The sequence below is a fragment of the Streptomyces sp. RKAG290 genome (genome assembly GCF_023701695.1).
Classification (GTDB): Bacteria; Actinomycetota; Actinomycetes; order Streptomycetales; family Streptomycetaceae; genus Streptomyces.
Genome location: NZ_JAJOZC010000001.1, coordinates 1,608,131 through 1,723,473 on the forward strand (window position 1 = coordinate 1,608,131; position 115,343 = coordinate 1,723,473).

The following is a 115,343-nucleotide window of genomic DNA, read 5'->3' on the forward strand; positions in this document are numbered from 1 at the left end:
GTCGGTGTACGGCTTCTTCGCCTCCAGGCCGAAGCCGGTCGCCCGGTGCCGGCGCAGCTGCTCGACCTCCTTGAACGAGCCCGGGTCCACGAGCAGCTCGATGCGCTCACGCGCCGTCAGCTTGCCCTTGGCGTGCTGCGCCTCGGTCGCGCGGTCACTCGGTCCGCGCCGGGCCTGCTCGCGCAGCGCCAGCAGTTCGGCCACACGGCCACGGGTGTCGCTCTGCTCGCCCGGGGTTTCGTCCACAACGGTCATGTATCGACCCTACGAACTCCACCAAGAAAATCCTGCCGTCGACTCCGCACAGTCTCCTGGCCGGTTTCCTGGTGGAGCCTGACAGAAGGCGTCGGCCATGCAGGCGAAGTGCCAGCCGGGACCCACTTCTGTTTGTAGGGGTTCCACAAGGGCTCACTGTGGCCTGCTGCACACCTGGGTCAGCCGGGGAGTGTCCCGGGGCTGTGCGTCCTGGACCTTCTGGATGTCGGCCAGCCGGCCCCGCACCGAGGAGTCGGGGTGCGCGACCGTCATCAGTACCGCTTCGTAGAAGGCGTCGCGCACCGCGGCCGGCATGACGTCGGACGCGTCCAGGCAGAGCGGCACCCGCTGGTCGGCGAAGCGGCTGCTGATCTGCTTGTCGACCGCACCCTTCTTGGCCGGGACGGCCGCGTTCGGTGAGAACACCCCGCCCTTGCGCCCCCAGTCCTCCTGCGCTTCCCGGGAGGCGAGCCGCCTGATCATGTCACGCGCCGGGCCGCTGGTGCCGAACAGCGCGGCGAAGTCGGCCGACACCTCGTGGGCCTTCACCGTGTAGGGACCGCCGGGCAGCAGGCGCGCCGAGTCCATGAAGACGGCCTGTTCCTTGCGGTCCCCGTAGAAGGCGCGGGCGAAGGAGCCCTGGTGCTCCAGGTCGCAGCCGCCGCCGAAGAGCAGCCCGTGCCCCCCGACCCGGCCCCGGTGGTCGGCCAGCAGCGCGTCGCGGGCCGCGGTCCGGTCCTGTGCGAGCAGTCCGGCCCAGGTGGTCCAGGCGGCGGCCACCCGGTCGTCGGTCCACTTCAGGTCGCCGGTCGCCCAGCGCGAGTAGAGCACCGGGCCCGCACGCTGCAGGATCAGGTCCTCGATCCAGTCACTGCCGGGCCAGCCCGACGCGCCGTCGTCGCCCATGCCCATGCACCACGATTCCAGTGGCGCGGGTTTGGAGCGCCGGGCGGCGCCCTTGCGGTACCAGACGATCGACTTGAGATCGGCCTTGAGCGGGACCCAGAGGTGTTCCGCTATGCCCTTCGCCTCGGGCTGCCAGGGTTTCCCGTACTCCTTGGGCTCGTAGAGACCCTCCAGCGAACGCAGCCGGCCGTCATGGGCGTACTCGACCAGCTCGCCGACGCCCGGCAGGATCGCGATGTCGGGCGGGTTGCCTGCCTGGACCTCGGCAAGCAGCACCTCGCGGGTGGCGGCGGTGCCCTGGTAGGTGTACGGGATCCCGAAGCCGTCCAGCACCTCCTTGAACTGCCGCTCCTGGTCGTCGGTCCACGGGCCGAGGATCGTCACCTTCGGCTCCTCGTCACTGCCGCCGGGGCCGAGAGCCCGCAGCCACCGGCTGCCAGGAACAGGGCCAGGACGAACAGGACAGCGCGGGTACGCAGGGTCATCCGGCCCTCCAGTAGTCGGCGTTGAGCCGTCGGCAGATACCGACCGCCGGCAGCAGGACGATCAGCGCGCCGCCGCCCAGCGCCCCGTAGTAGGTCCAGCTCTGCCAGGTCCGGGCGGCCAGCGGGCCGCGCAGGGCCGTGGAGTCGTCGATGACGTCCTGCTGGGCGTCGACCAGGCCGTCCTCGCGGTCGTGGGCCCGTGCCTCGATCCCGCGTAGCTGGGCGCGGGCGGTGTCCAGCCGCTCCTGGGTGGCTGTGGTCGCCCACAGCGGGAGGACCGCCAGGGCGACGGCGGCCAGGAGTGACAGCAGCAGCCAAGGGTCGTGGCTGCGGCCGCAGCGGCCGCGCAGCACCCACAGAGCGGAGAGCACGGTCAGCGCCATCACGAGCAGGCCCAGTTCGGCGACCGCCCAGCCGGCCCGCTGGAGCGCGCCCATCGAGCTGACCCTGCCGACCCGTTGCATCTGGTGTTCCTGCAGGACGTCCAGGCGCGGCACCACTCCGGTGCCCTCCCGGGTGAGGATGCGTTCGGCCTCCTCGAACTTCTCCTTCTGCATCCACTCGTCATTCACGTACTTGACCGAACCGGGCGTCATCGAGCTGCTGTACGAGGTCAGCAGGCCGTTGACCGTGGTGAGCGCGCCCCGGCCGCGCTCCCCGTCGATCTGTACGTCGGAGAGCCGGGACAGGCCCTGGCCGGCGGCGGACAGCTGGTTCTCGTACCCCGCGCCGGCGCCCATCACGCCGTCGATGTCGTGGTAAACCGAGGCCTTCGCCTCCTGGTGGGCGCGCAGCAGCGCCAGCTGGGTGGTGGCGACCCCCTGGACGGCCGGTGCGCCGCGGGTGCGCATCGCCCCCGCGGAGTTCTGCACCTCTCGGTAGGACACGAGCAGCACGGTCATCGAGACGAGTGCGGTCACCACCAGGACGGCCAGGTGCAGTTCGAGCAGCCGCCTGGTGCGGGAGCCGCTGAGCCGCCGGGTCCGGAAGCCGTGCGTCCATCGGGTCAGCCAGGGAGTCACAGCCGCCTCCCGCAGGCGATGCAGTACTGGGCGTGGGGTCCGGCCAGGTGACGACAGCCCGCGTCCGGGCAGGTCACCGGCTTCCCGGCGGTGCGTTCCGGCAGTTCCAGCAGGTGGCCCGACGCGATGTGCAGACGGCCCCGGCGCACGCTGCCCCGGTCGACGGTCGGGCCGACCCGGACCAGCCCCTGGGGGCCGTCGAGGATCTCGGCCACCTCGCGGACGTCCGCGAGGACCCAGGTGGCACCGATCTCGGTGGCCAGCCTCACCGCGAGGCCGAACTGCTGCTCGGCCTCGGCCCGGCTCATCGGGTCCAGGGCGGCGTATCCGCGGTTGAGGGCGGTCCGCATCTGTGTGGCCACGTTCATCGCCTGGAGGGTGCCGCCTCCGCCGCCGCCGGTCGCTCCCGCACCCACCGCGACCCCGGGCGGCAGCCAGCGGACCAGGAGCGGGGCGGTGGCGTCCGCGACGGACACGGTGGCCAGTTGCAGCAGCACCCCCAGCGGGTCGGTGCTCGCGTCGACGTGCAGCGTGAGGAGGTAGTCCCGGGTGCCCGGCCCCCACTGGTGGGTGGGGAAGTCGACCCGGCGCGGCTCCCCCGGCCCGTGCACCGGTTCGAGCACCTGCTGGCGGGGGGCCGTCTCGGTCAGGGTCACGTCGCGCACCGCCGGACGCACGGTGACCGAGACGGGCAGTTCGGGGCTGCGCACCCGCCGGACGCGGCGCACGGACTCCGCGACGGCGGGGCCGAACCGGTCGGGGACATGATCGGCGGTGCCGTGCAGCGCCTCGACTACGGCGAGCAGCGGAGCGGGGTCCCAGTCGCTGCCGACCGCGAGCACATCAGCGGTGAACCTCCCCTCACAGGTGGCAAGTTCGCGCCGCAGGGCACCGTCCTCCCGATGGGCGTCGTCGGCCGCGTCGCGGCTGCTGCCGTCGGTGATCAGCAGCAGGTGCCGTACCGGCAGCGGGCGCTCGGCGAACAGTTCACGGGCGGCCGTGAGCCAGGCCGGGTACCCGGGAGGCGGCCGGTCACCGGCGGCCGGGGCGATCCGGCCCACGCTGAACGCGGCGCGGCGCTTCTCCGCCGTGCCGGCCAGCGCCCACCGGCCGCGCAACGGGTAGCAGCCGGTCGGTGTCCCGCCCTCGTCGGCGCCGCCCAGGACCGTGAACGAGAGACCGTCGGGCAGGGCGCGCAGCGCGGCGGCCAGCGACGCGGCCGCCTCCTCGCGGCGCTCCGGGGCGACGTCCAGCGCGATGACGACGGCCAGTTCGACGGCGGGCACTTCGTCGCACGGCCCCACGCCGACCGCCTTGACCCGCAGGTGGGCGTCGATCCGTGCGTCGTAGTGCGGCTGCTGGTCGCGCCGGACGTCCACGGTCACCTTCAGGCCGACGGGCAGCCTCGGCGCGGGCGGCGGGTCGGTAGCGCCCATGGGGCGGCCTCCAGCGGTTGGCGGGTACGGGACCGGACAGGGGTCACGAGCGGGTCTGCGGGCGGACCGCGTGGGAGAGGTCGATCAGCCGCTCGTACTCGGCGGGTGCCTGCCGCTGCCGGGCCAGCCAGCGGTAGCACTGCTCCAGCTCAAGACGCACCTCCCGCTCCCCGGGCACGGGCGGGGGCGGCAGCCCGGTCCGCAGCCACCCGCCGGGCGGCCGCGGTCCGTTGTGCGCCGCGCGCACGGCATCGAGCTTCCACTCCTGCAGCTCGGTCCGCAGCAGCCAGGCCGGCTCGTCGCCCGCGACCACCGGGGCGGGCGGGCCCAGCGCGGCGAGGCAGGCGTCGATCTCCGCCTCGTCGGGCAGCGGCCGCTCCCCCGCCGCGAGCCGCGCCGCGCGGATGCGGAACGCGGCGATCCGGGCGACGGTGTGGTCCCGCGACTCGTCGGGCACCAGGTCCAGGACCTCGATCGCCGCAGCCCGGTCCCGCGTGCCAGGGCCAGCCTGGCCAGACCCAGTGCGGCGCCGACGTGCGAGGGGTTGCGGGCGTGCACGGCCCGGAAGAGTTCGTACGCCGGGGGCCCCGCCGCGGCCGGCCGGTCCGCACCGAGCTGTTCCGCGCTGTACGCCAGCGCCAGCTTGGCCGCGTACTCGCCGGGCAGCGCCCGGTGCACGGCGGAGAAGTGCTCGGTGGCCGCTTCGAGCATCGGCTCCCGGTCGTGCAGCACATCGGCGCTGCGCAGCGCGACGAGCCCCCAGTGCCAGCTGAGCCGCCACTGCCGGACCGGCCCCGGGCCCGGTATGGCGGCCGCCGCCGCCACCTGTGCCCGCGCAGCCGCCAGTGCCTCGTCGCCCTCCTGGCCGAGCAGCAGCCTGGTGTTGTGCAGGCAGATCTCCACCGACCGCTCTCCGTCGGCCGGCTGGGCGAGCGGCTGCCCGGGGTCGTAGCTGCTGACTCCGAACCGGGCCGCCTGCGGGTCCCCCGGGTAGGGGCGCGGCACCGGCAGCCTGCGGGCGATCTCGGTCGGGGTGGGCAGCCCGGAGTCGAGGGCGGGTGCCTCGGGCGTCTCCCGGCGGCCGTACAGCGGGCGGCTCAGCCAGTGCGCGTAGTCGGGCACCGAACCCAGCCGCGCGCCCAGCAGTTCGGTGGACGGGGTGAAGTACGCCGACGGTTCGGGCTGGTCCCGCTTGCCGCGCAGCGCCCGGATCTCGCGCAGCACTCCGCGCAGTTGCCCGGCCATGTCGTCGGCGGAACCGAACCTGCGCTCCGGATCGTGTGCCGTGGCCCGCTCCACCACCAGCCGGAACGAGCTGGTGCCGAGGCCCGGCACGTCGTCACCGACCGCCCAGCCGGCCAGTTCGGCCAGGGTGACTCCGACGGTGTGCAGGTCGTGCGCGACGGTCAGCGGTCTGCCGCCGTCCATCTCGGGCGCGGCGAACCACGGCGTGATCACCGGCGGCGGATCGGTGGCACCGGCCTTGCGGACGCCGCCGAGGTCGATGACCTTGATGCCGTCGCCGTGATGGATGACGTTGGACGGCTTCATGTCGCCGTACAGGAAGTCCATGCCGTGCAGATGGGCGAGGGCCTCCAGGATCTGGCAGCCGTAGGTGATGACGTGTTCGATGTCGAGGACGAAGTTGCCCTGCCGGGTCGATTCGACGACGGCGGACAGCGTCCGGTCGCCGACGTCCTCCATCACGATGTAGCCGCCGGACACGGTGCCGTCCGCGTTGCGGGTGCTGACGAAGTCGCGGATCTGCACGATGCGTTCGTGCCGGATGGCGACGAGGCTGCGGCGCTCCTCCCCGGCCTGGGCGGCGCCGCGTTCCGCGTACCGGTTGAGGAGGCCCTTGACCGCGACGAGGTCCTCCAGGTGGGTGTCCTCCGCCAGGTAGACCCAGCCCTGGCCGCCGTGGGCGATGGGGCCGCGGATGCGGTACTGGTCCTGGAGCGGCGGCCCGTCCCTGGTCAGGTCGGGGCGGTAGGAGTACGGGGCTCCGCACCGGGGGCAGTGTCCCTCGTCCGGTGGCGGGGCCGCGGTGTACGGCGGGACGAACGGGGTGCCGCAGGCCTTGACGGAGCAGGTCATCACGATGCGCACCGGCTTCTCCGCGGCGCTGAGGCGCTCGGCCGGGGTGCCCGGGTCGAGCACCGGCAGCTCCAGCAGTCCGGCGGGGCCCTGCTGCTCGGGGGCCGTGGGCAGTGGCGGCAGGCCGGGGGCGGCCTCGTCGCGGCCACAGGTGTCGCAGTAGCCGGTCGGCCCGACGGCGCCGCCGCAGGCGGATCCGGTGAAACGGCGGTGCGGGCACGGAATCCTCATGGGCGCTCCGCCGGGCCCCGGCCGGTGCGCTGCGCCGGCAGGTCCGCAGGCCCGGGTCCGTGCTGCCGGTCGAGGTCGGCCCGTAACTCACGTAACAGCCGCTTCAGTGCCGCGAGTTGTTCCTGCGGGTCGGCCAGGGCACGCAGCGTCCGCAGCTGGCGGTGGCGGGCGGCCGCGTCGACGGTGGGCCGTGGCACCAGCGAGGCCGAGTCCACCATGTCCCGCAGACCGGCCCATTCCTGCTCGATGCGCTCGACGCGGCGCACCAGGAGCGCGGCCCGCTCGTCGAGAGCCGGCACCAGCAGGTGCTGCGCCACCTCGCTCAGCCCTTCTCCGTCGCCGCTGCGGAAGATGACGAGCAGCCGGAACCCGAGGGTCCTCACCCGCGTCAGCAGCGGCACCAGACGGCGCGGGTCCGGGTCCTCGTCGAGGCCGATCACGGCGAGCACGGGCCCCGATCCGGCCGGCTGCCCCGCACCCGAGCGGTCGGGCGCCGAGCCGCCCTCCAGCAGCCAGTCGTAGTACGTGTTCAGCTGGTACTGCGGCGGCCGCAGCTGCGCCACCAGGGTCTCGACGAGCTCCTCGGGCCGGGTGCGCCCGCCCCGGTAGACGAGGTGGGCCCGGTGCAACTGGTGCTGCAGGGCGCGGTCGCGGCCCCCGCCGTGGGGGACGACGCCGAAGCGCACGGCGGGCTGGTCGCCGCCCGCGAACCAGGTCCGCAGCCGCCGGGCCAGTCCGTCGTCCCAGCCGTCGGGGCCGCTCAGTTCGGCGACCAGCGGGACGAGTTCGGCAATCCGGTCGACGGGGATCATGTACGAGAACGACAGGTCGTTCTCGGTGGGCAGCGCCAGCTCCAGGTCACCGCGCCAGCTGACGACCAGGCCGACGACCCGCTCGGTCCGCGCCGCCTCGTCCCGGGTCTGCACGGCGGCGCCGCTGAACCCGGGTCGCACCACCTCGGCGTTGGAGCCGGCGTCGAGCTGCACCCAGGCACCGTGCAGCCCGCTGATCCGGCCGGTCAGCCACATCCCGTCGTCGAAGCTCTGCGAGTACCCGCCGATCCACACCTCGCGGCCGCGCTCCAGGCCCCGGCCCAGCGGTGCGGGCGCCGCCTGCGGGCGGGGGCTCTCCAGCGCGAGCACGGCGATGTCCTCGCGGTCGGGCCCCTCCAGGCCGGGCAGCCAGCCGCCCCGCGCGACCCGGGCGGCCACCGGCGGGATGCCGGGGCTCTCCGCGAACTCCACCCACATCCGGGCGTCCGGCTCCCCGACGACGTGCGCGCAGGTCAGCATCCGGTCCTGGGTGAGCAGCACGCCGGCTCCGCACACCGGGCCGTCCGCACCGCCGCGGCGCAACCGGAGCCGCCAGTCCGCTCTCAACTCCCCCATGAGGACCGAGACTACGCGTGCAACGGCCGGCCTTCCCAGACTCCCGCCCAGGGCCTCTCGTCCGGATCGGGCCGGGCTCGCGGTCAGCGGACGTCGCAGCGGAGCGTGGTCCCCGCCGTCCCCGGGTCCACGCCCAGCACCAGCCGCCGGCCGGTGGCGCGGATCTCGATGCCCGGGTCCGCCGAGACGACCTCGCGCACCGGCCGGTCCCAGACCACCTCGAACGGGGTGCCGCTCCGGTCGGGCCCGCTGACGCGGACCGCCGTCGTGTGCCGGGACTCCCGGACGAGCACCGAGGCCGGCCCCGTGGACGAGAGCCGTCCGGCCGCGCCCGGCTGCCAGAAGTTGGCGGCGGTCAGCCCGAGCGAGCGCACCGCCACCGCCTGCGCGGCGGCCGTGTTGGCGAGGACCGTGAGCCAGTGCCCGTCGGCCGCACGGGCGGCGACGGTGCGCCGGGAGGCGCCCGGCATCAGCAGATAGAGGTACGTGGCGTCGGCCGGGTCGGTGCCGTGGTCGAGCCAGAGGGTCTGCCAGTGCCGGGTCCGCGGCTCGGTGGAGCTGGTGGTGTTGATGTCGGACCAGGCGCCGGTCCTGGCCTCGCGCAGGGTGTGCAGCGCGGCGCCGCCGGGCAGCACCCAGCCGCCGTGCCCGTCCAGATGGGCCCAGCGGGGGCGTTCGCGGTCGTCGACGGTGAGGCGCTGCTGCCCGTCCGGGCCGAGGTTGCGGTTGTCGATCACCGTCTCTACGGGCACGCCGTCGGCGGCGCTGATGCCGGCGCCGAGGCAGATGACCGTGTCCGCTGCGCAGAACCAGGACTTACGGGCCTCCAGGGTGGAGTCGAGGCCCTTCACGTGCTGGCCGACGGCGGCGAACTCGCCGTCGTGCGCCCCGCCCACCCACTGCACGGCGGGCCGTGGTTCGCCCCACTCGCCGCCCGCCCGGTCGGCGAGCCGCTTGGTGGAGACCGTGGTGCCGGGCAGCCGGTACCAGTCGACGGTGGGCCAGAACCAGTCGGTGTACTGGTCGCCGCCGTCGCGGCCCTGCCACCAGTAGAGCATTCCGGCCCCGGTGTGCCAGCCCCGCGGGTTCTCGCCGTTGCCGCACTCGTAGGAGCTGATCCGCTCCGAGGACATCGCGAGGTTCGCGACCCAGCCGGGGCGGCGGTGCACGGCCCGGTCCATGGCGGCGAACAGGGTGTGGCCGACCGGCTCCGGCGCGGCGGCGACCGGGGCGGCCGCGGCCGCCTGCAGCCGGGCCAGGTCGGCGACGCCGAACTGCGGGGCGGTGAGGATCGCGCTGGTGGTGTCCCGCTCGATCCAGCCCTTCACCATGCCGTTCCAGCGGTCGCGCTCGGCGGCGGACGCGCCGCCCGCGAGCAGCGCGACAGCGGCGATCAGTCCCTGGCCGTGGAAGTGGTCGCTGCGCATGACCTGGAGTTCGTCGCTCTTGAGGAGGCCGCGGCTGATGGCCCGGCCGTTGACGCTGTCCATCATCAGACCGTCGTGGATGAGCGGTGCGTAGGCGTGTTCGACGCTGTCGAGGATGACTTGCCGGCTGGGGTCGGTGACCGCCCAGGTGGAGCCGGCCAGCAGGGCGAAGAGCCGGCCCAGGCCGTCGAGCATGACCTGGCCGTACGTACCCGAGTAGGCGATCCAGGTGTGCTGGACGAACGAGCCGTCGGCGTAGAGCCCGTCGCCCTTCGTCACGTACGGGAAGACGGGCGAGAGGGCGTCGCGGGCGAGCGCGATCCTGGCGGCGTCGCGGCCCAGCACCCCGCGCAGGGCGACGGAGCGGCACAGGTCGACGCGGTTGGCGCCGGTCGAGGTGCCGCTGTAGTCGGTGAGCATCGTGTCGGGGATGAAGTGGTCGACGGCGGCGCAGGCGGCCTGGACGCGCTCCTCACCGAGGTGGGGGCGCAGCACCGCGACGATGTCCATGAGCAGGCGCGGGCTGCCGATCTGCCACTCCCACCAGTTCCCGTAGCGGGCGGTCGAAGGGTTGTAGACGGCCTGGGAGAGGTGGTCGAGGCCGCGGAGGATGTCGGCGAGCAGCCCGGCGTCCCCGGTGTGGCCGGTGCCCTGCTGCGCGTACGCCTGGGTCATCGTCCACAGCCGGGAGTAGCTCCAGGTGATGCCGGCCGGCGGGTCGAAGGTGTGCCCGGCCCAGAGGGAGTCGGCGGCCGGGGCCATCGTCGCGCGGAACCCGGCGGCGAGTTCGCCGGTCCCGGCGAGCCGGGAGGCGTAGGGCTCGGTGGCGGGGTCGTACCCGGTGCCGAGGGAGAGGTCGTTCCAGCGCAGCCGGAGCGTCTCGAACTCGTCCTGCGCCGCGTGCGCCGCCGGGGCGAGTGCCAGGCCCAGTGCGGTGGCGCTGCCGGTGGCGAGGAATGTGCGGCGGGACCAGGCGGGCAGGAGTGCCACGGGTGTACCTCCGGTGGGCAAGTGGTTTAGACCGGACGGGGGTTGGTCTAGCACGCGCTTACTACGACAGGGAAGGGGGCGGACCGATGACGGCCCGCCCCCTTCCCCGACGGGGCGGTTCAGCTTCCGCAGTGGAAGCGGGCGCTGCCCCAGTCGGCGTGGTCGTTGCCGTTGCCGTCGCCGCCGTCACCGGCGGTCAGTTCGACGTACTTCGCGCCGGTGACGTCCGCCGTCAGCGACCAGGCGGGGTCGGCGGCCTTGAGGACCGGCGACTTCACCTTCTCCGTGCCGTCGGCCGTCACGGAGAACTGCACGCTGCCGGCGCTCTTCTGCACGTCGTCCACGCCCACCTCGGCGGTGAACGAGGTGCACTTGCCGCCCAGGTAGTACCGGACCTTCGCGGGGGCGTGGCTGCCGAGGCCCTTGGTGTAGACCGTGGAGCCGATGGTCAGCGGGCTGCCGTCGCCGGTGCCGGTCTCGCCGTTGGAGAGGTCGCGCTCGACCGGTCCCCAGCCGTTCTCGGAGGACGTCCAGTCCAGGTCACTGGCCCAGCTGTCCGTGGTGGGCGGCGGGGGCAGGGTGCGTACGGAGGCCTTGGCCGCGAGGGTGCGCAGGGCGCCGCCCACGGTGTAGGCGGCCTCGGAGGCCAGCTGGTACGTCCCGTACTCGGCGTCCACCGGCGGGGTGACCTGCCAGCTCCCGGTGACCTTCGCACCGGGCGCGACCGGGTCGAAGGTGACGGCGCCCGCGGGCTCGGCCTGCCAGCCCTCGGGGACGGTGAGCTTCACCGAGACGCCGGTGACCTCGGTGGCCTCGTAGTTGGTGAAGCTCGCCTTCACGGTGTTCGCGACGCCGGGTTCCAGCGTCTGGGCGGCCGGCTGGACGGTGAGCGTGCCGCAGGCGGCCTGCTCACCGGCGGGGGCCGCACCGAGGTCGGTCACGGTGAAGCCGTCGAGGACGAAGTCGGCTCCCTCGGGGGCGTCCTCGCGCTTGCGCAGCCCGGTCCAGGTGTCGCCGCAGCCCGCCGTGACGGTCTCGGTGAAGTGGCCGGTGGTGTGCTGGGCACCGACTGCGGTGGCCCTGGTCTGCACGGAGTCGGGCTTGCCGTCCGCGGTGATCCGGTCGTAGCCGTCGACCCACTCGTAGGCGCCGGCGTGGCTGGACTGGTAGTCGTACTCGACCTTGTAGCGGTGGCCGTCGGCCATCGGCACGGTCCAGGGGGCGGTCCGGTAGACGACTCCGGCGTTCTCCTCGTGGGACTTGAGGGACTCCTTGCCGCCGAGCACGTCGTCGACGAGCTTCCCGTTCCAGCCGGCCTGGGTGTACGGGGCGTGCAGCTGGGAGATGCTGGTGCGGGGGTCGGTGGAGCCGCCCGCATCGCCCTTGAGGAAGGGACCCCAGCCCTGGTCGACGTCCTCGAAGTCCTCGTGGGCGACGGTGTTCTTCCTGATCGCCGGAGCGTTGGCGACGAGGCGTACGTCGTCGGCGCGGACGGTCGCCGCGCTGCCCTCGGCGGCTTCGATGCGCAGGGTGGTGTGCCCGTCGGCGGGAGCGGTGAAGTTCACCTTCGCCCGCTGGAAGTACGTACCGTGCCAGTCGGACGCGGCGACCTGGTCCTCGGCGGTGGAGCGGTCCACGGCCACGGACTGTCCGCCGGCCGACAGGGTGGTGTGGCGCGTCCTGCCCGGCTGCACCTCGATGAGTGCGGAGGCGGTGTAGCGGGTGCCGGGCTTCAGCCCGCCGATGCGCTGGGAGAGCGCCGCCGTGCCACTGCCGGACAGCTTCGCGCTGTTGCGGCCCTGGCTGTCGGTGTCCCGGGCGGCGGTGCCGGTCCTCGACCAGTCGGACAGCTTGCTGTCGTTGAAGCCGGGGTCGTCGACGAGGGTGCCCTCACCCCACTTGGCGTCGGCGGCCTTCGGGGCCTTGTCCGGGTAGAGGACGTACGGCTGTCCGGCCTCGGCCGTCAGCGTGATCCTCCCGTCCACGGGACGGACGGTGCCGGTCCTGACCCGGCCGTTGTCGGTGAGCTCGTAGACGGTGTACGTGCCCGTGGAGGGCACCGCCCAGCTGCTCGTGCCGCCGGACTTGCTGTAGTGGTACAGCTTCTTGCCGCCGTCCCACGGCAGCAGGTAGTCGGTGCCGCTGAGCACCTTGCGGCCGTGGTCGTAGAAGGTCCGCCTGCCGTCCTCGACGGTGCCGCTCACGCCGCCGGTGAACGTGATGTCGTTGCCGTCCCAGCGGGTGATCTTCTGCTGCTGGAGGTACTTGGCGGGCAGGTTGCGCTGCCAGATGTTGTCGTAGAAGGCGTTCCAGTCGGTCTCGCCGGTCCAGCCCTCGAACTCGTCGATGGCACTCTGGCCGAGCACCGGGTCGTTGTTCCAGACATCCTTCTCGTCGTTGCGGATGAACCGGATGATCTGCGAGTTGAGGCCCTTGTTGGTGGCGCCGCCGTAGTCGAGGTCGTTGGCCCAGTGCGACCAGAGCGAGCCGCGTTCGAACTTGTCGGCCCATTCGCTGGCGACGTTCCAGCCCTGCTTCTGGAGGGACTGGAGGGTCTTGTCGGCGATCCAGCCGTGCGTGTAGTAGACGTCGATGTAGAGCATGCTGAGATTGCTGTTCGTCTCGTTGCGCAGCTGCTGGAAGCGCTTGGCCAGGTCGCCGCTGTTGATGTCGCGGCGCTGGTCGATGTAGTAGCTCTGGTTGAGCCAGTTCCAGCCGGGCTTCGTCTTGTCGACGAGGTTCTCGTCGAAGGCCCTGGCCTCCGGGTACGCCTCGGTGGCGTTGACGTGGACGCCGAAGGTCGCGCCCCACTTCTTGCCGTCCTTGAGGAGCTCGTTGAGGTCCTTCAGTCCGCCGGCGCGCTTGTTGTAGTTGCCGCCGTAGTCGGGGTGGGCGGAGTCGTGGCCCTCGGAGGCGTAGCCCTTGAGCAGCGCCAGCTGCCCGAGGCCGTCCGTGGCGAGGGAGATCCGCTTGACGTCGTCCAGGGTGCGCAGGAAGGGGTGGGTGGCCTGGCTGGCGAAGTTGAACGGGATGTGGGTGACGACCCGGTCCGCGGTGTCCTTGCTGCCCGGCGCGACCACACCGATGGAGCGGAAGGCAACGGCGCCGTCCTGCCAGTCGACGGCCTTGTCGCCGTTGGCGTCGGGGGTGACGACGACCTTCGCCCAGGGGAGGTTGTCGCCGCTCTCCGGCTCGGGCGCGCCCTCGCCACGGTAGGTCCACTGGCCGGACCAGACGCCGACCCGGGTGGAGCCGTCGTCGTCCTTGCGGGCCTGGTGCCAGAAGCGGGCGTCGTCACCGCCGGTGGCGCCGGCGGGCTTGTCGTACGAGGAGTTGGACTCGACGGCGGCCGCCAGCGATCCGGTGTTGAGGAACGCGTACGTGGCACCGACCGGCGCGGCGTCGGCCCGGGTGCCGTCGGTGACCTTCGCGAAGACGTCCGCGGTCCTGGTCGAGTCGGGGTCGAGCCGGGTGAAGGCGGTCGCGGCACCGGTGTCCGTGCTCGCGACGGAGACCAGGTCGTGGCCGGGGATGTCGATGGTGCCGACCCGGAACGCCGTGGTGTCGCGGACGGCGGTCACCTTGAAGGTGGTGGCGCGTCCGGCGACCGAGAGCGTGGCGTCGATCTCGACGCCGGGCAGATCGGTGAAGGTGAGCGTGTAGCGGGCGGAGGACTTGGTGATCCTGGGCGCGCCCTTGAGCCGCACGGGGTGTGCGGTGCCGTTGAGGGTGACGGCGGTGACCGGCCGGGTGCTGCCGGACAGCTGCTTCCCGGAGGCCCGGTCGGTGTACGTGAGGACGCGCGGGAAGTCGTCGGCGACGGCGACGGCGAGCTGCGCGGACCCGATGACGGCGCCTGCCGGGACGGCCGATTCGGCCGCGGCGGGTGCGGGGGCGGCGGCTGAGGCGGGGAGCGCGGTCCCCACCAGAGCCAGGACGGCAGCTGAGGCGGCGGCAGCAGCGCCCGCTGTAGTGAATCTTGGCGACATGTGCCCTGCGTAGTCGTCATGTCCGGACACCGTCAACGACGTACGGCCGCGAGGGCCCTCCAGTCCAACAACCGCCGTGCGTAAGTCCAAGTAGGCGCACGTGGGGGGCGTGCGAGCCAGCGGGGAATCCGCGTTCAGGTCTTGATCACGGTGTCCGGATCGCGAGTGGACGGACACGCCAAGTAGCCGTTTCAGGCGTCGAGTTGTGAAGACCCGGAATTTTTGAGAGCGCTCTCAGTCACAAGTCTTGACGCCTGCCGCGGCCCTCGCGAGAGTGGTGCGCACCGCGGAGGCGCTCGCTCCACCTCCCCGCACCATCCTGCCGCCCGCGGGTCCGGATATCCCCCACCCACACCCCCACTTCCCCACCCCCACGCCTCAGGAGTCCCTCGTGATATCGCGCAGACTGTTCCTGACGGGCGGCGCCGCCGCCACCGCGACCGCACTCACCTACCCCCTGTGGGGAAGCGCGCTGAGCCCGAGCGCGTCGGCGGCCGCCGCGACCTGCGAACTGGCCCTGGAGAACAAGTCCCTGCCCGGACGGGTGAACGCGTACGTCACCGGCCACGAGCAGGGCACCGACCGCTGGGTGCTGCTGCGGGCGGACGGCAGCGTCTACCGCCCCGACTCCCCTGCCGCGCCGCAGACCCCGCTGCCGGTCGACTGCGCGATCCCGCTGAACGCGGCGGGCGGCGCCCCCGTCGTGGTGACACTGCCTCAGATGTACGGCGCCCGGGTCTACTTCGTGCGCGACGACACGCTGGACTTCTACCTCAACCCGGGCCCTCCCTGGTCGAGCCGGCCTTCGCCACGTCCACGGACTCGAACTACGGGCGCACCTGGTCGTTCTGCGAGTTCACCTTCAACCCGCAGCAGCTGTACGCGAACATCAGCTACGTCGACCTGGTGACCGCGCTGCCGATCGGCCTCACCCTGGAAGGCGACAGCACGCACAAGGTGGCCCCGCTCCCGGACGGCGCCGTACAGAAGATCGCCGACGGCCTCACCGCCCAGGCCGCCGCGGACGGGCAGCCGTGGGACAAGCTGGTGACGCGCGGCTCGGACGGCAGCGTGCTGCGGGTCATCTCGCCGCAGAACCTGATGGCACCGTTCTTCGACCGCCCCGACGAGATGCCGTTCCGCGATCTGTTCACCGCGCAGATCGACGAGGTCTGGGAGAAGTACCGCTCCACCGACCTGCGGATCGACCTGCAGGGCGGGCGCGGCGTGTTCACCGGGCGGGTCAGCGGCGACACCCTGACCTTCAACGGCGGGCACACCTTCGTCAAGCCCGTCTCCAAGGACATCTTCACCTGCAACCACGGGCCGTTCACCAACAACCCGGCGGACTCCGACGACAAGAAGGGCCTGCTGGCCCGGCTCGCGGCCGGCTTCAACCGCTCGATCATGCTCAGCCACCCCGACCAGCCGAACGGCACCACGGTGGCCGACTACTACCAGGGCGCGGTGACCAACCACTGGTCGCGGATCGTCCACGCCAACAGCCCCATCGGCTACGCCTTCCCGTACGACGACGTGCGTCCCGACGGAGAGCCGGACGTCTCGGGCGCCGCCAACGACGGCAACCCGCGGCGCTTCACGGTGAGCGTCGGCTCCTGACCCGCCCCACCGAAGCCGCGGGTGCCCCCGTCCGGGCGGGACGGGGGCACCCGCATGCGGCCCCGCGCTCAGGCCGCCAGCCCGTTGATGCGGTACTGCATCACCTGGTAGTTCTGGTCGTCGAACCACTGGCTCACGGCGATGTGGAAGTCACCGAAGGTCGATCCCGGGACAATGAAGCCGCCGTACGGGCTGGCGACCGCGGTGCCGGTCTCCAGACCGGGCACGGTGGGCACGATCATGGTCTGCTCCGGCGTCGTGAAGAGGTTCGCGGTCGGAACCGGGAAGATCTGCGCGCGGATGTCGAGCGGAGCCATGTTGAGCCAGGTGAATGCGTATTTACCGTCCATGGCCCGGAAACAGATCTCGCCCCAGCGGCGCGGCCCGGTGACGGAGGTCGGCTGGTTTCCCCAGGCCCAGGCCCCGCCGGCATATCCCCACGGTTCGTACGCCGCGGGATTTCCCAGGTCGTCCTGCGGAACGCGGTGCAGCAGCAGATCGGATGTCACGTCGCGGTTGAAGGCCGTCGACAGGACATAGCAGTATCCGTCGTCCGCGACCGCGTAGGTCTTCTGCTGGAACTGCCCGTTGCACTGGTCCCGGGCCATTGGCAGAGGTATTGCCAGCTCTCCCCGTTGTCGTCGGAGCGCCAGAAGTCCGAGTGATGGGTCCGGTAGATCACTCCGCGCATCAGGTGCATGTACATCGTGGAGCCGATGGTGAACACGTCGGAGGGAATGGCGGTGGTGCCGCCGTCATGACCTTCGGGGACCAGCCCGGCGGCGTGCGCGCCGCCGACGCTGCCGTCGATGACGAGCGAGCCCGGCGAGGCGTTCGAGGCGCGCAGTGCGACCGGGGCGCGCCAGTCGGGTCCGCCGACGCCGCCGCCGTCGAAGGTGTCGCCGCACACCAGGAGCATCGAGCCGTCGGGGCACCGCGCCGGTATGCCCAGGTCGGTCCAGGGTGCGGCGAAGCGTCCGGTCTCGGCGGGGCCGGTGAGGTTGCGTACCTTCCCACCGGTGACGAGCGGCGCGGCGCGCTCCCCGGCCACGGCGGCGCGGCTCCCGGCCGCGAGACCCGCGACGGTGAGCGCGGCGCCGGCGCCGGAGCGCAGCAGCGCGCGGCGGCTCGGGCGGGCGTGGCCCTCGGCGTCCCGGTCGGGGACGGGTCGGTTCGATCCGTACATGGCAGCTCCTGTGGGGAGGGGTGCGCTGCGGACAGGGCGGGGCAATCGCCCTGCGGAGGATAGGACGGGGGTGCGTCATCACAACAGAGGCCCACATCAAGCACTTACGACAACGGGCAACAAATGGGAATTGCTTCATTGGTCGAACCGGTGACGACGCATACTTCACACTGCGGATTCCGTTCCTCTTCCCATTCCCGGCCGACTCCCCCACCTGGGGCGACAGCCGAATTCCGGCAATGCGTCAACTCCCCTGTCAGACAGAGCCCTTGACGCCGAATTCGGGTCCGCGACACCGTGCCGTCATGCGACAGAAGAGAATGGCTCAGCTGATAGCCGCCGCCGCGGCCACCGCCGGGATACTCCTTTCCGTTCCGGCGACCGCCCAGGCGGCACCCACCCCCCACGGCCTGCGTTCCTTCCAGGCGGCTCACGGGCTGCGGCCCACCGGCTCGGTCGACGCGGCCACCGCACGGTCACTGCAGGCGGCTCCGGACAGCGAACTGCGCGCGGTCTTCACGGTCGCCGCCGACCTCGGGCCCGCCGAACTCGCCAACGCCCGTACCGTCATCGGCGTCGGGAAGGGCGCCGGGATTCCCGAGCAGGGGCAGGTCATCGCCCTGATGACGGCCATGCAGGAGTCCAAGTTCGTCAACTACACGACGCCGGTCGACCATGACTCGCTCGGGATCTTCCAGCAGCGGCCGAGCACCGGCTGGGGCACCCCGGAACAGATCACGGACGTCGCCACGTCCTCCAAGTCCTTCTACGGGGTGGCCCCGTTCGGCAGCAACCCGGGACTGATCCAGATAGCGAACTGGCAGACCAGGCCGCCGGGTGAGGTGTGCCAGGCGGTTCAGGTGTCCGCCTATCCCGACCGGTACGCGCAGTGGGAGCAGTTCGCCCGCGACCTGCTGGCCCAGGAGGGCCCCACCGTCGACCCGATCTACTGAGACCCGCCCGCCCCCACATGCTCTGCCGCTACCCCCACACACAGGCACCCCCGTCCTTGCGGACGGGGGTGCCGTGGTGTGCGGGACCCGGGGTGTCAGCAGCCGCCGCAGTTGTAGTAGGTCACGTCCCAGTGGCTGCCCTCGTCCGCGTAGACGTTGCCGGAGCCGGACTTGTACTGGGGCGCGCCGTCGCCGCGCAGGCCGAGGTAACTGAACGTGCCGTGGATGTAGTTGGTGAGACAGGTGGTCTTTCCGAAGTCGAGCTTGTAGCCGTTCCAGTGCGAGTAGGTGCCGCTGGCGTGCCCGGTCTCGGTACCGCCGGTGATGTTGAGCGCGCAGCCCGTCGCGCTCTTGAGGGTCTGGGCTCCCTGAGCGGTCGGCAGGTTGAGCTGGTCGAAGGACGTGCAGGTGGAGACGTTGCGGTTGGAGCAGCCGCCGGAGGACGACCAGGTGACTCCGGACGAGCTGAATCTTGCGGTCGCCTGGCTGTGGGTGAGCTTGCTGACGGCGTAGGCGTCCGTCGATCCGGTGACGACACCGATTCCGGGGGCGAACAGGACGCCGAGAACGAGGGCGAGGGCGGTCAGGACGGGGCGAAGCGTCATACGGGACACCATGGGGGGACTCCTCCTGTGCATGACAACGATGGCAGGGAGATAGTGCCTGAGTTCTACGCGCGTCCGCCAGAGGGCGTGGGGTGTCGGTCGAGTGAATCCGTGGCGCCGCACGTAACAGTCCTGGCGCAGGATGTTGAACTTTGAACTAGATGGGTCTAGAGTGAATCTCGTTGAAGGTTAAACAACAACTACTTCGAGCCCCGCTCGATCACGTCCCCGAGGAGGAGCCATGGCTCTGTTCAACCGCAAGAACAACGACGCCCCGACAGCCACCGTCGCCGTCGACCCGGCGCTGGCCGCACTCACCGGCGACTACGCGATCGACCCGGCCCACAGCAGCATCGGCTTCACCGTGCGGCACGCCATGGTCACCAACGTGCGCGGCTCCTTCGGCGAGCACGAGGGCAGCCTGAAGCTGGACGGCAGCAACCCGGCCGGCTCCTCGGCCTCCATCGACGTCAAGATCGCCAGCGTGGACACGGGCATTGCGGACCGCGACGGCCACCTGGTCAGCGGCGACTTCTTCGACGCCGAGAAGTTCCCCCTCATGACGTTCCGCTCGACCGCGGCCGAGCAGCTCGGCGGCGACAAGTACCGCATCACCGGCGACCTCACCATCAAGGACGTCACCCGCCCGCTCGCCATCGACCTGGAGTTCAACGGCTCCGCGACCGACGTGTACGGCAACGAGCGCGTCGGCTTCGAGGGCAGCACGGACATCCTGCGCTCCGACTGGGGCCTGACCTGGAACGCGGCGCTGGAGACCGGCGGCGTGATGGTCAGCGACAAGGTGAAGCTGAACTTCGACATCTCCGCGATCAAGGCCGCCCCGCAGGCCGCCTGAGACTCCCGCACACTTCGACGCCGAGCGCCCGCCGCCCCCCTCCCGGGGAGTCGGCGGGCGCTCGGCGTGCCACGCCCCGCAGCCCCACCCTTGCAGCACTGCTCAGAAATGTAGTACTTCTTATACATGAGCGAGCAGGTGCACAACAGGTTGGCGATGGTGCGCGCGGAACGCAAGGTGTCGCGGCAGGCGCTGGCCGAGGCGGTCGGCGCCCACTACCAGACCATCGGCTACATCGAGCGCGGGCAGTACAACCCCAGCCTCGATCTGGCCCTGCGCGTCGCCGAGTTCTTCGATCTGCCGGTGGAGGCACTCTTCTCCCTCCGGCCGTTCCGCCCGCTCACGGACGAGGTCTACGGGAGGAAGCAATGACCACCACAGGGGCGACCCGGCACACGCGCCACGACCGGCGCATGTTCGCCGTCATGAACGACCGCGGGGCGCAGGCCCTGTACGCGACGGCCGCACGCCGCCGCACGGCCGTCGCGGCGCATGTGCTGCTCACGGCGGCCGGCGTGGCCGCCGGCATCGGCACCCGCACGAGCGAGGGGCAATGGCCCGCCTTCGCCCTGCTCGCCCTGGCTCTGCCCTGGTGCCTGGCCACCGGCGTGATCAACGGCGCCACCCGCGGACTGCTCGAACTGCGCACGCACGTCCTGGACGAGCGCCAGCTCGCCGAGCGGGACCGGGTCCGGGCCCGGGCGCACCGCCTGACCACGTACCTGCTGGCGGGCGCCGTCGTCGGCGTCGCCGCGGGCGACTGGACCGGCCAGGTGCGTGCGGGGACGCTGCTCGTTCCCGTCCTGGCCGCGTTGTTCGTCATGCACTGGCTGATGCCGTTGTGGGTGGCCGGACTGGCGGCCCGGGACGAACCGGCAGGGGAAGCCTGGCACGAGCCGGAGGCGTGGTAGCCGAGCGGCTCCCCATGCCGGGCGCCGTCAGCGGCGGCGGACCTTCAGGGTGTTGTCCGTACGGGTGGTGGGGTTGCCGTCCGGGTCGTTCTGCACGCGCTCGTGCTCCTCGCTGAGCAGCACGTCCCACTCCCCCTGCGGGAGTGCGAGGGACGCCAGCACCTCGTCGGGGGTGGGGAGCTCCACGTCCGCGTGGTCGTGCTCCCAGGCCGGGAAGCCGGCGTGCCCGACGACCAGGAGCACCCCGCCGGGTGCGACGGCCGCGGCGGCCCGCCGCAGGATCCGCTCGCGCGGCAGGTCACCCATCGAGTGCAGGAACTGGGCGGACACCAGGTCGTACTCCCCTTCGGGGAAGGAGGCGCCGAGGTCGTGGAACTGCCAGTCGATCCGGTCGGCCACCCCCGCCTCGGCCGCGTGTCCGGCCGCCCGGCCGAGTGCGACGCGCGAGATGTCGGTGGCGGTGACCTGCCACCCCCAGCGGGCGAGCCAGACCGCGTCGGCGCCCTCGCCGCACCCGAGGTCGAGGGCGCGTCCCGGCTTCAGGCCCTCCACTTCACGGACGAGCGCGGTGTTCGGGTTGCCGCTCCAGATCCGGTCGCTCCCGCGGTAGCGCTCGTCCCAGAGTTCCGCGTCGGAGGCGGTGCTGTCGGTGGTCATCGTGTCTCCTGCAGTCCGTGCCGGCGGTGTCCGAGTGTCTTCTCGCAGACCTGGCGCTCGGCCTCCGCCGAGAAGGGTGCGCGGCGGGCCTCGACCGCGCGGCGGGTGTCGTCGGTGACGAGGTCGGCGTTGATGACGGAGGCCGCCTTCAGCCCCGCACCGGCGGCGCCCACGACCTGCTCCATGAGGTTGGCGACGTTACCGGCGACCCACACGCCGGGCACCTCGGTGGCACCGGCGGGATCGGCCGCGACGTACGTACCGATGGTGTGGCCGCCGGCCTCCATCGCGGTGGCGTGCAGCCCCAGGCCGTCCAGGACGCCGGAGCGCGCGGTGAAACGCGGCTGCACGACCACGGCCCGCGCGGGACGACCCGCCCGCCGGCCAGCCGCACCCCGGTGAGCCGGTCCCCGTTCACCTCCAGCCCGGTCACCTCGCCGTCCACCACGGCGATGCCGCGCGCGGCCAGTTGCTCGTACTCCTCGTCGCCCGGCTCGGGCGCGTGGTGCAGGAAGAGAGTGACGTCGTCGCTCCACTGCCGCCAGAGCAGCGCCTGATGAACGGCCATCGGGCTCAGGGCCACGACGCCGATCGGCCTGTCCCTGACCTCCCAGCCGTGGCAGTACGGGCAGTGCAGCACGTCGAGGCCCCAGCGTTCGGCCAGCCCGGGGATCGGCGGCAGCTCGTCCACGAGCCCGGTGGTGACGAGAAGGCGCCGCGCCGTGACCGCGGTTCCGTCCGCCCGTACGACCCGGAACCCGGCCCCGCCCGGCAGCTTCTGCGCCGCCACGGCCTCGCCCTCGACGATCTCGGCCCCGTATCGCGTCGCCTCCTGCCCGCCGATGGCCAGGAGCTCGGCGGGCGGGGTGCCCTCGCGGCCCAGGTAGTTGTGCACGTGGCCCGCGGGTGCGTTGCGCGGGCTGCCCGCGTCGATCACCAGCACGGAACGCCGGGCCCTGGACAGGGCCAGCGCCCCGCTCAGGCCGGCGGCCCCGCCGCCGATCACCACCACGTCGTACGTCTGCGTCTTGTCGCTCATGCGAAACACCTCCATCTGAGGGAGATGGTGCGCGCCCGGGGTCCTGCACGGCAAACATCCTTGCCGAAGCAGCAAAGAACCGTCGCCGGGCGGTGCCGGGTACCCGTTCCCACCGTCCTGCGCGCACCTGGTCCGTACGACTCGGCCCGGCACTACGGCGACGTGTGGCCGAGCGGCGGATCCGCCGGGCCGGGGCCCCGCCGGCGCGGGCCCCACGACCCGTCCAACTCGTGGCGGAACAAACGGAGGTAGTGAGCCTGCCACCGTCCCGGGGTGGCCAGTCGCGCACTCGATCGGGTGGACGTTCCAGGTCATGGAGGTGGTGCGGGCGATAAACACCCTCCCGAACGCGATCATTCGGCCGTGATCTCAACAATCCGGACGCAACACCGTCCCAAGTCCCTGCTCCTGGCCGGGGTCGGCGCGCTCACCGCGCTGACTCTGCTTCCGGCCTTCCCGGCCGCGGCCGCGCCCGGGAACGACGCGTCGCCGCGGACCGCCGGTCACGGCTCACCCCGGGCAGTGACCGCCGCCGAGCTCGGGACCGCCGCGTACCTCAGATCCCTGCGGGACAGGCCGGCGAGGCTGCAGGCGTTCTTCAAGGCCCTGCCCAAGGGGGCCGACCTCCACAACCACCTGTCCGGCGCGGCCACGACCGAGTTCCTGATCAAGCTCGCGGCCGAGAAGGGCCTGTGCATCGACGCGACGACGACCGCGGTGGCCCCGCCGTGCGGGCCGGGCACGAGGCCCGCCTCCGACGCGCGGACGGACACCGCCTTCCGGCAGCAGATCGTCAGGGCCTGGTCGATGCAGGACTTCCCGGCCGACCAGTCCGGGCACGACCACTTCTTCGACACGTTCAACAAGTTCGGCATGGCCACCTGGGACCGCGGCAAGCTGCTCGCCAACGTGGCCAACACGGTGATCGAGCAGAACCAGTTCTATCTGGAGACCATGGTCACCCCCGCGTCGGACAGCGCCAAGAAGCTGGCCGACGAGGTGGGTTACGACGCCGACCTGGCCGCCTTCCACCGCAAGCTACTGGCCGGCGGGCAGCTCGACCGGGTCGTGGACGAGGCGGTCCAGGAGGCCGACGACGCCGACGCCCAGTTCCGCCAGGCCGCGCACTGCGACACCTCCCGCCCCGACCCGGGCTGCCGGCTGCCCGTCCGGTGGATCTCCCAGGTCTCCCGGGGCAGCACCCCGGCGCGCGTGTTCACGCAGATCGCGGTGGGGATGCGGCTGGCGGAGCGCGACCGGAGGTTCGTCGCGGTCAACCTCGTGCAGCCCGAGGACTGGGACACCTCGCTGGCCAACTACAGCCTCCAGATGCGGATGCTGAAGTACCTGCGCGGCCAGTACCCGGGCTCCCATCTCACCCTGCACGCCGGTGAGCTGGCCCCGGTCTGGTCAAGCCCGAGGACCTGACCTTCCACATCCGCGAGGCAGTGCTCGTGGCCGGAGCCGACCGCATCGGGCACGGTGTGGACCTGGTCCACGAGGACGACTGGCGGCAGCTCGCCCGGACGATGGCCCGGCGCAAGGTCGCCGTCGAGGTGCCGTTCTCCAGCAACAAGCAGATCCTCGGCATCGCGGGCGACGAGCACCCGTTCAACGCCTACCGCCGCTACGGAGTGCCGGTGGTCCTGTCCACCGACGACCCGGGCGTCTCGCGGATCGACATCAGCCACGAGTACGAGTACGCCGCGAAGACCTACGGTCTCGGCTACACGGAGCTGAAGGACCTGGCCCGCGCCTCGCTGGAGTACGCGTTCCGCAGCGGCCGCAGCCTGTGGGCCACCGGGTCCGCCCCGCCGGGTACTACCTGGTCGCGGCCTGCCGCGGCGACCGGCCGGGCATCGGCCACCCGAGCCCGCGGTGCGCCCGCTACCTCGCCGCCAGCCCGAAGGCGGCCACGCAGTGGCGCCAGGAGTCGGCCTTCGCCGCCTTCGAGCGCGGCCACCATGGCCGGGGCTGACCCGACCGGCACGTACGCGGGCGGGCGCGGGGGTCGGTCCCCGCGCCCGCCCGCCTTTGCGTACCGCCGCTACGCCTTCGCCACCGGACGGTAGGTGCACACCTGCACGCCCGTGCCGCTGGTGACGGCCGAGACCAGTTCGAGGGTGCGCAGACCGCCGTCCTCGGGGAAGATCGACTTCCCGCCGCCGAGTAGCACCGGCATGATCACGAGCCGCAGTTCGTCGACGAGTCCTTCCGCCAGCAGACCCCGTACGAGCGTGGGGCTGCCCATGACCAGCAGGTCACCGCCGTCCTTGTCGCGCAGTTCCTGGATGCGGGCGGTGGACTTCTCCCCCGGGATGCGCTCGCTGTTGTGCCACGTCAGCTCGTCGTCGCCCAGCGTGTCGCTCACGACGTACTTGTCGATCGCGTTCATCCGGTCGGCGAACGGGTCGCCGGCCCGCTCGGGCCATGCCGCGGCCATCGACTGCCAGGTGCGGCGGCCGAACAGCAGGGCTCCGGCCCCGCTCAGCGAGTCGTCGAAGGCGCCGCCCACCACCTCCGGGTCGAAGAAGGGGTGCGACCAGCCGCCGTGGGCGAAGCCGCCGTCGGTGTCCTCCTGCGCGCCGCCCGGCGCCTGCACGACGCCGTCCAGGCTGATGAACTCGCTGATGACGATGCGCATGTGGCTCACTCCTCGGGCTACGGATCAGGCGTACGGGAGGGGAGACTGTCACGCCGCCCGAAAATAATCGCGGTCTGTTCGCGGTGATCGGGCGGGTGCTACTTGCCGAAGTGCGTACGGTCACCGGCACGCTCGCGCTCTAGAACCCGCCGCCGCCGAAGTCCCCGCCGCCGCCCCGAATCCGCCGCCGTCGCCGAATCCGCCACCGTCGCCGAAGCCTCCGCCGCCGAAGCCCGAGGAATCGAAGTCGGAACCGGAGAAGTCGCCGCCCCGAAGTCACCGCCCGAGCCGAAGTCGCCGCCGCCGTACTCCGCCGCGTACGCCGGGGTGGAGAGCATCGAGCCGAGCATGGTGCCGACCAGCAGGCCGGGGAGCAGCCCGCCGCCGAAGTAGCCGCCCGCCCACGGGCCGTAGGCCGGTCCCGCCTCCCAGTAGGGGCGGCGGCGGCCGTCGCCCATGTCGACGGTGCGGCTCATCGGGTCCTCGCCGTCGCGCAGCCGGATCTCGTCGGCGCCGCAGACCGGGACCTCGCGGGCGGTGCCGCCCGACGGGGACCAGCGGGCGTCGGCCACCGAGGGGCCGTGGCGGGGGTCGAAGAAGCAGGGCGGGCGGCGGGCGGGCAGTTCGCCGCCGCTGCGCCGGGCCGCCAGGACGGCGAGTGAGTAGCGGCCGTCCTCCAGGGCCTGGGTCACCGCGCGCACGTCGGAGGGGTGCCGGGCGTGCTCCATACGGGATTTCGCGCTCTCGTAGGAGTCGAGGGCGCGTTCGTAGTCCGCGCGCATCGTGTCGTCGGCGCCCGCCTCCGCGGGGTGGAAGTCGAGGTGTTCCAGTGCCTCTCCGTACGCCGTGATGTCCTCGTCCACGACGACCCGGAGCTTGTCGAGCGAGGCCTGCTCCTCGGCCTCCTTGCGCTTGCGGTTCCGGCGCACGACCGTGTAGGCGCCCGCGCCGCCGACGACCACCACCGCGCCGATCGCGATCAGTCCGGCGGTGGGCGAGCCGTTGCCGGACGAGGAGCCTCCGCCCCAGGACTCCGGGGCATGGCCCTGGCCTGTTCGAGGGCCCGGTCGGTGAAGGCGTTCAGCTGGGCCGAGGCGTCGGGGGCCGCGCCGGGTGCCTTCACGGCGGCGGTGAGGTTGCGCACCGCCTGCTCGGACATCACCTGCGGATCGGCGCCGGCGTTGAAGCCGTCCCCGAGGCGTACGGCGTAGACGCCGGTGATTCCGGTGTCGGTGCGCAGCGTGCGGAGCACGCTCTGCGCGGGGAAGGCCGGACTCTGCGGCAGCACCGCCACGAACACCGGCTTGTCGGCGTCCTTGATCTTCTTCGCCAGGGCGTCGGCCTGGCTCCGGGAGAGCTGTCCCGCGGCGGCCGGATCGACGTAGACCGGGTTCTTGCGCAGCGCCTGGGCGACGTCGTCGACGGTCGACGCGGCCGTCGCGGCATGCGCGGGCGGCACCAGGGCCAGGGCCGCCGACATGATCAGCAGCAGTCCGGCCAGCAGCGCCGGGAGCAGGAAGGTCGGGAACGGTCTGTTCCGCATACCTCGAACGTAACCCAGATGGCCCCCACGTGCGTCCGGGAGCGGGGGTGGAAGGCCGCCGCGCGGGAGGGGACCGGAAGCCGCTGGACGCGAAAGGTGGAGCAGCGAACGCACGGGGTCACTCCACGGCCCGCCCCCTCTAGTTCACGGCCGCCGGCCCGCGGTAACCCGGCGGCACTGCCCAGGTACCCGGCGGGGCGGCCCCGCCGGGTACCTGGTGCCGAGCGGCGAGATCGCTCACCGCCCCGCCGTGCGTCAGCCGGCCCGGTAGGCCGTCCTCAGCTTCGCGACCGCGCCGGTCAGGTCACCGGTCAGCAGCAGGTGATCGGCCTCGGCGAACGGCTTGGAGACCGCTTCGCCGAGCTTCCCGCCGGTCTTCTGCTGGACCAGCAGCCGGGCCTGGCCGACGATGGTCCGGCCCACGTCCGTCCTGCCGAGTCCGGTCCTCTCCGCGACCTGGGCGGCCAGGGCGAGGGCGGCGAGGGTGAGCTCACCGCCGGCCGGGGGCTTTCGCAGCGTGGTCAGGCCCCAGCCGTACGGGAACTGCGGGTCGTACGCCGCGTCGCCGACGTTGATCGGCAGCTGCGCTTCGGACTTCGGCCAGGTGACCGGCAGCTGGCCGGTGAAGGCGCGCTTGCCGTAGAGCACGTCCGCCACGCCGTCGCCCTCGCTGCCCGGCAGCCAGGAGGCCACAAGGGCGTCGATGTCGCCGAGCCGGTCACCGATGAGCTGCGGGCGGCCCGAGACGATCAGGACGGCGCACTTCATCGCGGCGCAGACCTTGTCCACCGCGGCCTTGTCGGCGGCGGAGAGTTCCAGGTCGTGGCCGTTGCCGACATCGCCGACGCCCTCCGCGTACGGGGTCTCGCCGACGACCACGACACCCACGTCGTAGCCGTCCGTGGCGGCCGAGGCGTCCTTGGAGTACGTGAGCGACGCGGCGTCCTTCTTCATGGCCGACAGGATCGTGGTGCCCGGGGTGATGTCGCCGGACGAGCCCTGCCAGCTGACGGTCCAGCCGCCGGCCTGGTTGCCGATGTCGTCGGCGTTGGACCCGGCGACGTACACCTTCTGCGAGGGCTTGAGCGGCAGCACGCCGCCGTCGTTCTTCAGCAGCACCTGGGACTCGGCGGCGGCCTCACGGGCCACGGCGCGGTGTTCGGCGGAGCCGACCTTGTCGAGGTTTCCGGTGTCGGCGTACGGCTTCTCGAACAGGCCGAGCCGGAACTTCTGGGTCAGGATGCGGGAGACCGCGTCGTCGATCCGGGCCTGGCCGATCCGGCCGGCGGTGACCTCGTCCTGGAGCGTCCTGGTGAAGTCCTTGTACGCCGTCGGGACCATGATCATGTCGAGTCCGGCGTTGACCGAGGTGCGGACGTCGCTCGCGTAGTCGCCGGGGATCTGGTCGATCGCCTGCCAGTCGCTGATGACGAAGCCCTCGAAGCCCATCCGGTCCTTCAGCACGCCGTTGATCATCTCGGCGTCGGCGTGCATCTTCACCGGGCCCTTGTCGTCACCGAGGATGTCGAGCGAGGAGTACGACGGCATGACCGTGCCGATGCCGCGCTTGACCGCTTCCTCGAACGGGGCGAGATGAACTGCTTCGAGCTCCTGCCGGGTGACCTTGGTGACGCCCTGGTCGATGGGGTACGAACCGGTGGTGGAGGAGCCGTACTCCGTACCGCCGTCGCCGACGTAGTGCTTGGCGGTGGCCAGCACCTTGTCGTTGCGGTCCAGGTCCTTGCCGGACGCGGCGCCCTGCATGCCCTGGATCACCGTCTCCAGGGACTCCACGAGTGCCGGGTCCTCACCGTACGACTCGTAGGCGCGGCCCCAGCGGTCGTCGCGCGAGACGCAGAGGCAGGGGGCGAAGTCCCACGGGATGCCGGTGGCGCGCACCTCGCTCGCGGTGACGGCACCGGTCCTCCCGGCGAGTTCCGGGTCACGGGTGGCACCGAGGCCGACGTTGTGCGGCATGATCGTCGAGCCGATGACGTTGTTGTGGCCGTGCACCGCGTCCACGCCGTAGATCAGCGGGATCTGGAAGCGCGTCGCCTGGGCGCGCAGCTGGTAGGAGTCGACCATCTTCGCCCAGGCCGCGGCCGTGTTGGGCGTCGGCACGGAACCGCCGCCGGAGAGCAGCGAGCCGAGGTCGTACGCGGCGATGTCCCCCTGCGAGCTGAGCGCGTTGCGCTCGGCCTGGGTCATCTGGCCGGCCTTCTCGGCGGGCGACATCCGGGAGAGCAGGTCGGCGACCCGCTGCTTCACCGGCAGCTTCGGGTTCTGGTAGGGCAGCCCGTGGGCGTCGATGACGACCTGCGGGTTCTCCTTCGGCGGCTTGGCGCCGGTGACGGTGAGTTCGAGCGGGACCGTCTTCGCGGACGCGGCTCCGGCGACCTTCTTCGTGGTGACGGACACCCGGTGCGAGGTGCCGGACGCGGTGCCTGCCGGGAAGGTGTACGTGCCGCTGACCGGCGTGTAGTCGGTGCCGGACCCCGCACTGCCGCCCTTGGTCTCGTACCCGACGGTGACGGGCTCCTCCAGCGGTACGGAGCCGGTGGTCGCGACGGAGAGGTCGATGTCCGCCGTGCCGCCCTGCTTGACCGGGTGCACGGCCGCGTCGGTGACGACGCTCGCCTTGAGGGCGGCGTCCGCCTTCCCGTACAGCTCCACACCGTCCATGGCGAACGAGCCGGGGGCGCCGGTCGGCAGGGTGAGGGCGTAGCCCCACATCTGGTCCAGGCCCAGGACCTGGTCGATGCCGCCGACGGGCTGGTAGTCACCGCGGTAGGTGAAGTCGGCGAAGGGGATCTCGACCTGGTGCCAGCCCTCCCAGTCGTCGGTGAAGGAGGTGGTCCACAGCTCGGAGGCCTCGCCGTTGGCGCCGCCGTCCTTGATCTCGAAGCTGATCTTCTTGCCCGAACCGGGCGGCAGGGGGGCGGTGTTCTGCCCGTACCACCAGAAGCGGATGCCCTTGTGGGCGGACCAGTCGTGGGCCGGCTGGTCGGCGGCGTAGTCGTGGCTGAGTCCGCCGTAGCCGCTGATGTCGTAGGTGCCTTCGAGGACCTTGGCACCCTCGGGGGCGTCGGCGCGCTCCTTCAGCGCCAGGGCCGGCGGGTCGTCCGCGTCACCGCCCCAGGTGAAGATGCCCTCGGCGGGCTGGGCCGCGAACGGGACCTCGCCCTCGAACCGGTCGACGGCCACGGGTGCCGGATCGTCGGCCGCGGCGGGCGCGGCCGCACTGGGCACAGCGCCGGCGAGCAGGCCGGCGAGGACGGTGGCGGCGGCGAGTGCGGCCGTCGCGGGTCTCGCCCGGTGACGGGTGCGTGGTGGCATGGGTGCGGCTCCTTCGTACGGTGCCGCGCGCGGCACAGCGGGTGCGGGTGCGGGTGCTGTGCCGCGCGCGGGGTGCGGGTGTGACCGGGGTGGCGCTGCCGGGCGCCGTTGCTCGTGCTGCTTCTTCTACTTCTTCTGCTCGACCCGGACCCAGTCGATCTCGGCCTTGACGCCGCCCTGGGCGATGCGGTCGACGCTGGACTGCGGCAGGCCCCAGTAGGGCTGGGTGACCTTGTTCCAGCCGGCCGGATAGGCGCCGCCGAGGGCCAGGTTGAGGATCACGTACTGGTTGTGGTCGTAGACCCACTGGCCGCGGGTGGACTCCAGCTTCTGGCGGGAGGTGCGCTGCACGACCCGGTCGTCGACGGTGAACGTCATGCCTTCGGGCGTCCACTCGACGCCGTAGGTGTGCCACTCGTCGGCGCGGCCGCCGTTCGGGTAGGTCTGCTGCTTCCCGATGTTGCCGTCGGCGGAGTAACCGGGGCCGTGGAGTGCGGAGCTGGTCCAGTCGCCGTAGCCGATGTTCTCCATGATGTCCGTCTCGCCGGAGCCGGGCCAGGAGACGGTCGGGTCGTCGACGTTGCTGCCGAGCATCCAGAAGGCGGGCCAGAAGCCGTCGCCGACGGGCAGCTTCATGCGGGCACTGACCTTGCCGTAGGTGAAGTCGAACTTGGTGTTGGTGTCGACCCGGCCGGAGGTGAAGTCGAAGGTGCCGTTGGGCGTGGGGGTGCAGCCCTTGCAGTACTTCGACGCCAGGACGAGTGCGCCGTTCTCGGTGCGGATGTTGTCCGGTGAGTCGACGTAGGCCTGCGACTCGCCGTTGACGGGTCCCATCTCGGTGCCGGTGCGCACGGTCCGCCACTTGGAGCGGTCCAGGCCCGAGCCGGTGAAGTCGTCGAAGAACGTGGTGCTGTAGGCGCCGCCGGGGTCCTTCGGCAGGGCCGGGTAGGCGGCCCCCGCACTGCCTCCGGTGCCCCAGACCTGGAACTCGTAGAGGGAGTAGCCGAACTGGGCGGTGGCGGGCGCCGGGTTGTAGAAGGAGCGGCGCTCGACGCCGAGCATCCGGACGTAGCGGCCGGTCGCCGGGGTGGGCAGGGTGACGGTGTCGTGCCGGCCGGCTGCCTCGCCCGGCGACTTCACGTCGGCGCGGCGGGCGGCGACCTCGGACGCGGAGGGCTGGTAGACCGTGCGCCAGGTGCGGTTGTCGTCGGAGACCTGGACGCGGTAGTCGACGCCGTAGGCCGCCTCCCAGTAGAGGTCGACGGTGTCGATGGTGGAGGTGGCCCCGAGGTCCACGCCCACCCAGCGGTCGGCGTTCCAGTCGCTGGACCAGCGGGACTGGCCACCCTTGAGATCGGCCGGCCAGCCGCCGTCGGTGACGAAGGCGGGTGAACTGCCCGCGTCCTGGTAGAGGTTGCCGTACGCGGGGTGGTTCAGGGCGAGGTTGGCGCGGGTGGTGGAGGCGGGGGCGGGCGCCCCGCCGTAGACCTTGAAGGAGTAGAGGGAGTACCCCAGGCGGTGGCGCGCTGGACGCCGCGCATCCGGACGTAGCGGCCGGTGACCTCCTGCGGGTAGGTGTGGGCGGTGACCGAACCGCCGGTGCCGTCGTCCTCCGTGTAGAAGGGGGTCCAGTCGGTGCCGTTCCGGGAGACCTCCAGGACGTACTTCTTCCCGTAGGCGGCCTCCCAGTCCAGGGTGACCTGGCTGATCCGGATGACGGAGCCGAGGTCGACCCCGATCCAGGCGTCGTCGGCGAAGTTGCTGGACCAGCGGGTGGTGCCGTTGCCGTCGGCGGCGGCCCCCGGTCCGGAGGCGCCGTTCTCGCTGCCGGACGCGGTGACGGCGCCGGGGTCGGCGGTGTAGGCGGCGGCCGCCCGGTCGGTGTCCCAGGCGGCGGCCTGCGCCGCCGGCCGCGGTGCGGGGGCGGGGCGGCGAAGGCCATCGGTGCGGCGAGGGCTAACAGTGCGGTGGTGGTGGCTGCCAGAGTCGTACGAGAGGGCACGGTGGGGCTCCCGTTCGTGTCCAGAGTGCGCGGCTGCGCGCGGCGCGCCTACGCGTTGCGGGTGAGGTGGATGGTGTCGCGGTACCACTTGGCGCTGTCCTTGAGCGTCCGCACCTGCGTGTCGTAGTCGACGCGGACGATGCCGAACCGCTTGTCGTAGCCGTAGGACCACTCGAAGTTGTCCATCAGCGACCAGGCGAAATAGCCCCGGACGTCGGCCCCCTGGGTGCGGGCGGCGGCGACGGCGGCGAGGTGGTCGGCGAGATAGGTGGTGCGGTCGGCGTCGTGGATCTCGCCGTCGGCCGAGACGGTGTCGTCGAAGGCGGCGCCGTTCTCGGTGATGACCGTCGGGAGGCGGTAGTCCTTCTCCAGACGGACCAGCAGGTCGGTGAGGGCGGTGGGGGTGATCTCCCAGTCCATCGCGGTGCGGGGCAGGTCGCGCTCGACGACCCGGGTGACGGGCAGGCCTTCGGCGTCCGTCGTCGCGCCTTCCTCGGTGACGCCGGAGAAGAGCGAGCCGCGGTAGAAGTTGACACCGAGGACGTCCAGCGGGGTGGCGATGGCCGCCAGGTCGCCGTCCTGGACGGGGAGTTCGATGCCCTGCGCGGCGAGGTCGGCGACGATGTCCTCGGGGTAGGAGCCCTTGACGACCGGGTCGAGGTAGAGGCGGCAGCCGAGCCCGTCGGCGCGGCGGCAGGCCTCGGCGTCCTCGTGGCTGGCGGTCTCGGGGGTGGCGGTGCCCAGGTTCAGGGTGATGCCGAGTTCGAGGTCGTTGCCGCGGGCGGCGGCCTGCTCGCGCAGGTACCGGGAGGCGAGTCCGTGGCCCAGCAGCAGGTGGTGGACGGCGTGGATCGCCTCGCCGAAGTTCTGCCGGCCGGGGGCCTGGTTGCCGTAGGCGTAGCCCAGCATCGCCGAGCACCACGGCTCGTTCAGCGTGGTCCAGTGCTTCACCCGGTCGCCGAGGGCGTCGTAGGCCAGGGCCGCGTACTCGGCGAACCGGTAGGCGGTGTCACGGGCCGGCCAGCCGCCCGCGTCCTCCAGCTCCTGCGGCAGGTCCCAGTGGTAGAGGGTGACCCACGGGGTGACGCCCTTGCTCTCCAGCTCGTCGACCAGGCGCTTGTAGAAGTCCAGGCCCTTCGCGTTGGCCGGGCCGCGGCCGCCCGGCTGGATGCGCGGCCAGGCCAGCGAGAAGCGGTAGGTGTCGACGCCCAGGTCGGCGATCAGCTGCACGTCCTCGGGCATCCGGTGGTAGTGGTCACAGGCCACGTCGCCGTTCTCGCCACGCACGACCATGCCCGGCACCCTGCAGTACGTGTCCCAGATCGAGGGGGTCCTGCCGTCCTCGGCCGCCGCTCCCTCGATCTGGTAGGCGGCTGTGGCGACGCCCCAGCGGAAGTCGGCGGGCAGACCGGGTACGGCCTGGGCGGCGATCTCGCGGGCGTAGGCCTGGGGGGTGACGAGGTTCATGGTTCTCCTGTGGTGTGCGTGACGAGGTGCGCTACGACCGGGCGGCGGGGGCCGGGGCCTCCTGATGGAGCCAGCAGGCCACCGAGCGGGAGCCGTCCCCGTCCGGCGGGGCGAGCACCGGGACGTGGGTGTCGCAGGCGCCGACCTTCTTGGCGCAGCGCGGGTGGAAGGCGCAGCCGGCGGGCATCGCGGACAGGTGCGGGGGCGAGCCCGGGATGCCGCTGAGTTCGCGGCGGGGGCCGTGCAGCGCGGGGAAGGAGTGCAGCAGTCCGTCGCTGTAGGGGTGGCGGGGGTCCCGGTAGATGTCGGACGCCCCGGCCTCCTCGACGATCCGGCCGCCGTACATGATCGCGATCCGGCCGGAGAACTCGATCAGCAGTGAGATGTCGTGCGTGATGAAGACGACCGAGAAGCCGAGCTCCTCGCGGAGCTTGATCAGCTGGCGCAGGATCTGGCGCTGCATGACGACGTCCAGGGCCGTCGTGGGCTCGTCCATGATGACGATCTCGGGTTCCAGCGCGAGTGCCATCGCGATCATCACGCGCTGGCGCATGCCGCCGGAGAGCTGGTGCGGGTAGGCGCCGAGCCGGTCGGCGGAGATCCCGACGAGCTTCAGCAGCTCCTCGGCACGCGCGGTGCGTTCGGCGCGCCGCATCTCCGGGCGGTGGGCCTGGAGCACGTCGGTGAGCTGGCTGTGGACCGTGTGCACCGGGTTGAGGGAGTTCATCGCGCCCTGGAAGACGATCGACAGCTCCTGCCAGCGGAAGGCCCGCAGTTCGGGCGCCGACAGGGTCATCAGGTCGAGCGCCTCGCCGTCGCGCTGGTGGTAGTGGACCTCGCCGCCGGTGATCACACCGGGCGGGGAGAGCAGCCGGGTGACGGCGTACGCCAGGGTCGACTTGCCGGACCCCGACTCGCCCGCGAGACCGAGGACTTCGCCTCGGTGCAGGGTGAGGTCGATGTCGCGCAGCGCGTGCACGGCGTCGTCCCCGGTGCCGTAGTCCACGTTGAGACCGCTGATGGTGAGGACGGGCTCGCTCATGAGCGGGTCTCCTTGTCGTGCCTGCCGCGCGGCGCGGCCTTGTGCGTACCGCGTGCCACGGGGGTGAAGCCGACCCGCATCCGGACCTTCCGGGAGCCACCGGTCTCGGTGCGCAGGCGCGGGTTGACGAATTCGTCGATGCCGAAGTTGATGAGGGCGAGCGACATGCCGAGCAGCGCGATGCAGAGCCCGGCGGGGACGAACCACCACCACGCGCCCTGGGCCAGTGCCTGGTTGGACTGGGCCCAGAACAGGACGGTCCCCCAGTTCCAGTTGGAGATGTCGGCGACGCCGATGAAGGCGAGGGTGATCTCGGAGAGGATCGCGAAGATGACCGTGCCGACGAAGCCGGAGGCGATGACGGCGGTCAGGTTCGGGAGCACCTCGAAGAAGATGATCCGCCAGGTCGACTCACCGGTGGCGCGGGCCGCCTCGACGTAGTCCCGGCGACGCAGCGAGAGCGTCTGGGCGCGCAGCACCCGGGCTCCCCAGGCCCACGAGGTGAGGGCGATGACGGTCGCGATCAGCAGGTCGCCCGCGTCGGAGACGAAGCTGGCGATGATGATGATCAGCGGCAGTCCCGGTATGACCAGGAAGACGTTGGAGAGCAGCGAGAGCACCTCGTCGGCGGTGCCGCCGAGGAAGCCGGCGCTGACGCCGATCAGCACGGACAGGATCGTGGCGAGGATGCCCGCGATGAAGCCGACGACGAGTACGCCGCGGGTACCGACGAGGATCTGCGACAGCACGTCCTGACCGGTCTGGGTGGTGCCGAACCAGTGGGCTCCGGAAGGCGGCTGGAGCAGTTCCTTGCCCATCGTGTCCGGGTCGTACGGGGCGATCCACGGGCCGATGACGGCGATCAGCACGAAGAAGAGCAGGATGCCGAGTCCGATGACGGTCTTGCGGCCACGCAGGAAGCGGAACCTGCGCTTGCTCGCGGCCGGGGTCTCGGTCGCGTCGAGTACGGCGACCTCGGTGGCGGTGATGGCCATGGGTCCTAGGCCTCCCTTCGGGTACGGGGGTCGAGGACCATGTAGAGGACGTCGGCGAGGAGGTTCGCCGCGAGGACGGAGAGCGTGATGATCAGGAAGACGCCCTGCATCAGGGGGTAGTCCTTGGCGCCGACGCCCTGGAAGAGCTGGTAGCCGATGCCCGGGTAGGAGAAGACCATCTCCACCAGCAGCGTGCCGCCGACGATGAAGCCGAGCGAGAGGGCGAAGCCGGAGATGTTGGGCAGGATCGCGTTGCGGGCGGCGTACCCGAACATCACCCGGCGCTCGGAGAGCCCCTTGGCCTGGGCGACCATGACGTAGTCCTCGGAGGAGACCGTCACCATCATGTTGCGCATGCCGAGGATCCAGCCGGCCACCGCGCTGAGCACGATGGTGAGGCCGGGCAGTGCCCCGTGGTAGAGCGCGCTGGAGATGAACGGCCAGTCGAAGGCCGGCACGAGCGAGTTGTCGTAACCGCCGGCGGCCGGGAAGAGCGGCCACTTCACGGCGAACAGCGAGATGGCGATCAGTCCGAGCCAGAAGTACGGGATGGCCGAGATGAAGGTGGTGACGGGCAGCAGGCTGTCCATCCAGGAGCCGCGCCGCCAGCCGGTGAAGACCCCGATCCCGGTGCCGAGCACGAAGCTGATCAGCGTGGTGATGCCGACGAGCGCGAGCGTCCACGGCAGCGACTGGGCGATCACCTCGCTCACCGGCGTCGGAAAGAAGGTGAAGGACAGGCCGAGGTCGCCGTCGAGCAGATGACCCCAGTAGTCGGTGTACTGCTGCCACAGCGACTGGTGCTTGTCCAGGCCGAAGAGGGCCTTGAGCGACGCGATGGCGCTGGTGTCCAGCTGTCCCTGGAAGCGGGCGATGAGTGCCTGTACCGGGTCGCCCGGCATCAGCCGCGGGATGAGGAAGTTGATGGTGATGGCGGCCCAGGCCGTGACCAGGTAGAAGGCGAGCCTCTGGAGCAGGTACTTCACTTCGCGGCCTCCTTCTCGTGGTCCTGTGCGTGGCCGGCGCCGTCGGCGTACAGCCAGCAGGCCGCCCACTGGCCGTCGGCCAGGTCGAAGCGGGGCGGCAGTTCGGTGCGGCAGCGTTCCATCGCCTTGGGGCAGCGAGGGTGGAAGCGGCAGCCGGCCGGCGGCGCGATGAGCGACGGGGGCTCGCCGCTGCCGGTCTCCTCCTGCTCCTCTTCGGCGACCACCCGGTCCGGGTCGGGCGCCGAGGCGATCAGCAGCTGGGTGTAGGGATGCGCGGGGCGCTGGGTGACGGTCTCGCTGTCCCCGCCCTCCACGATCCGGCCCGCGTACATCACCAGTGTGGAGTCCGCGAAGTAGCGGGCGGAGGCGATGTCGTGGGTGATGTAGAGGATCGCGAGGTGCAGCCGGTCCTTGAGGTCCTTGAGCAGGTTGAGCACCCCGAGCCGGATCGAGACGTCCAGCATCGAGACGGGTTCGTCGGCGAGGAGGACCTGGGGGTCGGCGCCGAGCGCGCGGGCGATGGCCACGCGCTGGCGCTGACCGCCCGACAGCTCGTGCGGGAACTTGTCCAGGTACTGATGAGGAGGAGTCAGCTGGACGCGGTTCAGCAGAGCGGTCAGGTTCTTCTCCAGTTCCGCCTCGCCGTTCCCCGCCCGGCCGTGGATCTTCAGTGCCCGGGAGAGGTGGTAGCGCACGGTGTGCACCGGGTTCAGCGAGGCGAACGGGTCCTGGAAGATGAGCTGGACCCGGCGTACGTAACTGCGGAAGGACCGGCCACGTCCGGCCTTCACCGGCTGGCCGCCCAGGTGGATCTCGCCCTCGGTGAGCGGATACAGCTGGGCGAGCAGTCTGGCGACGGTGGACTTTCCGGAGCCCGACTCCCCCACCAGTGCCGTGACGGTGCCGCGCCGCAGTTTCAGCGAGACGTCATCGACGGCGTGGACGGTACGGCGCTTGCCCGCGAGGAGATCGCGGCCGGTGCGCCGTACGGCGAAGTGCTTGGTGACTCCGCGTGCTTCGAGCACGACGTGGTTCTTTTCGAGCTGTTCAGACATGGCCGGTACCTGGAATCCCTGGGTCCTACTTCGACGGCTTGAGCTTCAGCACGACTTCCAGCGACGAGGGCTGGGTGTGCTGCGGGTCGGCGTACGGGTCGGCCTCGGTGGGCCAGCCCACCCAGTTCTTGGTGGAGTACTCGGCCCCGATGGGCGCGGCGGCGGTCGGGATCATCGGCGCCTGCTCGACCATGATCTTCTGCAGGGTGTTCATCGCGGTGATCCGGGTGCTGTCGGTCGTCGCGTTGGCGAAGTCCTTCAGCGCCTCGGTCGCCTCGGCGTTCTTGAAGCGGCCGAAGTTGCCGAGCTGGGAGGCCTTGCCGATGGGCTGGAGCAGGGCGCCGTCCATGATGTTCTGGTACATGTCGTACGGGGTGGCGCCGCTGTTGGTCCAGTGCAGGGTGGCGTCGAAGTTGCCGTTGGCCACGTCCGCGCCCCACGCCTCGGCGGTCTGCGTCTTGACCTTGGCCTCGATGCCGAGCTTCTTGATGTTGTCCTTGATGATCGCGAGGCCGGTGATGTAGTCGTTCCAGCCGGCCGGGTCGGTGAAGGTCAGCTTCACCGCCTTGCCGCTCGGGTCCTTCAGCACCCCGCCGCTGAGCGTGAAGCCGGCCTTGTCGAGGATCTGCTTGGCACCCTCGACATCGGGCTTCGTGGTGGCGCTCTTGTACTCGGGGCCAGGAAGGACTTGCCGGCGGGCAGCGGGATGCCTGTCGGGTTGGTGATCTCCGGGTAGAGGGTCGCCTCGGCCTGGGTGTAGATCGCGTTGCGGTCGACGACCATCGCCATGGCCTTGCGCAGCGCCGGGTTGTCGAAGGGCTTGCGGGCGGTGTTGAACCACAGTCCGTGGATGCCGAGCCCGGACGGGAACCAGAGCTTGTGGTTCTTGGGGTCCTTGGCGATGTAGAGCTGCTTGTAGTTCGGCATGAAGACGAACGACCACTCGAGCTTGCCGCTGGCCAGCGCGGTGGTCGCGGCGCTGTTGTCGTTGTACGTGCTGTAGCGCAGCTCCTTGACCTTCGTCGCGCCCTTCCAGTAGGTGGGCGTGGCGGTCAGGGTGGTGGTCTGCGGGGTGAACGTCTTGAGCTTGTACGGGCCCGAGCCGACGGGGGTGCGGTTCGGCCAGGTCTCCGGGTTCTTGACGCCTTCCCAGATGTGCTTGGGCACGATGAACTGCTGGATGATCTTGTTCTGGTTGACGTACTGCGAGTCGTCGAAGGTCAGCACGACCTGCTTGCCCTGGACCTCGATCCCGCTGTACGCGATGCCGTTGCCGTTGAGCGCCGGGTGCTTCTTCAGCAGGTTGAAGGTGAACGCGACGTCCTCGGCGGTCAGCGGCTTGCCGTCGGCCCACTTGGCCTTGGGGTCGAGGGTGAAGGTGACCTTGGTGAAGTTGAGGTCCCACTTCCACGCGGTCGCCAGCCACGGGTCGGCCTTGTCCGCGGGCCGGATCTGGCTCGTCATCGCCAGCGGCTCGTAGATCATGTAGCGGTAGCCGAGGGTGGCGCCCGCCGAGGTGTTGAGGAACGGGTTGCTGTTGTTCGTCTGCGGCCCGTCCGGCTTGCCCAGCGTCAGGATGCCCGACGCGGCGTTGCCGCCCTTGTTGGCGTTCGAGTTGGCTGACGAGCATCCGGCGGCGAGCGCGACCACCGCGGTGGCGAGCGCGACCGCTCTGAGCGTGTGGTGACGGCGTGCGGACATGGCGACTCCAGGAGGGACTGGCGGGTCTGGGAGATCCGGAAACGGGCAGCGCTCGGCGCGCCGGGTACGGGCGGTGCGGGTGGTACTGGTGCGTGCAGCTGGCTGCTGCAGGGGGTACGGGAGCGGTTGGCCGGACGGACCGGCCCGGCCCGCTAGGGCGCCGAGTGGCGCACGACCAGTTCGGTGGGCAGCACGACGGGTGCGTCGGGCACGGCCGTGCCACCGAGGTGGGAGAGCAGCATCCGTGCGGCCGTCTCACCCATCTGCCGGGTGGGCTGGCGCACGGTGGTGAGCGGCGGTTCGGTGTGCTCGGCCATCGGGATGTCGTCGAAGCCGACCACCGCGATGTCGCCGGGCACGGTTCGTCCCGCGGCGCGCAGGGCCCGCAGCACGCCTGCCGCGGTGATGTCGTTGTGCGCGAAGACCGAGTCGAACTCCGCGCCGGAAGCGAGGAGTTCTTCCACGGCCAGTCGGCCGCTGGCCTCGGTGAAGTCTCCGCGGACGACCAGGTCGGTGGGCAGGACCGAGACGAATCCCGCCAGCCTGTCGCGTACGCAGCCGAAGTCCTGGGGGCCGGTGATGACCAGCGGCCTGGTGCGGCCGGCTGCCCGCAGATGGCGGGCGGCCGACGCGCCTCCTTCGTGGTTGGTGGTCACGACGGAGGGGAACTCGGGGTGGTGGCCGCGATCGTCGATCAGCACGATCGGCAGGCCGGCGCGGTGCAGTGCGGTGAGGTGGTCGAGGGTGTTCTCGGGTTCGACCACGACCAGCCCGTCGAAGGCACGCGCCGACACCTGGCTGGTGAAGCGCTCCACGGACTCGGCCCCGCGGTTGCACGTGAAGAGCAGCAGCCCGTAGTCGGCGGCCTCGACGGTGTCGACGACGCCCTGAAGCACCTCGCCCATCCACGGCCAGGTCAGCGAGGGCACCAGCATGCCGACCGTGCGGCTGCTGCCACGGGCCAGGCCGACGGCGCCCGAGCTGGGCACATAACCGAGCTGTGCGATCACTTCACGAACACGGGCGGCGGTGGAACCGTCCACTTCACCCTTGGTGTTGAGGACCCGGGACACGGTCGTCTTGCTGACGCCGGCCTCGCGGGCGACATCAGCGATGGTGACTCGCATCGGGGGGCCTCCAGGACACAACAGGACAGAGAGAGCAGCCGGTCGTGGAACCGGTACCGCAACCGGTTCCGGAACCGGTACCGGCGTTGGTGGCGTGAGTTAACCCCGCTGGAACAGAGGCGTCAATACTTCACACCGAGATTGGTCCGGACCCATCCGGCGAGCAGCCGAGAAGGGTTGTGCGTTCAACTCCTGAACGCGCTCCCTCTTGACGTGAGCACGTAATAGCAGTTCACTCACGCCCCATTCGACGGCAAGTTCCCCACACTCCCGCCGAGGAAGGCCTCAGCCATGATCCGAACAGGAAGAGCCGTACGGGTGCTGCTCGCGGCAGCGCTCACGACCGCGGGCCTCACCGGCCTCTCGTCACCCGCCGCCCAGGCCGCGGGCGAAACGGTCGACATCGCCCTGACCACCACCGATGACTCCGGCGGCCGTCATGTCACCCGGGGCCTGGAGGCCCAGACCCCCATCGCCTTCGGGGACGGCAACGGCGGCGGGGGCACGAACATCACGGTCGACGAGAACACCCGCTACCAGACCTTCACCGGCGGCGGTGCCTCGTTCACCGACACGGCCGCGTATCTGATGAAGAGCAGCGGCGCGCTGAGCCAGGCGACGCGTGACGCCACCATGAAGAAGCTGTTCTCCCCCACGGACGGCATCGGGCTCTCTTTCGTACGCAATCCGATGGGCGGTTCCGACCTGGCCCGGACCGGCTACACCTACGACGACGTGCCGGCCGGGCAGACCGACCCGACGCTCGCGCAGTTCTCGATCGCACACGATCTGCAGGACGTGCTCCCGCTCACCAAGCAGGCCAAGGAGCTCAACCCGGCGCTGACGACGGTGGCGTCCCCGTGGACCGCCCCGGCGTGGATGAAGGACAGCGGGCAGCTGAACGGCGGCTGGCTGAAGGCCGAGGACTACGGCACGTACGCCGACTACTTCGTGAAGTACCTCCAGGCCTACCGGGACCAGGGCGTCCCGGTCGACTACGTCACCGCGCAGAACGAGCCGACCTGCTGCTCCGGCTACCCCTCGATGAGCTGGAACGGCTCCGGGCTCGCCTACTTCACCAAGAGCGAGCTGCTGCCCAAGCTGCAGTCCGCCGGCCTGGCCACCAAGGTGCTGGCGCACGACTGGAACTGGGACACCTACGACGAGTACGCCGCGGCCACCGTGGACGACCCGGAGGTGCGCAACCACCCCAACTTCGGCGGGATCGCCTGGCACGGATACGGCGGTGACCTCGCGAAACAGACGGCGGTGCACGACAAGTACCCGTCGGTGGACGCCTTCCAGACCGAGCATTCGGGCGGCACCTGGATCGCCGACCAGCAGCGCGAGGACATGCTGAACATCATCGACTACACCCGCAACTGGGCGAAGTCGGTGACCAAGTGGTCCCTCGCGGTGGACCAGAACCGCGGTCCGCACAACGGCGGCTGCGGCACCTGCGACGGGCTGATCACCGTGCACGACGGGGACGGCAGCAGCGGCCGGGTCGACTACAACGTCGAGTACTACACGATGGGCCACTTGACCAAGTTCGTCCGCCCCGGCGCCTCCCGGATCGCCTCGACCGCCAGCTCCACCGTGCCCAACGTCGCCTGGCGCAACCCGGACGGCTCGAAGGCGCTCATCGCGTACAACGGCGGCGGCTCGGCTCAGCAGGTCACCGTCAACTGGGGCAGCCGGAAGTTCAGCTACTCTCTGCCCGCCCGCACGTCGGCCACCTTCACCTGGTAGGACGGCCCCCGCTCGGCGAGGCATCGGCTGTACATCTGCAACGGTTCCCGGCCGCCGGGACAGCGAGTTCGTCCCGGCGGCCGGGAGCACCCGGCCGGGTCACTCCGTCGGCTGGATTCCCGCCCGCAGCAGTCCGAAGGTGTACGCGTCCTCCAGTGCCTGCCAGGAAGCCGCGATGATGTTCTCGGCGACGCCCACGGTCGACCAGTCGGCGTCGCCGTCACCGGTGGTGATCAGGACCCGGGTGGTGGAATCGGTACCGGTGCGGCCCTCCAGGATGCGCACCTTGTAGTCCACCAGCTCCAGCTTGGCGAGCTGGGGGTAGATCCGCTCCAGGGCGACCCGCAGCGCCCGGTCCAGGGCGTTGACCGGGCCGTTGCCCTCGGCGGTGGCGACGATGCGCTCGCCCTTGGCCCAGAGCTTCACGGTCGCCTCGTTGGCGTGCGTGCCGTCGGGGCGGTCCTCGACGATGACCCGCCAGGACTCGGTGCGGAAGTACCGGCGTACCCGGCCCTCGACCTCGGCCCGCAGCAGCAGTTCGAAGGAGGCGTCGGCCGCCTCGTAGGTGTAGCCCTTGAGCTCGCGCTCCTTGACCCGTTCGACGACGCGTCCGACGAGCTCGCGGTCTCCCCCGAGGTCGACGCCGAGCTCCTGGCTCTTGAGCTCGATGGAGGCGCGGCCCGCCATGTCCGAGACGAGCATCCGCATGGTGTTGCCGACCAGCGCGGGGTCGATGTGCTGGTAGAGGTCCGGGTCGACCTTGATCGCGGAGGCGTGCAGCCCGGCCTTGTGCGCGAACGCCGAGACGCCGACGTAGGGCTGGTGGGTGGACGGGGTGAGGTTGACGACCTCGGCGATGGCGTGCGAGATGCGCGTCATGTCGGCGAGCGCGCCCTCGGGCAGCACGGTCTTGCCGTACTTGAGCTCCAGCGCGGCGACGACGGGGAAGAGGTTGGCGTTGCCGACCCGCTCGCCGTATCCGTTGGCGGTGCACTGGACGTGGGTGGCGCCCGCGTCCACCGCGGCCAGCGTGTTGGCGACGGCGCAGCCGGTGTCGTCCTGGGCGTGGATGCCCAGCCGGGCGCCGGTGTCGGCGAGGACGGTGGAGACGACGGCCTGGACCTGGGCCGGGAGCATCCCGCCGTTGGTGTCGCAGAGGATGACGACGTCCGCGCCGGCCTCGGAGGCGGCCCGGACGACGGCCTTGGCGTACGCGGCGTTGGCGCGGTAGCCGTCGAAGAAGTGCTCGCAGTCGACGAAGACCCGGCGGCCCTGCTCGCGGAGGAAGGAGACGGTGTCGCGGACCATCTCCAGGTTCTCCTCCAGCGTGGTGCGCAGGGCGAGTTCCACATGACGGTCGTGGGACTTGGCGACCAGGGTGATCACCGGGGCACCCGACTCCAGCAACGCCTTGACCTGGGGGTCCTCGGACGCCTTGCCACCCGCGCGGCGGGTCGCGCCGAAGGCGACCAGCTCGGCGTTCGCGAACTCGATCTCCTGCTGCGCACGCGCGAAGAACTCGGTGTCGCGGGGGTTGGCGCCCGGCCAGCCGCCCTCGATGAAGCCGACGCCGAAGTTGTCCAGGTGCCGGGCGATGGTGAGCTTGTCGGCGACCGTCAGGTTGATGCCTTCACGCTGCGCACCGTCGCGCAGGGTGGTGTCGAAGACATGGAAACTGTCGTCGGTGGGCTTGGCCTTGGTGGTCATGCTGGTCTGACTCCTGTCGGATGAGTGGATCCGGACGATCTGGCTCCACTTGCCCCCATCATCCCGCGCGCCTCGCCCCGGCCGAGGTGAGGGCCGGAAAACAAAAAACCCCTCGCGGGTGCGAGAGGTCTGCGCGCGGGTCTGGGGCACGATGGCCGTGCCGTACGTGGTGGTACGGAACGGTCACTGCGGACCGGCGCGCCTGTTGCCGATAATCATGACGAACGAGGACACGGAAGCAGTCTGGCACAGGACCGCCTCCGTGCCCTGCCCCGTCTCAGGATGCGGGCGTCACGCCGGTCGCTCCGGCCTGCTGCGGCTGTTCCCTGGGCGGTCCGGCGACGGCGACCCGGTTCAGGTCGATGTCACGGGTCTCGCGCATCGTCAGGTAGACGATCAGCGAGACCGCGGCGCAGCCCGCCACGTACCAGTAGAAGCCGGACTCGGCGCCGGCGTCCTTGAACCAGAGCGCCACGTACTCGGCGGTGCCGCCGAACAGCGCGTTGGCGACGGCGTACGAGAGACCGACGCCCAGGGCGCGGATGCCGGTCGGGAAGAGCTCGGCCTTCACGCAGGCGTTGATGGAGGTGTAGCCGGTGACCACGACCAGGGCGAGGAGCGCGAGGCCGAGGGCGGGCCAGAAGGTGTCGGCGTGCTTGAGCATCGTCATGATCGGCACGGTCAGGAAGGTCGACCCGACGGCGAAGGTGATCAGCAGGGGGCGGCGGCCGATCCGGTCGGACAGCATGCCGGCCAGCGGCTGGATGCACATGAAGACGAACAGGGCGCAGAAGCTGACGAGCGAGGCGGTGGACTTCTCCATGCCGGCGCTCTTGGAGAGGAACTTGGTGAGGTAGGTCGTGTACGTGTAGTAGGCGACGGTCCCGCCCATGGTCAGCGCCATCACCAGGAACGCCTCGCGCCGGTGCTGCCACAGCACCTTCAGCGTGCCGCGGTCCTGCTGCTCGGCGGCGCCGGAGTCGGCGTACACCTCGGTCTCCAGCATGGAGCGGCGCAGGTAGAAGACGATGGCGGCGCCGAGCGCGCCGACGACGAACGGAATGCGCCAGCCCCAGCTGTGCAGCGCCGCGTCGGACATGTTGCGCTGCAGGACGATCTGGAGGCCGAGGCCGACGAGCTGACCCGCGGTCATGGACACGTACTGGAAGCTGGAGGCGAAGCCGCGCTTCTCGGGCACCGAGGCCTCGGTGAGGTAGGTGGCGCTGGCCGCGTACTCCCCGCCGACGGAGAGCCCCTGGAGCAGCCGGGCCAGCATCAGTACGGCGACGCCCCCGTACCCGGCGACGTCGTAGGTCGGCGCGATCGCGATGAGGATCGCGGAGGCCGACATGAGGGTGACGGTGAGGGTGAGCGCGGCCTTGCGGCCCTTGCGGTCACCGATCCGGCCGAGCAGCCAGCCGCCGACCGGCCGCATGAAGAACCCGACGGCGAAGATGCCCATCGTGTTCATGAGATTGGCGGTCTCGTTGCCCTCGGGGAAGAACGAGTCCGCGAAGTAGACCGCGAAGGTCGCGTACACGAACCAGTCGAACCACTCGACCATGTTGCCGGCCGAACCGACCCAGATTTTCTTCCACTGCTCTCGTCCCATGGTTGGTCACCGTGCCCCAACCGCCGGAAAACTAACAAGGGTGCAGGGCGCAACGATCGCGCGTACTTACGTGCGTTTCGTTCACCGGAGCAGCGAGTCCCGCAGGAACTCCCGCACGTGGGACAGGACCTGTTCGCGGCCGGTACCCGGTATGCCGACGGCGACGTGGACGCTGAAGCCGTCCAGGAGGGCACGCAGCCGGGCGGCGAAGCGGTCCGGGTCGACGGCACGGAACTCGCCGCGCGAGATGCCCTCGGCCAGCAGCGCCACCAGGTCCCGGTGCCAGGCCCCCTCGATGGTGGCCTGCCGCCCGCGCGCGTCGGCGTCGGCGTTCTGCGAGCGGTTCCAGACCTCCAGCCAGAGCGTCCAGTGGGGGTCGCGCGGCCCTTCGGGCACGTACAGCCGCACATACGCGTCGAGCCGCTCGGCGGCGGGCGCCTGCCGGGAGAGCAGGGCGCTGCGCTCGGCACCGAGCCGGCCCTCGCTCCACTCCAGGGTCTGCAGCAGGAGCTCGTCCTTGGTCCGGAAGTAGTACAGCAGGTGCCCGCTGCTCATCCCGACCTCCCGCCCGAGCCCGGCCATGGTCAGCGCGTCGAGCCCGTGCTCGGCGATGGTGGCCATGGCGGCGCCGAGCAGGGTCTCGCGGGGCGGGGCGGTGTTGCGCCGCCGGGCGGGGGGCGGGGTCATGCCGCGGCCGGTGCGCTGAGCATCTGGTTCACCCGTATGTTCTACCGGACCGGCCGGTCAGCCACGTACCGCGGGCTGCTGCTGGGTGATGCAGTGGATGCCGCCGCCGCCCGCGAAGATCGTGCGGGCGTCGACGAGGGTGACGGTGCGCCCGGGGTACAGCCGGCGGAAGATGCCCGCCGCGATCTCGTCCCGCGGGTCGTTGAAGCCGCACAGCACGACACCGCCGTTGCAGACGTAGTGGTTGATGTAGGAGTAGTCGACCCAGTGGCCCTCCTCGTCCTGCACCGCGGCCGGGGCCGGGACCTCGACGACCTGGAGGGTGCGGCCCTGCGCGTCGGTGCCGGCGCGGAGCAGCTCCACGTTCTCCTTGCAGACCTCGTGGTCGGGGTGGGACGGGTCGGGCTGGGTGTGCACCACGACGACGCCGGGTCCGGCGAACGCGGCGACGATGTCGACGTGGCCGAGGGTGCCGAAGCCGTGCGGCGGGTAGTCGCCGGTCAGACCGCGCTTCAGCCAGATCGCCTTGGTGGTGCCGAGCTTGGCGTGGATCTCGGCCTCGACGAGCTCCTTGGTCCAGCCGGGGTTGCGCTCGGGGCCGAGCTGCACGGTCTCGGTGAGCAGCACGGTGCCCTCGCCGTCGACGTGGATGCCGCCGCCCTCGTTGACCAGGGGCGAGCTGTGCACCGGGACCCCGGCGAGGTCCGCGACATGCCGGGCGATCTTCGCGTCGTGCTCCCAGGTGGCCCAGTCCTGCGCGCCCCAGCCGTTGAAGACCCAGTCCACCGCGGCCAGCCGGCTGCCGTCGGTGACGAAGGTCGGCCCGATGTCGCGCATCCAGGCGTCGTCCAGATCGCGCTCGACCAGCTCGATGTCCGGGCCCAGGCAGGCGCGGGCGTCCCGCGACTGGCCGGTCGGGACGACCATGGTCACCGGCTCGAAGCGGCGTACGGCCCGGGCCACGGCGGCCCACGCCTCGCGGGACTCGGCGAGGTCGTCACCGGTGAACGTGGCGTTGGGGCCGGGCCAGGCCATCCAGGTGCGCTCGTGCGGGGCCCACTCGGCCGGCATACGGAAGGTCATGTCGTCGGACTCCTGAAGGCTGTGTCTGGGGAAGTGCTGTGTCGTGAAGTGCCGCGGCGTGAGCGCCGGGTCGTGAAGCGCCGTGCGGTCACAGGAAGTAGAGGCGGTTGAGTGAGATCGAGTCGGCGGGTTCGGACCGCACCGGGGCCCCGTCCAGCGTCACCAGTCCGCTGTCGCCGTTCACCCCCACGTTCCCGATCCTGGAGTTGAACCGGAGGTCCGCCGGGCCGATGGAGCGGGTACCCCGGACGGCGACCCTGCGCCGTCGCGTCGGCATCAGGTCGGAGCCGAGGTCGGCCGCGGCCTTCGCCACGAAGGCCACCGAGATGTCGGCCGGGGTCGCGCCGTGCCCGCCGAACAGCGGTCCCAGGACCAGCGGTTCGCAGGTGTCGGTCGCCGCGTTGGGGTCGCCCGTCACTCCCCAGGCGGGGAAGCCCGACTTCAGGACCAGCTGCGGCTTCGCGCCGAAGAACTGCGGCTTCCAGAGCACGATGTCGGCGAGCTTGCCCACCTCGATCGAGCCGACCTCGTCCGCGAGGCCGTGCGCGATGGCCGGATTGATCGTCAGCTTCGCCACGTAACGCAGCACCCGGGCGTTGTCGTCGTGCGGGCCGTCGCCCTCCATCGGGCCCAGCTCGGCCTTCATCTTGCCCGCCATGGCGAAGGTGCGGCGTACGGTCTCGCCCGCCCGCCCCATCCCCTGCGCGTCCGACGAGGTGATGCCGATCGCGCCGAGGTCGTGCAGCACGTCCTCGGCGCCCATCGTCCCGGCCCTGATCCGGTCGCGCGCCATGGCGGCGTCCCCGGGCAGGTCGGTCTTGAGGTCGTGGACGGAGACGATCATCCCGTAGTGCTCGGCGACCGCGTCCCGGCCGAACGGCAGCGTCGGGTTGGTGGACGAGCCGATGACGTTCGGCACGCCCGCCATCTTCAGCACGTTCGGTACGTGCCCGCCGCCGCAGCCCTCGATGTGGAAGGCGTGGATCGTCCGGCCGTCCAGGACGCGCAGGGTGTCCTCGACGGACAGGCACTCGTTCAGGCCGTCGCTGTGCAGGGCGACCTGCACGTCGTACTCCTCCGCGACCCGCAGGGCGGTGTCCAGGGCGCGGGTGTGCGCGCCCATGTCCTCGTGCACCTTGAAGCCGGACGCGCCGCCCTCGGCGAGCGCCTCCACCAGCGGCGCGTCGTCGGAGGACGAACCACGGGCCAGGAAGCCGATGTTGACCGGCCAGGCGTCGAAGGCGCTGAAGGCGTGGCGCAGCGCCCACGGCGAGTTGACGCCGACGCCCCAGACCGGGCCGAACTCCTGGCCGATGACCGTGGTGACGCCGGAGGCGAGCGACGCCTCCATGATGCGCGGCGAGAGCAGATGGACGTGGGTGTCGACGGCGCCGGCCGTGGCGATCATGCCCTCGCCGGAGACGATGCTGGTGCCCGTGCCGACGACGACGTCCACGCCGTCGAGCGTGTCCGGGTTGCCGGCCCGTCCGATCGAGCAGATCCGGCCTTCGCGGATGCCGATGGAGACCTTCCGGATGCCCTGGGCCGCGTCGATGACCAGCACGTTGCTGATGACGACGTCGCAGGTGTCGCGGACGGCCGCGGCCTTGAGGTGCAGGCCGTCGCGAGCCGTCTTGCCGAAGCCGGCCAGGAACTCGTCGCCCTGCTGCTGCGCGTCCGACTCGACGCGCACCACCAGGCCGGAGTCACCGAGCACGACCCGGTCCCCGGCGCGCGGTCCGTGTGTCGACGCGTATGCGTACGGATCCATCAGGCTTCGCCCTCCGCTCCCAGATAACCGCAGGCCACCGCGCGTCGCAGGGCCTCCTCCTTCGCCCCCGGCGCGTCCAGCGGGCCGTCGACCAGACCGGCGAAGCCGATCGCGATGCGGGCGCCGCCGATCGGGAGCAGACCGACCTCGGCCTCGCCGCCCGGGTCGAACCTGACCGAGGACCCGGCCGGGACGCACAGCCGCATGCCGTATGCCGCCGCCCGGTCGAAGTCGAGCCGCGGATTGGCCTCGAAGAAGTGGAAGTGCGAGGTGACGCTGACCGGGACGGTCGCGGTGTTGCGCACGGTCAGCCGCAGCGCAGGCTCCGGTTCGGCGTGCGGCGGGGCCGGCAGCACCGCGCCGGGGGCGCTGTCGCCCAGCCGGATCCCGGTGCCGGCGCCGATGGGATCGGAGACCACGGCCAGCCGCGATCCGTCGTCGAAGACGGCTTCCACATGGACCTCGGTGACCACGTCCGCCACGCCGGGCAGCACGTCGTCGGGTCCCAGCACGCTGCGTGCCGCGGCGATCGCCTCGGCGAGCCGTCGCCCGTCGCGGGCCGCCTCGCAGACGGTGTCCGCGACGAGTGCGGTCGCCTCGGGGACGTTGAGCCGCAGGCCACGCGCCCGGCGCGCCCGCGCCAGTTCGGCGGCTCCGAAGAGCAGCAGCCGGTCCCGCTCGGTCGGGGTCAGTCGCACGTCACCACACCTCCTGTTTGAACAACACTCTAACCATGACTTCCCAGGATCAGGAATAGCTAGACCATTGACGGGTCAGGTTGGATTGCGTCACATTGAGCAGCACTCAAACAGTCGAATGTCAGGGGCGGCCTCATGCCGATCGAACAGCACGGAGTCGACACCATCCCGGAGGCGGAGCGCACCAGCACCCCACGCGACCTCGTCTCGATCCTGCTCGGATCGAATCTCTGCCTGGGCGTGATCGTCTTCGGCTGGCTCCCGGTCTCCTTCGGCCTGGGCCTGTGGCCCGCGGTGACCTCGGTCGTCGTCGGCACCGTCGTCGGTGTCGCGGTCACCGCTCCGCTCGCCCTGGTGTCGCTGCGCACGGCGACGAACCTGTCGACCTCCAGCGGCGCGGCCTTCGGCGTACGCGGCCGGCTGGTCGGTTCCGTCGTCGGACTGCTGCTCGCGCTGGGCTACACGGCTCTCACGCTGTGGATCGGCGGGGACGTGATGGTCGGCACCCTGGCCCGCATCGCCGGACTGCCGACCGGCGGCCTCTCGCACACCCTGGTCTACGCGCTGCTGGCGGGCTGCACCGTCGTCGGCGCGGTGTACGGGTACCGGCTGCTGCTGCGCCTGAGCAAGATCCTCGCGGTCGGCATGACCGTACTGCTGCTGATCGGCCTGATCGCCTACGCCCCGGACCTCACCACCGCCGCCCCGCCGGACACCCCGTACCTGCTCGGCTCCTTCTGGCCCACCTGGGCGCTGTCCGCCGTCGCCGCCGGGCTGAGCGGCCCGATCGCCTTCATCACGCTGCTCGGCGACTACACCCGGTACATCTCACCGGCCCGGCACCAGCCGCGCCGCGTGCTGCGCGCCACCTGTGCCGGCCTGGTCGTCGGCCTGCTGGTCCCGCAGCTCTTCGGCACGTACACCGCGCTGGCGGCCCGCGCCTCGCTCGACTACGCGGGCCCGCTGGTCGCCGCCTCGCCCGTCTGGTACCTGGTGCCGCTGCTCCTCGCGGCCACCGCGGGCTCCGTGGGCAACGCCGGTCTGATGCTCTACTCGATGGGTCTCGACCTGGACGCGATCCTGCCCCGCGCCACCCGGGCGCGGGCGACACTGGTCGTCGCCGCCGTGGCCACCGCGTTCGTGTTCCTCGGCCACTTCGTCTGGAACGCGCAGTCGGCGATGACGTCGTTCGTACTGCTGCTCACCGCGATCGGCACCCCGTGGGCGGTGATCACGATGATCTCCCACCTGCGCTGCCGGGGTACGTACGACGCGGAGGCCCTGCAGGTCTACAACCGCGGCACCCGGGGCGGCGTCTACTGGTTCCGGGCCGGCTGGCAGCCGCACGCCACCTTCGGCTGGGCGCTGGGGGCCGCGGTGGGACTGTGCGGCGTCTCCACCCCGCTCTACGAGGGGCCGCTGCTCACGCTGACCGGCGGGGTGGACTGCAGCTTCGTGCTGTCGGGCCTGGTGGGCGGGGTGACGTACGCCGTCCTGACCAGGCGCGGCAGCCGGCCCGCGACCGAGCGGGCTGCCGCCGCCGACCTCGTGACCGCCGTGCCGCCCTCCGGGGCGGGCCAGGGCTGAAAACACCTCTCCCGGTGGACGGCCCCGCCGTCCACCGGGAGAGAAGCGCACCACACCCCCGGTCCGATCCGGCCGGGCACGGCCTGATCCGGGGTAAGGCCCTCAGCCGATCGGGTGCATCCAGCCGTGGACGTCCTCGGCGGTGCCGCGCTGGATGTCCAGCAGGCGCTCGCGCAGCTTGAGGGTGACCGGGCCCGGCGTGCCGTCGCCCTGGACCCACTCGCCGCTCGCGCTCTTCACGGTGCCGACGGGGGTGATCACGGCGGCGGTGCCGCAGGCGAAGACCTCGGTGAGGTCGCCGGCCGCGGTGTCGTCGCGCCACTGGTCGATGGAGACCCGGCTCTCCTCGGACTCGTGACCGAGGTCCTGGGCCAGCCTGAGCAGCGAGTCACGGGTGATGCCGGCGAGCAGCGACCCGGTCAGCTTCGGGGTGACGATCCTGTTCCCGTACACGAAGTACAGGTTCATGCCGCCCAGCTCCTCGACCCACTTGTGCTCGACGGCGTCGAGGTAGGCGACCTGGTCGCAGCCCTTCGCGGCGGCCTCGGCCTGGGCGAGGAGGGACGCGGCGTAGTTGCCGCCGGTCTTGGCGTCACCCATGCCACCGGGGACCGCGCGCACCCGGTCCTCGGAGAGCCAGATGGAGACCGGCTTCACACCGCCCGTGAAGTACGCGCCGGCCGGCGAGGCGATCACCAGGAAGAGGTACTCGTTGGCCGGCCGCACGCCGAGACCGACCTCGGTCGCGATCATGAACGGGCGCAGGTAGAGCGACTCCTCGCCGCCGTGCTCCGGCACCCAGGCCGCGTCCTGCTGGACTAGCGCGTCGCAGGCCTCGACGAACGTCTCGACGGGCAGCTCCGGCATGGCGAGCCGGTGCGCGGACCGCCGGAAGCGCTCGGCGTTGGCCTCGGGGCGGAAGGTGGCGACCGAGCCGTCGGGCTGGCGGTAGGCCTTGAGCCCCTCGAAGATCTCCTGGCCGTAATGCAGCGTCATGTTGGCGGGGTCGATCGACAGCGGCGCGTACGGGACGAGCTGGGCGTCGTGCCAGCCGCGGCCTTCGGTCCACTTGATCGTCACCATGTGATCGGTGAAGTGGCGGCCGAATCCGGGCTTGACCAGGATCGCCTCGCGCTCCGCGTCGGACAGCGGGTTCGAGGTGGGCTTGAGCTCGATCGTGGGCGTCGTCATGAGTCCTGTCCTTCACCGGTTCTGTGTGTGTAGGACCGCGCCCACGCCCACTCCTGTCGGACAGGTGCTAGGACGTCCGAGCTTCGCTGCAAGCCGCGGCCCGTTCGATTATCTCTCGCGGGGGGCCGTGCACGAAATGGCGTGAATGCGGTCCAGGGTTCGATGGTCACACCCGGGGCCGCACAGCAGAAGCCGCCGGGTGCGTGTGCGACCCGGCGGCTTCTTGGTGGAGTCGTCGGATCAGCCCGCTACGCGTACCGCGAGCGCGTCGCCGATCTCGTCGGTGCTGCGAGCCGTGCCGTCGCGCTCCGCGAGGTCCGCGGAGACGGCGTCCTCGATGCGCAGGGCCTCGGCCTCGTGGCCGAGGTGGCGCAGCAGGAGGGCCACGGAGAGGATCGTGGCGGTCGGGTCGGCCTTGCCCTGGCCCGCGATGTCGGGGGCCGAGCCGTGGACCGGCTCGAACATCGACGGGAAGGCGCCCGTCGGGTTGATGTTGCCGGAGGCGGCCAGGCCGATGCCGCCGGATACGGCCGCGGCGAGGTCGGTCAGGATGTCACCGAAGAGGTTGTCGGTGACGATGACGTCGAAGCGCTCCGGCTGGGTGACGAAGAAGATCGTCGCCGCGTCGACGTGCAGGTAGTCGGTGGTGACCTGGGGGTACTCGGCCGCCACCTTGTCGAAGGTGTTCTTCCACAGGTGGCCCGCGTACACGAGGACGTTGTTCTTGTGGACCAGCGTCAGCTTCTTGCGCGGACGGGCGGCGGCCCGCTCGAAGGCGTCCCGGACCACGCGCTCGACACCGAAGGCGGTGTTGAGGCTGACCTCGGTGGCGACCTCGTGCTCGGTACCGGTGCGCAGCGAACCGCCGTTGCCGGTGTACGGGCCCTCGGTGCCCTCGCGGACGACGACGAAGTCGATGTCCGGACGGCCGGCCAGCGGGGTCTCGGTGTTCGGGAACAGCTTCGACGGCCGCAGGTTGATGAAGTGGTCGAAGGCGAAGCGCAGCTTCAGCAGCAGCCCGCGCTCCAGGACACCGGACGGCACGGAGGGGTCACCGATCGCGCCGAGCAGGATGGCGTCGTGGCCCTTGAGGGCTTCCAGCTCCGCGTCCGGGAGGGTCTCACCGGTGCGGTGCCATCGCTGGGCGCCGAGGTCGTACTCCTTGGTCTCCAGCTTCACATCCTGCGGGAGAACAGCGTTGAGGACCTTGAGGCCCTGGGCCACGACCTCCCGGCCGATACCGTCACCGGGGATCACTGCGAGATCGATGCTGCGAGACATGTCCGGCACCCTACTGGGGCGTCCCACCCCATGACATCCGGCGTCCACCATACGGACACATGGGCAGCTGTACGTGTACCGTTCACCCATTCGACGGGATGCCGTCAGGGAACGGGTGGAGGTTGTCGCCCATGGACATCCCCCGCTTCGGCATCCCCGAGAAAATCGCCGACCGCATGAGCATGGCCGAACAGCACGACTACCTGCGCACCCGACTGACCCGCCGCGGTGTGCTGCGTACGGGCGTGGCGACCGCCGCCGTCGCCGGTGCCGGGCTCGGCACCTCGCTGACCGCCTCCCCCGCATACGCCGCGCCGACGGTGGTGACCTCTCACAGCACCACCCGGGTGGACGGTGCGCTGGTCGCCCCGTTCGGCCGGCACCTGGCCTACGGCGCCGACCCGAAGACGCAGATGACGGTCTCCTGGCAGGTCCCCTTCGCCGTCCGCCGGCCGTACATCCGGATCGGCCTCAAGCCGTGGGCGCTGAGCCGGAAGATCGACGCCGAGGTGCGCCACCTCACCACCCCGCTGCTGAACGACGGCAAGATCGCGGCGGCCGAGCAGTTCTACGTGCACGCGGGCCTGGAGCGGCTGAAGCCCGGCACGACGTACTACTACGGCGTCGGCCACGACGGCTTCGACCCGGCCGACACCCGCAACCTGGGCACACTCGGCACCTTCACGACCGCCCCCGCGCGCGCCGGCACCTTCACCTTCACCGCCTTCGGCGACCAGGGCGTCAGCTACCACGCGCTCGGCAACGACCAGCTGATCCTGGGCCAGAACCCCGCCTTCCACCTGCACGCGGGCGACATCTGCTACGCCGACCCGTCGGGCTCCGGCCAGAGCAGCGACACCTACGACGCCCGCACCTGGGACCAGTTCCTGGCGCAGACGGAGACCGTCTCGAAGACCGTGCCGTGGATGGTGACCACCGGCAACCACGACATGGAGGCCTGGTACTCGCCGGACGGCTACGGCGGCCAGAACGCCCGCTGGACACTGCCGGACAACGGCCCGGACCCGGTGAACCAGCCGGGCGCGTACTCCTTCGTGCACGGCAACGTGGGCGTGATCGCGCTCGACGCCAATGACGTCTCGTACGAGATCCCCGCCAACTTCGGCATCAGCGGCGGCAAGCAGACGCGCTGGCTGGACCGGCGGCTGGGCGAGCTGCGGGCCCGCCACGACATCGACTTCCTGGTGGTCTTCTTCCACCACTGCGCCTTCTCCACGACCAACGCGCACGCCTCGGACGGCGGGGTCCGCGACGCCTGGGTGCCGCTCTTCGAGAAGCACGAGGTGGACCTGGTCATCAACGGCCACAACCACGTCTACGAGCGCACCGACGCGATCCTGAAGAACGCGGTCCGGCGCGCGGTGCCGATCGGCGAGCGCACCGACCCCACCAGGGACGGGATCGTCTACGTCACGGCGGGCGGCGCGGGCAAGGCGCTGTACGACTTCCCGGCGCCCGACAGCTACGAGGGGCACGTCGCGGACCGGGAGAGCGTGAACACCTATCACGTGGTCAAGGGCGGTGGAAAAGCAGCCGAGACCGTCGAGTGGTCACGGGTGCGCTACACCGGCTTCTCGTTCCTCGCGGTGGAGGTGGAGGCCGGGCGGCACGCCCGGATGAAGGTCACCGCGCTCGCCGAGTCCGGCGAGCGCATCGACCACTTCGAGATCAGCCGGGGCTGACCTCGAAGTCACGGCTGCGGCACGGCCCGGTTCAGTGACCGGTGGAGCCGCCGTTGTCCCTGCGGTCGAGGGCTCGCTGCAGGGCGGCGGCGGCGTTCTGGCGCTCCGACTCGGTCGGGCGGTGGCTGTGACGGACGCGGCGGACAGTGGTCTCGGCCATGGTGGATCGACTCCTTGAGATCGCGAGGATTTCGAGATCGAACAATCGTGAAAATGATTTCGAGATCAGGGATTTCGAGGCGCCGGAAGGGGCGGGGAGCGGGCGCCGCAGGGGTTGCCTGCATCAGGGCGCGCACTCACGACCGCCAGTCGCTGGTTCAGCGAGACGTTCGGCTTCTACAAAGCTAGGGCAGCCGGGCCGGTCTGTCTCCACAATTACTCGGACTTCCTACTATCTGAGACGGAGGTTTGCGCGTGGTGCGCCCCCGCCCACGCTCAGCTGCCGGCCGGGCACCCGTACGGCGTGCGATCGTGCCTGGTCAGGGCGGTGACAGGGCTCACAGGCCGGGTCGGCCGCTCCGGCCGGGGACCGGTGAGCGCGACCGCGTCCGCTACTCCTTCGGGAATCGTGTCGAGCCGGCGTGCCCGCGACGAGCTGGGCTACCGCCCCCTGTACCCGTCGGTGTGGACGGCCCGGGACGCCGGAGCGCTGTAGGGGCGAATCGAGCCCGCCCGGCGATCGAGGACAGGGGAGCCGTGCGGGCGAGCCGGTCACCCACACGTACTCACCCCGCATTTGAGTACGCGCCCCATGTCGAAGAAACGTGCGGCGCACGACAGTTGCACCCATGAACGGCCTCTACGCTCTCAAGCCCTGGTACGCGAACCGGCTCGCCGGTGTCCGCGCCTCGCTGGTCCGCCGTGGGGTGTCGCCCGACACCCTCACCGCGGCCGGCGTGGTCACGGCGGCCGGCGCCGCCGCCGCACTGGCCTGGCTGCCCGCCGGCCCCGCCGCCCTGCCGGTCGCCGCCCTGCTCGCGGCCCGGCTCGCCTTCGCCAACCTGGACGGGGCGCTGGCCCGCGACACCGGCCGGACGACCCGCCGCGGCGCGGTGCTGAACGAACTCGGCGACCGGGTCGCGGACCTGGTCGTGCTGGCCGGGTTCCTGGCGCTCGCCCCGCCGTGGCTGGTGGCGGTGGCCGCACTCGCGGCGACGCTGCCCTCCTGGGTGTCGCTGGCCGGGGCGGCGGCCGGGGCTCCCCGGCGCAACGGCGGCCCGGTCGGCAAGACCGAGCGCTGTCTGCTGGTCGTGGGCGCCGCGGCGAGCGGATGGGCCGTACCCGTACTGATCGTGATCGCCGCCGGTTCGCTGCTCACCGCCGCGCTCCGGCTGGCCGGCCTGTGGCGGGAGCTGGCATGAGCGCCGTACTGATCGCAGAGGAGGCGGCGGCGCGCGCCGTGCCGCTGGTCGCGGGCGTGCTGGGCGCGGGCGGGGTCGCGGTCGCCGTCCTGCCCTCCAGGGTCCGGATGCGGGCCGAGCTGCGCAGGCGGTGGCGGACCTGGGCCCTGGTCGCTCCGGTCTTCCTCGGCGCGTACCTGCTGGGCGGCGGTGGCACGTACGCGCTGGCCGCGGGGCTCGGAGTGATCGCCGCGAGCGAGTTCGTCACCATGGCGGGGCTGCGGCGCGGTGACCACGTGGTGCTGGCGGTGGCCGCGGTCCTGCTCCCGGCGCTGGCCTGGCTGGCACCGCACCTCCTGGACCTACGGGCCGCGGCGCTCGTGCTGGTGGCGGCCGCGGTCCCCTCCGTACTGGCCGGGGACGACCGGACGGGTTTCACCCGCACCGCCCGTACCGCCTTCGGGCTGCTGTGGATCCCGGTCGCGCTGACCGGTCTGGTGACGCTCGGCGAGACGGGGGTCGCGGTGGGCCTCGCGGTGGCGCTCGGCGATGTCGGCGCCTGGTGCGGCGGTACGGCGCTTGGCCGGCGCGGTCCGCTCGCGCGCCCGCTGTCGCCGCTCTCCCCCAACAAGACCTGGGCGGGCGTGCTGGGCGCGGCTGTCGCGACCGCCGTACTCCTGCTCGTACTCGGCGAGTTCAGCCTTCCGCTGTGGGGGGCCGTGATCGGCGGCTGCGTCCTCGGCGACCTGATCGAATCGATGGTCAAGCGCGAGTCCGGGGTGAAGGACGCGGGCAGCTGGCTGCCCGGCTTCGGCGGCCTGCTCGACCGGATCGACTCCCTGCTGGTGGCCCTTCTCCTGGCGATGGTGATGACGTGATGACGACTCTCCTGCGCACGCCCGGCCGGGCCGTGCTCCCGGTCCGCTCCCGGTTCGCCGCCACGCTCCGGCGCGGTCTGTGGTGGGGCGTGCTCAGCCTGACCGGCGGGGTCGAGCGGCGCGGCCGGCTGCCGCGCGGCGGCTGCGTCGTGGTCGCCAACCACTCCTCGCACGCCGACACGGCAGCCCTTCTCGCGGCGCTTGACGCCCGGCACACCCCGGCGATCGGGGCGGCGGCGGACTACTGGTTCGCCTCCCCGTGGCGGCGCCGGATCTGCCGCAGGCTGGCGGCCGGGTTCCCGGTGCGGCGGGGCGGCGGCGGGATGGACGACCTGCTCTCCATGGCCGGTGAGCTGCGAGCCGGCCGGGCGGTCGTGCTGTTCCCCGAGGGCACCCGGGCCGAGGACGGCGCGCTGGGTTCCTTCCACCGGGGTGCACTGGTCCTGGCCGAGCAGGCGGGGGTGCCGGTGGTGCCGGTCGGGATCGCCGGTACGGACCGGCTGCTGCCCAAGCACGGACGGCTGCGCTCGTCGCTGGTGCGGGTGTCGATCGGTGAGCCGCTGCCTGGCAAGGCGTCCCCGGAGCAGGCCCGCGACGCGGTGCTCTCGCTGCATGCGCGTACGGCCGCCGAACCGCTGAGGGACTCCGCGGCGCGCCGCCGGATCGCCTCGGTCGTCACCTCGCGGTGGGGGGTGCCGCTCGCGTTCTGCTGGGCGTTCGCCGAGGCGCTGAGCTGGCCGCTGATGCCGGAACTGCTGCTGGGCGCGGTGTGCGTGGCGGTGCCGCGGGCGGCGCTGAAGATGTCGGCCGGCGCGCTCGCCGGCAGTGTGGCCGGTGGCCTGCTCGCGCTCCAGCTCGCCTCGGCCGGGGTCCAGTTGCCCGCGCCGCTGACGACGGACCGGATGCGCGCGGAGGTCCGACGCGGGCTGGCGCTGGAGGGTGCCTCGGCGGTGCGCCACCAGCCGTGGAACGGCATCCCGTTCAAGGTGTACGGCGCCGGGGCGGGCCACGCCGGGGTCCCCGCCGCCGACTGGCTCGTGGCATCGGCGACGGCCCGCGGTTCGCGCACGCTCACGGTGGGTCTGGGCTTTGCCGCGTTCGGGCTGCTGATGCGCCGCCACCGCCGCCACTACGGCCGCTACCTGGCCCTGCTGGGCGGCGGGTTCGCCGTGGGGCTCTCGCTGATCGTGCACGGCTGGAGCTGAGCGGGGCCGGCCGGCCGCCGGGCGCAATGGAAACCGCCCCCCGGCCGGCAGGGGAACCGGACGGGGGGCGGAATTCGGGGGCGGGCGCCGGGAGGGCGGCGCCCCGGGGCGGTCAGCCCTGGTGGGGGTAGGTGTAGTCGGTCGGCGGGACCAGCGTCTCCTTGATGGCCCGGGTAAGGGTCCAGCGCTGGAGGTTCTGCGGGGCGCCCGCCTTGTCGTTCGTACCCGAGGCACGGCCGCCGCCGAAGGGCTGCTGGCCGACGACGGCACCGGTCGACTTGTCGTTGATGTAGAAGTTGCCCGCGGCGTACCGCAGCTTCTCCATCGTGTACGCGGCCGCGGCGCGGTCGTTGGCGATGACGGCACCGGTCAGGGCGTAGTCGGACACCGACTCCATCTGCTCCAGCATCGCGTCGTACGTGTCGTCCTCGTAGACGTGGACGGCGAGGATCGGGCCGAAGTACTCGGTCGTGAAGACCTCGTTCTCGGGGTCGCTGCACTCGATGACGGTCGGGCGGACGAAGTAGCCCACCGAGTCGTCGTACGTGCCACCGGCGACGATCGTGCACGCCGGGTCGGCCGCGGCACGGTCGATCGCGGCCTTGTTCTTCGCGAAGGCGCGGTCGTCGATGACGGCACCCATGAAGTGCGACAGGTCGGTGACGTCGCCCATGGTGATGGAGTCGACCTCGGCGGCGAACTTCTCCTTGAAACCGGAGTTCCAGATGGAGGCCGGGACGTACGCACGCGAGGACGCCGAGCACTTCTGGCCCTGGAACTCGAAGGAGCCACGGGTCAGCGCGGTCTTCAGGATCGCGTGGTCGGCCGACGGGTGCGCGACGACGAAGTCCTTGCCGCCGGTCTCGCCGACGAGGCGCGGGTAGGTGCGGTACTTGGCGATGTTGGTGCCGACCGTCTTCCACAGGTGCTGGAAGGTGGGGGTCGAGCCGGTGAAGTGGATACCGGCCAGGTCGCGGTGGTTCAGGGCCACCTCGGAGACGGCGATGCCGTCGCCGGTCACCAGGTTGATGACGCCCTTGGGGAGGCCGGCCTCCTCCAGGAGCTGCATGAGCAGCACGGCGGCGTGGGTCTGCGTCGGGGAGGGCTTCCACACCACGACGTTGCCCATGAGCGCGGGGGCGGTGGGCAGGTTGCCCGCGATGGCCGTGAAGTTGAACGGCGTGATCGCGTAGACGAAGCCCTCCAGCGGGCGGTGGTCCATGCGGTTCCACACGCCCGGGGAGTTGGCCGGGGGCTGCTCGGCCAGGATCTGGCGCGCGTAGTGCACGTTGAAGCGCCAGAAGTCCACGAGCTCGCAGGGGGTGTCGATCTCGGCCTGCTGGGCGGTCTTGCCCTGGCCGAGCATCGTGGAGGCGGCCAGCGTCTCGCGCCAGGGGCCGGAGAGCAGCTCGGCGGCGCGCAGGATGATGGCCGCGCGGTCGTCGAAGGCCATCGCGCGCCAGGCGGGAGCGGCGGCGAGGGCGGCGTTGACCGCGTCCTTGGCGTCCTGCTCGGTGGCGCCGGCGTACGTACCGATGACGGCCTTGTGGTTGTGGGGCTGCACGACGTCGAAACGCTCGCCGCCACCCATCCGCTTTTCGCCGCCGATGGTCATCGGCAGGTCGATCGGGTTCTGGCTGAGCTCCTTGAGCTTCGTCTCCAGACGGGCGCGCTCCGGGGAGCCCGGGGCGTAGGAGTGCACCGGCTCGTTGACCGGCGCGGGGACCTGGGTGACAGCGTCCATGGGTTCCGTTGCTCCTTAGGTAGAGAGGTGGAGGGGGCTCAGCCCTTGGTGAGGATGGAGCGGGCGAAGAACAGCAGGTTGGCCGGCTTCTCCGCGAGGCGGCGCATGAAGTAGCCGTACCAGTCGGTGCCGTACGCGGTGTAGACGCGCATCCGGTGGCCCTCGGCCGCGAGCCGGACGTGCTCGTCGCTGCGGATGCCGTACAGCATCTGGAACTCGTACTCGTCGAGCTTGCGGCCCGCCTTGCGGGCCATCTCCTGGGCGATGGCGATCAGGCGCGGGTCGTGGGACCCGATCATCGGATAGCCCGCGCCCTCCATCAGCGTCCGCAGGATGCGGACATACGCCTTGTCGGTCTCGGCCTTGTCCTGGTACGCCACGGAGGCGGGCTCCTTGTAGGCGCCCTTCACGATGCGGACGCGGCTGCCGGCGGCGGCAAGGCGGCGGGCGTCGTCCTCGGTGCGGAACAGGTAGGCCTGGATGACGCATCCGGTCTGCGGGTGGTCCTTCCGCAGCTCCTCGTGGATGGCGAACATCGAGTCGAGGGTGGTGTGGTCCTCGGCGTCCAGGGTGACCGTGGTGCCGATCGCGGCGGCGGCCTCGACGACCGGGCGGACGTTGGCGAGGGCCAGCTCGTGGCCGTTCTCCAGTGCCTGGCCGAACATCGAGAGCTTCACGGACATCTCGGCCCTGGTGCCCAGGCCGAGGTCCTTGAGGCGGCCGACGAGCTCCAGGTAGGCGTCGCGGGCGGCGGCGGCCTGCTCGGGCGTGGTGATGTCCTCACCGACCACGTCCATGGTGACTTCGAGGCCCCGGCCGGCGGCGTCCTCGATGATCGGGACGACCTGCTCGACCGTCTCACCGGCGATGAACCGGCCGACGACCTGCTTGGTGCCCGGGGCTGCCGAGATGAAGCGGCGCATCTTGTCGCTGCGGGACGCGGCGAGAATCACGGGACCCAGCACGGGGCACCTCCACGGAAAGTACGAACGAAGGCCGTACCGCCACGGATGGAACACAAGGACCGGAAGCGGTACAGCACGGAGAACCACCGTGAAATCTAAGGATCCCCCGATCCTGTGCCATCGACAGCTGTCACGCATCCGTGCCCTGGATCTCAGACATATGTCTGAAGGGGTGCGAGAATGACCGGGTGAAGGGCGATTACCAGGAGCTGGTCGACGAGATCTCCGGGCTGCTCGGCGTTCCCGCGACGCTGGAGAACCGGGATTTCGGCCTGGTCGCCTTCGGCGCGCACGACAGCGACGACGACACCGCGATGGACCCGGTCCGCACCCGTTCGATCCTGACCCGCCGCTCGACCCCCGCGGTCCGCGCGTGGTTCGAGAACTTCGGCATCGCCCGCGCCACCGGCCCCGTCCGCATCCCGGCCGCCCCGGAGGCCGGCGTCAACCGGGACCGCATCTGTCTGCCCGTACGCCATCGGGGTGTCGTGCTCGGTTACGTGTGGCTGCTGGACGCCGCGGCCGGGCCGACGGACGAGCAGCTGGACGCGGCGATGGAGGTGGCGGCGCGGATCGGGGCGCTGCTCTCCGACGAGGCACGGGCGGGCACGGACCTGTCCCGGGAGTTCGGCGCGGTCCTCACGGCCGGGCGCGGCTGGCAGCGCGACATGGCGGTGGCCGCGCTCAGCGAGGCGCTCGGACCGGATGCGGAGGGGCTGCACACCGTGGTGTGCGTGACCCCGTGGCCGGACGATCCGCCCTCGGTGAGCACGGTGCCTTCGGCGGCGGCCCTGTCGCCCGCCCCTTCCGGAGACGGGGCGGGCCCTCCCGCACTGGCCGCGCTGGTCCGGCTCCGGTCCCCCGACGTCCTGGACCCGGCGCTCACCGCCGCCGACCGGCTGCGCACCAGCGCGGGGCCCGCTGCCGCCGCCGGCATCGCGGTGCCGCGCCGGGGCCTGGCGGAGCTGGGCGACGCCTGGCACGAGGCGTCCGCCGCCTGCCGGGCGGCAGCGGCGGAGTCCCGGTTCGGCCCGGTCGCCCGGTGGTCGGCCATCGGCCCGTACCGCCTGCTGACCGCGCTCACCCCCGGCACACCGCCCGACCACACCGTCCGCCCCCTGCTCACCCCGCCGCACCGGGACCTGGCCCGTACCGCGGAGACGTTCCTCGACTGCGCGGGCCAGGCGTCGCGGACCGCCGCCGAACTGGGCATCCACCGCCAGACGCTCTACTACCGACTCTCCCGGGTCCAGCAGCTCACCGGCCTTGACCTGAACGACGGGGAGGACCGGCTGCTGCTGCACATGGCCCTGAAGGCGTCCCGGCTCTGAGGGCCACCGGTCACTACGCCGCCCGCTCGTCCGTGCCGGGCACCTTGGCGGTGGACAGGGCGATGCGGTTCCAGGTGTTGATGGTGAAGATCAGGGCCAGCAGTCCGGCGAGTTCGGCCTCGTCGAACACGGCCGCCGCGCGGGCGTAGACGTCGTCGGGGACGCCGCCGCGGGAGACCAGCGTGACGGCCTCGGTGAGCGCCAGCGCGGCCCGCTCCTGGGCGGTGAAGAAGTTCGCGGCCTCCTGCCAGACGGCCACCATGTGCAGCCGCTCCTCGCTCTCTCCGGCCTTGCGGGCGTCGGTGGTGTGCATGTGCAGGCAGTACGCGCAGCCGTTCAGCTGCGAGGAGCGGATCTGCACCAGCTCCACCAGCGCGGGATCCAGGCCCTGGCGGGCGGCGGCGTCGAAGCCGATGAGGGCCTTGAACGCCTTCGGCGCGGCCTTGGCGAAGTTGATGCGGGGGGTGCGGGCTGCTGCTTCGTGGTTCGTCATGTCCTCTACGCTAGAAGCCCGAAAGACCTCACGTAGGGTGCATTTCCTTGTCTGATTCATGGGTCAATTCGGCGGAGCGGATCGGCAGTGACCTCCTCCTGGACCTGGCGGGTCCTGGCAGTCGCCGGGCCGTGCTCATCCGCGCGCTGCGCGACGCCGTGCGCGAGGGACGGCTGGCTCCCGGCACCCGGCTGCCGCCCTACCGGTCGCTCGCCGCCGACCTTGGCCTGGCCCGCAACACCGTCGCCGACGCCTACGCCGAACTGGTCGCCGAGGGCTGGCTGACCGCCCGCCAGGGGTCCGGGACCCGCGTCGCCCCGCGCACCGCGCCCCTGACACCCGTCCGCGTGCCGAAGAAGGCGCCGGAGGGCCCGGCGACGCCCGCCCACGACCTGCACCAGGGCAAGCCGGATGCGGGTTCGTTCCCCCGCGCCGCCTGGCTCGCCAGCTCCCGGCGCGCCCTGAACGCCGCGCCGAACGACGCGTTCGGGCCGGGTGACCCGCAGGGGCGGATCGAGCTGCGGCGCGCCCTGACGGACTATCTGGCGCGCTCCCGCGGCGTGCGCACCACACCCGGACACATCGTGATCTGTTCCGGTTTCGCCCACGCCCTGCGGCTGCTGTTCGCAGGCGGTGTGCTGCGCGGCCCGCTGGCCGTGGAGTCGTACGGGCTCGGCTTCCACCGGTCGATCCTGGAAGCCGCCGCGGTGCGCACGGTCCCGCTGGCGCTCGACGGGGACGGCGCGCGCGTCGACGAGCTGGCCGGACTGCCGGGGGTGCGGAGCGTGCTGCTCACCCCGGCCCACCAGTTCCCCACCGGTGGCCCGCTGCACCCGGAGCGGCGTTCGGCCGTCGTCGACTGGGCGCGCGGCCGGGGCGGGCTGGTCCTGGAGGACGACTACGACGGGGAGTTCAGGTACGACCGGGAGCCGGTGGGTGCCGTGCAGGGACTCGACCCCGACCGGGTCCTCTACTTCGGTTCGGTCAGCAAGAGCCTCTCGCCGGCCCTCCGGCTGGGCTGGATGGTGCTGCCCGAGCACCTCGTCGGCCCGGCGCTGAGGGCGAAGGGCGAACGTGAGGCCTGGGCGAGCGTCCCCGATCAGCTGACGCTCGCCGATCTCATCGAATCGGGCGACTACGACCGCCATGTCCGCCGGATGCGCCAGCGCTACCGCGGGCGGCGCGACCAGCTGGTCGCGGCACTCGCCACGCACGCCCCGCACGTCACGCCCACCGGCATCGCCGCCGGACTGCACGCCGTCCTGCGGCTGCCGCCCGGCACGGAACAGTCGACGGTCAAGGCCGCCGCCTGGCAGGGGCTCGGCCTGGACGGGCTCGCCGACTTCCGCCATCCGGCCGCCACGATGCCGGCCACGGACGGTCTGGTCGTGGGCTACGCCTCCCCGCCGGACCGCGCCTTCACCGAGGCACTGGCGGCACTCTGCCGGGCGCTGCCACCGGGCTGACACCAGGCGGGGAGCGCGTGATCCGGGCCGCTGGCGCTCACCGCGCCGGCCGGCCCTTCGGCTGCGGGCAGACGTTCCCGCACGGTCCCTGAGCTCGCCCCACGACGTCCCTCAACTTCCGCCTTCCAGAACGCAGTTGCCGGTCGCGCTCAGGAGGGGTCCTGGCGGGACGGGTTCCGCCCCTCCAGTACGACTTTGAGCCCGTCCGTCAGGTCCTGGGCCGACGGTGCGGAGTCGCTGTCCATCATCCACTGGACCATCACACCGGCGAGCAGCGCCTGGCAGAAGATCCCTGCCACCCGCGCCCGCTCGGGGTCGGCCTCCGGGTCGATGCCCAGCATGTTCTCCGCGAGCCCGTCCCGGCCCTCGCGCTGCGGGCCGGCCAGTGCCTTCTGCAGTTCGGGGTCGGTGTCGATCCTGGAGATGACCTCCATCTGGAGCTGCCAGACGGCACGGGTCTTCTCGTAGCTGCCGATCACTCGCTCCCAGGTCTCGTGGAACTGGTCGAGCGGAGCCTGGGGGGTGTCCTCTGCGGCGGCGGCCTCTTCGACCTCCCCGGCCTCCTCCGTCAGCATGTCACCCCACTCCTCCGTCACCTTGATGAAGGCGAGGTTGAGCAGGGCTTCCTTGGAACGGTAGTGATAGCCGATGGAGGCGAGGTTGGTACCGGACGCGGCCACGATGTCGCGCGCTGTCGTCCGGGCGTACCCCTTTTCCAGCAGGCAGCGCTTGGCGCCTTCGAGCAGATCCTCACGATGTCCCATCACAACAGCGTACCCGGCATGCAGACGTTCGTGTAAGACGCACGTCTAGATGCCGGGCACGGTGGAGCTGCGAAGGAAATCAGTCGGTCAGGTTCACCGAACGGGCCGAAGCCGCGCCGATCTCGGCCGAGATCTCGGACAGCACCGACGCCGGGACGTCGTCGTCGACGGTGAGGACGACCAGCGCCTCGCCGCCCACATCGGCCCGCGAGACCTGCATGCCCGCGATGTTCAGCCCGGCCTCGCCGAGGATCTTGCCGACCGCGCCGACGACACCGGGGCGGTCGTCGTAGCGCAGCACGACCATGTGGTCGGCGAGCGCCAGGTCCACATCGTGCTCGCCGATCGCGACGATCTTCTGGAGGTGCTTGGGACCGGCCAGCGTGCCGGAGACCGAGACGTCCTCGCCGCTGGCGAGCGTGCCGCGGACGGTGACCACGTTGCGGTGGTCGGGCGACTCGGAGCTGGTGGTGAGGCGGACCTCGACACCGCGCTCCTGCGCGAACAGCGGGGCGTTCACGTACGACACGGTCTCGTCGACCACGTCCTCGAAGACGCCCTTGAGCGCGGAGAGTTCGAGCACCTTGACGTCGTGCTGGGTGATCTCGCCGTACACCTCGACATCGAGGCGGGCCGCGACCTCGCCCGCGAGGGCGGTGAAGATCCGGCCGAGCTTCTCGGCGAGCGGCAGACCGGGACGGACGTCCTCGGCGATGACGCCGCCCTGGACGTTGACCGCGTCCGGCACCAGCTCACCGGCGAGCGCGAGGCGCACCGACTTGGCGACCGCGATGCCCGCCTTCTCCTGGGCCTCGTCGGTGGAGGCGCCGAGGTGCGGGGTGCAGACGACCTGGTCGAACTGGAACAGCGGGGAGTCCGTGCAGGGCTCCTTGGTGTACACGTCCAGACCGGCGCCGGCGACGCGGCCCTCCTTGAGGGCGGAGGCGAGCGCCTCCTCGTCGACGATGCCACCGCGCGCGGCGTTGACGATGCGCACCGAGGGCTTGACCTTGTGCAGCGCCTCGTCGCCGATCAGGCCGAGGGTCTCCGGGGTCTTGGGGAGGTGCACGGTGATGAAGTCGGAGACCTCGAGCAGCTCGTCCAGCGAGAGGAGCTTGACGCCCATCTGCGCGGCACGCGCGGGCTGTACGTAGGGGTCGAACGCGACGATCTTCATGCCGAAGGCCGACATGCGCTGCGCGACCAGGACGCCGATGCGGCCGAGGCCGACGACGCCGAGAGTCTTCTCGCTCAGCTCGACGCCCGTGTACTTGGAGCGCTTCCACTCGCCGTTCTTGAGGGCGGTGTTGGCCTGCGGGATGTTGCGCGCGGTGGCGACCAGCAGACCGCAGGCCAGCTCGGCCGCGGTGACGATGTTGGAGGTCGGTGCGTTCACGACCATCACGCCGGCCTTGGTGGCCGAGGAGACATCGACGTTGTCCAGTCCGACGCCCGCGCGGGCGACGACCTTCAGCTTCTTCGCGGCGGCCAGCGCCTCGGCGTCGACCTTGGTGGCGGAGCGCACCAGGATGGCGTCGACATCGGCGATCGCGGGGAGAAGCTCGGCGCGGTCCGCGCCGTTGCAGTGCCGGATCTCAAAATCCGGGCCCAGGGCGTCCACCGTGGCGGGCGACAGCTCTTCAGCGATGAGTACGACAGGTTTCGAGCTCACGTGAGTCCTCACAGGTCCAGTGCGGACGGCCGTCCCGACGGCCGCAGGCGGTGGAGGGGCTTGCCGCGTGGAAGACGCACGACACTGTGGGCCTGACGCGTGTATGTGTCTTGAAGTGTAGTCATGCGCGACGGCGCATACTGCGCCCCGTTGGAAGGATCACCCACATGAGGCTGGACGACTTGTACACACGTACGACGCCGCCTCTTCCAGCGGTGAAGCAGGGCTGACGCCTCAGGGGCGGGTCCGGGGACCCGCCCCTGGGGCATCGGTGTTACGCGTCGTCGTCGTTGACCCAGCTCATGAGCTTGCGGAGCTCACGGCCGGTGGTCTCCAGCAGGTGGTCGCTGTCGGCCTTCTTGTACTCGTTGTACTTGGGCAGACCGTTGTGGTACTCCGCCATCCAGGCGTTGGCGAAGGTGCCGTCCTGGATCTCGGTGAGGACCTTCTTCATCTCGGCCTTGGTCGCGTCCGTGATGATCCGCGGGCCGGTGACGTAGTCGCCCCACTCGGCGGTCTCCGAGATCGACCAGCGCATCTTCTCCAGGCCGCCCTCGTACATCAGGTCGACGATGAGCTTCAGCTCGTGGAGGCACTCGAAGTACGCGATCTCCGGCTGGTAGCCGGCCTCGGTCAGCGTCTCGAACCCGGCCTTCACCAGCGCGGCGGTACCACCGCAGAGGACGGCCTGCTCACCGAACAGGTCGGTCTCGGTCTCCTCGGTGAACGTCGTCTTGATGACGCCGGCGCGGGTGCCGCCGATGCCCTTGGCGTACGACAGGGCGAGCTCCAGGCCCTTGCCCGTGGCGTCCTGCTCGACGGCCACGATGCACGGAACGCCGCGGCCCTCCTCGTACTGGCGGCGGACCAGGTGACCCGGGCCCTTCGGGGCGACCATGCAGACGTCGACGCCCGCCGGCGGCTTGATGAAGCCGAAGCGGATGTTCAGACCGTGACCGAAGAACAGCGCGTCGCCGTCCTTCAGGTTGTCCTTGACGGACTCCTCGTAGACCTGGGCCTGGATCGGGTCCGGGACCAGGATCATGATGACGTCGGCCTCGGCGGAGGCCTCGGCCGGAGTCACCACGCGCAGGCCCTGCTCCTCGGCCTTGGCCCTGGACTTCGAGCCCTCGTGCAGACCGACACGGACGTCGACACCCGAGTCGCGCAGCGACAGCGCGTGGGCATGGCCCTGGCTGCCGTAACCAAGGACCGCGACCTTGCGGCCCTGGATGATGGACAGGTCGGCATCGTCGTCGTAGAACAGCTCGGCCACTGGTTCTTCTCCTTGGTGTGCAGGTGTTGCGTCCCACCGTACGGCGGGGTGCGTCAGATAAGTTTTCGGGTCTCGCCATACGAGCGGCGCGGCGGACCCGGCAGGACTACGCCGAGCGGTCGAGGGCGCGCAGGGACCGGTCGGTGATCGAGCGCGCGCCACGTCCTATGGCGATGGTGCCGGACTGGACGAGCTCCTTGATGCCGTACTGCTCCAGCATCTTGAGCATCGCCTCCAGCTTGTCGGCTCCGCCGGTCGCCTCGATCGTGACGGCCTCCGGGGAGACGTCCACGGTCTTGGCGCGGAACAGCTGGACGATCTCGACGATCTGGGAACGGGTCTCGCTGTCGGCGCGGACCTTCACCAGGACGAGCTCACGCTGGATCGCAGCGGCCGGCTCGAGTTCGACGATCTTCAGGACGTTGACCAGCTTGTTGAGCTGCTTGGTCACCTGCTCCAAGGGCAGGCCCTCGACATTCACCACGATCGTGATGCGGGAGATGTCGGGATGTTCGGTGGTACCGACCGCGAGCGAGTCGATGTTGAAGCCGCGGCGGGAGAACAGAGCGGTGATCCGGGCAAGGACACCGGGCTTGTTCTCGACCAGGACGGAGAGCGTGTGCTTGGTGGACATGGAGTCGGTCTCTCTCTGTCTCTCAGTCGTCTTCGTTGTCGCCGAAGTCGGGGCGGACACCGCGGGCTGCCAGGACCTCGTCGTTGGAGGTGCCGGCGGCGACCATCGGCCACACCATGGCGTCCTCGTGGACGATGAAGTCGATGACGACCGGGCGGTCGTTGATCGCGTTGGCCTCGGCGATGGCCTTGTCCAGGTCGGCCGGGTCCTCGCAGCGGATCGCGTAGCAGCCCATGGCCTCGGACAGCTTGACGAAGTCGGGGACCCGGGTGCCCTTCGCCGGGATGCCGTCGGTGTCGGCGCCGGAGTGCAGCACGGTGTTGGAGTACCGCTGGTTGTAGAAGAGGGTCTGCCACTGGCGGACCATCCCGAGCGCGCCGTTGTTGATGATCGCGACCTTGATCGGGATGTTGTTGAGCGCGCAGGTGGTGAGCTCCTGATTGGTCATCTGGAAGCAGCCGTCACCGTCGATCGCCCAGACCGCACGGTCGGGCATGCCCGCCTTGGCGCCCATCGCGGCCGGCACCGCGTACCCCATCGTCCCGGCACCGCCGGAGTTCAGCCAGGTGGAGGGCTGCTCGTAGTTGATGAAGTGCGAGGCCCACATCTGGTGCTGCCCGACGCCCGCCGCGAAGATGGTGCCCTCGGGGGCGAGTTCGCCGATCCGCTGGATGACCTGCTGCGGCGAGAGGCTGCCGTCCTCCGGCAGGTCGTAGCCGACGGGGTAGGTCTCGCGCCAGCGGTTGAGGTCCTTCCACCATGCGCTGTAGTCGCCGGTGTGGCCCTCGGTGTGCTCCGCCTGGACCGCCTGGACGAGGTCGGCGATGACCTCGCGGGCGTCCCCGACGATCGGCACGTCGGCCGCACGGTTCTTGCCGATCTCGGCCGGGTCGATGTCCGCGTGCACGATCTTGGCGTACGGGGCGAAGCTGTCCAGCTTGCCGGTGACCCGGTCGTCGAACCGCGCCCCCAGGGCGACGATCAGGTCGGCCTTCTGCAGCGCGGTGACGGCGGTGACCGAACCGTGCATGCCGGGCATCCCCACGTGCAGCGGGTGGCTGTCGGGGAAGGAGCCCAGCGCCATCAGCGTCGTGGTGACGGGCGCCTGGGTGAGCTCGGCCAGCACCTTCAGCTCGGCGGTGGCTCCGGCCTTCATGACGCCGCCGCCCACGTACAGCACCGGGCGCTTGGCCTGGGCGATGAGCTTGGCGGCCTCACGGATCTGCTTGGCGTGCGGCTTGGTGACCGGACGGTAGCCGGGCAGGTCCATGGCCGGGGGCCAGCTGAAGGTGGTCTTCGACTGGAGGGCATCCTTGGCGATGTCGACGAGCACGGGGCCGGGACGGCCGGTGGAGGCGATGTGGAAGGCCTCCGCGATCGTGTGCGCGATGTCCTCGGCGCGGGTGACCAGGAAGTTGTGCTTGGTGATCGGCATGGTGATGCCGCAGATGTCGGCTTCCTGGAAGGCATCCGTACCGATGGCGGCCGAGGCGACCTGGCCGGTGATCGCGACCATCGGCACGGAGTCCATGGCCGCGTCGGCGATCGGGGTGACCAGGTTGGTGGCGCCGGGACCCGAGGTGACCATGCAGACGCCGACCTTGCCGGTGGCCTGCGCGTAACCGGTGGCCGCGTGACCCGCACCCTGCTCGTGGCGGACGAGGATGTGGCGGACCCGGGTGGAGTCCATCAGCGGGTCGTACGCCGGCAGGATGCAGCCGCCGGGGAGACCGAATACCGTGTCGGCCCCGACTTCCTCAAGAGAGCGGATGAGGGACTGCGCGCCCGTGAGGTGCTCAACGGTGGCGGACGACGATCCGCCGTTACGGGCCCGCGGCTGGGGATGGTGGGCCCCGGTGGCCTGCTCGGTCATCGGCATTCTCTTCTCGAAGCTGAGGGTTTTTGCGATGTGTTTTGCGACGGTTTGCGTGGTGTCGGTGCAACAAAAAACCCCTCGTGCCGTGAGGCAAGCGAGGGGAGCGCGCCGGTGCGGTCTGCAGAGTGTCAAGGAGGAACTCTGCTTCAGCCGACGCGCTTTCCAAGTACGAGAATTCGGGTGCGCATGGCATTGACCCTCTCTCCGACGCACTCGACGTGTCAAGTGGGTGGGACGGCCGTCTCACCATGTGAGCCGGTGAGGAGCGGGATCGAGCCGCCTGCCAGGACCGGCTGAGCGGCCGGGCTGCCGGGCACCGGGAACTCACCGCGGACCAGCGCACGGCGCAGCCGGTACTCGTCCAGCGGCCCGGAGAAGGCCATGCCCTGGCCGTGCGTGCAGCCCATGGCACGCAGGGCGAGGACCTGTTCCGGTACGTCGACGCCGTCGGCCACGGACTGCATGCCGAGGTCGCAGGCGATGCGCAGCAGCCCGCTGGTGATCTTGTGCAGCCGGGCGGACTCGACGACTCCCTCCACCAGACCGCGGTCCAGTTTCAGTACGTCGATGGGGAGCCGGCGCAGGGCGTTGATCGCGGCGTAACCGCTGCCGAAGCCGTCGAGCGCGATCCGCACGCCCAGCCGGCGCAGGGCGACCAGGCGCTGTTCGAGTTCGTCGAAGGGGACCCTCGGGTCGCTGTCGGCGACCTCGATCATCAGCGCCCCCGACGGCAGCCCGTAGCGGGTGAGCAGCGCCTCGACGGAACCGAACGGCATCCCCTTGTCGAGCAGCCTGCGGGCGGGGAGCCGGACGGCGACGGAGACCTGATGTCCGGCCCTGGCCCGGTCGGCGGCCTGCTCGACGGCCTCCTCCAGCAGCCAGCGGCCGAGCTCGGCGGTGCGGTCGCTGTCCTCGGCGACGCGGAGGAACTCGGCGGGGGTGAACAGGATCCCCTGGGCGGACCGCCAGCGGGCCTGCGCGGCGACGGCGGCGACCGTGCCGCTGGTCAGATGCACCACGGGCTGATGGAGCAGCGCGAACTCACCGTCGCGCAGTGCGGTGCGCAGCCGGGCCGCCAGCTCGGAGCGGCGCACCACCTCGGCCTGCATCTGCGGGGCGTAGAGCTCGACGCGGTCCTTGCCGCCCGCCTTGGCGCGGTACATGGCGAGATCCGCGTTGCGCATGAGGTCGTTGGGGGTGATGCCGGGCTCGGCGAAGGCGACACCGATGGAGGCGGTGACCCTGACCTCGCCGACTCCGATGCGGTAGGGCTGGGAGAGCGTGAGCCGCAGCCGTTCGGCGATCTCGTGGACCTGGTACTCGCGGGCGGTCTGCTCGCGGCTGCCGTCTCCGACGATGAGGGCGGCGAACTCGTCCCCGCCGAGGCGCGCGGCGGTGTCCCCCACCCGTACGGAGTCCTGGAGGCGGCGTGCGGCCTGGATGAGGAGCTCGTCGCCCGCCTGGTGGCCGAGCCGGTCGTTGGCCGCCTTGAAGCCGTCCAGGTCGATGAAGAGCACGGCGGTGCCGGCGTCACCGGACCTGCGGCCGCCCAGGGTCCGGCGGACCCGGTCGGTGAAGAGCGCGCGGTTGGGCAGGTCGGTGAGCGGGTCATGCTCGGCGTTGTGCTGCAACTGGGCCTGCAGTCGCACCCGTTCGGTGACGTCGCGGCTGTTGAGGATCAGTCCGCCCTGGTGGCGGTTGACCGTGGACTCGACGTTCAGCCAGTCGCCGGAGCCCGATCTGAAGCGGCACTCGATGCGGGTGGTGGGCTCCTCGCCGGGCGGGGCGGCGAGGAACCGTCGCACCTCGTGCACCACCCGGCCCAGATCATCGGGATGGATGATCGAGGCGAGCTCGGCACCGATGAGGTCGTCCGCCTCGCGCCCGTAGACGCCGGAGGCGGCGGGGCTGACGTAGCGGAGTATGCCGGTGGGGGCGGCGATCATGATGACATCGCTGGAGCCCTGCACCAGGGAGCGGAAGTGGTTCTCCTTCTGGGCCAGCTCCTGGGTGAGGGCGATGTTGTCGACGAGCATGATGCCCTGCCGGACGACCAGCGCGAGCACCACCGTGCACCCCGTGAAGACCACGACGCGGTCCACCCTGCGGCCCTCGATGACGTTGTAGAGGATGCCCAGGGTGCAGACGGCGGCGGCGAGGTACGGCGTCAGCGCGGCCAGCGAGCCGGCGATGGGGCGGCTGGTGGTGCGCGGCGCCGGCCGCTGTTGGACAGCGTTGTCCTCTTCCCGGCCGACACCCCACGGGGCATACGCCAGGAGCAGCGAACCGGCGAACCAGCCCGCGTCGAGCAATTGGCCGGAATGGTAGGTCTGGCGCAGCAGCGGCGAGGTGAAGAGGGCATCGCACAGGACCGTCAGGGCGAGCGCGGCGATGGCGGTGTTCACCGCGGCGCGGTTGACGCTGGAGCGCCGGAAGTGCAGTGCGAGGACCATGGAGACCAGCACGATGTCGAGCAGCGGGTAGGCCAGCGAGAGCGCCGCCCGGGCCACGCTGGCGCCCTCGACGTCCGCGAGGTGTGCGGTGTGGGCGAGGGCGAGGCTCCAGGAGAGCGTGAGGAGCGAACCGCCGATCAGCCAGGAGTCGAGCACCAGGCATACCCAGCCGGCCCGGGTGACGGGGCGCTTGGCGAGAACCAGCAGCCCGACGATGGCGGGCGGCGCGAAGCAGAGGTAGAAGAGATCGGCGAGGGACGGGCTGGGCACCGGGAGCCCGCGCACGAACTCGTACCAGCCCCAGACCGCGTTGCCCCCGGCGGCCATCAGGGAGGAGAGCGAGAACAGCAGCCAGGCGGGCCGGAACCTGTTGTCGGCGGCGCCCGCGAAGAGGAAGCAGGAGACGGCGGCGACCAGGGCGGCGACACTGAGGCCGAAGTCCCCCATGAACAGGGCCAGTCGCGGCGAACCCCAGCCCACGGCCGCACCCACCGCGTACCCGGCGCAGACGAGGCCGAGGAGGACCTGCGGGAGCAGCGCGGGCGCCCGCGCGACAGCCGGCTGCCGGGCCAGGAGCGCTCCGCGGCTGCTCGCCGGCGCGCTCACCGGGGTGTCCCCGAGGTGGCCCGCCGGATGCGGCGCCGGCGCACCGGACGCATCAGCGGCCGCCTTCGGCAGCCCCGCAGTGTCGGATCGTTCGCCCATCGGCCGTACATCGCCCGTCGCCCCCTCGCGTGTGGCTTCCTCCCCGGCGCCGTCCCTTCCACGGCGCAGCCTCCCTTTCGGGACGATACACCAGACTCGTCACGCAGGGACATAGTTCCTCTACTCTCCGTGACGAGCTGGGGAGTTGCAGGCACCGAGCACGGCGGAGCGTGCTCGCAGCGCGTTCAGCCGATGGTGCGCACGACGTTGTGCACCGGCTCTCCCGCGGCGAAACGGCTGAGCTGTCCCGACAGCAGACGCTTGGCGCGAGGCAGGAACGCCGAGGTGCTGCCGCCCACGTGCGGCGTGATCAGGACATTCGGAGCATGCCAGAGGGGATGGCCGGAAGGGAGCGGTTCCGGGTCGGTGACGTCGAGAGCGGCGAGCAGTCGGCCGGACTCGAGTTCGGACAACAGGGACTTGGTGTCGACGACGCCGCCGCGGGCGACGTTCACCAGCAGTGCCCCGTCGGGCATGGCCGCGAGGAAGTCCGCGTCCACCAGCCCTTGTGTGGACGGGTTCAGCGGGGTGGACAGAATCACGATGTCGGCTCGGGGCAGCAGCGTGGGCAGGTCGTCGAGCGTGTGTACGGGGCCGCGCGCGGTTGTCCGCGCAGAGCGTGCGACGCGCGCCACCCGCGCACACTCGAAGGGCGCGAGCCGGTCCTCGATGGCGGAACCGATCGATCCGTACCCCACGATCAGCACGGACTTGTCGGCGAGCGCCGGGTAGAACCCGGACCGCCACTCCTCCTTGTCCTGGCCGTGCACGAACCCGGGGAAACCGCGCAGGGAGGCGAGGATCAGCGCGAGGGTGAGTTCGGCCGTGGAGGCCTCGTGGACCCCCTTGGCGTTGCACAGCCGGACACCGGCGGGCAGCAGGCCGAGCCCCGGCTCGACATGGTCGATGCCCGCGGAGAGCGTCTGCACGACCTGCACCGAACTCATCCCGGCGAGCGGCCGGACCGCGACCTCGGGGCCCTTCATGTACGGAACGACGTAGAAGGCGCAGTGGGCGGGGTCGGCCGGGTAGTCCTGCCCGCCGTCCCAGAAACGGTAGTTGAGACCCTCGGGGAGTCCTTCGATCCCGTCGGCCGGAATCGGCAGCCAGACGTCGGGGGCGGGGGCGGTGTTCGTGGTGGAAGTCATGGTCAGGAGGCTATGCGAAGGCCCGCGGGGAGCAGAGGTTAGTTTTGTGGGTGCGGAGTGGTCCCGTGCCGGCGGGACCGAGGGAGGGTTCGGGGAGTTGGAGCGCAGGAGTCTCGGTGCGGCGGCGCTCGCCGTGGGCGCCGTCGGTCTCGGCTGCATGCCGATGAGCTGGGCGTACAGCGCCTCGCAGCAGCGCGGTGACCATGCCCTGCGCGCGGTGCACGCGGCGCTCGACGCCGGCGTCGAGCTGCTCGACACGGCCGACATGTACGGCCCGTTCACCAATGAACTGCTGGTGGGCCGGGCGCTGAAGGGACGCCGTGCGGATGCCTTCATCTCCACCAAGTGCGGGCTGCTGGTGGGCGATCAGCACGTCGTGGCCAACGGCCGGCCCGGCTATGTGCGGCGGGCCTGTGACGCCTCGCTGCGACGGCTGCAGACCGATGTGATCGATCTGTACCAACTGCACCGGCCCGACCCCGAGGTGCCCGTCGAGGAGACCTGGGGCGCGATGGCCGGGCTGGTGGCCGCGGGAAAGGTACGGGCTCTGGGGCTGTGCGCGATCGGGGCGCGGGCTTCGCGCCGGCCGGGTGCCCGGATGCATGACGGAACGATCCGGCAGCTGGAACGGGTACAGCAGGTGTTCCCGGTGAGCGCGGTGCAGGCGGAACTCTCGGTGTGGTCCCCGCAGGCGCTGGAATCGCTGCTTCCGTGGTGTTCGGCGCGGGGGGTGGGGTTCCTGGCGGCGATGCCGCTGGGCAACGGCTACCTGACGGGGACGCTCACACCGGGGCAGGGGTTCGAACCGGACGACCTGCGGGCCAGGCATCCGCGGTTCACCGCCGAGATGATGGCGGCGAACCAGCCGGTGGTGGTGGGGCTGCGGCGGGTCGCGGAGCGGCACGGTGCGACGCCCGCGCAGGTGGCGCTGGCCTGGGCGCTGCGGCAGGGGCCGCAGGTGGTCCCGGTGCCGGGAACCAAGCAGGAGCGCTGGGCGGTGGAGAACGCGGGGGCGGCCGGGCTGACGCTGACGGCGCTGGACCTCGCGGAGCTCGACCGGCTGCCGCCGGCGCGGGAGTCGTGGGACTGACCGCCGGGGCGCGCGGTGCCGGGGCGCCGGTCCGCTGCCGTCCGATCGCCGTGCCGTCGGACGCCGGACGCTGATTCCTGATCGCCGGTCGCTGATCGCTGATCGCTGATCGCTGATCGAGAAAGTCGGCCGTCATCGGGAACCTCGGGCGGGGCTGCGGTGTAAGAACAGGTAGACAGGCGGCCGTCGAAGGGATCGGTGCGGTGTTCGGATCTGTGCAGGAGCCGGTGGGGCGTCACACGACGCCTCCGCGGAGTCGCGGTACGTGGCGGCCTACGGGCGCGGGAGCGCGGCGCGGAGCGGTGGCGTTGCTGGCGATCGGCGCGCTGACGCTCGCCGCGGGGTGCTCCTCGCACGAGGGGGCTCAGAGCACGGCCGGCCAGGGGGCGGGTTCTCCTTCCGGGACCCCGTCGGGCAAGTCGAGTCCGGCGGGTTCGCCCTCGCCCTCCGCCTCGCGGCCCACGGTCGCTCCACCGCCCGCGAAGGGCTCGGCGAAGGTGGTGTCGACGCTCACGGAGGGGCTGGACTCACCGTGGGGCCTCGCGGCGCTGCCGGGCGGTGACCTGCTGGTGTCCTCGCGTGACAAGGGGACGATCACCAGGATCGACGCGAAGAGCGGGAAGAAGACGCTGCTGGGCACCGTGCCCGGGGTGGCTCCCGCCGGGGAGGGCGGGCTGCTGGGGATCGCGGTCTCCCCCACCTTCGGCACGGATCACCTGGTCTACGCGTACTTCACCACCGCTTCGGACAACCGCATCGCCCGCATGCTCTACGACGAGGACGGGAAGACCGCCGGTCAGCTGCTCGGCGCCCCCGACACGATCCTGCGGGGCATCCCGAAGGGCTCCATCCACAACGGCGGGCGGCTCGCCTTCGGCCCGGACCACATGCTGTACGCGGGGACGGGCGAGACCGGGGACGACGGCTTCGCGCAGGACAAGAAGTCGCTGGCCGGCAAGATCCTGCGGATGACGCCGGACGGGGAGCCGCTGCACGGCAACCCGCAGGCCGACTCCGTGGTGTATTCGTACGGTCACCGCAATGTGCAGGGGCTGGCCTGGGACAGCCGGAAGCAGCTGTGGGCTTCCGAATTCGGCCAGGACACCTGGGACGAGCTGAACCGGATCGTGCCGGGCGGAAACTACGGCTGGCCGGATGCCGAGGGCAAGGCCGGCGAGGCCGGGTTCCGTGATCCCGTGGCACAGTGGAAGACGTCCGAGGCGTCCCCGAGCGGCATCGCCTTCGCCAAGGGTTCGATCTGGATGGCCGGTCTGCGGGGTGAGCGGCTCTGGCGCATTCCCCTGTCCGGTACGGACGACAAGGAACCCCTGGCGGCTCCGCAGTCGTTCCTGAAGGGGAAGTACGGCCGTCTGCGCACCGTGCTCGCTGCGGGCGGCAACAAGCTCTGGCTCGTCACGAGCGAGACGGACACCCGCGGCACCCCGAAGCCCGGAGACGACAAGATCCTGCTGGTCGAGGTGCGGTAGCGGCCACAGCAGGCGGAAGGGTGCGCGGCCCGTGTTCAACTTCTTCGAGGAACTCTTCGCACCGGGCCGCAAGCACGCTGCCGAGGAGCAGCGGCGGCTGGAGCTGACCCGGGTGGATCTCGGCGTCGGTGACCCGGCTCGCGGCCCGATAGACCTCACCTCGGGCAAGGTGGTGGTCCGCCGGCCGGACGCCGGGGAGAGCGAGCCGGCCGAAAGCGGCCCGGCCGCCCCCGAGGACCCGGATTCCGGCGACCCGGCCGAAAGCAGCCCGGCGGAAGACCGCCCGGCCGAAGACGGCCCGGCCGGAAGCGGCCGCTAGGAGCTCGTCGGCGTGCGGTAGAGGCGCAGCCGGTGGGCGAGCGCGGCTGCCTCGCCCCGGCTGGCCACTCCGAGCTTGGCCAGGATGTTGGAGACGTGCACGCTCGCGGTCTTGGGCGAGATGTAGAGCTCCTCGGCGATCCTGCGGTTGGTGTGGCCTGCGGCGACGAGCCGGTGCACGTCCTGTTCGCGCCGGGTCAGCCCGAAGGACTCCACAGCGGCGGCAGCCGCGGCCCTGAGCTGCTCCTCGGCGTGGGCGCGGCCGGCCAGCTCATCGGTGGCGGCGTCGCCGTCCGGGACCGTGACGGCGACCGGGATCTCGTCGCCGGAACCGGAACCGGAAGCCGAACCGGCGCCCCGGGGCGCGTCGGCGGCGGTGAGCGTGATGCGGGCCCGGCCGGCCAGCAGCTCGATGGTCTCGATCAGCGGACGGGCCCCGAGGCGCCGGGCGGTGCTGTGTGCCTCGCGCAGCAGGGTGGTGGCCGTGGGCCCGTCGCCGGAGGCCACCAGCAGGGCCTCCGCCCAGCGGTGGTGGATCTGCGCCAGTTCGTAGGGGCGGTGCAGCGGGATGAAGGCCTGGGCGGCACGGGACCAGTGCTCAGGGGTGTCGAGGCCTTCGGCCCGGGCCAGTTCGGCGTCGACGAGCAGACCGTAGGCCGCCCATACCGGGACGAGCATCGGCAGTCGCTTGAGATGGCTCCGGACGAGGGCGAGGATCGCCGGCCGGCCCGGTTCGGTGGCGGGCAGACCGCGGGCGTCGGCCTCGGCCGACGCGACGATGTGCAGAAGGGGCAGCGCGTAGCGCTGCGTACCCGTCGGGAAACCCTGCTCCGCCTGGGCCTCGAAGGCGGCCCGGGCCTCCAGGAGCCGGCCCTGCTGCACGGCGAGGGTGATGGCGTGGCGGACGGGATTGATGAGGTGCTGGGGCTGCGGGTCGTTGGACCCGAAATGCCGATTCACCAGCGCCAGTTGTCGTCCGGCCTCGTCGAAGTCGCCCCGGGCCAGCGAAATTTCGGTGAGGCGGGCGGCAACCAGCCCCTGTGCCTTACGGGACTGGGCCTTGCGGCCGGCGGCCTCGGTGGTCGCCAGGGCCTCGTTCCAGCGGCCGAGGGAGAACAGGGACATCGCCTGGTTGGTGCGGACCCAGGCCTCCGTGTCGGCGACGCCGTGGCTGTGGCAGACCTCGATCCCGTGGTCGGCGGCGGCCACCGCCTCCAGGGAACGGCCCATGTTCTCCAGGGCGGAGGGGAGATTGATGCTGGCGCGGCCCATGATGCCGACGAGGCACAGCTCGTCGGCCCGGTCCCGGACGGCGTACATCTCCGTGATGCCCGCGTCGGCGCCTCCGGCGTCGGCGGTGAGCCAGCCGCGGGTGAGCCGGGCATGCAGTTCGATGTACTCGTCGCCGACCAACTGGGCGTACTCGACGGCGCGGTCGGCCGCGGCGAGCGTTTCGGCGCCGGGCCGGTGCACGGCGCCCCAGCCGGCCACGTTGGTCAGGACGTCCGCGTGGACGACCGACGGGGGCAGACCGCGGACCAGGTCCTCGGCAGTGGCCAGTTCGTCCCAGCCGTCACCGCGGGTGAGGTCCTGGATCAGCCGGGAGCGCTGGATCCAGAACCAGGCGGCGCGCAGGGGGTCGTCTTCGCCGTCCAGGAGGCGAAGGGCCTTCTTGCAGATGGCGAGGGCCCGTTCGCGTTCGCCGCCGAAGCGGGCGGCGACGGTGGCTTCGGCCATCAGGTCGAGATAGCTCAGCGGGGCGGCGTTGTCGCGGCCGCAGGCCGGGTAGACCTCGGCGTAGTCGATGGGGCGCAGCGTGCTGCGTACCGCTTCGGGGGCATCGTCCCACAGCTCCATCGCCCGTTCCAGCAGCCGTAGCTGCTCGGCGAAGGCGTTGCGGTGGCGCGCTTCGACGGCGGCCTTCAGCACGGCGGGCAGGGCCTTGGCGGCATCGTGTGCGCCGTACCAGTAGCTGGCCAGGCGCGTGGCCCGTTCCCCGTCGCGGACGAGGGTGGGGTCGGCCTCCAGGGCCTGGGCGTAGCGTCGGTTGAGCCGGGAGCGTTCGCCCGGCAGCAGGTCGTCGCTGACGGCCTCGCGGACCAGGGAGTGCCGGAAGCGGTAGCCGTTGCCCTCCGGAGTGCTGAGCAGCAGGTTGGCGCCGACGGCTCCCCGCAGCGCCTCGATGAGGTCGTCCTCGGTGAGGCCGGCGACGGCGGCCAGCAGCTCGTACTCGACGGCCGAACCGCCCTCGGCGACTATCCGGGCGACCCGCTGGGCGTCGTCGGAGAGCGTTTCGAGTCTGACGAGGAGGAGGTCGCGCAGCGAGTCGGGGAGTCCGGCCCTGTCGCCGCACTCGAGACTGCAGGCGAGTTCCTCGACGAAGAAGGCGTTGCCGTCGGAGCGCTCGAATATCTCGTCCACCAGAGCGGGTTCGGGGGTGTCCGCGAGGATGCCGGTGAGCTGGCGGCGGACCTCGGCCCGGTTGAAGCGGGCCAGTTCGATACGGCGGACGGTACGGACCCGGTCCAGCTCGGCGAGCAGGGGGCGCAGCGGGTGGCGGCGGTGGATGTCATCGGCCCGGTAGGTGCCGATCACGACGAGGCGGCCGCTGCGCAGCGTACGGAACAGGTAGGCGAGGAGGTGCCGGGTGGATGAATCCGCCCAGTGCAGGTCCTCCAGGACGAGCACCACGGCACGGTCCGCCGAGATGCGTTCCAGCAGTCTGGCGGTGAGTTCGAAGAGGCGGGCGGTGCCGTGCTCGTCGGCCGCGTCCCGGCCCACCTCGCCGAGTTCGGGAAGCAGCCGGGCCAGTTCGCCCTCCTGCCCCGCGCAGGCGGCGGCCATCTCCTCGGGGAGGATGCGGTGCAGCGCGCGCAGGGCGGTGGAGAAGGGGGCGTACGGGAGGCCGTCGGCGCCTATCTCGACGCAGCCGCCGACGGCGACGACGGCCTCGCGGCGGACCGCCACCGCGAGGAACTCCTCGACCAGACGGGTCTTGCCGACGCCCGCCTCGCCACCGATGAGCAGCGCCTGCGGCTCTCCGCCGGAGCCGCCGGCCGGGCCGGCGGCCTTGACGGTGGCGCGGGCGAGCGCATCGGTGAGCGAGGTGAGTTCACCTGCGCGGCCGACGAACACGGGACTCACTGACCTGGTCTCCACGTCGCCGAGCATCGCACACGGGTCCGACAGTGCGGCTCCGGGAATCTGAACCGACATCGCCTTCCACCCTCAGGCGGCGTGCGCGAAGCGCTCCCGGTCCCTGTCCGCGCTCACCGTCCTCTCAGCTTCCTTGCGTGCCGAGCCGCGGTTGGCCCGGCGGTTGCGGCGGACCTCACGGATGAGCCGCTCGTTGTCGGCGCGGCGGATCAGTTCGGCCTGCATGATCTTGTGGAGTTCCAGCTCGTACATGCGATTCCCCTGGTGACGAGGGCCCGTTGGGCCTCGGTGGCGGCAGTTCTTCTGCCGTGCCACCACTCTCGTCCCCCAGGGGTGCCGCCGCATCGGGCGAGTTCCGCATCTGTGGCGGGCCGGGGCCTTAGGTATCCGCTCAGGCCACCGCAGTAAGGCCGCGAACACCCCTGCGGATGCCTTAGGTCCTGCCTGAACGCACCCTAGGGAAGGGGAAGTCCCGGCCCGCCAGGGATTGCGGGACAGCAGAAAGGCGGCCCGGGAGCCGGGCCGCCTCCGCAGTGTCCCCGTTCCCGTGGGGCGGGTCTCAGCTGCCCGCTGCCGGCGCCGCCGGCGCCGTGGGCAGCGCGACGATGAGGTCGAAGTACATGCAGACCGCGATCAGCACGCCGAGCACACCGAGCACGATTCCCGCGGTCGCCACCGCGCGGACCCAGCCGGCCTGCGGGTGCGCGGACGGCCTGCCGAACGCGGGCCGGACCAGGACGAAGACGCCGACCAGCAGTGCGACCAGTCCGAAGAGGCCGTTCACCAGCGCGGTGGCGTGCCACGCGTCACCGTAGATCTCGGATATCTGCTGCGCCGCCGAGCCACCGGACGCCGTCTTCATCTGGCCGAGCAGGGTCTCGCGCTCGGCGGCCACCCGGCTGGTCCAGCCTCCGCTGAGGGTGACGACGCCGAGACCGGCGGATACGACGGCCGCGGCGGCGACGCCGAGGCCGGAGGACTCCTTGCCGGGCTCCTCGAACTCCGCGTCGAGGTCCTGACCGCCGTCCAGGTCCAGGTCGGCGTCCGCCGCACGGTCCGCAGCCGCTCCGGACTCCGTGGCCGCCTCGTCGCGGTGCTCCGCCGAGTCCTTCGTCCCGGCGGTGTCGGTGACGGCCTTCTTCGCCGTCGTCTTCTCGCCGTCGCCCTCGGCGACGGGAGCTGTGGGAGTAGTGGGAGTGGTGGGGTTCATTTCCCGCACGCTAGGTGCCGCGGATGAGAACCTTCTTAACGTACGGCCACGCCCTGCTCCCCGGCCCCGCCTCAGCCACGCGGGGCCCGGCGTTCCGGGGCCGGACAGGACCGGATTTCCGAGTCGTGTCTCACACCGCGAGGCGGGAGAACCCGCCGGTCCGACCGGCTTGCGCGCCGGCCGGGTCACCGGGCCGGGCCCCTGGCCCACCGGCGCCGACCCGCCGACCGGCAGCCGCCTCACGGTCCCGGGCCCCGCGTCGAAGGTCCGGGCGAGACCCCGCCGCCCCGCGCACACCTCACCTACCGCGGTTCCCAGCCGCTCAGTGGACGCGCTGCGCGGCCACGACTGCCTCGTCGTCCTCGCTCGCGCCCGCCCTCGGGATCTTCGCGCGCACCCGGCAGTCGGGCGGCTCGATGCTGAGGCGCGGCAGCCGGCGGTCCAGCCAGCCCGGCAGCCACCAGTTGGCGCCGCCCAGCAGATGCATCAGGGCGGGGACCAGCAGGGTGCGCAGGACGAACGCGTCCAGTGCCACGGCAGCGGCGAGCGCGATGCCGAACATCGCGATGACCCGGTCGCCGCTGAGCACGAACGCGAGGAAGACCGAAATCATGATCACGGCGGCCGAGTTGATCACCCGGCCGGTCTCGGTGAGGCCGACCCGGACCGCCCGCCGGTTGTCGCCCGTCTCCAGCCACTCCTCGTACATCCGGCCGACCAGGAACACCTGGTAGTCCATGGAGAGGCCGAAGAGCACGGACACCATGATCACGGGCAGGAAGGGTTCGATGGGGCCCGCGCTGCCCAGGCCCAGCAGTTCGCTTCCCCATCCCCACTGGAAGATCGCGACGACGACGCCGAACGAGGAGGCGACCGCCGCCACGTTCATCGCCGCCGCCTTCAGCGGGATGCCGACCGACCGGAAGGCCATCAGCAGGAGCAGGCAGCCGAGCCCTATGACGACGCCGATGAAGAGCGGGAGTTTGCCGATGATGATCCGGGCGAAGTCGTCGTAGCTGGCGGTCACACCGCCCACATGGGCCTGGAGCGAGGTGTTGTCGGCCGCCTGCGGCAGTACGTCCGTGCGCAGCCGGTCGACGAGCGCGCTGGTCTGCCGGGACTGCGGCGCCGAGTCCGGGACGACGGTGACGAACGCGGTGTCGCCGCTGGAGTTGTAGGTGACCGGATAGGCCCACGCGACGCCGTCGGTGGCGCGCAGCGTCGCGGGCAGCGCGTCCATCGCGAGCCGGTCGTCGGCGCCGTCGAGCTGGGCGGCGACGGTCAGCGGTCCGTTGACGCCGGGACCGAAGCCGTCGGCCAGCAGGTCGTACGCCTGCCGGGTGGTGGAGGACTTCGCGTTGTTCCCCTGGTCGGAGCTGCCCAGGTGGAGCGCGAAGGTGGGGAGCGCGAGGACCAGCATCACCACCGCCGCGATCCCGCCGAGCAGCTTGGGGTGCCGCTCGACGAAGGCGGACCAGCGTGCGGCGAAACCGGTGGGCGGGTCCGACTGCGGGCCGTGCGCCGCGAGCCGGGCGCGCTCGCGCCTGCTGAGCGCGCGCAGGCCGATCAGGGAGAGCAGGGCCGGCAGCAGGGTCACGGAGGCTGCCACGGTCAGGACCACGGTGAGCGAGGCGGCGACGGCCACGCCGTTGAGGAAGTTGAGCCGCAGGATCAGCATGCCGAGCAGCGCGATGCAGACGGTGGCGCCGGCGAACACGACGGCCCGCCCGGTCGTGGCGACCGCGTGCTGCGCCGCCTCCGTGACGGTCAGGCCGCGCCGCAGCCCCTTGCGGTGCCGGGTCACGATGAAGAGCGCGTAGTCGATGCCGACGCCGAGCCCCACCAGCATGCCCAGCATGGGTGCGAAGTCGGCGACCGTCATCAGGTGTCCGAGCAGCACGATCCCCGCGTACGCCGTGCCGACCGAGACGAGCGCGGTGGCGATGGGCAGCATGCTGGCGGCGAGCGAGCCGAAGGCGAGGAAGAGCACGAGGGCGGCGACGACGACGCCGATGGCCTCGCTGAGGTGGGCTCCGGGCGCCTCGGTGAGGGCGACGGCGGAGCCGCCCAGCTCGACCTGGAGGTGCTCGCCCGAGGCGGCCTTCGCGGTGTCGACGACGGCCTGGGCCTGCCGTACCGGTACGTCGTCGGCCTGCCGGTCGAAGGTGACCGTGGCGTAGGCGGTGTGCGCGTCCGCGCTGATCTGCCCGGCGCCGGCCGCCGTGTAGGGCCCGCTGACGTCTCCGACACCCGGCAGCCGCTCGACCGCGCGCAGGGTCCTGTCCATCCGCTGCTCGACGTCGGCTGCCCGCACCGTGGAGTCGTCGGTGTGCCAGACGATGGTGTCGGTGTCACCGCCGAGATTCGTGAAGCCGCTCTTCAGCAGGGCGGCGGCACGGCCGGATTCGGTGCCGGGGGCCTCGTAGTCGTTGGTGTAGGAGGTGCCCGCGAACCCTGCGGCGGCGGCCGTGCCACCCAGGGCGAGCAGCCAGATGAGGACGGCGAGGAGGCGGTGCGCGATGCACCAGCGGGCGATGGCAGCCAAGGGACGTTCTCCCTGCGGGTTCGTGGTCTCTCCGTGGGCTCGACAGAACCGTCCACAAGAGAACGCATGACCTTGAGAATCGTCACTCTGACAGCCAACTGTGATCCTTTGCCCGTTTCGTGGCCTTCCTCACAGCACCTGGATCCGCATATGGGCGACATCGGCACGGCGGGGAGGCGGGTGGCGGACCAGCGGGCGGCGGCGGTCTGCTTCACTCCCGGCTGTGCCGCCCCGGAGGTTTCGAGGGCGAGCGGGCCGCACCCCTCACACCCCGATCACCCGCAGCGCCCCCCACAGCGCGACCGTCGACACCGCCAGGGTCGCCGGTACGGTCAGCAGCCCGAGCCTGGTGAACCGGCCGAGCTCGGGCGACTCGCCGTGCGTGTGCAGGATCCGGCGCCACAGCAGGGTGGCGAGCGAACCGACGTACGTGAGGTTCGGCCCGAGGTTCACCCCGATCAGCGCGGCCAGCAGCGGCCCCGGACCCGCCGCCGCGACGACCGGGAGCAGCGCGAGGATCGCGGGCAGGTTGTTGATCAGGTTGGCGAGCACGGCCGCCACCGCGGCGACCGCCAGCAGCGCGGCCAGCGAGGAGCCGTCCGGCAGGAGGCGGCCGATGCCGGCGCCCAGACCGTGGTCGACGACGGCCTTGACGACGACGCCGAGGGCCAGCACGAACAGGCAGAACGGCAGGTTGGCGGAGTGCACCACGCCCTTCACGGTGGTGTCCCGCTTCACCAGCGCCCGGACGGCCAGCACGACGGCGCCCGCCAGCGCCGCCCACAGCGGCTCCGCGCCCGCGAACGAGGTCACGACGAAACCGAGCAGGGTCAGCACGAGGACGACCAGCGTGAAGACGGGGAACCCCGGCCGGTCCTCCCCCGGCTTCGGCGGGTGCGCCCCCGCCGCCAGGTCGGCCGCGAAGAACCGGCGGAAGACGACGTACTCGACGGCGATCGCCGCCAGCCACGGCAGCGTCATCAGGGCGGCGAAGCGGGTGAAGGAGAGACCGCTGGCCGTGAACGCCAGCAGGTTGGTCAGGTTCGATACGGGGAGCAGGAGCGAGGCCGAGTTGGCGAGGTGCGCGCAGGCGTAGACGTACGGGCGGGGGCGGGCCCCGACGCGTGCCGCGGTCGCGAGGACGACGGGCGTCAGCAGGACCACGGTGGCGTCCAGGCTGAGCACCGCCGTGATCACGGAGGCGACGACGAAGACCCCGCCGAGCAGCGGGCCGGTCCGCCCGCCGCAGGCACGGGCGACCAGGTCCCCGGTGGCGGTGAAGAGCCCCTCGTCCGCGCAGAGCTGCGCCAGCACCAGGATCGCGGCCAGGAAACCGACCACCGGCAGCAGGTCGCCCACCTGCGACCTGGCCTCGGGCCAGGACACCGCACCCACCGCGACCAGCAGCACCGCCGCGGGCACGGCCACGGTCGCCTCCGGCAGCCCCCGGGGGCGTACGACGGCGAACGCCAGCACCCCCAGCAGGAGAGCGACGGAGACGATTTCGGCGGTGACGGTGTTCAGCGGGCTCTCCGGAGCGGTGAAAGGGGCGGTGCACCCGGTGGATCCGGGTGCACCGCCCCTTCGAGGACGTACGGGACGGGGCTCAGCCCTCGACGCCGAGCTTCTCCAGGATCAGCTCGCGCACCCGGGCGGCGTCCGCCTGACCGCGGGTCGCCTTCATGACGGCACCGACGAGCGCGCCCGCGGCGGCGACCTTGCCGCCGCGGATCTTGTCCGCGATGGCGGCGTTGCCCGCGATGGCCTCGTCGACGGCCGTGGACAGCGCGCCCTCGTCGGAGACGACCTTCAGGCCGCGCTTCTCGACGACGGTGTCCGGGTCGCCCTCGCCCGCGAGCACGCCTTCCAGGACCTGGCGGGCCAGCTTGTCGTTGAGGTCCCCCGAGGCGACGAGCTCGGCCACCCTGGCGACCTGCACCGGAGTGACGGGGAGCTCGTCCAGACCGCGGCCGGTCTCGTTGGCGTTACGGGCCAGCTCGCCCATCCACCACTTGCGGGCCTGGTCCGAGGGTGCGCCCGCATCCGTCGTGGCCACGATCAGGTCGACCGCACCCGCGTTGAGGATGGACTGCATGTCGTGCTCGGACACGCCCCACTGTTCCTTGAGCCGGGCGCGGCGCAGCCGCGGCAGCTCGGGAAGGCCGCCGCGCAGCTCCTCGACCCAGGCACGGGCCGGGGCGACCGGTACGAGGTCGGGCTCCGGGAAGTAGCGGTAGTCCTCGGCGTTGTCCTTGATGCGGCCGGCCGTGGTGGAGCCGTCCTCCTCGTGGAAGTGCCGGGTCTCCTGCACGATCGTGCCGCCGGAGTTCAGCACCGCGGCGTGGCGCTGGATCTCGAAGCGGGCGGCCCGCTCGACGGAACGCAGGGAGTTCACGTTCTTCGTCTCGGAACGGGTGCCGAACGCCTCGCGGCCGTGCGGCCGCAGCGACAGGTTCACGTCGCAGCGCATCTGCCCCATTTCCATCCGGGCTTCCGAGACACCGAGCGCCTTGATGAGCTCGCGCAGCTCGGCGACGTACGCCTTGGCGACCTCGGGGGCCCGGGCGCCCGCTCCCTCGATCGGCTTGGTGACGATCTCGATGAGCGGGATGCCCGCACGGTTGTAGTCGAGCAGGGAGTGGGACGCGCCGTGGATGCGGCCGGTGGCACCGCCGACGTGCGTCGACTTGCCGGTGTCCTCCTCCATGTGGGCGCGCTCGATCTGCACCCGGAAGATCTCGCCGTCCTCCAGCTGGACGTCCAGATAGCCGTTGAAGGCGATCGGCTCGTCGTACTGGGAGGTCTGGAAGTTCTTCGGCATGTCCGGATAGAAGTAGTTCTTCCGGGCGAAGCGGCACCACTCGGCGATCTCGCAGTTCAGCGCGAGACCGATCTTGATGGCGGACTCGACGCCGATCTCGTTGACCACCGGCAGCGCGCCCGGCAGTCCGAGGCAGACCGGGCAGGTCTGGGAGTTCGCGTCCTGCTTCAGCTCGGTGGAGCAGCCGCAGAACATCTTGGTCTTGGTGCCGAGCTCGACATGGACTTCGAGGCCCATGACGGGGTCGTACGTCGCGAGGGCGCCCTCGTACGACTCCAGGTCAATGACAGTCACGGTGAAACTTTCCCTCTCAGCCCAGCAGGACGTCGTCGTCGCCGAGACGCTTCAGTTCGCGATAGAGGATCGCGAGGCCGGTGACGATGGCGGCGGCGGAGACAGCCGCGTCGACGAGCCGCAGCATGTCGTTGTCGTTGCGCGCGAGCTTCGCCTGCTTGACGACGCTGAGCGCACCGAACGCGGTGCTGCCGAGCGCGACGTACACGCCGGTCTTGGACTTCTTGAAGTTCTTGGCCTTCTTTGCCATGGCACTCATAGCGACGGAGCCTCCTCGAGCAGCGGGTGTCCCCACTTTTCCACGAAAGCGGCCTCGACGGCGGCTCCGACCTTGTACAGCCGGTCGTCCTTCATGGCGGGGGCGATGATCTGCAGCCCGACCGGCAGGCCGTCCTCGGGCGCCAGGCCGCAGGGCAGCGACATCGCGGCGTTGCCGGCCAGGTTGGTCGGAATGGTGCACAGGTCCGCGAGATACATCGCCATCGGGTCGTCGGCACGCTCGCCGATCGGGAAGGCGGTGGTGGGCGTCGTCGGGGAGACGATGACGTCCACCTGCTCGAAGGCCTTCTCGAAGTCCCGCGTGATGAGGGTGCGGACCTTCTGCGCCGAACCGTAGTACGCGTCGTAGTAGCCGGAGCTCAGCGCGTACGTGCCGAGAATGATGCGGCGCTTGACCTCGTCGCCGAAGCCGGCCTCACGGGTGAGCGCGGTGACTTCCTCGGCGGACTTCGTGCCGTCGTCGCCGACCCGCAGGCCGTAGCGCATGGCGTCGAAGCGGGCGAGGTTCGAGGAGCACTCGGACGGCGCAATGAGGTAGTACGCGGAGAGGCCGAGGTCGAAGGACGGGCAGTCCAGCTCGACGATCGTGGCGCCGAGGGACTTCAGCAGCTCGACCGACTCGTTGAAGCGCTGGACGACACCGGCCTGGTAGCCCTCGCCCGAGAACTGCTTGACGACTCCGACGCGCATGCCCTGTACGGAGCCGTTGCGCGCGGCCTCGACGACCGGCGGGACCGGGGCGTCGATGGAGGTCGAGTCGAGCGGGTCGTGCCCGGCGATGGCCTCGTGCAGCAGGGCCGCGTCCAGGACCGTACGGGCGCAGGGGCCGCCCTGGTCGAGGGAGGAGGAGAAGGCGACCATGCCGTACCGGGAGACGCCGCCGTAGGTGGGCTTGACGCCGACGGTGCCGGTGACGGCCGCGGGCTGGCGGATCGAGCCGCCGGTGTCCGTGCCGATGGCGAGCGGAGCCTCGAACGAGGCGAGCGCGGCCGAGGAGCCGCCGCCGGAGCCGCCCGGGATGCGGGTGAGGTCCCACGGGTTGCCGGTCGGGCCGTAGGCGCTGTTCTCGGTGGAGGACCCCATGGCGAACTCGTCCATGTTGGTCTTGCCGAGGATGACGACGTCGGCGGCCTTCAGCCGCTTGGTGACGGTCGCGTCGTACGGCGGGATCCAGCCGTCGAGGATCTTCGAACCGACGGTGGTCGGCATGTCCTGCGTGGTGAAGATGTCCTTGAGCGCGAGCGGGACGCCGGCCAGCGGGCCGAGCTTCTCGCCCGCGGCCTTCTTGGCGTCGACGGCGCGGGCCTGCGCGAGCGCGCCCTCGCGGTCGATGTGCAGGAAGGCGTGGACCTTCTCGTCGATGGCGTCGATCCGGGCCAGGTGGGCCTCGGTGACCTCGACGGCCGTGAGCTCACCGGATGCGATCTTCGCGGCGATCTCGGCGGCGGTGAACTTGATGATGGTGCTGATGTCCGTCATGGCTTTTTAGTCCTCCCCCAGGATCTGCGGCACCTTGAAACGCTGCTGCTCCTGGGCCGGGGCGCCGGAGAGCGCCTGCGCGGGGGTGAGCGAGGGACGGACCTCGTCCGCCCGCATGACGTTGGTCAGCGGCAGCGGATGGGAGGTCGGCGGTACGTCTTGGTCGGCGACCTCGGAGACGCGGGCGACCGCGCCGATGATGTCGTCGAGCTGGCCGGCGAAGTGATCGAGCTCTTCGCCCTTCAGCTCCAGACGCGCCAGCCGGGCGAGGTGGGCGACCTCCTCGCGCGTGATGCCAGGCATGCAGCGATCCTCAGGGGTTGGTGTGTCTTCTGGCTGGGGCCGACGGCCGGTGGAAACGTGCCGCCGGCCCCCAATCCTATGGTGTCGCCCGCACCGGCCACGGCCACCCGTGGAACACCGCACCCGGCCCGCCCCTGCGACAACCCGCCGGCCGGTGACCGGCCCCGTCGAGGGGCCTCTCCCCAGGCCCGTCCGACCATGGGGAGATTGCGGACAAAGCACCCACCGGGCGCCCCCGGTGACCTCACCGCAGCCGCCACCGCGTCCTACGTCGTCGCCGGCCGCGAGTCCGCCGTCCGCCCGGACGGCCGCTGCTCCAGCTCGGGCGTCGCCGCGGCCACGCTCGCCGCAGCCACGCTCGCCGCCGCCGCCGCGGCTGCCGCGGCGGCCGCCGCCAGCTCCGCCGGCCGCCGCCATCCGTGCTCGCCCCGCGCCCGCAGCCACGCGGTCGCCTCCTGCGGCGGCATCGCGGCCGCCACCAGCCACCCCTGGACGGCGTCGCAGCGCAGATCCCGCAGCCGCTCCCAGGTCTCGTCGTCCTCGACGCCCTCGGCGACGACCAGCAGACCGAGCGAGTGGGCGAGGTCGATCGTGCAGCGGACGATCTCCGCGTCCTCGTGGTCGATGGCCAGCCGGGCCACGAACGACCGGTCGATCTTGAGCTCGCTGACCGGGAGCCGGCGCAGATGGACGAGCGAGGAGTACCCCGTGCCGAAGTCGTCCAGCGACATCTTCACGCCGTGCCCGGTCAGCCCGGCCAGGGTGTCCGCGGCCCGCTGCGGGTCCTCCAGCAGCACGTGTTCCGTTATCTCCAGCTGCAGGGCACCGGCCGGAACGCCGTGCCGGGCCAGCCGGGCCGCGACGCCGCCGGCGAATCCCGGGGTGTGCACATCGCGCGGGGAGACGTTGACCGCGACGGGCACGAACAGCCCCTGCGCCCGCCACCGGGCGACCTGCGCCAGCGCCGTCTCCAGTACGTACTCGGTGAGGTGCGGCATCAGCCCGGACGACTCGGCGATGGCGATGAACTCGTCCGGAGGAACCCGCCCGCGCTCCGGGTGCACCCAGCGCACCAGCGCCTCCAGCCCGGCCACCTGGCCGTCGAAGCGGACCTTGGGCTGGTAGTGGAGCTCCACCTCGCCGGCGTCCAGAGCCCGCCGCAGATCACCGAGGAGGCCGAGCCTGTCCGGGGTGTTGCTGTCACGCTTCGACTCGTACACCTCGACACCCGTACGGTCGCGCTTGGCCTGGTACATCGCCACGTCCGCGCGCCGCAGCAGCCCCTCCGCGTCCAGCGCGTGGTCGGGGTAGACGGCGACGCCCGCGCTGGCCTCCAGCACCAGCGTGAGCCCGTCGAGATCCAGCGGCGAGGAGAGTTCCGCGACCAGGTGCCGGGCGACCCGCTGGGCGCTGGTGGTGGAGTCCGCGGTCGGCAGCAGGACGGCGAACTCGTCGCCGCCGAGCCTGGCCACCTCCGCCCCGCGCGGCAGGGCGAGACGGAGCCGTTCCGCTATCTGCAGCAGCAGCCGGTCCCCCGCCAGGTGGCCGAGGGTGTCGTTGACCGCCCGGAAGCGGTCGAGGTCGATGAGGACCAGGCCGGCCCGGGTGCCGAGGCTCTCGGCCTCCTCCAGGGCCGTCCAGGTGCGTTCCAGCAGCCACTGCCGGTTCGGCAGCCCGGTCAGCGGGTCCCGCAGCTGCTCCTCCGCCCTGGCACGGGCGATCCAGAGCGTGGAGTCCAGCGCGATCAGCGGCACCGCGAAGAGCGGCAGCAGTACCGGCAAGGCCATCGCGACCACGCAGATCAGCGGCGCGATACCGAGCAGGGCGACCGCGACGAGGCCCTGCCGCAGCAGAGCGGTACGGGCCACGGTCGGCAGCCCGCCGCCCTGGGGGGACCGGGCGTACCACAGCAGGACCCGGGTGACGAGCAGGTAGGTGGAGGCCGCGAGGAGTACTTCCGGGACGGCGTCGATGCCCCAGTCGAGTGGCTGCCAGGGCGACTCGACGGTCTGCACCTCGCCGAAGGCGGCCAGCACCAGCGCCGCCGCGCCCACCCCCAGGATGTCCACCGCGCCGTGCAGCAGCCCCTGCCACCAGCGGTGTCTGCGGGCCACCCCGACGAGCACGACCACGACCAGGCTGACCAGGCCGGCCGGCACCCAGCCGTAGAGCAGCAGCACGGCCAGCGTGAGAGCGGCCCCGGAGCCGGTCCCGCCCCACCAGCGGTCGCGGCCGAGCGCCACCAGGTGGCCGACGACGATGCCGGTGAGCACGGCGAGCGACCAGCCGGCCGGCCCGTCCGGGAAGAGTGCGTGCCCGCCGCTCACCGTCCGGTAGAACCCGGTCGCGAGCTGGACGGTGGCGAGGGCCACGACGACGGCACCCACTTTGGGCGTGAGTGCGACGAAACCTTGCAGCCGCGACACCGGCGCGGCGTTCTCGGTCGGTTTCATTCCGTCCCTCTCACAGCCGGCGGTGCCGATGTCACCTGATGGTTCCGTTCCGTGCCACCACGCCCCCGGAACCCACCCGGTGGCGGGGCACCGCAGGCGCATCTCTCAACAGTAGGCCGCCAAAGGCCCCAGGGGCAGCGGTCTACAGCTCTTGCCCGAATGCGAACCGACCGTCCGTCAGCCTCTGCTATGCGCCGACCGGGTGAATCCGGCCACGCACGGACGCCCTTCGCGCCACCGGCCCGGCTGCCGTCCGCGGCCCCGCCCCGCTCCCGGCCCTACTCCTCGGCCGCCTGCACCGCCGCCTCGCGCGCGGCTTCGGGACCCTCTTCGAGCAGCACGGCGAACCCTTCCTCGTTCAGCACGGGCACCTTCAGCTGCATCGCCTTGTCGTACTTCGTCCCGGGGTTGTCGCCGACCACGACGAAGGACGTCTTCTTCGAAACGGAGCCGGTCACCTTCGCTCCACGGCTCTGCAGGGCCTCTTTCGCGCCATCTCTGGTGTGACCGGTCAGCGTGCCGGTGACGACGACTGTCAGCCCTTCGAGCGGCCTCGGCCCCTCGTCCTCGCCCGACCCCTCGTCAGCCATCCGGACCCCGGCCTCCCGCCACTTGCGCAGGATCTCCCGGTGCCACTCCTCGGCGAACCACTGTTTGACCGATGCCGCGATGATCGGGCCGACCCCGTCGGCGTCGGACAACTCCTGCTCGGTGGCCTCGTCGATCCGTTCGACGGACCGGAACTGGCGGGCCAGCTCCTGCGCCGCGACCGGTCCGACATGGCGGATCGAGAGCCCGGTGAGGATCCGGGCCAGCGGTGCTTCCTTCGCCGCGGCGATGGCGTCCAGCATGCCCAGGGCGTTCTTCTTGGGCTCGCCCTGCTGGTTGGCGAAGACCAGCGCGGTCTTCTCCTCACCGGTCTTCGGGTCCCGCTTGGGCAGTCCGCTGTCCATGTCGCGGACATAGGCCCGGATGGGCAGCAGCTGCTCGACGGTCAGCCCGAACAGGTCCCCCTCGTCGCGCAGCGGTGGATCGGCGGGCTCCAGCGGCCTGGTCAGGGCGGCTGCCGCGACATAGCCGAAGTGGTCGATGTCCAGGCACTTGCGGCCCGCCAGATAGGAGACCCGCTCGCGCAGCTGCGCCGGACAGGAGCGCGCGTTCGGGCAGCGGACGTCGATGTCGGCCTCCTTCATCGGCCGCAGCTCCGTCCCGCACTCGGGGCACTCGGTGGGCATGACGAACGCCCGCTCGGTGCCGTCCCTGAGGTCGGCGACCGGCCCGAGGATCTCCGGAATCACGTCGCCGGCCTTGCGGAGCACCACCGTGTCACCGATCAGGACACCCTTCGCCCGGACCACGTTCTGGTTGTGCAGGGTGGCGAACTCGACCTCGGAGCCCGCCACTTCGACCGGCTCGACCTGCGCGTACGGGGTGACCCGGCCGGTGCGGCCGACGCCGACCCGGATGTTGACCAGCTTGGTGTTGACCTCCTCCGGCGCGTACTTCCAGGCGATCGCCCAGCGGGGTGCGCGGGAGGTGGAGCCGAGCCGGCCCTGCAGCGGGATCTCGTCGAGCTTGATGACGACGCCGTCGATCTCGTGCTCGACGGAGTGCCGGTGCTCGCCGAAGTGGGCGATGAACTCCCGTACGCCTTCGAGGGAGTCCACCACCTTGTTGTACTTGGCGGTGGGCAGGCCCCATTCGTGCAGCAGCTCGTAGGCGTGCGAGAGGCAGTCGATGTCGAAGCCCTCGCGGGCCCCGATGCCGTGCACCACCATGTGCAGCGGCCGGGTGGCCGTGACCTTGGGGTCCTTCTGGCGCAGTGAACCGGCCGCCGCGTTGCGCGGGTTGGCGAAGGGCTTGTCCTGCGCTTCCACCAGCCGGGCGTTCAGCTCCTCGAAGCCCTCCATCGGGAAGAAGACCTCGCCGCGGATCTCGACGAGCGCCGGGATCCGGTCGCCCTTGAGCCGGTGCGGGATCTCCGCGATCGTACGGACGTTGGGCGTGATGTCCTCGCCGGTCCGGCCGTCGCCGCGGGTCGCGGCCCGGGTCAGCAGGCCGTTCTCGTAGGTGAGGTTGACCGCGAGGCCGTCGATCTTGAGCTCGCACAGGAAGTGGTAGCCGGTGGCGCCGACGTCCCGGGCGACCCGCTCGCCCCAGGCGGCCAGCTCCTCGTCGTCGAAGGCGTTGTCCAGGGACAGCATGCGCTCGCGGTGCTCTACGGAGGTGAACTCCGTCCGGTAGGGCCCCGCGACCTTCTGCGAGGGCGAGTCGGGCGTCCGCAGCTGCGGATACGTGTCCTCCAGGGCCTCCAGCTCGCGCATCAGCCGGTCGAACTCCGCGTCGCTGACGACCGGCTGGTCGTTCACGTAATAACGGAAGCGGTGCTCCTCGAGCTGCTCGGCGAGGAGCGCGTGCCGCTCCTGTGCCTCCGCTGGCACTGCCGTCTGCTGTTCGCCGGCCATCGTCCCGTCCTCCCGTTACCCAGTGCCCCGTTACTCAGGGTTGTCTGCGAGCGATCTCGCGGCCCGGGCGCAGTGGGCGAGCACGGCACGGGCGTACGCGGGCGACGCACCCGCGAGACCGCACGAGGGAGTGATCACCACGGACTCCGTGAGAGTCCCCGGATTCAGCCCCAGCCTGCGCCACAGCGTCCTGACACCCATGACGCTACCGCCCGGGTCCGACAATCCGCCCGAGGCCGGGTCGGTGCCGGGCACCACCCCGAGGAACAGCTGGGTACCGCCTTCGACGGCTTCCCCGATCGCCTCCTCCTCACGCTCGGTGAGCAGGGAGAAGTCGAACGAGATACCGCCCGCCCCGGTCCGGCGCAGCAGCGCGAACGGCACCTCGGGCGCGCAGGTGTGGACGACCGTGGCGCCCTCGCCCGCCGCGCCCAGCACGTCACGCAGGGTGGATTCGACGACCTGGCGGTCCACGGCCCGGTAGGTGCGGTAGCCGCTCGCCGTGCTGACCCGGCCGAGCAGGACCCCGGTCAGGGACGGCTCGTCGAGCTGGAGGATCACCTGGGCGCCGGGCATCCGGCGCCGTACCTCGGCGAGATGGTTGCGCAGCCCCTCCGCCAGCGAGCCCGCCAGGTCGCGGCAGGCGCCCGGGTCACCGAGCACGGCCTCGCCGCCCCGGCGCTCCAGCGCGGCGGCCAGCGTCCAGGGCCCGACGGCCTGCACCTTGAGCGGCCCCTCGTAGCCCTGGGTGAACTCCTCCAGGGCGTCGAGGTCCTCGCCGAGCCAGGACCGGGCCCGGCGGGTGTCGCGCCCCGGCCGGTCGCTGATCCGCCAGCCGCTCGGCTCGACGTGCCCGTACATCTCGACGAGCAGCCCGATGGTCCGCCCGATCATGTCCGCACCCGGTCCGCGTGCGGGCAGTTCCGCCAGGTAGGGCACACCCTGCCCGTCCCCGAAGGAGCCGGTGACGGTCTTCGCCGCCTCCCTGGCGTCGCCTCCTGGCATGGAACCGATTCCGGTGGCCGGGCACCCGCTGAACTTGCTCTTCTCGCTCACGCGGGAAGCCTACGGCCGTTCCCCGGCCGTGCCGTCAGCGGCCGGGGCGCACCGTGAGGTCGTTGACCTCGGCGTCGCGCGGCAGGTCGAGCGCCATCAGGATCGTGGTGGCGACGGACTCCGGGTCGATCCAGCGCGAGGCGTCGTACTCCTTGCCCTCCTGCTGGTGGACCTTGGCCTGCATGGGACTGGCGGTGCGCCCGGGGTAGACGGAGGTCACCCGGACCCCGTTCCCGTGCTCCTCGTGGCGCAGCGAGTCGGCCAGCGCCTTCAGTCCGTGCTTGCTCGCCGCGTACGCGCTCCATTCGGCGTGCGCGGCGAGCCCGGCGCCGGAGTTGACGAAGAGGACGTGGCCCTGGGCGACACGGACCTGGGGCAGGAAGAGCCTGGTCAGCTCGGCCGGGGCCACGAGGTTGGCGTTGAGCTGGACGTGCCACGCCTTGGGTGTGAGGTCGCCGACCCGGCCGAGCTCGACGACCCCCGCGATGTGCAGCAGCGAGTCGAGCCGCTCCGGCATCGGCTGCTGGGCGAAGGCCCAGGAGAGCCGGTCCGGGTTGGAGAGGTCGCCGACGACCGTGCGGGCGCCGGGGTACAGGGCGGCGAGTTCCTTGGCACGGCCGGCGTCGCGGGCCAGGAGCAGGAGATCGTCCCCGCGCTCCAGGAGACGGCGGGCGACAGCTGCGCCGATGCCGGAACCGGCGCCGGTGATGAGGTGAGTGGGCATGCCCCCATCGTCGCACCCGTATCCATCACTGCAGGCCGGACCACTCCTCCAGGTAGGCCAGGGCGCCCACCCCGTCCTTCGCGAAGAACACCAGCTCGGTCAGCGGGAGGGGCAGGAAGCCCTCGTCCTCCATGCGCTGGAACTGCTGGCGCAGACCGTCGTAGAAGCCCGCCGTGTTGAGCAGCACGACCGGCTTGGTGTGCTTGCCGTGCTTCTTGAGCTCCAGGATCTCGGTGGCCTCGTCGAGGGTGCCGGTGCCGCCGACCATGATCACGATGGCGTCCGACTTCTCCAGGAGCAGCGCCTTGCGCTCGGCGAGGTCGCGTGCGATCACCATCTCGTCGGCGTCGGTGCGCGCCTTCGCGGCCAGGAAGTCCACCGACACCCCGACCAGCCTCCCGCCCGCTTCCTGCACCCCGTCCGCGACGACCTTCATCAGCCCGCTCTCGGAGCCGCCCCAGACCAGGGTGTGTCCACCGCGGCCGAGCAGTTCGGCGAATTCGCGGGCGGGCCCGGTGTAGCGGTCGTCGAGGTCGGCGGCGGAGAGGAAAACGCAGATCTTCATGGGGCAACGGTAGAGCCCGTCACCGGCGGCCCGGAATCCGGGGAAGAAACCCGCGGGCCGTGCGGCTGAGTAATACATGACTGCCACCCGAGGACACCGCATCACCGTCGAGCCCGGCACCGAGCATGTGCGCGTGGTCCGTGACGGCGTGCTGCTCGCCGAGAGCCGGCACCCGCTCGTACTGCGTGAGACGGGCTGTCCGGTCCGCTACTACCTGCCGCCCGAGGACGTCCGCACCGAGCTGCTGTCGGCGTCGGACACCAGCACCCACTGCCCGTTCAAGGGGGACGCCTCCTACTGGTCGCTGCCGGACGCGGCCGATCTGGTGTGGGCGTATCCGGACCCCAAGCCGGAAGTCGCGGAGATCAAGGACCACTTCTGCTTCTACGACGCCGAGGCGGTCGCGTCCTGATCCTTGACTGATCGTCAAGAACCGCTCTGAGCTGCGGAGAAGAGAAACCTCAAAAATTCTTCGCGCCCGGCGATGAGTTTCCGAACGCCCCGCAGTCCACCTACACATGGACAAGACTCTCTCCCGCGACGGCACCCTGATCGCGTACCGGCGCAGGGGTGAAGGACCGTCGGTGATCCTGGTGGGCGGGGCGCTCGGCACCGCTGCGACCGAGGCTCCGCTGGCGCGCCTGCTCGCGCCGCGCTTCCACGTCGTCACGTACGACAGGCGGGGCCGGGGCTCCAGCGGTGACAGCTCGCCCTACGCCGTGGAGCGCGAGATCGAGGACCTGAACGCGATCGTCGCGGCGGTCGGCGGCCGCCCCTCGGTGTTCGGTGTCGGGGCCGGCGGTGCGCTGGCCCTGGAGGCACAGGCCGCAGGGCTCCCGGTCGACCGGATCGCGGTGTACCAGCCGCCGTACACGCCCGGCACCTCCGGACTGCTGTTCAAGGCCGGCTGCACGGCCCGGCTGCACCGGCTGCTGTCCGCCGGCGACCGGGACGGGGCCGTGGAGCTGTTCCTGTCCGTGACGGGCGTCGCGGCCGACATGATCGCCAGGATGCGCAGTGCCCCGCTGTGGCGGAGCCTGGTGTCCGTGGCACACACACTGGCCTACGACGACGCGGTGCTGGGCAACGGCGCAATCCCGGCCGAGCGGCTCGCCTCCGTCACGGCGCGGACCATGGTGGTCTGCGGCGGCTTCAGCCCGGCCGGCGCCCGGTCGGCGACCCGGCAGCTGGCGGACGCGCTGCCCAGGGGCCGCCACCGCACCCTGACGGGCCAGACCCGGGAGCTGGCGCCCCAGGTGATCGCGCCGGTGCTGGCGGAGTTCTTCACCCGCGACGTGTACGTACGCCAGGCGTCCTGAAGCCCCGCCGTGCGGGGCCGGGGGCAAGCCCGGGGGGTTGCCCCGCTGTGCGGGGCCGGGGGCAGACCCGGGGGGTGGGAGCACTCCGCGCGGCCACGCCCGTACAGGGGTCGGGCGTGGCCGCGCGGACGGGCGCGTCAGCCGGCCGCGGCCGTCTCGCGGCGCACCGTCGTCGCGATCGTCGCGGACCCGACCACGCGGGTGCCGTCGTACAGCACGACCGCCTGGCCGGGGGCCACGCCCCGTACCGGCTCGGTGAACGAGACCGTGAGCGTCCCGTCCACCAGTTCGGCGCTCACCTCGGTCTCGCCGCCGTGGGCGCGCAACTGGGCGGTGTACGTGCCGGGGCCGGACGGCGGTGTGCCGCACCAGCGGGGCCTGATCGCGGTCAGGGCGGTCACGTCGAGGGCCTCGACGGGGCCGACCGTGACGGTGTTGTTCACCGGGGAGATGTCCAGGACGTAGCGCGGCTTGCCGTCGGCTGCGGGGTGGCCGATCCGCAGGCCCTTGCGCTGGCCGATGGTGAAGCCGAAGGCGCCCTCGTGGGTGCCGAGCTTCGTGCCGGACTCGTCGAGGATGTCGCCCTCCGCCGTGCCGCCGAGGCGGTCCGCCAGGAAGCCCTGGGTGTCGCCGTCGGCGATGAAGCAGATGTCGTGGCTGTCGGGCTTCTTGGCGACGGCGAGCCCCCTGCGCTCGGCCTCGGCCCGGATCTCGTCCTTCGTGGTAAGGGTGTCGCCGAGCGGGAACATCGCGTGCGCGAGCTGGCGCTCGTCCAGCACGCCCAGCACGTAGCTCTGGTCCTTGGCCATGTCACTGGCGCGGTGCAGCTCACGGCTGCCGTCCTCGCCGAGCACCACGGTGGCGTAGTGGCCGGTGCAGACCGCGTCGAAGCCCAGCGCGAGGGCCTTGTCGAGCAGTGCCGCGAACTTGATCTTCTCGTTGCAGCGCAGGCACGGGTTGGGGGTGCGCCCCGCCTCGTACTCGGCGACGAAGTCCTCCACGACGTCCTCGCGGAAGCGTTCCGCCAGGTCCCAGACGTAGAAGGGGATGCCGATGACGTCCGCCGCGCGGCGGGCGTCACGGGAGTCCTCGATCGTGCAACAGCCGCGGGCCCCGGTACGGAAGGACTGCGGGTTCGCGGAGAGGGCGAGGTGCACACCGGTCACGTCATGACCTGCCTCGGCGGCGCGGGCGGCGGCGACGGCGGAGTCGACGCCGCCCGACATGGCGGCGAGGACGCGGAGGGGGCGCTGGGAAGTCTGAGTCATAGCTCCACCAGGGTACGGGGCACCGGGAACCGAACGCTCCCGGATATGCGTTGTCGCTCACATGGGGACCAACGGGACGCCGGGCACCGAGGGGCCCTCGGGCGAGGGCACCGGCATCAGCCGGCGCTCGGTGCTGATCGGCGGCGCCGTCACGGCGGTGGGGACGGCGGCGCTGGCGCGGGACGCCCTGAAGCGGGCCTGGTGGCGGCTGCCGGGCGTGGAGAAGCCCCGCAGGCCCGGTGAGGTGGACTTCGCGCGGGCCGAGTGGGCGGCCGCGTCACCGGCGAACTGGCGGCGGGCCGACCGCCCCGACGACTACGGCATCGACCGGGTCGTCATCCATGTCACCCAGGGCAGCTTCCGCAGCGCGGTCAGGGTCTTCCAGGACCCGGGACACGGGGCGGCGGCGCACTACGTGGTGCGCAAGGACGGGCATGTGGCCCAGATGATCCGCGAGCTGGACGTGGCGTTCCACGCGGGAAACCGCTCGTACAACGAACGCAGCGTCGGCATCGAGCACGAGGGGTTCGTGGACCGGCCGCAGGACTTCACGGCCGCGATGTACCGGGCGTCCGCGCGGCTGACCGCGACGATATGCGGGCGGTACGGCATACCCGTGGACCGCGAGCACATCATCGGGCACGTGGAGGTGCCGGGAACCGACCACACGGACCCGGGGAAGCACTGGGACTGGGACCGCTATCTGAAGCTGGTCCGGGCGGCGGCGACCGCCTGAGGCCGCAGGCCAGCGGTCCGGCCCGCAATCGGTCCGGCCCGCAATCGGCCGGGCCCGCCGCCCCTGACCTCAGGCAGGCCGCCGCCCTGTCACCGCCGGCCGGGCCGACCACCCTGACCGCCGGCCGGGGCCGACCGCTCCGTGCCCCTCAGCCGGGCCCATGACCCCGGACCGTCAGCTGAGCCCCGCCGTCCGGGCCCGTTCCACTGCCGGGCCGATCACCCGCGCGACGTCCTCGATGTCCTGCTCGGTCGTGGTGTGGCCGAGCGAGAAGCGCAGGGTGCCACGGGCCAGGTCGGGATCGGTGCCGGTGGCGAGCAGCACATGGCTGGGCTGGGCGATCCCGGCCGTACAGGCGGAGCCGGTGGAGCACTCGATGCCCTGGGCGTCCAGCAGCAGCAGGAGGGAGTCGCCCTCGCAGCCGGGGAAGGTGAAGTGCGCGTTGGCCGGCAGGCGCCCGCCGGGGGCCGGGTCGCCGCCCAGGACGGCGTCCGGGACCTGCGCCATGACCGCCGCGACAAGCTGGTCGCGCAGGCCGCCGATCTCCTGGGCGAACTCCGGCCGCCGCTCGGCAGCGAGCCGTCCCGCCACGGCGAACGCGGCGACGCCGGGCACATCGAGGGTGCCGGAGCGCACATGACGCTCCTGACCGCCGCCGTGCAGCACCGGAACGGGGGTGTAGTCGCGGCCGAGCAGCAGCGCGCCGACGCCGAACGGGCCGCCGATCTTGTGTGCGCTGACGGTCATCGCGGCCAGCCCCGAGCGGGCGAAGTCGACCTCCAGCTGCCCGAAGGCCTGCACCGCGTCGGCATGCATGGGCACGTCGAACTCGCGGGCGACGGCTGCCAGTTCATGGACCGGCATGAGGGTGCCGATCTCGTTGTTGGCCCACATCACGGTGATCAGCGCGACGTCGTCGGGGTCGCGGACCAGCGCCTCGCGCAGCACGTCCGGGTGGACCCGGCCGTACCGGTCGACGGGGAGGTACTCGACGGTCGCGCCCTCGTGCTCGGCGAGCCAGTCCACGGCGTCCAGCACCGCGTGGTGCTCGACCGGACTGGCCAGCACCCGGGTGCGGCGGGGGTCGGCGTCGCGGCGGGCCCAGTACAGGCCCTTCACCGCGAGGTTGTCCGACTCGGTACCGCCTGAGGTGAGGACCACCTCGCTGGGGCGCGCGCCGAGGGCATCGGCGAGGGTCTCTCTGGACTCCTCGACGGTACGGCGGGCCCGGCGCCCGGCGGCGTGCAGTGAGGACGCGTTGCCGGTGACAGCGAGCTGGGCGGTCATCGCCGCGATCGCTTCCGGAAGCATCGGTGTGGTCGCGGCGTGGTCGAGGTAAGCCATGGTGGGCTCGATTCTACGAGCCTGCGGCGGGGCGTACGGCGGGCGCATGGTGTCCCGGTGCCCGCGCACCGCGGAAGGTGCCTGTCACCCGCCCCGTTCCGGAGCCCGATCCGGTGGGGTGAGCGTCGTCGATCGCGCTCGGTCAGCCGCCGAAGTTCCAGGCGACGGCGCCGTTCCCGGTGACGAGGAAGGCCAGGATCACCAGGTCGGCGATGCCGAGTGCGAGCCCCAGCAGCGCCCGGCCGCGGCGTGCGGTGGAGCGGGCCAGCGCGACGATCGCCATGACGATGGCGGCCGGGCCCAGCAGGACGTTCATCACCAGCAGACCGACGAGTCCGAGAATGAAGGAGGCGACGGCGAGACCGTCCGCGTCACGGGTGGACCTGAGGGCGCGCATCGCGCGGCCGGCTGCGGGACGCCCAGCGGGGTCCCGCGGCGCACCGGTGGGGGCGCCGGGCGCGGTCGTGTCCGTGGTTTCGGAGCGGCGGGTGAGTGCGGTGAGTGTCATGGTGCGGACTCCTTCGGAGGTGGATGCGGTTTCGCGGACCGGACGGTGGTGGTGGCCGTCAAGGGGGAGGACTGCGGCCGTCAGTGCGACCGGCGCTGTGAGCCCATGCGCTCGCGCACGGCGAAGACCAGCAGCCAGCAGCCGATCAGCGCGCCGAGGACGAGGGCCACTGGAAGGGGGATCTGGACCACCGCTCCCAGCATGATTCCCAGCAGGAGCAGGGCGACGACGAGGACGATCATGGTCAGCCTTTCCACAATTGAGAGCACGAGTGTTCACTGACTTGTCAGTCTAGACCCGCACACCCCTTCCCCGCTCCAGAGAACAGTTGTTTACTGAATGGCATGAGTCACATCGTCGGCATCCGCCAGACCCAGAAGCTGAAGACGCGTCAGGCACTGCTGGACGCGGCCCTCGGACTGCTGGAGCACCAGAGCCTGAGCAGCCTGGGCCTGCGTGAGGTGACCAGGGCCGCGGGCGTGACGCCCACGGCCTTCTACCGGCACTTCGACGGCATCGCCGCGCTCGGGGTGGCGCTCGTCGAGCAGACGCTGGACAGCCTGCACGGGATGATCGGCGCGATCCTCGCCGAGACCGGCGACAGCGAGGTCCGGCTGGACCGCAGCGTCGGCCTGATAACGCGCCATGTCCGCGAGCAGCCCGCCCACTTCCGGTTCATCGCCCGCGAGCAGCACGGCGGGGTCGGCGCGGTACGCGAGGCCATCGCCGCCCAGCTCCAGCGGTTCGCCGAGGAGGTGGCGGCCGCGCTCGCGGGTGAACCGGAGTCGCGGGGCTGGAGCGAGGAGGACCTGCTCATGCTGGGCGGCCTCTACGTCGACCACATGGTGATCACCGCCTCGGCGATGCTGGACGCGGGCCCGGACGGCGACCGGTCGGTGGCCAGGACCGCCCGTCGCCGGCTTCGGCTGGTCACGCTCGGCCGGCTGCACTGGCTGGACGGCCCGGCGCCCTCCTGATCCGCTTCGGGACAGCCCTGGGGTCTTTCGGAGCCGCCGCGGAGCGTCGGCGACTGACGCCCCGCTCCCTGCCCCGGCCTGATCCCGACGAAAGACCCTAGGCTCCGGTTCATGAACGACGACGCATGGGTCCTGGACCGCACGTTCCCCAGCTCCGCCGGCGAGGTCCGCTGGGCGGCACTGGGCCGGGCCGGGGCGCCGCCCGTCGTCCTGGTGCACGGGACGCCCTTCTCCTCGTACGTCTGGCGCGCCGTGGCCCGCGCACTGGCCCAGGACCACCAGGTGTTCGTCTGGGACCTGCCCGGCTACGGCGTCTCCGCGCAGTTCGAGGGCCAGGACGTCTCGCTCGGCTCCCAGGCCCGGGTGCTCACCGAGCTCCTCGGCCACTGGCAGCTGCCCGCACCCGCCGTGGTCGCCCATGACTTCGGCGGCTGCGTGGCCCTGCGCGCCCACCTCCTGCACGGCGCCCGCTACCGCCGGCTGGCACTGGTGGACCCGGTGGCGCTGGCCCCGTGGGGCTCACCCACCTACCGGCTGCTCGGCGGACACCCGGAGGTCTTCGGGCAGTTGACGCCCCGACTGCACCGGGCGCTGGTCCGGGAGTACGTGAGCTCCGCCAGCCACCCCGGCCTCCACCAGGCGGTCCTGGACCGGCTCGTGGCGCCCTGGTGCACCGAGGCCGGACAGCCCGCCTTCTACCGGCAGATCAGCCAGAACGACCAACGGTTCACCGACGAGATCCAGCACCGGTACGGGGAGATCGACCTGCCGGTGCTGATCTGCTGGGGCACCGAGGACACCTGGATACCGGTTGCCCGCGGGCACGAACTGGCCTCCCTCGTCCCGGGTTGCGAGCTGCGGCTGATCGAGGGTGCCGGACATCTCGTACAGGAGGACGCCCCGGCCGAGCTGACCGCCGCGCTCACCCGCTTCCTGCGGACTCCCCCGGCCCCCGCTCCCCGTACAGCGCCATGACAGCGGTGGCGTGCGCGGCGAGCACGGCGCGTGCCTCCGGCGGCGCGAGGACCTCGGCGTTCGGGCCGAAGGAGAGCAGGGAGCGCGCCCATTGCACGGAGTCCACGGCGAGTTCGGCCCGCAGCCACTCGCCGTCACCTGCCTCCGGGTGAGGCTCGCCCGTGAGCACCGCGGCGTTCAGCCGCAGGAACAGATCCAGCCGGGAACGGTGCACCCGCACCCGCAGGGTCACCTCCCCCTGCCGTTCCTCGACCTGGCGGCGCAGCTCCTCCCACACCTGCGCCAGCTCCGTCCCGGGCCTGCGCACCACCGCGTCCTCGGTGAGCACGGCCCGCCGCACCCGGTCCGCGCGGAAGAGCCGTGGCTCCCCGTCGCGGTCGGCGACCAGGTACCAGACGCCCGCCTTGACCACGAGGCCGTACGGATCGACGGTGTAGGCGCGCGCGGTCCGCGTACCGCTGTGCCGGTAGTGCAGCCGCAGCCGCCGGTCGGCGAACACGGCGTCGTGCAGTTCGGCGATGTCGACGGCGGCCCGCGGACCGCTCAGCCAGCGCTCCGGGTCCACGAGGATCCGGCGGCTGGTCAGCTCGGCGGCGGGCCGGTGCGGGGCGGGCAGCGCCGCCATCACCTTGCGCAGCGCGGAGCCGATCGCCGCATCCAGCCCGAGCGCGGCGTGCGTGCCGTCCGCGGCCAGCACGAACAGGGCGCGGGCCTCGTCGGCGGTCAGCCCGGTCACATCGGTGCGGAACCCCGGCAGCAGCGCGATGCCGCCGTTCCTGCCGCGCTCCGCGTAGACGGGGACGCCGGAGGCCGAGAGCGCCTCGACGTCCCGGTAGATGGTGCGTACGGAGACGTCCAGGCGCTCGGCGAGCTCGGGCGCGGGGACCGGCCCGCGGGTCTGGAGCAGCAGCAGGATCGAGAGGAGCCGGTCGGATTTCACCGCACCAGCATCCCCCGGTTCCGCCCGGCGCGGGGCGTCAGCTGCGCGGCGCCCGGGCCAGCTGGCGGGACTGGGCGACCAGCCGGTCCGCGCTGTCCCAGACGTCCGCGTCCTCCTCCAGGAAGCCGCCCGCGAGGTTGCGGGTGGTGATGGAGACGCGGAGCGGGCCCGGGGCCGGGCGGCAGCGGATGTGGGTGGTGAGCTCGATGGTGGGGACCCAGCCCTTGAGGCCCAGCTCGAAGGAGGTCGGCGGCAGCGCGTCGACGGTGAGCAGCAGCGAGAGCGGGTCGGCGTCGCGGCCGTCCGCGAGTCCGAACCAGCCACGCATCTCGCCCTTGCCGGACGGCTGCCCGACGGCCCAGCCGATCGTCGCCGGGTCGAGCTTGATGTCGAGCCGCTCGGTGATGGCGGAGCTGCCGGGGATCGGGGCCGGGCCGTCGCTCGGCCCCAGGCAGTCCTCGCGGGCCGGGATGGCGGGCGGCTTCGCCGACGTGCGGATGTCGTCGCTCAGGGCGTCCAGGTCGCCGTAGGTGGCGAGGACCCGGATGCGCTCGACCTCGCTGCCGTCCTCGGCGTACTGGAAGAGGGAGGCCTCACCGGTGGAGAGGGTGCGGCCGGTCCGCACGACCTGGGTCCGGATCACCGCGGGCCCCGGGACGGACGCGGTCAGGTAGTGCGCGGAGACCGAGAAGGGGTCGTGGTGCGGCAGCGCCTCGCCCAGCGCACGGCCGAGCATCGCGAGCAGGTAGCCGCCGTTGACGGCGTGGATGATCGTCCAGCCGGCGGAGAGCTCGGCGTCGTAGACGCCTTCTTCCCGAAGGGTGACGGCGGTGTCCCGGTCGAACTCGCTGTCGCCGATGGATGCCTGCGCGGTCTGTGCCGCCTGCGTTGCTGCCTGTGCCATGGAACGCACCGTACACCGATCGTATTACTGAGCGGTAGCTTTTTCTGGTCGGTGAGATGACGAACCCGGCATGATCCGAACGAGAATTCCGGGCGGGGTCAGCCCTCCTCCGCCGTCGCCGAGCGCCGGTTGTAGGCCCGTGGGGCCCGCCAGTGGAAGCGCAGCGCCAGCAGCCGCAGGACGAACGCCGTGATCACCGCGGAGCCGCTGGTGAAGGCGTTGAGCGCGTCGAAGCGGATGCAGAGCACGATCATGGCGGCCCCCACGATCGCGGGCACCGCGTACAGGTCGCGGTCCCAGCGCAGCAGCGAGGGGACCTCGTTGGCCAGCACGTCCCGCAGCACGCCCCCGCCGACCGCGGTGGTCAGGCCGAGCGCGGCCGACGCGGTCAGGCCGAGCCCGTAGTCGTACGCCTTGACCGTCCCCGTGACGCAGAAGAGACCGAGCCCGGCCGCGTCGAAGACGTTGACGCCGACCTGGATCCGCTCGACGTGCGGGTGCAGGAAGAAGACCAGTCCTGCGGCGAGCAGCGGGGTGGTGAAGTACCCGAGGTCCGTGAAGGCGGCCGGCGGCACGGCCCCGATGATCACGTCACGGAACAGCCCCCCGCCCAGCGCGGTCACCTCGGCGAGTACCGCGATGCCGAAGACATCGAAGTTCTTGCGTACGGCGAGCAGAGCGCCGGAGATCGCGAAGACGAAGATTCCGACGATGTCGAGCGCATGCTGGACGGAGGGCGTGAACAGTTCGTTGAGCACCGGGCAATTGTGCCGGTACCGGGCCTGTCCGGCGGACAGGCCCTACACCTCGGGGCTGTCCTCCGCGGGCTGGGAGGGTGTGGCGGCGTCGCCCTTGGCGAGCTTGCCGGAGGCCGGCGCCTCGGACGGGGCCGGTCCGGTGGCTTCCGGCTCGACGACCGGGGCCGCGTCCGGCTTCGCCTTCGTGACGAGCTCGACCGCTTCCCTGGCGGCGGCCAGCACCTGCTGACCGGGCACCTGGTCGGGCGCGTTCTCCGGGTGGTGGCAGGCGACCTGGTGGCCGGTCTTCAGGGCGAGCAGCGGCGGCTCCTGCGTCTTGCAGACCTCCGTCGCCTTCCAGCACCGGGTGTGGAACCGGCAGCCGCTGGGCGGCGAGATCGGCGAGGGCACATCGCCCTTGAGCAGGATGCGCTCGCTCTTCAGGCCGCGCCGCCGCGGGTCCGGCACCGGCACCGCGGACATCAGGGCCTTGGTGTACGGGTGCATCGGCGCCGAGTACAGCGACTTGCGGTCCGTCAGCTCGACGATCTTGCCCAGGTACATCACCGCGATGCGGTCCGACACGTGCCGGATGACCGAGAGGTCGTGCGCGATGATCACGTACGTGAGCCCGAGCTCGTCCTGGAGGTCGTCGAGCAGGTTGACCACCTGCGCCTGGATCGACACGTCCAGCGCGGAGACCGGCTCGTCGGCGACGACCAGCTTCGGGCGCAGGGCGAGTGCCCTGGCGATGCCGATGCGCTGGCGCTGACCGCCGGAGAACTCGTGCGGGTAGCGGTTGTAGTGCTCGGGGCTGAGTCCGACCAGCTGCAGCAGCTCCTGCACGTGGCTCTTCAGGCCGCCCTCGGGCTCGACGCCCTGGAGCCTGAACGGCGCGCTGACGATCGTGCCGATCGTGTGCCGCGGGTTCAGCGACGAGTACGGGTCCTGGAAGATCATCTGCACGTCACGGCGCATCGGCCGCATCTTCCCATGGACAGATGCGTGATGTCGCGGCCCTCGAACTCGACCTTGCCGCCGGTCGGTTCGATCAGCCGGGTGATCAGCCGGCCCATCGTCGACTTGCCGCAGCCGGACTCGCCGACGACGCCCAGGGTCTCCCCCGGGTAGACCTCGAAGTCGATGCCGTCGACGGCCTTGACCGCGGCGGTCTGCCGGCCGAACAGGCCCTTGCGGATCGGGAAGTGCTTGACCAGGCCCTCGACCCTGAGCAGCGGCTCGCGCGAGGAGGAGGCCTGCTCCGGGATCTTCACGTCCTTCTCCAGCACCGGGGGATCCTTCTTCTCGCTCACGTCGCTCACATCACTCGCCTCGCTCACAGCTTCGGCGCAATCTCTTCGGTCCAGATCCGGGTCCGCTCCTCCGGTGCCATGTGGCACGCGGAGTAGTGCCCGTCGCCGACCAGCTTCAGTTCGGGACGCGTCGTGCGGGTGAGGTCGTCCTTGGGGATGTCCGCGTACGGGCAGCGCGGGTTGAAGGCGCAGCCGCTCGGGACGTTGATCAGCGACGGCGGCTGGCCCTTGACGGGGATCAGCCGGTCGGTCTCCTCGCGGTCGATGCGCGGCATCGAGGTGAGCAGCCCCCAGGTGTACGGGTGCTGGGCCTCGTAGAAGACCTTCTCCGCCGAACCGCGCTCGATGCACCGGCCGCCGTACATGACCAGCAGCTCGTCGGCCATCTCGGCGACGACTCCCAGGTCGTGGGTGATCATGATGACGGCGGAGCCGAACTCCTTCTGCAGGTCCCGGATCAGGTCCAGGATCTGCGCCTGGACGGTGACGTCCAGGGCGGTGGTCGGCTCGTCGGCGATGAGCAGCTCCGGGTTGTTCACCAGGGCCATCGCGATCATTGCCCGCTGGCGCATGCCGCCGGAGAACTCGTGCGGATGGGAGTCGACCCGCTTGTGCGGCTCGGGGATGCCGACCCGGTCGAGCATCTCGATCGCACGGGTGCGGGCGATCTTCTTGCTGACCTTGTTGTGGACCCGGTAGGCCTCCACGATCTGCCCGCCGACCGTGAAGTACGGGTGCATCGCGGAGAGCGGGTCCTGGAAGATCATCGCCATCTTGTGGCCGCGCAGCTCACGCACGCGGGCGTCGGAGGCGCCGATCAGCTCCTCGCCGTCCAGCCAGACCTCGCCGGAGATACGGGCGTTGGGGGCCGTGCGGTGCAGGCCCATGACGCCGAGCGAGGTGACGGACTTCCCGGAGCCGGACTCGCCCACGATGCCGAGGGTCTGTCCGGGCTTCACGTCGAAGCTGACCCCGTCGACCGACTTGACCAGCCCGTCGTCGGTCTTGAAGTGGATGCGCAGGTCCCGTACGGAGAGGAAGGCCTCGTCGCTGCCGGCCCGCGCGGCGGTGGCGGGATCGCCGGCCACCGCGGTCTGTGCCTTGGAAACGTCGGTCACGAGTACCTCACCCTGGGGTCGATGGCGGCGTACACCAGGTCCACCAGCAGATTGCAGACGACGATGAAGAAGGCCGCGATGAGCGTCACGCCCATCACGATGGGCAGATCGCTCTCCTGCACGCTCTTGATGGCGTACTGGCCGAGGCCGGGGAAGGAGAACACGGTCTCGGTGATCACGGCGCCGCCGACCAGCAGGCCGAAGTCCATGCCGAAGATGGTGACGATGGGGGTCAGCGCGGCCCGCAGACCGTGCTTACCGATGACGCTGCTCTCCCTGAGGCCCTTGGCGCGGGCCGTACGGATGTAGTCCTCTCCCATCGTCTCCAGCATCCCGGCCCTGGTGATGCGGGCGTAGAGCGCGGAGTAGAGGAAGGCCAGCGAACACCACGGGATCAGCAGGTTCCACGCCCAGTCCAGCGGACTGTCCGTGAACGCCACATAGTTGACGCCTTCCCAGACCGGCCACTGCACCGTGAACACACCCAGTGCGAGCATGCCGGTGAAGAAGATCGGCAGGGAGACACCGGCGAGCGCGATGGCCATGAAGAAGCGGTCGAGGAACGAACCCCGCTTGAGCGCGGAGACGACGCCGATCGCCACACCGCTGATCAGCCAGATCACCGCGGCGCCGATCGCCAGGGAGAACGTGACCGGAATGCGGGCGGTCAGCTCGGGCCACACCTCGACGTGCCGCTTGAACGAGTAGCCGAAGCACGGCACACCGCAGTGCGTGACCTCGGGGCCGAACTGGAAGTCGGCGCCGACGAAGAGCTGCTTGAGGAAGTGCCAGTACTGGATGTAGAGCGGCTGGTCGAGGCCGAGATTCTGCTTGACCGCGAGAATGGACTGCGGATTGGCGTCCTTGCCCACGTACTGGGCGGCCAGTTGGTCCATCGTCTGCCCGGCGATCCGGGGAACGAGGAAGAAGATCGCGAAGGTGACTGCGCTGACGATCAACAGCAGCAGTATCGCGCCGAAGACGCGTCGAATGATGTACGCAGCCACAGCTATCCGGCGCCGGTATCTGTCTGCCGGGGGTGACCCGTGCGAGCTGACACCGTGCCTTCACCTGCCTTTCAGGATTTTTCCGGGGGCCGGGGATCCGCTCCCCGGGCCGCGTGTGCGGCCCGGGGAGCGGGGCCGTTCCTACTTGGCGGTACCCATCAGCACGTAGTCGTACATGCCGAGGTAGGCCTGGGTGACCGTGACGTTCGTCGCGGACTTCGGCCGGAGCAGCAGGTTCTTGCGGTAGATCAGCGGCACTGCGGTCGCGCCTTCGGCCACGGCCTTGTCGACGTCGCCCCACGCCTTCTCACGGGCGGCGGTGTCGGTGTTGGCGATGCCCTCGTTGAGCATCTTGTTGATCTTCGGGTCGTCCAGTTCCTGGACGTTGTTGCCACCGGACGGCTTGATGGAGGCGCCGTTGATGATCTGGTCCAGGAAGCCGAAGCCGGTCGGCCAGTCGGAACCCCAGGCGCTCATGATCATGCCGAGCTTGTTGGCGTGCACGTAGCTCGGGTTGCCCGCGAAGTTCGCGAAGTACTTACCGGTCGGGAAGGTCTTGATCTCGGCGTTGACGCCGATCTTCTTGAGCGAGGCCTGCACCGCGGTGACCATGGACATCTCGGCGGGACGGTCGGAACGGGCCGAGATCTTGGTGTCGAAGCCGTTCGGCTTGCCGCACTGCTTCAGCTCGGCCTTGGCCTTGGCCTCGTCGCCCTTGTGGCCGGCGGACTCGTACATGTCGAACTTGGTGTAACCGTTGACCGTGGGCGGCAGCAGGGTCGTCGCGACGTCACCCTTGGGGTCGCCACCCTGGGCGGCCTGGACCGACGCCTTGTCGATGCCCCACTGCACGGCCTTGCGGCAGTGGATGTTGTCGAACGGCTTCACGTGGACGTTCAGACCGATGTACGAGGTGGCGCCCGCGTACGAGTTGTCCGTCTGCGACTTCAGGTCGGCCTTGGTGAGGACCTTCGGCTGGGTCGCCGGGGCGACACCGGTACCGGCGGCGTCAGCGGCGATGTTGTCGGCGAGCAGATTGCTGTCGACCGTCTCCTGCTTGACCTTGAACCGGATCGTGATCTTGTCCGGCAGGGCCGGGCGCAGCGGGTCGGTCTTCCGGTCCCAGTTCGGGTTACGCACGAGGGTCGCGCTGCGGCCCTCCTCGTAGGACGCGAACTTGTACGGGCCCGAGGACACGATGTGCTTCACGTAGTCGGCGCCGGTGTCCTTCGCGGCCGGCACGGGGGCCGTCTGCGTGAAGGTCGCCAGGTAGTCGAAGTCCGCGAAGGCGTCCTTCAGCTTGAAGACGATCGTGGTGTCGTCCGGCGTCTCGATGGAGGCGATACCGTCCGGGTTCTTGTCCTTGTACGGACCCTTGTACTTGTCGCCGCCGATGAGGTGGGACTTGAAGTACGTCGGGCCGTTGGACATGGCCTCCGGCGCGAAGTTGGAGCGCTCGACGGCGTACTTGACGTCCTTCGAGGTGATCGCGGAGCCGTCCTCGTACTTGAGCCCCTTCTTGAGCTTGTACGTCCAGGTCTTGGCGTCCGCGCTCGCCTTGCCGAGGCCCTCGGCGAGGTCCGGGACGACCTCCAGGCCGTCCTTGCCGGCGGCCGGCTTGAACGACGTCAGCGAACGGCCGTACAGGCGGGAGAAGTTCTGCACCCAGCCGTAGTAGGTGTTGCCGGGGTCGAGCGAGTCGGGCTCGTCGGACAGCTCGAGCTTGAGGGTCCCGCCCTTCTTGTCCGACTTGTTGACGACGGAGGTCAGCGCGGCGTCGGTGGCACTGGAGCCACCCTTGCCGCCGTTGCCGTCACCGTTGTCGTCCTTGGAGCCGTTGCACGCGGAGGCGCCCAGCATCAGGGCCACAGCCGTGGCAACCACCGCTGTCGTTTTTCTGGTCTTCACCTGAGGAAATTCCCCTCAATCGATGGTTGCCGTGGCATGTCGCACGTCGTTGTGACGAGCGCCCGGGCACTACTTGCTACGGGGATCGAGAGCATCACGCAGCCCGTCTCCCAGCAGGTTGAACGCCAGGACCGTGACGAAGATGGCCACGCCCGGCACGATCATGTACATCGGGTCGTTCTCGTAGAAGTCGATCGCGTTGGTGAGCATCCCGCCCCAGGAGGCCTGCGGCGGGGCGATACCGACCCCGAGGTAGCTGAGACCCGCCTCGAAGAGGATGTTCGAGGGGATCAGCAGCGTGGAGTAGACCAGAACGGGCGCCACCAGGTTCGGCAGCAGTTCCCGGAAGAGGATGAAGGGACCGCGGGCGCCCAGCGACCGGGCCGCCTCGACGAATTCGCGGTTGCGCAGGCTCATGGTCTGGGCACGGACGATACGTCCCATGTACGGCCAGCTGAAGAAACCGATCACGAAGATCAGTACGGCGATCCGCAGCGGCAGCCCCGTCAGGCCGAACGCGCCGTCCTGCAGCGCCGCCGAGATCGAGATCGCGAACAGGAGCAGCGGGAAGGCCAGGAAGGTGTCCATCATGCGGCTGATGATCGTGTCGACCCAGCCGCCGTAGAACCCCGAGATCACACCGAAGAAGACGCCGATCACCACGGAGAGCAGGGTGGCGCCGACGGCGACGACGAGGGAGACCCAGGACCCCTCGATGATCCGGGTCATGATGTCGCGGCCGTACTGCGGTTCGACACCGAGCGGATGACTCCAGCTCATGCCGCCCCAGTCGCCCTTGGGGGCGAGCAGCGCGGGGTCGATGAGGTCCTGGTGGAACTCGTTGGGGTCCAGGCCGAAGAACGCCTGGATCGGCTTGGAGAGCACGGCGAGCAGGATCAGCAGGATGACAACGATGCCGCCGGCCACTGCCACCTTGTCGCGCTTGAAGCGCGTCCAGGCGATCCGTCCGAGTGAACGGCCCTCGATCTGGCTCTGCTTGACTCCCGTGAGTACTGCCTCCGGCTGAGCCTCGGCAGCCGATCCGGTGGTCTCGATCGGTGCGGTCACAGTGCCTTTGACCCTTCCCGCCGGCGGTGGCCGGCCCGTACTCGCCGCGGTAACGGCCTGGCGCGTTTCAGCCGCGCACGTTCGTGCGACTGGTGTCTTCGATGCGAAAAATGCGATTGCGGAACGTCCGTCGGTGCAACCTCGTACAAAGGGCCGACGATCCCCACTAGCCGGGAGTCTTCAACGCGATTGCGATCACCCGCCAGACCTGGCGGGGAATGTTTGCTCAAACGTGATGCGGTCAGTGAGCTTCCGTTATCCGGACAGGAAGATCGAGTGAGCGGACTACTCGGCCACTAATCCACCAGAACGGACATGCCACCCAACAGGCCGTATTGGGTGGCTATTTGGGTGGCCTCAGCGGTCATCTTGTCCGCAGGGAGCCCCTTTGTCCGCTCCTTCGGGCGGGCCCGGCGGGCCTAGTAGGCGTGCGGCGCCGCGCCAGGGGGCTGCGGGTAGCCGTAACTCGGAGCGACGGCGGGACTCCGGCCGGCCGGGGCGTGCGACTCGCGGTCGTAGAAGGGACGGGAGTTGCCCCGCAGCCACATCGCGACCGGGTCGTACTCGTCGGACATGGCGACGGTGGAGACCGGCAGCCCCTCCGGGACCGCGCTGACCGACTGCTGCATCATCGCGCGCACCGCGTCGACGGACGGCTGGCTCGTGTCGTACAGATCGAGGCCGATGGCGAGGTACGGGACGCCGAGCGCGGGCTGTACCCAGGCGCGGCGCAGCGAGCGGACCGCCGGGGTGTGGTGGGCGTTCCGGGTCAGCTGGGCGTAGAACTGCGGGGTCTCGACGGCGGGGTCGCTGATCCGCAGCGGGCCGGCGGGCATCCGGTCTAGGCCGGTGGCGATCCGGCGCAGGTCGAGCCACGGGATGCCGACGCCGCCGCCGGGTGCGTGCGGGTTGAGCCAGATGCCCCAGCGGTCGGGAAACAGGGCGCGGGCGATGTCGCGGCCGCCCACCACCTCGTGGGCCCGGTTCCAGCCACTGGCGGAGAGTTCCTGGGCGGAGGTGACACAGGGGGCGTAGCCGAGGCCGTCGATCTCCATGTTGCCGTACTGGGCGTCGGGCGAGCCGGCCCGGCCGTGCCAGAGCAGCATCCAGATCCGGTCACCTGCCAGGGCCTGGAGCAGTGCCTCGTACGCGTCGTAGCGCCCGGGCGTCACTTGGCGCAGCATGTGCTCGACCTGCCCGGCCGCCGCGGTGCCTGACGCACTCACCCTGGTCCCGCCCCTCTTCGATCCACTGTGTCGGCCTGCCGCTCCCGGGGCACTCGGGTACGGCGCGGTGCCGAGACACCAGCCATCAAACCAGCTTATGCGGCGGTCCTGACACCGACTTGACGCCATGGACCGCCGTTGTCACCTCGCGGCGCACGGGCCCCGTCACTCGCCGGCGCGCTGATAGAACGGCCGGACCCTCGCGCGCATCCAGTCGGCGACCGGGTCCTGCGCCACGTCGAGCAGCACCAGGTTGACCGGCCACGGCACCTCCACGCGGCCCAGCGCCCGGCCCAGGGCGTCCATGGGGGCATTGCGCCCGGCGCCGTCCCAGGTCCAGAACTCGATGCCGACGAAGAGCACCGGGTCGCCGCCCTCGATGCTGGCCAGGGCCCGGCGGGCGCTGCGCACGACGCCGCTGTCCTCGAACTCGCCGGCCGCGGCGGAGAGGAAGTCGACGGGCTCCTCCTTCCAGTCCGGCTCGTACAGCCGGACCCGGCCGCCGCTGGCCGGTCCGTCCAGCACGGTGCGTCCGGCCCGGCAGAGCTCGGCCACGGCGGGCGGCGGCACCGGCACGCCGACGGCGCCGCCCGGGTTCACCGCGATGCCGAGCTGCGGGGGCAGTCCGCGGGCGAACTCGCGGGCGGGCGCCACCGTGAAGGACATGTGGGCGCCGACGCAGCTGAGGAACTGCTGCTCGGAGCTGAACACGGGGACGTACGGTGCGCCCTCGATGTCCAGGGTCGGCAGGTCCAGGTCGGTGGCGTCCGGCCCGCC

At 71.2% G+C, this 115,343-nt stretch carries 81 protein-coding genes and 12 pseudogenes (2 of these 93 running past the window's edge); 23 read left to right on the top strand and 70 right to left on the bottom strand.

The genetic code is table 11. The features are described from left to right. From LNW71_RS06890 to LNW71_RS06925, 8 genes and pseudogenes are all read right to left on the bottom strand, one after another. Window positions 1-255 carry the 5' end (the start) of an acyl-CoA carboxylase subunit beta gene (locus LNW71_RS06890; protein WP_250967417.1) on the bottom strand. Its footprint begins 1,329 nt before the window's first position, so only the first 255 of its 1,584 coding nucleotides appear in the window; it begins with the start codon at window positions 253-255; its stop codon lies beyond the left edge, outside the window. 153 nt (window positions 256-408) lie between these two features. Then, window positions 409-1,646, bottom strand: a pseudogene (locus tag LNW71_RS06895) (carbohydrate ABC transporter substrate-binding protein). After that, on the bottom strand, window positions 1,643-2,668 hold the full coding sequence (locus tag LNW71_RS06900; protein WP_250967418.1) for a hypothetical protein: 1,026 nt from the start codon (window positions 2,666-2,668) through the stop codon (window positions 1,643-1,645). Before LNW71_RS06900 ends, LNW71_RS06895 begins: the two are co-directional and overlap by 4 nt. Further along, on the bottom strand, window positions 2,665-4,104 hold the full coding sequence (locus LNW71_RS06905; RefSeq protein WP_250967419.1) for a VWA domain-containing protein: 1,440 nt from the start codon (window positions 4,102-4,104) through the stop codon (window positions 2,665-2,667). The genes LNW71_RS06900 and LNW71_RS06905 overlap by 4 nt, the downstream gene beginning before the upstream one ends. A 43-nt stretch (window positions 4,105-4,147) precedes the next feature. Beyond that, a pseudogene (locus tag LNW71_RS06910) lies at window positions 4,148-6,432 on the bottom strand (tetratricopeptide repeat protein). After that, complete coding sequence (locus LNW71_RS06915; protein ID WP_250967420.1) at window positions 6,429-7,820, bottom strand: serine protease; 1,392 nt, start codon at window positions 7,818-7,820, stop codon at window positions 6,429-6,431. The pseudogene LNW71_RS06910 and the gene LNW71_RS06915 overlap by 4 nt, the downstream one beginning before the upstream one ends. Before the next feature lie 83 nt (window positions 7,821-7,903). Next, the gene (locus tag LNW71_RS06920; protein WP_374119359.1) at window positions 7,904-10,237 is read right to left on the bottom strand and encodes a polysaccharide lyase 8 family protein; all 2,334 of its coding nucleotides are present in this window, start codon (window positions 10,235-10,237) and stop codon (window positions 7,904-7,906) included. Window positions 10,238-10,356: 119 nt separating this feature from the next. Continuing rightward, window positions 10,357-14,226, bottom strand: a complete 3,870-nt coding sequence (locus LNW71_RS06925; RefSeq protein ID WP_250967421.1) for an endo-alpha-N-acetylgalactosaminidase family protein — start codon at window positions 14,224-14,226, stop codon at window positions 10,357-10,359. A gap of 391 nt (window positions 14,227-14,617) precedes the next feature. On the opposite strand from LNW71_RS06925, the pseudogene LNW71_RS06930 reads away from it, so the two are divergent. After that, a pseudogene (locus tag LNW71_RS06930) lies at window positions 14,618-15,846 on the top strand (glycoside hydrolase family 64 protein). Between the two features lie 68 nt (window positions 15,847-15,914). On the opposite strand, the pseudogene LNW71_RS06935 reads toward LNW71_RS06930, so the two are convergent. Beyond that, a pseudogene (locus LNW71_RS06935) lies at window positions 15,915-17,032 on the bottom strand (DUF4185 domain-containing protein). 305 nt (window positions 17,033-17,337) lie between these two features. Here LNW71_RS06935 and LNW71_RS06940 point away from each other — a divergent pair. Beyond that, window positions 17,338-17,985: a peptidoglycan-binding protein gene (locus LNW71_RS06940; RefSeq protein ID WP_250967422.1), complete on the top strand. Its 648-nt coding sequence runs from the start codon at window positions 17,338-17,340 to the stop codon at window positions 17,983-17,985. 95 nt (window positions 17,986-18,080) lie between these two features. On the opposite strand, the gene LNW71_RS06945 is transcribed toward LNW71_RS06940, so the two are convergent. Beyond that, a complete protein-coding gene (locus LNW71_RS06945) occupies window positions 18,081-18,602 on the bottom strand; it encodes a hypothetical protein (RefSeq protein WP_250967423.1) in 522 nt (173 codons plus the stop codon). Window positions 18,603-18,831: 229 nt separating this feature from the next. On the opposite strand from LNW71_RS06945, the gene LNW71_RS06950 reads away from it, so the two are divergent. The 3 genes from LNW71_RS06950 (at window position 18,832) to LNW71_RS06960 (ending at window position 20,357) form a co-directional block, all read left to right on the top strand. After that, the gene (locus tag LNW71_RS06950; protein WP_250967424.1) at window positions 18,832-19,446 is read left to right on the top strand and encodes a YceI family protein; all 615 of its coding nucleotides are present in this window, start codon (window positions 18,832-18,834) and stop codon (window positions 19,444-19,446) included. 126 nt (window positions 19,447-19,572) lie between these two features. Continuing rightward, window positions 19,573-19,818, top strand: coding sequence for a helix-turn-helix transcriptional regulator (locus LNW71_RS06955; protein WP_250967425.1), 246 nt, complete (start codon window positions 19,573-19,575; stop codon window positions 19,816-19,818). Further along, on the top strand, window positions 19,815-20,357 hold the full coding sequence (locus LNW71_RS06960) for a hypothetical protein (protein ID WP_250967426.1): 543 nt from the start codon (window positions 19,815-19,817) through the stop codon (window positions 20,355-20,357). The genes LNW71_RS06955 and LNW71_RS06960 overlap by 4 nt, the downstream gene beginning before the upstream one ends. A gap of 27 nt (window positions 20,358-20,384) precedes the next feature. On the opposite strand, the gene LNW71_RS06965 is transcribed toward LNW71_RS06960, so the two are convergent. Together LNW71_RS06965 and LNW71_RS06970 are read right to left on the bottom strand one after the other, a co-directional pair. Beyond that, complete coding sequence (locus LNW71_RS06965; RefSeq protein ID WP_250967427.1) at window positions 20,385-21,014, bottom strand: class I SAM-dependent methyltransferase; 630 nt, start codon at window positions 21,012-21,014, stop codon at window positions 20,385-20,387. Continuing rightward, a pseudogene (locus LNW71_RS06970) lies at window positions 21,011-22,053 on the bottom strand (NAD(P)/FAD-dependent oxidoreductase). The gene LNW71_RS06965 and the pseudogene LNW71_RS06970 overlap by 4 nt, the downstream one beginning before the upstream one ends. Window positions 22,054-22,416: 363 nt before the next feature. On the opposite strand from LNW71_RS06970, the pseudogene LNW71_RS06975 reads away from it, so the two are divergent. Then, window positions 22,417-24,031, top strand: a pseudogene (locus LNW71_RS06975) (adenosine deaminase). A gap of 69 nt (window positions 24,032-24,100) precedes the next feature. On the opposite strand, the gene LNW71_RS06980 reads toward LNW71_RS06975, so the two are convergent. The 11 genes and pseudogenes from LNW71_RS06980 to LNW71_RS07030 form a co-directional block, all read right to left on the bottom strand. After that, window positions 24,101-24,697, bottom strand: coding sequence for a dihydrofolate reductase family protein (locus LNW71_RS06980; RefSeq protein ID WP_250967428.1), 597 nt, complete (start codon window positions 24,695-24,697; stop codon window positions 24,101-24,103). A gap of 139 nt (window positions 24,698-24,836) precedes the next feature. Then, a pseudogene (locus LNW71_RS06985) lies at window positions 24,837-26,240 on the bottom strand (hypothetical protein). Between the two features lie 255 nt (window positions 26,241-26,495). Further along, window positions 26,496-29,576 (bottom strand): glycoside hydrolase family 3 N-terminal domain-containing protein, encoded by a 3,081-nt coding sequence (locus LNW71_RS06990; protein WP_250967429.1) that lies wholly within the window; start codon window positions 29,574-29,576, stop codon window positions 26,496-26,498. Window positions 29,577-29,702: 126 nt separating this feature from the next. Then, window positions 29,703-31,578 (bottom strand): annotated as a pseudogene (locus LNW71_RS06995) (discoidin domain-containing protein). Window positions 31,579-31,626: 48 nt separating this feature from the next. Continuing rightward, window positions 31,627-33,045 (bottom strand): GH1 family beta-glucosidase, encoded by a 1,419-nt coding sequence (locus tag LNW71_RS07000; protein WP_250967430.1) that lies wholly within the window; start codon window positions 33,043-33,045, stop codon window positions 31,627-31,629. A gap of 31 nt (window positions 33,046-33,076) precedes the next feature. After that, complete coding sequence (locus LNW71_RS07005) at window positions 33,077-34,087, bottom strand: ABC transporter ATP-binding protein (protein ID WP_250967431.1); 1,011 nt, start codon at window positions 34,085-34,087, stop codon at window positions 33,077-33,079. After that, the gene (locus tag LNW71_RS07010; RefSeq protein WP_250967432.1) at window positions 34,084-35,082 is read right to left on the bottom strand and encodes an ABC transporter permease; all 999 of its coding nucleotides are present in this window, start codon (window positions 35,080-35,082) and stop codon (window positions 34,084-34,086) included. Before LNW71_RS07010 ends, LNW71_RS07005 begins: the two co-directional genes overlap by 4 nt. A gap of 5 nt (window positions 35,083-35,087) precedes the next feature. Further along, a complete protein-coding gene (locus LNW71_RS07015) occupies window positions 35,088-36,068 on the bottom strand; it encodes an ABC transporter permease (RefSeq protein WP_250967433.1) in 981 nt (326 codons plus the stop codon). Beyond that, window positions 36,065-37,123: an ABC transporter ATP-binding protein gene (locus LNW71_RS07020; protein ID WP_250967434.1), complete on the bottom strand. Its 1,059-nt coding sequence runs from the start codon at window positions 37,121-37,123 to the stop codon at window positions 36,065-36,067. Before LNW71_RS07020 ends, LNW71_RS07015 begins: the two co-directional genes overlap by 4 nt. A gap of 25 nt (window positions 37,124-37,148) precedes the next feature. Then, window positions 37,149-38,824, bottom strand: a pseudogene (locus LNW71_RS07025) (ABC transporter substrate-binding protein). A gap of 152 nt (window positions 38,825-38,976) precedes the next feature. Beyond that, the gene (locus tag LNW71_RS07030) at window positions 38,977-39,951 is read right to left on the bottom strand and encodes a LacI family DNA-binding transcriptional regulator (RefSeq protein WP_250967435.1); all 975 of its coding nucleotides are present in this window, start codon (window positions 39,949-39,951) and stop codon (window positions 38,977-38,979) included. 291 nt (window positions 39,952-40,242) lie between these two features. Here LNW71_RS07030 and LNW71_RS07035 point away from each other — a divergent pair. After that, window positions 40,243-41,700, top strand: a pseudogene (locus tag LNW71_RS07035) (glycoside hydrolase family 30 beta sandwich domain-containing protein); the annotation flags it as partial. Between the two features lie 102 nt (window positions 41,701-41,802). Here LNW71_RS07035 and cimA read toward each other — a convergent pair. The 6 genes from cimA to ureA form a co-directional block, all read right to left on the bottom strand. Beyond that, window positions 41,803-43,410 carry a citramalate synthase gene (cimA, locus tag LNW71_RS07040; protein WP_250967436.1) on the bottom strand — a complete coding sequence of 536 codons (1,608 nt, stop codon included), beginning with the start codon at window positions 43,408-43,410 and terminating at the stop codon, window positions 41,803-41,805. A 277-nt stretch (window positions 43,411-43,687) separates the two neighbouring features. Further along, a complete protein-coding gene (locus tag LNW71_RS07045; RefSeq protein WP_250967437.1) occupies window positions 43,688-45,022 on the bottom strand; it encodes an MFS transporter in 1,335 nt (444 codons plus the stop codon). Window positions 45,023-45,103: 81 nt separating this feature from the next. After that, window positions 45,104-45,709, bottom strand: coding sequence for a TetR/AcrR family transcriptional regulator (locus tag LNW71_RS07050; RefSeq protein ID WP_250967438.1), 606 nt, complete (start codon window positions 45,707-45,709; stop codon window positions 45,104-45,106). 57 nt (window positions 45,710-45,766) lie between these two features. Next, complete coding sequence (locus LNW71_RS07055; RefSeq protein ID WP_250967439.1) at window positions 45,767-46,792, bottom strand: agmatine deiminase family protein; 1,026 nt, start codon at window positions 46,790-46,792, stop codon at window positions 45,767-45,769. A gap of 88 nt (window positions 46,793-46,880) precedes the next feature. Further along, complete coding sequence (locus tag LNW71_RS07060) at window positions 46,881-48,563, bottom strand: urease subunit alpha (protein ID WP_250967440.1); 1,683 nt, start codon at window positions 48,561-48,563, stop codon at window positions 46,881-46,883. After that, on the bottom strand, window positions 48,563-49,261 hold the full coding sequence (gene ureA / locus LNW71_RS07065) for an urease subunit gamma (protein WP_250967441.1): 699 nt from the start codon (window positions 49,259-49,261) through the stop codon (window positions 48,563-48,565). The genes LNW71_RS07060 and ureA overlap by 1 nt, the downstream gene beginning before the upstream one ends. A 135-nt stretch (window positions 49,262-49,396) precedes the next feature. On the opposite strand from ureA, the gene LNW71_RS07070 reads away from it, so the two are divergent. Continuing rightward, window positions 49,397-50,848, top strand: a complete 1,452-nt coding sequence (locus LNW71_RS07070) for a cytosine permease (protein ID WP_250967442.1) — start codon at window positions 49,397-49,399, stop codon at window positions 50,846-50,848. Window positions 50,849-50,950: 102 nt separating this feature from the next. On the opposite strand, the gene LNW71_RS07075 is transcribed toward LNW71_RS07070, so the two are convergent. Further along, the gene (locus LNW71_RS07075) at window positions 50,951-52,039 is read right to left on the bottom strand and encodes a branched-chain amino acid aminotransferase (protein WP_250967443.1); all 1,089 of its coding nucleotides are present in this window, start codon (window positions 52,037-52,039) and stop codon (window positions 50,951-50,953) included. 240 nt (window positions 52,040-52,279) lie between these two features. Then, a complete protein-coding gene (locus LNW71_RS07080; protein WP_250967444.1) occupies window positions 52,280-53,320 on the bottom strand; it encodes a 3-isopropylmalate dehydrogenase in 1,041 nt (346 codons plus the stop codon). A gap of 131 nt (window positions 53,321-53,451) precedes the next feature. Here LNW71_RS07080 and LNW71_RS07085 point away from each other — a divergent pair, with 131 nt between their 5' ends. Then, complete coding sequence (locus LNW71_RS07085; protein WP_250967445.1) at window positions 53,452-55,023, top strand: metallophosphoesterase family protein; 1,572 nt, start codon at window positions 53,452-53,454, stop codon at window positions 55,021-55,023. 31 nt (window positions 55,024-55,054) lie between these two features. Here the strand turns inward: LNW71_RS07085 and LNW71_RS36080 are convergent, their stop codons facing one another. Beyond that, the gene (locus tag LNW71_RS36080; protein ID WP_285802060.1) at window positions 55,055-55,183 is read right to left on the bottom strand and encodes a hypothetical protein; all 129 of its coding nucleotides are present in this window, start codon (window positions 55,181-55,183) and stop codon (window positions 55,055-55,057) included. 402 nt (window positions 55,184-55,585) lie between these two features. Between LNW71_RS36080 and LNW71_RS36855 the strand changes: the two are divergent. The 4 genes and pseudogenes from LNW71_RS36855 to LNW71_RS07100 all read left to right on the top strand — a co-directional run. Further along, window positions 55,586-55,678: pseudogene (locus LNW71_RS36855) on the top strand (NAD(P)-dependent oxidoreductase); the annotation flags it as partial. Window positions 55,679-55,811: 133 nt separating this feature from the next. Then, on the top strand, window positions 55,812-56,384 hold the full coding sequence (locus tag LNW71_RS07090; protein WP_250967446.1) for a CDP-alcohol phosphatidyltransferase family protein: 573 nt from the start codon (window positions 55,812-55,814) through the stop codon (window positions 56,382-56,384). Continuing rightward, entirely contained in the window at window positions 56,381-57,241 is an 861-nt protein-coding gene (locus tag LNW71_RS07095) for a phosphatidate cytidylyltransferase (protein ID WP_250967447.1), read from the top strand. The genes LNW71_RS07090 and LNW71_RS07095 overlap by 4 nt, the downstream gene beginning before the upstream one ends. Next, window positions 57,241-58,446 (top strand): lysophospholipid acyltransferase family protein, encoded by a 1,206-nt coding sequence (locus tag LNW71_RS07100; RefSeq protein WP_250967448.1) that lies wholly within the window; start codon window positions 57,241-57,243, stop codon window positions 58,444-58,446. Before LNW71_RS07095 ends, LNW71_RS07100 begins: the two co-directional genes overlap by 1 nt. Window positions 58,447-58,558: 112 nt before the next feature. Here LNW71_RS07100 and pruA read toward each other — a convergent pair whose 3' ends face one another. Beyond that, window positions 58,559-60,190, bottom strand: coding sequence for an L-glutamate gamma-semialdehyde dehydrogenase (gene pruA / locus LNW71_RS07105; RefSeq protein WP_250967449.1), 1,632 nt, complete (start codon window positions 60,188-60,190; stop codon window positions 58,559-58,561). Between the two features lie 38 nt (window positions 60,191-60,228). Next, the gene (locus tag LNW71_RS07110) at window positions 60,229-61,155 is read right to left on the bottom strand and encodes a proline dehydrogenase family protein (RefSeq protein ID WP_250967450.1); all 927 of its coding nucleotides are present in this window, start codon (window positions 61,153-61,155) and stop codon (window positions 60,229-60,231) included. A gap of 188 nt (window positions 61,156-61,343) precedes the next feature. Here LNW71_RS07110 and LNW71_RS07115 point away from each other — a divergent pair, with 188 nt between their 5' ends. Further along, window positions 61,344-62,486: a helix-turn-helix domain-containing protein gene (locus tag LNW71_RS07115; protein ID WP_250967451.1), complete on the top strand. Its 1,143-nt coding sequence runs from the start codon at window positions 61,344-61,346 to the stop codon at window positions 62,484-62,486. A gap of 13 nt (window positions 62,487-62,499) precedes the next feature. Here LNW71_RS07115 and LNW71_RS07120 read toward each other — a convergent pair whose 3' ends face one another. Next, window positions 62,500-62,979, bottom strand: coding sequence for a carboxymuconolactone decarboxylase family protein (locus tag LNW71_RS07120; RefSeq protein WP_250967452.1), 480 nt, complete (start codon window positions 62,977-62,979; stop codon window positions 62,500-62,502). A gap of 47 nt (window positions 62,980-63,026) precedes the next feature. On the opposite strand from LNW71_RS07120, the gene LNW71_RS07125 reads away from it, so the two are divergent. Further along, window positions 63,027-64,445, top strand: coding sequence for a PLP-dependent aminotransferase family protein (locus tag LNW71_RS07125; protein ID WP_250967453.1), 1,419 nt, complete (start codon window positions 63,027-63,029; stop codon window positions 64,443-64,445). Window positions 64,446-64,594: 149 nt separating this feature from the next. Here the strand turns inward: LNW71_RS07125 and LNW71_RS07130 are convergent, their stop codons facing one another. The 7 genes from LNW71_RS07130 to LNW71_RS07160 all read right to left on the bottom strand — a co-directional run bounded on the left by LNW71_RS07130 (window position 64,595) and on the right by LNW71_RS07160 (window position 74,973). Then, entirely contained in the window at window positions 64,595-65,209 is a 615-nt protein-coding gene (locus LNW71_RS07130; protein WP_250967454.1) for a TetR/AcrR family transcriptional regulator, read from the bottom strand. A gap of 79 nt (window positions 65,210-65,288) precedes the next feature. Continuing rightward, window positions 65,289-66,881: a phosphoglycerate dehydrogenase gene (serA, locus tag LNW71_RS07135; RefSeq protein WP_250967455.1), complete on the bottom strand. Its 1,593-nt coding sequence runs from the start codon at window positions 66,879-66,881 to the stop codon at window positions 65,289-65,291. A 274-nt stretch (window positions 66,882-67,155) separates the two neighbouring features. After that, window positions 67,156-68,157: a ketol-acid reductoisomerase gene (gene ilvC / locus LNW71_RS07140; RefSeq protein WP_250967456.1), complete on the bottom strand. Its 1,002-nt coding sequence runs from the start codon at window positions 68,155-68,157 to the stop codon at window positions 67,156-67,158. A 106-nt stretch (window positions 68,158-68,263) separates the two neighbouring features. Further along, on the bottom strand, window positions 68,264-68,791 hold the full coding sequence (gene ilvN, locus LNW71_RS07145; protein ID WP_250967457.1) for an acetolactate synthase small subunit: 528 nt from the start codon (window positions 68,789-68,791) through the stop codon (window positions 68,264-68,266). Between the two features lie 22 nt (window positions 68,792-68,813). Then, window positions 68,814-70,670, bottom strand: coding sequence for an acetolactate synthase large subunit (locus tag LNW71_RS07150; RefSeq protein ID WP_250967458.1), 1,857 nt, complete (start codon window positions 70,668-70,670; stop codon window positions 68,814-68,816). 218 nt (window positions 70,671-70,888) lie between these two features. Continuing rightward, window positions 70,889-73,726, bottom strand: a complete 2,838-nt coding sequence (locus tag LNW71_RS07155; RefSeq protein ID WP_374119510.1) for a putative bifunctional diguanylate cyclase/phosphodiesterase — start codon at window positions 73,724-73,726, stop codon at window positions 70,889-70,891. A 284-nt stretch (window positions 73,727-74,010) separates the two neighbouring features. After that, on the bottom strand, window positions 74,011-74,973 hold the full coding sequence (locus LNW71_RS07160) for a 2-hydroxyacid dehydrogenase (RefSeq protein ID WP_250967460.1): 963 nt from the start codon (window positions 74,971-74,973) through the stop codon (window positions 74,011-74,013). Between the two features lie 97 nt (window positions 74,974-75,070). Here LNW71_RS07160 and LNW71_RS07165 point away from each other — a divergent pair, with 97 nt between their 5' ends. The 3 genes from LNW71_RS07165 to LNW71_RS07175 all read left to right on the top strand — a co-directional run bounded on the left by LNW71_RS07165 (window position 75,071) and on the right by LNW71_RS07175 (window position 77,869). Beyond that, window positions 75,071-76,063, top strand: a complete 993-nt coding sequence (locus tag LNW71_RS07165) for an aldo/keto reductase (protein WP_250967461.1) — start codon at window positions 75,071-75,073, stop codon at window positions 76,061-76,063. Between the two features lie 302 nt (window positions 76,064-76,365). After that, window positions 76,366-77,550, top strand: coding sequence for a PQQ-dependent sugar dehydrogenase (locus LNW71_RS07170; RefSeq protein ID WP_250967462.1), 1,185 nt, complete (start codon window positions 76,366-76,368; stop codon window positions 77,548-77,550). Window positions 77,551-77,581: 31 nt separating this feature from the next. After that, a complete protein-coding gene (locus tag LNW71_RS07175; RefSeq protein ID WP_250967463.1) occupies window positions 77,582-77,869 on the top strand; it encodes a DUF6191 domain-containing protein in 288 nt (95 codons plus the stop codon). Here LNW71_RS07175 and LNW71_RS07180 read toward each other — a convergent pair. From LNW71_RS07180 to LNW71_RS07245, 14 genes are all read right to left on the bottom strand, one after another. Beyond that, window positions 77,866-81,039: an AAA family ATPase gene (locus LNW71_RS07180; RefSeq protein ID WP_250971920.1), complete on the bottom strand. Its 3,174-nt coding sequence runs from the start codon at window positions 81,037-81,039 to the stop codon at window positions 77,866-77,868. The two genes, LNW71_RS07175 and LNW71_RS07180, sit on opposite strands and share 4 nt — an antisense overlap. Before the next feature lie 57 nt (window positions 81,040-81,096). Continuing rightward, window positions 81,097-81,276, bottom strand: a complete 180-nt coding sequence (locus LNW71_RS07185) for a hypothetical protein (RefSeq protein WP_250967464.1) — start codon at window positions 81,274-81,276, stop codon at window positions 81,097-81,099. A gap of 307 nt (window positions 81,277-81,583) precedes the next feature. After that, the gene (locus LNW71_RS07190; RefSeq protein WP_250967465.1) at window positions 81,584-82,234 is read right to left on the bottom strand and encodes a hypothetical protein; all 651 of its coding nucleotides are present in this window, start codon (window positions 82,232-82,234) and stop codon (window positions 81,584-81,586) included. Window positions 82,235-82,556: 322 nt separating this feature from the next. After that, complete coding sequence (locus tag LNW71_RS07195) at window positions 82,557-84,779, bottom strand: MMPL family transporter (RefSeq protein WP_250967466.1); 2,223 nt, start codon at window positions 84,777-84,779, stop codon at window positions 82,557-82,559. Between the two features lie 264 nt (window positions 84,780-85,043). Continuing rightward, window positions 85,044-86,282, bottom strand: coding sequence for an SLC13 family permease (locus LNW71_RS07200; protein WP_374119511.1), 1,239 nt, complete (start codon window positions 86,280-86,282; stop codon window positions 85,044-85,046). Window positions 86,283-86,385: 103 nt separating this feature from the next. Continuing rightward, on the bottom strand, window positions 86,386-87,894 hold the full coding sequence (gene gatB, locus LNW71_RS07205) for an Asp-tRNA(Asn)/Glu-tRNA(Gln) amidotransferase subunit GatB (protein ID WP_308294461.1): 1,509 nt from the start codon (window positions 87,892-87,894) through the stop codon (window positions 86,386-86,388). Between the two features lie 16 nt (window positions 87,895-87,910). After that, entirely contained in the window at window positions 87,911-88,153 is a 243-nt protein-coding gene (locus LNW71_RS07210; RefSeq protein WP_250967467.1) for a hypothetical protein, read from the bottom strand. Then, complete coding sequence (gene gatA / locus LNW71_RS07215; protein WP_250967468.1) at window positions 88,150-89,652, bottom strand: Asp-tRNA(Asn)/Glu-tRNA(Gln) amidotransferase subunit GatA; 1,503 nt, start codon at window positions 89,650-89,652, stop codon at window positions 88,150-88,152. The genes LNW71_RS07210 and gatA overlap by 4 nt, the downstream gene beginning before the upstream one ends. Window positions 89,653-89,658: 6 nt before the next feature. Further along, on the bottom strand, window positions 89,659-89,955 hold the full coding sequence (gatC, locus tag LNW71_RS07220) for an Asp-tRNA(Asn)/Glu-tRNA(Gln) amidotransferase subunit GatC (protein WP_003966094.1): 297 nt from the start codon (window positions 89,953-89,955) through the stop codon (window positions 89,659-89,661). 266 nt (window positions 89,956-90,221) lie between these two features. Beyond that, entirely contained in the window at window positions 90,222-92,408 is a 2,187-nt protein-coding gene (locus tag LNW71_RS07225) for a bifunctional diguanylate cyclase/phosphodiesterase (RefSeq protein ID WP_250967469.1), read from the bottom strand. A 278-nt stretch (window positions 92,409-92,686) separates the two neighbouring features. After that, window positions 92,687-94,873, bottom strand: coding sequence for an NAD-dependent DNA ligase LigA (ligA, locus tag LNW71_RS07230; protein WP_250967470.1), 2,187 nt, complete (start codon window positions 94,871-94,873; stop codon window positions 92,687-92,689). 30 nt (window positions 94,874-94,903) lie between these two features. Beyond that, entirely contained in the window at window positions 94,904-95,929 is a 1,026-nt protein-coding gene (locus LNW71_RS07235; RefSeq protein ID WP_250967471.1) for a methionine synthase, read from the bottom strand. A gap of 34 nt (window positions 95,930-95,963) precedes the next feature. Continuing rightward, window positions 95,964-96,653: an SDR family oxidoreductase gene (locus LNW71_RS07240; protein ID WP_250967472.1), complete on the bottom strand. Its 690-nt coding sequence runs from the start codon at window positions 96,651-96,653 to the stop codon at window positions 95,964-95,966. A gap of 25 nt (window positions 96,654-96,678) precedes the next feature. After that, window positions 96,679-97,218 (bottom strand): TIGR00730 family Rossman fold protein, encoded by a 540-nt coding sequence (locus LNW71_RS07245; protein WP_250967473.1) that lies wholly within the window; start codon window positions 97,216-97,218, stop codon window positions 96,679-96,681. Window positions 97,219-97,294: 76 nt separating this feature from the next. On the opposite strand from LNW71_RS07245, the gene LNW71_RS07250 reads away from it, so the two are divergent. After that, window positions 97,295-97,630, top strand: coding sequence for a DUF427 domain-containing protein (locus LNW71_RS07250; protein WP_250967474.1), 336 nt, complete (start codon window positions 97,295-97,297; stop codon window positions 97,628-97,630). 106 nt (window positions 97,631-97,736) lie between these two features. Then, window positions 97,737-98,537 (top strand): alpha/beta fold hydrolase, encoded by an 801-nt coding sequence (locus tag LNW71_RS07255; RefSeq protein WP_250967475.1) that lies wholly within the window; start codon window positions 97,737-97,739, stop codon window positions 98,535-98,537. Between the two features lie 137 nt (window positions 98,538-98,674). Here the strand turns inward: LNW71_RS07255 and mnmA are convergent, their stop codons facing one another. Then, on the bottom strand, window positions 98,675-99,805 hold the full coding sequence (gene mnmA / locus LNW71_RS07260; protein WP_250967476.1) for a tRNA 2-thiouridine(34) synthase MnmA: 1,131 nt from the start codon (window positions 99,803-99,805) through the stop codon (window positions 98,675-98,677). A 61-nt stretch (window positions 99,806-99,866) separates the two neighbouring features. Between mnmA and LNW71_RS07265 the strand changes: the two genes are divergently transcribed. Beyond that, window positions 99,867-100,541 (top strand): N-acetylmuramoyl-L-alanine amidase, encoded by a 675-nt coding sequence (locus LNW71_RS07265; RefSeq protein ID WP_250967477.1) that lies wholly within the window; start codon window positions 99,867-99,869, stop codon window positions 100,539-100,541. A gap of 174 nt (window positions 100,542-100,715) precedes the next feature. On the opposite strand, the gene LNW71_RS07270 is transcribed toward LNW71_RS07265, so the two are convergent. The 3 genes from LNW71_RS07270 to LNW71_RS07280 all read right to left on the bottom strand — a co-directional run bounded on the left by LNW71_RS07270 (window position 100,716) and on the right by LNW71_RS07280 (window position 102,650). Beyond that, the gene (locus LNW71_RS07270; protein WP_250967478.1) at window positions 100,716-101,885 is read right to left on the bottom strand and encodes a cysteine desulfurase family protein; all 1,170 of its coding nucleotides are present in this window, start codon (window positions 101,883-101,885) and stop codon (window positions 100,716-100,718) included. 142 nt (window positions 101,886-102,027) lie between these two features. Continuing rightward, window positions 102,028-102,393 carry a DUF4190 domain-containing protein gene (locus LNW71_RS07275; protein WP_250967479.1) on the bottom strand — a complete coding sequence of 122 codons (366 nt, stop codon included), beginning with the start codon at window positions 102,391-102,393 and terminating at the stop codon, window positions 102,028-102,030. Between the two features lie 80 nt (window positions 102,394-102,473). Further along, window positions 102,474-102,650, bottom strand: a complete 177-nt coding sequence (locus tag LNW71_RS07280) for a hypothetical protein (RefSeq protein ID WP_250972259.1) — start codon at window positions 102,648-102,650, stop codon at window positions 102,474-102,476. Between the two features lie 87 nt (window positions 102,651-102,737). On the opposite strand from LNW71_RS07280, the gene LNW71_RS07285 reads away from it, so the two are divergent. Then, window positions 102,738-103,370: a TetR family transcriptional regulator gene (locus LNW71_RS07285; protein WP_250967480.1), complete on the top strand. Its 633-nt coding sequence runs from the start codon at window positions 102,738-102,740 to the stop codon at window positions 103,368-103,370. Window positions 103,371-103,481: 111 nt separating this feature from the next. Beyond that, complete coding sequence (locus LNW71_RS07290; protein ID WP_250967481.1) at window positions 103,482-104,345, top strand: alpha/beta fold hydrolase; 864 nt, start codon at window positions 103,482-103,484, stop codon at window positions 104,343-104,345. Here LNW71_RS07290 and LNW71_RS07295 read toward each other — a convergent pair. The 10 genes and pseudogenes from LNW71_RS07295 to LNW71_RS07340 form a co-directional block, all read right to left on the bottom strand. Beyond that, a complete protein-coding gene (locus LNW71_RS07295; RefSeq protein WP_250967482.1) occupies window positions 104,293-105,285 on the bottom strand; it encodes a YafY family protein in 993 nt (330 codons plus the stop codon). The genes LNW71_RS07290 and LNW71_RS07295 overlap by 53 nt on opposite strands. A 37-nt stretch (window positions 105,286-105,322) precedes the next feature. After that, window positions 105,323-106,189: a thioesterase family protein gene (locus LNW71_RS07300; RefSeq protein WP_250967483.1), complete on the bottom strand. Its 867-nt coding sequence runs from the start codon at window positions 106,187-106,189 to the stop codon at window positions 105,323-105,325. Between the two features lie 98 nt (window positions 106,190-106,287). Continuing rightward, window positions 106,288-106,947, bottom strand: coding sequence for a trimeric intracellular cation channel family protein (locus LNW71_RS07305; protein ID WP_250967484.1), 660 nt, complete (start codon window positions 106,945-106,947; stop codon window positions 106,288-106,290). 42 nt (window positions 106,948-106,989) lie between these two features. Then, window positions 106,990-108,200: pseudogene (locus LNW71_RS07310) on the bottom strand (ABC transporter ATP-binding protein). A gap of 62 nt (window positions 108,201-108,262) precedes the next feature. Then, window positions 108,263-109,357, bottom strand: a complete 1,095-nt coding sequence (locus LNW71_RS07315) for an ABC transporter ATP-binding protein (RefSeq protein ID WP_374119360.1) — start codon at window positions 109,355-109,357, stop codon at window positions 108,263-108,265. After that, entirely contained in the window at window positions 109,354-110,364 is a 1,011-nt protein-coding gene (locus LNW71_RS07320) for an ABC transporter permease (RefSeq protein ID WP_250967485.1), read from the bottom strand. The genes LNW71_RS07315 and LNW71_RS07320 overlap by 4 nt, the downstream gene beginning before the upstream one ends. Window positions 110,365-110,505: 141 nt before the next feature. Next, window positions 110,506-112,224 carry an ABC transporter substrate-binding protein gene (locus LNW71_RS07325; protein WP_285802468.1) on the bottom strand — a complete coding sequence of 573 codons (1,719 nt, stop codon included), beginning with the start codon at window positions 112,222-112,224 and terminating at the stop codon, window positions 110,506-110,508. 117 nt (window positions 112,225-112,341) lie between these two features. After that, on the bottom strand, window positions 112,342-113,340 hold the full coding sequence (locus LNW71_RS07330; RefSeq protein WP_250967487.1) for an ABC transporter permease: 999 nt from the start codon (window positions 113,338-113,340) through the stop codon (window positions 112,342-112,344). Between the two features lie 419 nt (window positions 113,341-113,759). Further along, on the bottom strand, window positions 113,760-114,566 hold the full coding sequence (locus LNW71_RS07335; RefSeq protein WP_250967488.1) for an enhanced serine sensitivity protein SseB C-terminal domain-containing protein: 807 nt from the start codon (window positions 114,564-114,566) through the stop codon (window positions 113,760-113,762). 165 nt (window positions 114,567-114,731) lie between these two features. After that, a protein-coding gene (locus tag LNW71_RS07340) for an enhanced serine sensitivity protein SseB (protein ID WP_250967489.1) crosses the window boundary here: on the bottom strand, window positions 114,732-115,343 show its 3' portion. 159 nt of this gene lie beyond the right edge of the window; only the last 612 of its 771 coding nucleotides appear in the window; its start codon lies off the right edge, out of view; its stop codon occupies window positions 114,732-114,734.

Coding starts and splice junctions, on each gene's coding strand:
- LNW71_RS07150 (WP_250967458.1), bottom strand. CDS start 70,670: ATGCCGATGACCGAGCAGGCCACCGGGGCCCACCATCCCCAGCCGCGG.
- LNW71_RS07180 (WP_250971920.1), bottom strand. CDS start 81,039: ATGCTCGGCGACGTGGAGACCAGGTCAGTGAGTCCCGTGTTCGTCGGC.
- LNW71_RS07130 (WP_250967454.1), bottom strand. CDS start 65,209: ATGGGACATCGTGAGGATCTGCTCGAAGGCGCCAAGCGCTGCCTGCTG.
- LNW71_RS07190 (WP_250967465.1), bottom strand. CDS start 82,234: ATGAACCCCACCACTCCCACTACTCCCACAGCTCCCGTCGCCGAGGGC.
- LNW71_RS07255 (WP_250967475.1), top strand. CDS start 97,737: ATGGACAAGACTCTCTCCCGCGACGGCACCCTGATCGCGTACCGGCGC.
- mnmA (WP_250967476.1), bottom strand. CDS start 99,805: ATGACTCAGACTTCCCAGCGCCCCCTCCGCGTCCTCGCCGCCATGTCG.
- LNW71_RS07290 (WP_250967481.1), top strand. CDS start 103,482: ATGAACGACGACGCATGGGTCCTGGACCGCACGTTCCCCAGCTCCGCC.
- LNW71_RS07095 (WP_250967447.1), top strand. CDS start 56,381: ATGAGCGCCGTACTGATCGCAGAGGAGGCGGCGGCGCGCGCCGTGCCG.
- LNW71_RS07225 (WP_250967469.1), bottom strand. CDS start 92,408: ATGAAACCGACCGAGAACGCCGCGCCGGTGTCGCGGCTGCAAGGTTTC.
- LNW71_RS07090 (WP_250967446.1), top strand. CDS start 55,812: ATGAACGGCCTCTACGCTCTCAAGCCCTGGTACGCGAACCGGCTCGCC.
- LNW71_RS06925 (WP_250967421.1), bottom strand. CDS start 14,226: ATGTCGCCAAGATTCACTACAGCGGGCGCTGCTGCCGCCGCCTCAGCT.
- LNW71_RS06950 (WP_250967424.1), top strand. CDS start 18,832: ATGGCTCTGTTCAACCGCAAGAACAACGACGCCCCGACAGCCACCGTC.
- LNW71_RS07055 (WP_250967439.1), bottom strand. CDS start 46,792: ATGACCTTCCGTATGCCGGCCGAGTGGGCCCCGCACGAGCGCACCTGG.
- LNW71_RS06915 (WP_250967420.1), bottom strand. CDS start 7,820: ATGGGGGAGTTGAGAGCGGACTGGCGGCTCCGGTTGCGCCGCGGCGGT.
- LNW71_RS07000 (WP_250967430.1), bottom strand. CDS start 33,045: ATGAACCTCGTCACCCCCCAGGCCTACGCCCGCGAGATCGCCGCCCAG.
- LNW71_RS06960 (WP_250967426.1), top strand. CDS start 19,815: ATGACCACCACAGGGGCGACCCGGCACACGCGCCACGACCGGCGCATG.
- LNW71_RS07050 (WP_250967438.1), bottom strand. CDS start 45,709: ATGACCCCGCCCCCCGCCCGGCGGCGCAACACCGCCCCGCCCCGCGAG.
- LNW71_RS07045 (WP_250967437.1), bottom strand. CDS start 45,022: ATGGGACGAGAGCAGTGGAAGAAAATCTGGGTCGGTTCGGCCGGCAAC.
- LNW71_RS07020 (WP_250967434.1), bottom strand. CDS start 37,123: ATGTCTGAACAGCTCGAAAAGAACCACGTCGTGCTCGAAGCACGCGGA.
- LNW71_RS06980 (WP_250967428.1), bottom strand. CDS start 24,697: ATGCGCATCGTCATCAGCGAGTTCATCAGCCTGGACGGCGTCGTGCAG.
- LNW71_RS07080 (WP_250967444.1), bottom strand. CDS start 53,320: ATGTCTCGCAGCATCGATCTCGCAGTGATCCCCGGTGACGGTATCGGC.
- LNW71_RS06905 (WP_250967419.1), bottom strand. CDS start 4,104: ATGGGCGCTACCGACCCGCCGCCCGCGCCGAGGCTGCCCGTCGGCCTG.
- LNW71_RS07070 (WP_250967442.1), top strand. CDS start 49,397: ATGCCGATCGAACAGCACGGAGTCGACACCATCCCGGAGGCGGAGCGC.
- LNW71_RS06990 (WP_250967429.1), bottom strand. CDS start 29,576: ATGCCACCACGCACCCGTCACCGGGCGAGACCCGCGACGGCCGCACTC.
- LNW71_RS07010 (WP_250967432.1), bottom strand. CDS start 35,082: ATGGCCATCACCGCCACCGAGGTCGCCGTACTCGACGCGACCGAGACC.
- LNW71_RS07245 (WP_250967473.1), bottom strand. CDS start 97,218: ATGAAGATCTGCGTTTTCCTCTCCGCCGCCGACCTCGACGACCGCTAC.
- gatC (WP_003966094.1), bottom strand. CDS start 89,955: ATGCCTGGCATCACGCGCGAGGAGGTCGCCCACCTCGCCCGGCTGGCG.
- LNW71_RS06945 (WP_250967423.1), bottom strand. CDS start 18,602: ATGGTGTCCCGTATGACGCTTCGCCCCGTCCTGACCGCCCTCGCCCTC.
- LNW71_RS06940 (WP_250967422.1), top strand. CDS start 17,338: ATGCGACAGAAGAGAATGGCTCAGCTGATAGCCGCCGCCGCGGCCACC.
- LNW71_RS07300 (WP_250967483.1), bottom strand. CDS start 106,189: ATGGCACAGGCAGCAACGCAGGCGGCACAGACCGCGCAGGCATCCATC.
- LNW71_RS07265 (WP_250967477.1), top strand. CDS start 99,867: ATGGGGACCAACGGGACGCCGGGCACCGAGGGGCCCTCGGGCGAGGGC.
- LNW71_RS07210 (WP_250967467.1), bottom strand. CDS start 88,153: ATGAGTGCCATGGCAAAGAAGGCCAAGAACTTCAAGAAGTCCAAGACC.
- cimA (WP_250967436.1), bottom strand. CDS start 43,410: ATGACCACCAAGGCCAAGCCCACCGACGACAGTTTCCATGTCTTCGAC.
- gatA (WP_250967468.1), bottom strand. CDS start 89,652: ATGACGGACATCAGCACCATCATCAAGTTCACCGCCGCCGAGATCGCC.
- ligA (WP_250967470.1), bottom strand. CDS start 94,873: ATGGCCGGCGAACAGCAGACGGCAGTGCCAGCGGAGGCACAGGAGCGG.
- LNW71_RS07060 (WP_250967440.1), bottom strand. CDS start 48,563: ATGGATCCGTACGCATACGCGTCGACACACGGACCGCGCGCCGGGGAC.
- LNW71_RS07005 (WP_250967431.1), bottom strand. CDS start 34,087: ATGAGCGAGCCCGTCCTCACCATCAGCGGTCTCAACGTGGACTACGGC.
- LNW71_RS07240 (WP_250967472.1), bottom strand. CDS start 96,653: ATGCCCACTCACCTCATCACCGGCGCCGGTTCCGGCATCGGCGCAGCT.
- LNW71_RS07325 (WP_285802468.1), bottom strand. CDS start 112,224: ATGCTGGGCGCCTCCGCGTGCAACGGCTCCAAGGACGACAACGGTGAC.
- LNW71_RS06965 (WP_250967427.1), bottom strand. CDS start 21,014: ATGACCACCGACAGCACCGCCTCCGACGCGGAACTCTGGGACGAGCGC.
- LNW71_RS36080 (WP_285802060.1), bottom strand. CDS start 55,183: ATGGCCGAGACCACTGTCCGCCGCGTCCGTCACAGCCACCGCCCGACC.
- LNW71_RS07275 (WP_250967479.1), bottom strand. CDS start 102,393: ATGACACTCACCGCACTCACCCGCCGCTCCGAAACCACGGACACGACC.
- ilvN (WP_250967457.1), bottom strand. CDS start 68,791: ATGTCCACCAAGCACACGCTCTCCGTCCTGGTCGAGAACAAGCCCGGT.
- pruA (WP_250967449.1), bottom strand. CDS start 60,190: ATGGACGCTGTCACCCAGGTCCCCGCGCCGGTCAACGAGCCGGTGCAC.
- LNW71_RS07100 (WP_250967448.1), top strand. CDS start 57,241: ATGACGACTCTCCTGCGCACGCCCGGCCGGGCCGTGCTCCCGGTCCGC.
- LNW71_RS07160 (WP_250967460.1), bottom strand. CDS start 74,973: ATGACTTCCACCACGAACACCGCCCCCGCCCCCGACGTCTGGCTGCCG.
- LNW71_RS07120 (WP_250967452.1), bottom strand. CDS start 62,979: ATGACGAACCACGAAGCAGCAGCCCGCACCCCCCGCATCAACTTCGCC.
- LNW71_RS07250 (WP_250967474.1), top strand. CDS start 97,295: ATGACTGCCACCCGAGGACACCGCATCACCGTCGAGCCCGGCACCGAG.
- LNW71_RS07075 (WP_250967443.1), bottom strand. CDS start 52,039: ATGACGACGCCCACGATCGAGCTCAAGCCCACCTCGAACCCGCTGTCC.
- LNW71_RS07285 (WP_250967480.1), top strand. CDS start 102,738: ATGAGTCACATCGTCGGCATCCGCCAGACCCAGAAGCTGAAGACGCGT.
- LNW71_RS07185 (WP_250967464.1), bottom strand. CDS start 81,276: ATGTACGAGCTGGAACTCCACAAGATCATGCAGGCCGAACTGATCCGC.
- LNW71_RS07085 (WP_250967445.1), top strand. CDS start 53,452: ATGGACATCCCCCGCTTCGGCATCCCCGAGAAAATCGCCGACCGCATG.
- LNW71_RS06955 (WP_250967425.1), top strand. CDS start 19,573: ATGAGCGAGCAGGTGCACAACAGGTTGGCGATGGTGCGCGCGGAACGC.
- LNW71_RS07030 (WP_250967435.1), bottom strand. CDS start 39,951: ATGCGAGTCACCATCGCTGATGTCGCCCGCGAGGCCGGCGTCAGCAAG.
- LNW71_RS07270 (WP_250967478.1), bottom strand. CDS start 101,885: ATGGCTTACCTCGACCACGCCGCGACCACACCGATGCTTCCGGAAGCG.